Raw genomic sequence first — 115343 nt, 5'->3', positions numbered from 1 at the left:
CGGGGCCGCGCCGGCTTCCGGCGGCAGGCGGTCCGCAATCTCGCCCATCAGGTCGGACAGGCCCTCGCCATGCTCGGCCGAAATCGCCAGCGGCGTGCCCAGGCCCAACGCATAGGCCTCCATCGCCGCGGCGGCGCCCTGCCGCCCTTCCGATTTGTTGGCGATCAGCAGGACCGGCCGCCCCTGGCGGCGCAGCCAGGCCGCGAAATGCGAATCAGCCGGGGTGATGCCGGCCCGTGCGTCGATGCAGAACAGGACCAGGTCCGCCTGCGCCACCGCCGATTCCGACGATGCCCGCATCCGGCCATACAGCGTGTCCGGCGCGGCTTCCTCCAGCCCCGCCGTGTCGACCAGGCGGACGGTACGGCCGCGCAGCTGGGCCTCGGCCTCCTTGCGGTCGCGGGTGACGCCGGGCGTGTCGGCAACAAGCGCCTGCCGTCGCCCGACAAGACGGTTGAACAGCGTCGACTTGCCGACATTGGGGCGCCCGGCGATGACGACCACCGGCAGCGCGCCTCCGGTCAGGGCGGGGGGAAGCTTGGCCAATTTTTAACTGAATCCTTGATAGACTGCTGCAGGGCGCACGATGAGATAAACCCCATCGCGCGCGCCAATTCCATATCTTTACGCGCATTCTCACGCATTCGGGTCTTCGACCCGAACAACCTGCCCTGACAACAGGACGGCCGGCGACCGGGCGCCTTTGCCCGGCGAGCCCCCTTTAGAGCAGCCGCTAGCTATACGCTATCATCTGACCGTCATCGGTCACGATCAGCAGACGGCCATCAACCACGATCGGCGCCACCGTCGCGACACCCGGCAGCTTGCCGACCGACAGGATCTCGCCCTTGATCGGGTCGACCGTCACGAACCCGTTCTCCGGCAGGGTGCTGATGCAGACCAGCTTGCCATCCGCCAGGATCGGTCCGGTCCACGTCACCGCGTCCTTCTGGGCATCCACCCGGCGGAACCGGCGCAGCTGCGTGATCCAGCGCACATGCCCGCTCAGCCGGTCGATGCAGGCCAGCTGCTGGTCCAGCGACAGGACGAACAGCCAGGTGTCGACCACCAGCAGCGTATTCTGCCCGGCGATCGCGCGTTCCCACAGGCGCCGGCCGGACCGCATGTCCATCGCCACCAGGATCGCACCGGCGCTGACGGCATAGACGGTGCCGTCGACCACGACCGGCATGCCCCGCACGCAGGAAAAATCGACGGTCGATTCCTGGCCGTTGGTACTGCCCAGCGTGTCGCTCCAGACCACCTCGCCGCTTTCCGCGCGCAGCGCGACAAGGTCGCCCGACCCGAAACCGGCCACCACCACGCCGTCCACCACCGCAGGGGCGGGCTGTCCGAAGATCACGGTGTCCGACGGGGTCGCGGTATACGTCCACAGGATCTTGCCGGTCCCCGCATCCAGGGCGAACAGCCGTTCGTCGATGGTGCCGAAGAACAGCCGCCCGTCGACGACCGTGGGGGCCGACCGGCCGGGCGTGCCGGTGTCGATCCGCCATTTCTCATGACCGGTCGCGACATCGACCGCCAGGGTCTGCGCCACCCCGTCGACGATATAAAGCGTATCGCCCGCGACGCTGAACCCGCCACCCAGATTGCTGGACTGCATCTTCTTCGGCTTGGGCGTGAACCGCCAAAGCTGGTGCATGCCGGGCCAGGAGAAGGCCCGGATCACGCCCTGCGCGTCACCGACGAAAATCCGGCCGCCGGCGACGATCGGCGTCGCCTGCAACACGCCGCGCCCGTTCGATCCCAGCGCGGCGAAGGCCAGGAAATCGGGTTCGGAAATGCCGGCGCCGATGCCATGCGACCAGTCGCGCCGCATCGCCCCGCCCCACGCCATGTTGACGCCTTCGTGGCTGGGAACGCGCCCGGGCTGCAGCCATTCGGGAATGGCGGTCGCGGGGGGAATGGAAATCGGGGTATGGTCCTCGGGGTCGACCATCAGGCCCGCGCCGGTACTCAGCACATTGACGCGCTTGCCGGCCAGCATCTGCTTTTCGTCATCCTCGAACAGGCTGCATCCGGCCAACATCGGCAGCGTCGCGGCCCCGAGCAGCGCATGCCGGCGGGTCAGAACTTTATTCATGTCTATCCTGCTCTTCACGGGTTGGGGCCTTACAGGCCGGCGCCATTCAATGTCTGCAGCAGGCCGCCGGCACGGCTGCGCAGCCCCTCGGGCGCATCGGCCGCGGCACTCAGCTGCGCGAAGCGACGCCGCGCGTCCGCGTCATGTCCCTGGCGCAGGTCCAGCAGGCCCTCGCACTCGATCGCCAGGGCGCGCCACGGCTTGCCCACGCCATCCAGCGTCGCGAGGCGGGAGCGCAGGGTGGCGGGATCGCCGCCGTCGATCTGGTGCTGGACCCACAGCAGGCCGGCCAGCCCGCGCAACACCGGATCGGCGCCGTCATCGGCCTGCACCTGGTCCCACAGGCCCAGTGCCGCCTTGATGTCGCCGCTGGACGACAGCAGCGACGCCTGTTCCAGCCGCGCCATCGTCCGCAGCCCCACCGGGACCGAACCCTTGTCCAACGCCGCAAGGCGCGTCAGCGCGTCCTTCTGCTGCGGGGTCAGGGGGGCCGTCTCGCCCAGGGCGATATTGCTGCTGTCGGCGGCATGCAAGGCCGCGAAATAGGCCGCCGCCCATGCCCGGTCGGCCTGCCGCGTCCGCCACGCGTGGTATTGCCAGCCACCGACGCCCGCGCAGATCACGGCCACCACGGCCACGGCCGCCACCACATATCGCCGCGCCAGCGCACGCAGTCGCTCCGCGCGCATATCCTCGTCGACTTCCCTGAAGATGTCGTCAGCCACGTCCAAACCGTTCCCCGCATACGTCGCGCACGGGCCGCCGCCCGTTCGTCCAAGGCGGGACCATAGCTGCGTCGGCGCACGCGGGCAACAAACCCGCGTGACCGCGGCGGGCCACATGGCCGGACTTATTTATGGCTGTAGCGCGCGGCCCCTGCCTTCAATTGCGTCGTCAGGCGGGAAAAATTGCCGGCGATGCGCTGCTGTACCGCCACACTGCCGTCATGGACATGCCCGATGCGGGTCCGGGCCTCGACGCTGATCGCGCTTTCCTCGCGGCTGGCAGCGGCGGCGACGCAGTTGTTATAGGTGCGGGCCGCCTTTTCGTATTCCGTCACGCTGTCGATGCTGGCGTTATAGCGCGCAACGGTCGACGAATCGACCGGGGGCGCCACGGGTTCCCGCCCGCAGGCCGGGGCGGACCATGCCGCCTCCGCTGCCCGGGCTGCGCCCACCGCGCCAGCCACGCACAAGGACACCGCACAGGCGACAAGCAGGCCCGATACACATGTACGCAAGAGACGTCTTCCTTCCTGATCCCGCGTCACGGGCGGGATGATATGACCAACCTTGCCGCATACAGGCCGAACATGACGGAATCAGGGCGCGAAGCGGGCCAGCCGTCCCGACGGCGTGCCCAGGATCGTATCCTCGCGCATCACCGCATGGCCCCGCACGATCGTCGCCATCGGCCAGCCCGTCACCGCCATGCCGTCGAACGGCGTCCAGCCCGCCGGCGTCGCGATCCAGTCATTGGTGATCCGACGCTGCGCCTTCATGTCCACCAGCGTGAAATCGGCATCGTACCCCAGCGCGATCCGCCCCTTGGCCTGCAGGCCATAGACCCGGGCCGGGCCCGCCGCCATCAGGTCCACCATCCGGCCCAGCGACAGCCGGCCGGCATTGACATGGTCCAGCATGACCGGGACCAGCGTCTGCACGCCCGTCAGGCCCGCGGGGGTGGCGGGCCACGGCCGGGCCTTGGCCTCCAGCGAGTGGGGCGCGTGATCGGATCCGATCGTGTCCACGGTGCCGTTGCGCACGGCTTCCCAGCTCGCCTCGTAATGGCGGCGGTCGCGGATCGGGGGGTTCATGATCGCAAGCGCACCCAGCGCGTCGTAACAGTCCGGGGCCACCTGCGTCAGGTGGTTGACCAGTACCTCGACCGTCGCGACGTCGCGGCACTCGGGCAGGTAGGCCAGTTCCTCGGCTGTCGAGGTATGCAGGATATGGACCGGCCGCCCGGTCCGCCGCGCCAGAGCCACGATCCGCCGTGTCCCCAGGAAGGCGCATTCCTCGTCCCGCCAGACGCGATGCATGTCATAGGGCATGCCAGGCGTGAACATCGCCTTGCGCGCCTGCAGGCGATATTCGTCCTCGGAATGGAAGGCGACACGGCGATGACCGTGCTCCAGGACGTGGCGAATGCCCTCGTCGTCCTCGATCATCAGGTCGCCGGTCGACGAACCGGCGAAGACCTTGATCGCGCAGACGCCGTCAAACCGCTCGTATTCGCCCAGATGCGGCGTGTTCGCCCGCGTGGCGCCCACGTACATCGCAAAATCGACCCAGCTTTCGCGCGATGCGTATTCCTGCTTCCAGCGCACCATCTCCGCATCGGTGATGGCGGGCGCGGTGTTGGGCATGTCGAACACCGTCGTCACCCCGCCCAGCGCGGCGGCCCGGGTGCCGGTCGGAATGCTTTCGACCGTGGCATCGCCGGGATCGCGCAGGTGCACATGCGGATCGATCAGGCCCGGCAGGACATGCAGCCCCGCCGCATCCACGATCTCGTCCGCGTCGTCGGCGACGCCGGCGGTCAGGCTGGCGACGCGGCCGTCACGGACGCCGATGTCGGTCCGGGCCTCGCCCCATGGCAGGACGCAGGTACCATTGCGGATGATCAGGTCGAAATGCATGGGGACCTCCTGAATGCGGCGGGCTGTCTGTCATGCCCCGTAGCGCCCGCAAGCCCCACGGGCAAGCTCAGGCGGCGAGTACCGCGAACACATCGCCGTCGGCCGGCACGCCACGGATATGGATCTGGTGCCACAGCGCGTAGAACAGCAATGTCCAGGCCGCATGCTGCGCCCGCCTGCCCTCGGCCTGCGCGAACAGGGCACGCACGCGCGGGGCGCGCGCGATCTCGGCCACGCCGGCCTGGCGGGCGACCAGCACCCCCAGGCGGTCGCCCGCCGCCGCGATCCAGGTCCCGACCGGCACGGTGAATCCCTGCTTGGGCGCGAAGGGACGCGCGGCGGGCATCGCCTGTTCCAGCCAGCGCCGCAGCAGCCATTTGCCCGTCCGCCCACGGATCTTCATCGCATCGGGCAGGCGATAGACCGCATCGGCCACCACCGGATCCAGCAGCGGCGTCCGCCCTTCCACGCCATGGGCCATCAGGCAGCGATCCAGCTTCAGCAGCAGGTCGTTGGGCAGCCATTCTGCGATGTCGGTCGCCTGCACGCCGGCCAGGCGGGTCGGCGACGCCATGGATTTCAGTTCGGCCGCGGCGATTCCGTCGCGCCAGCCCGACATGTCGGCATCCAGCACGTCCAGACCGTCGAACGTGCCGCGCCGGCGCATCCGGCGCCCGCCCCGCCACCAGGGCTGGATCGCCTGGCGATACCGTCCGTAGCCGGCGAACAATTCGTCCCCGCCCTCGCCCGACAGGATGACCTTGACCTCCTGCCGGGCGGCCCGCGCCAGGAACCAGGTCGGAATGATCGCGTAATCCGCCACCGGGTCGTCCATGCAGCCCACGATGGCCGGAAGGTCGCGCCAGACCATCTCCGGCCCGATCCGCAGCACCCGATGGTCCGCGCCGACCGATGCCGCCAGCACCGCCGCGGCCGCCGTCTCGTCCGCGGCGCCCGGCGCGTCGAAGGCGGCGGTCCAGGCCTGGACGGGCGGCCCGCCCAGCCGCACCATGGCCGCCAGCACGGCCGCGCTGTCGATGCCGCCGGACAGGAACATCCCGAACGGCACGTCCGATCGTTCATGCGCGGAAACACTGTCGGCCAGCGCGGCGTCCAGCCGCGCCAGCGCCGCGTCCTCGTCCAGGGTCTCCACCGGGCCTTCGGGCAGGGCCGACAGGCGCTGGCGGTCCAGGATACGGCCATCCTCGATCCGCAATGTCTCGCCCGGCAGGACGCGGGAAATCCCGGGGAAAATGGTCTCCCGCCCCGTGGTGAAATGCAGTTGCAGCAATTCGTTGCGGGCATCCGCACGCAGGCCGCGCGGCACCAGCCCCGTGGCCAGGATCGCTGATGGTTCCGATGCGAACAGGAAGCGCCCGTCGATTTCGGCGACATAAAGCGGCTTGATGCCGAACGGGTCGCGCGAGAGTACGAGGTCGTGATTCCCCTGCTCGTGAATCGCGATGGCGTACATGCCGCGCAATCCGGCGGCGTAGCCCGCGCCGTCACGCAGCCACAGATGCAAGGCCGATTCGCTGTCGCTGCCGGTGCGGAAATGTGCCGGCCCCAGCGCCGCGCGGATCTGGGGATCGTTATAGATCTCGCCATTGGCGACCATGGCCGCCGACCCCAGGCAGATCGGCTGGTCCCCACCCGCCGGATCGATGATCGCCAGCCGCGTATGCAGCAGGCTGGCCCGGCCGGAGACATAAATCCCGCTGCCATCCGGCCCCCGGTGCCGCAATGCCCCGACCATTCGCTCCAGCACCGCCCGGTCGGGGGGCGTCGCGGCCCGGCCACACAGAATTCCGGCAATCCCGCACATGATCAGGCCTTTTCCACGCGCGACAGGAAATCATGCCATGCCGCCAGCACCGGGGCCTCGGCATAATCCGTGTCGAACGTCCGCCGTCCCCCCGCCCCGAGGCGGGCCGCCATCGCCGGATCGCCCAGCACCGCGCCGATCGCCGCCCCCAGCGCGCGATCGTCCTCGATGGGCACCAGGATACCGTTCTCCCCGCTTTCGATCAGTTCGACCGGCCCCTGGGCGGCGGCGGCGACCACTGGCCGGCCGGCGGAAAATGCCTCGATCATCACATTGCCCAGCGGTTCGTGCCGCGACGGACAGACCAGCACGTCGCAGGACGCGACGATACCCGCCGTGCCGTCGACCCAGCCGGGCATATGCACGCGGTCAGCCACCTGATCGGCCCGCGCCAGACGCTCCAGCGCCTCGCGTTCCGGTCCCTCGCCGGCGATGACCAGATGCGCCCCCGGCACGTGGCGCATCGCGCGGATCAGCACGTCGAAGGCCTTGTTGCGGTGCAGCCGCCCCAGCGCCAGCACGAACGGCACGCCGGGCGGCAGCACGGTCGGCCGACGGGGCACGGCATGACGGATATCCACCGCGAAATTCGGCAGGTAGTGCGCCCGCCCCGCCGGCCAGCCCTGTTCATCCAGCCAGCGGACGATTCCCCGCGTATTGCCGATCAGATGATCGCAGCGCCGATAGTTCGACAGGTCGTAGAACCCACCCAGCCGACCCGCCAGCACCCAGTCCCCGGCCGGGGCCATCCGGCCCGCGCGATTCATCCACGCCACGGCGACGCGGGGCGCGAAATGCTTCAGCAGGCGGCGCAGGCGCAGGCCCGTCAGCAGGTCCGCCCGTCCGCCGAAGGCCAGTTGTTGCGCCAGGACCCCGCCGGCGCGCAGGCGGGCCGCCCGTTCGGCATTATGTCGGATGACCGGCTGGACGGTCACGCCGGCACGGGCCTGGGCGATGCACAGGCGTTCGAAAAACAGTTCCGCCCCCCCCATGGGGGCGCCGGCCATGATGTGCGCCACCTTCAGCGGTGCCTCGGCGACCGAATGGTCGAGCCTGTCAGTCAGCATGCACCCCGCCACGTCGAACCGCGTCTCGCCAGACCGTTGCCATTATCGCAACCTCTTGTCGTTCATGCCGCTCTATCATGTCCGCCGCAACAGGTCGCGCGCGGCAGCCAGCGCGTCCTCCACCGTCAGCCCCGCGATCGGCGCCCGTCCCTCGGCCCCTGGCGCGATGACATGCGCCACGCACCGCCCCACCGGGGCATATTCCGACACCCTGCTGGGACCGAACAGGCCCAGGGTCGGCGTCCCGGCCGCCGCCGCAAGATGCATCAGGCCCGAATCATTGCCCACGAACAGCGTGCAGCGCGCCAGCAGCGCCGCGACCTCCGCCAGGGAAAGGCTTCCCCCCGAATCCACCGCATCGGGCAGGGCCGCGATGACCTGCGCCGCCATCGCCCGTTCCAGCGGGCCAGGCCCGTAGACGACCACCGGACGCAGCCCCGTTTCGGCGGACAGCACCCGGCACAGGGCCACGAACCGTTCGGCGGGCCAGACCTTGCCCGCCCAGTTCGCGGTCGGTGCCAGCGCGATCCAGCCGTCGCCGGGCAGCGTGGCCTCGGCCCGCGCCCGGTCCTCGGCCCCGGTCCAGGCCACCGGCATCGGCGGCGGCGTCAGGCCCAGCACGCGGCCCAGATGCGCGATCCGCGCGCCCGGGCGCCGGCCGCCCCGCATGACCGCACGCCGGCGGCCCCAGAGGAAGAACGTGACCGCCGACCCGCGCAGGTCCACGCACAGATCCCACCGCGTCGTCACGCAGGACCGCCACAGCGCCAGCCAGTGCAGGTCCCACCGGCGCTTGGTCATCACGATGGTCCGGTCGCGCCGGGGCATGCGGTCGAACAGTCCGGCGGCCACCGGGCCGCAGACGATCGTGAAGCGTGCCTGCGGATACAGGCGCAGGAGGTGATCCAGCAGGCCGGTCGACAGGACGGCGTCACCCAGCCGGGTCGAAGAAATGAACAGGATCCGCATCGGCCCGAAGCTAGCCGTGTTTTCGGACGGCACCAAATCCGCGTGTCCACCCCTTGCCCGCCGCCGCGCACCGACCCAGAATCCGGGAATGACGAACCTCGCTTATCTGCCAGACCGCGCGGTGCTGGCCCTTTCCGGCGCCGACCGGGTCGCGTTCCTTCAGGGACTGGTGTCGAACGACGTGGCCGCCGCCGTCCCCGGCCAGGCGATATGGACCGCCTTCCTGACCGCGCAGGGCCGTTGGCTGGCCGATTTCTTCGTCCTGGCCGATCCGGGCGGCGAACGGCTGCTGCTGGATTGCGAGGCCGCACAGGCCGACATGCTGCGCCAGCGCCTGTCGCGCTATCGCCTGCGTTCGGACATCACGATCGCCGAGACCGGATTTGCCGTCCATGCCGCCTGGGACGCCATTCCGCCGATGATCGATTCCTCGATCGGCGCCCCCGACCCCCGCCTGCCCGAGGCCGGCTGGCGCCTGCTGCTGCCGCACCCGGCAGCGGATTCGGCGGATCACGCGGCCTACGACGCCCATCGGCTGTCCCTGGGCCTGCCCGACGGATCGCGCGACTGCGAATCGGGAAAGACCCTGCTTCTGGAGGCGAATTTCGAGGCCCTGAACGGCATTTCCTGGACCAAGGGATGCTACATGGGTCAGGAACTGACGGCGCGGACGCGCTATCGCGGGCTGGTCAAGCGCAAGCTGCTGCCCGTCACGTCGGTCGCCCTGCCTGCGCCGGGGACCCCCATCCTGCATGACGGCCGCGAGGCCGGCATCATGGCCTCGTCGCGCGACGGGCGGGGGCTGGCGATGCTGCGGCTGGACCAGATCCATGCGAACCTGATGATCGACGGCCATCCCCTCCACGTCCAGATCCCGTCCTGGCTGACCCTCCCTGAACCCTGAGGCGCCCGATCGGGAGGCGGCGACGGCTGGACATTCAGGGTCCCATGGTTTCTTGTCCCGTCCATCCGCTACCGCCTTATCCAGGAGCGCCGGCCGCCATGACCTATCTTCCGCCCGACGAGGCCACCCGCGCCCGCATGATCGACACCGTTCGCTTCGACGCGGCCGGGCTGATCGCGGCGGTGGCGCAGCAGCACGACACGGGCGAAATCCTGATGCTGGCCTGGATGAACCGGGCGGCCCTGGACGAAACATTGCGTACCGGGCGCGTCTGCTACTTCTCGCGCAGCCGCGACGGCCTGTGGCGCAAGGGCGAGACGTCGGGGCAGGTGCAGAGCCTGGTCGACGCCCGCCTGGACTGCGACCGCGACGCGGTGGTGCTGCTGGTCGACCAGCAGGGCGTCGCCTGCCACACCGGACGCCGCTCGTGCTTCTTCAACGCCATGCGCCCCGAGGGCCTGGTCGAGACCAGCGCCCCCCTGGTGTCCGCCGACAGCCTGTACGGGCGGAGCTGACCCGTCATCCGCGACCACCAGGAGCCATCATGTCCCGCCCCGACACTCCGCCCGCCGCCAAGATCGTCTGGATCGTCCTGACCGTGATCATCACGATCGGGATCGGCATCTATGTCATCAAGGCCGAATTCGACTCGATCCGCACGATCCAGCAGACTCCGCCCCCGGCGGAGGCACCCGCGACGATATCCCCCATGCCGGCCACACCCCCGGCCCCGTCGGCCCCCACGCACTGATCAGCGGCGGGCGGGACCGTCTCGCGCGTCCAGCATGGCCAGGATATCCGCCGCCGCGACATCGGCCGGGTCGCCCGCCGGGGCGGCCAGCGCCGCGACCACGGCGTGGAAGCCCGCCTGCTGCAGGGCGGCGGCGCGCCCGTCCGTCAGCAGGCGACGCACCGTCGCGGCCAGCAGGTCCGGGCGGCAGCGTTCCTGCAGCAGTTCGGGCACCAGCCGGTGGCCGGCCAGCAGATTGACCATCGCCACATAGGGCACGCGGATCAGGCGCCGTGCCATCGCCGCCGTCAGCGGATTGACCCGGTAGGTCACCGCCATGGGCACCCCGGCCAGCGCCAGTTCCAGGGTCGACGTCCCCGATTTCGTCAGCGCCGCCCCGGCCGCCGCGAAGGCATCGTGCTTGTCGTCCGGTTCGGTCACGATCACCGGCTGGACCGGCCAGTCGGCGACCCCGCGCCGCACGGTGTCGGCCACGACCGGGGATACCGGGACGACAGGCACGATCCCGGGGCAGGAGTCGCGCAGAAGGCGCAAGGTCGCGCCGAAGACCGGCAGCAGGCGCGGCGCCTCGGACCGGCGGCTGCCGGGCATCAGGATCAGGACGGGCGCGTCGGATGCGATGCCATGCCGCGCGCGAAAGGCCGCGCCATCTCCGCGGTCGGCGCCGGATTGCAGCACGGGGTGGCCGACGAAACGTGCCTCCAGCCCATGACGGCCGAAAAATTCGGGCTCGAACGGCAGCAGGCACAGCAGCCGGTCCCACAGGCCGGGAAACTCCCTCACCCGGTGCTCGCGCCACGCCCAGACCTGCGGGGCCACGTAATGAATGCGCGGAATGTCCAGGCCCGCGATACGGCGCAGCAGCCGCAGGGCAAAGCCCGGGCTGTCGACCGTGACGACGGCGTCCGGCATGGTGCGGCGGATATGCTCCACCGCCTGGTCCAGGCGGCGCGACAGATGGCGCAGGCGCGGCAGGACTTCCACCAGCCCCATGACCGCCAGGTCGCGCAGGGGAAACAGGCTGGCCAGCCCCTCGCCTTCCATGCGCGTGCCGCCGACGCCGGCGAAACGCAGGGCCGGGTCACGGGCGCGCAACGCCGCCATCAGGCGCGCGCCCAGCACGTCGCCGCTGGCCTCGCCCGCCAGGATCCAGATCGTGCGCGGCGCGGCGCGGCTGTCATCTTGGGTCATGGGATGGGCCTAACGTTCTTCGACCGCCGGCGCAAACCCGCCCCGGTCATGCCGGGGGCGTGACACCCTGGATGACGGACCAGCCATGCCGGATATCGGCCTTCACCGCATCCGGCAGCGGCACGTACTGCAAGGCCCGCGCGGCCGCGTCGCCATTGCGGAAGGCCCAGTCGAAGAACCGCAGCACCGCGCCCGCCCGCGCCGGATCTGCAGGGTCGACGGGTACGAGGACGTAGGTCGCGGACATGATCGGCCAGGCCCCCGCCCCCGGCGCATCCAGCAGGTCCACCGTAAAGGTCGCCGTGTCGGACCAGTCCGCCGATCGCGCGGCGGCCGCGAAGCCATCGGCGCCGGCCGCGGCAAAATCGCCGTTGCGGTCGCGCAGCAGCACCATGCTCATCCCGTTCCGCGCGGCGAAGGCATATTCGACATAGCCGATCGCCCCTTCGGTATTGCGCACGGCGGCGGCGACGCCGTCATTGCCGCGTGCGCCCTCGCCCGTCGGCCAGGCGATCGAGGTCGCCGCCCCCTGGTCCCGCTTCCAGGCCGGCGACATTCGCGACAGGTAGGACGTGAACACGAAGGTCGTGCCCGACCCGTCGGCCCGGCGCACCGGCGCCACCGGGATGTCCGGCAGCGCAACACCCGGATTGACGGCGGCGATGCGCGGATCGTTCCATTCGGTGATGTCGCCGGCATACAGCGCCGCCAGCAACGGTCCCGTCAGACGCAACCGACCGGCGCCGAGCCCGGGCAAATTCACCACCGGCACGACCGCGCCCATCACCGTCGGAAACTGCATCAGGCGGCCGGCACGCAGGCGCGCGTCGGTCATCGGCGCATCCGACGCCCCGAAATCGACCGTGCGGGCCAGTACCTGGTTCTGCCCGGCGCCGGACCCGATGGATTGATAATTCAGGGCGATCCCGGTCGCCTGCCGCGCGTCCCTGGCCCATGCGCCATAGATCGGCGCGCCGAAGCTGGATCCCGCGCCGATGATGTCCGTCGCCATCGCGCGCCCGGCGCCGGCCATTTCGCACATCACGGCCACGCAGACCGCCGCCAGCCTGATCGTCCCGGTCATCCCCGCTCCCCTTTTGCCCCACCCGGCCGATCAGCCGCGCAGCACCGCGCCGCAGGCGCGCGACACCGCGACCACGACCTTGTCGGACACCGCCTCGATCTCGGCATCCGTCAGGCTGCGCTCGGCGGGTTGCAGGACGATTTCGACGCCCAGGGATTTATGGCCCTCCGGCACCTTGTCGCCCTCATACACATCGAACAGGCTGATGCCGGAAATCAGGGTTCGTTCCGCCCCCCTGGCCGCGCGCAGGACCGCGTCCGCCGCCACGTCGCGGGTCACGACGAAGGCGAAATCACGACGCACCGGCTGGAACGGTGACAGGTCGGGCGCCGCCCGGCGACGGCGCTTCGGCTCGGCGATCGCATCCAGGAACAGTTCGAATCCGACGACCGGCCGATCCAGGCCGCGCCCGGCCAACAGCGCCGGATGCATCTGCCCGAAATACCCCAGCACGACGCGCGGCCCCTGCCGGATTACGCCCGAGCGGCCCGGATGATAATGGCCCGGCGCGTCCGCCGTGACCTGCACGCCCTCGACCGGCGCGCCCAGCGCCGCCAGGACGGCAAAGGCATCGGCCTTGGCATCCCACAGGCTGACGGCCTGCGCCGTGCGTCCGGGAAAGCGCGGGGTGTGGCCGCTGTACAGCGCGGTCGCGATCTGCGTCTGCCCGTCGGCGGAAAAGCCCGGCCCGACCTCGAACAGGCCCAGGTCGGGATAGCCGCGCGCCGCGTTGCGCTCGATCGCCGACAGCAGGTTGACCATCGGCGTCGGCCGCATCTGGTCCAGGTCCGCCGCGATCGGGTTCAGCAGGCGCAGCCCCTCCGGCACGTCGCCGAACCGGGCGGCGGCGGCCTGCGCCACGAAGGAATAGCCCACCGTCTCCATCAGGCCGCGAGATGCCAGGACCCGCCGCGCGGCGGCCGCGCGCACCTGGCGCGGGGTCAGGGCGGGCAGCGGCACGGCGGACAGCGCGGGCAGCGAGACCGGCGGGATGGAATCCAGCCCGCGCAGGCGCAGGATTTCCTCGATCAGGTCGCATTCCGCGTCGACGGTCCGCGCGCCGTCTTCCGCCTGGCGCGCCCGCGCCGGATCCAGCCCGGGCGCCTGGTCCAGGACCATGGGCATGGCAATGTCGTTGCGCCAGGACGGCACGTCGACCAGCACCTCGTCCGCATCGCGCCGGCGCACGGCGAAGCCCAGGCCCTCCAGCGCCGCAACGGCCTCGTCGGCCGGAACGTCAACGCCGCCCAGCCCCGCGATGCGCGCGAAGCGCAGCCGGGCCTCGCGCTGCCAGGCCGGGGCCGCGCCGGCGGACACGACCTCGCTGGCCTCGCCGCCGCACAGTTCGATGATCATGCGGCTCGCGGCCTCCAGCGCCGCCACCGGCAGGGCCTGGTCCACGCCGCGCTCGAACCGATGTCGGGCGTCGGAATGCAGGCCCAGGCGACGGCCGCTGAGGGCAATCCGCACCGGGTCGAACAGCGCGCATTCCACGAACACGCTGGTCGTCTCGGCGGTGACGCCGGTCGCATCCCCGCCCATGATACCCGCCAGGGACTGCACCCCGGCCGTGTCGGCGATCACGCAATCTTCGGGCGAGACCACGATCTCGCGCCCGTCCAGCGCCTGGAACGCCTCGCCCGCGCCACGGCAGATTGTCAGCAGGTCGCCGGTCACGCGGTCCGCGTCGAAGACATGCAACGGCCGGCCGAGGTCATAGGCGAAGAAATTGGTGATATCGACCAGGGCGGAAATCGGCCGCAGCCCCACCGCCCGCAGGCGGTTCTGCAGCCAGTCCGGGCTGGGGCCGTTGCGCAGGCCGCGAATCGTCCGCCCCAGCACCCACGGGCAGGCTTCGGGAAACAGGTTGGCCCAGCCGATCGGCGAATCGAACGTGCCCTCGACCGTTTCCGCCAGCCAGGGCCGCAGATGGCCGATCCCGGCGGCCGCCAGGTCGCGGGCGATGCCACGCACCGCCAGCGCGTCGCCCCGGTTCGGCGTGACGGCGATTTCGATCACCGCGTCGTTCAATCCGGCGAAATCGGCATAGGACTGACCGGGAATGGTATCGGCGGGCAGTTCGGCGATGCCGTCATGTTCCTCGCCCAGGCCCAGTTCCCGCAGCGAGCACAGCATGCCGCCACTGGTCTCGCCCCGGATCGCGCCGGCCTTGATGGTGATGTCCAGGCCCGGAACCCAGGTCCCCGGCGGGGCGAAGATCACGGCCAGGCCGGTGCGGGCGTTCGGTGCGCCGCAGACCACCTGCACCGCCTCGAACCCGGGCCCGGCGTCGACGCGGCAGACGCGCAGGCGATCGGCGTTGGGATGCTGGACTGCCTCGACGATGCGGGCCGTGCGGAAGGCCGCCAGCGCTGCGCCGGGTTCCTCGACGCCCTCGACCTCCAGCCCGATCGTGTTCAGCGTCTTGCAGATCTCCTCGAGCGGCGCCGTGGTGTCGAGGTGATCGTGCAGCCAGGACAGGGTGAACTTCATCGCTCAGAGACCTTCATGCAGCAGGGCCGGGGACAGCGGGCTGGTGCCGTAATGGCGCAGCCAGCGCACGTCGCTCTCGTAGAACGAGCGCAGGTCCGGGATGCCGTGGCGCAGCATCGTCAGGCGTTCGATCCCCATCCCGAAGGCGAATCCCTGCCATTCGCGCGGGTCCAGGCCGCAATTCGCCAGCACGCGCGGATGCACCATGCCGGAACCCAGGACCTCCAGCCAGTCGCCGCCGCCGCCGATCTCGCCGCTCTTGCGCGACCAGCCGATATCGACCTCCATCGACGGTTCGGTGAAGGGGAAGTACGAGGCGCGGAAACGCACCGGCAGGTCGGGCTTGCCGAAGAAGGCGCGCAGGAAATCGGTCAGGCAGCCCTTGAGATGGGCCAGCGTGATTCCCCGGTCGATCACCAGCCCCTCGCACTGATGGAACATCGGCGAATGGGTGGCGTCATGGTCGGCGCGATAGGTGCGGCCCGGCGCGATGATGCGGATCGGCGGCGTCTCGGCCAGCATGGTGCGGATCTGCACGCCCGAGGTCTGGGTACGTAGCACGCGCGCGCGGTTCCCCCCGCTGCCCTCGGCCGGCAGGTAGAACGTGTCCTGGTCGGTGCGGGCCGGATGATGGTCCGGCGTGTTCAGCGCCGAGAAATTGTGCCAGTCGGTCTCGATGTCCGGCCCCTCGGCCACGCGGAAGCCCATGGCGCCGAAGATGGCGGTCATTTCCTCCATCGTGCGGCTGATCGGATGGATCATGCCCGTGCGGTCCGGCGGCGTCGGCAGGGTGACGTCGACGCGTTCCGCCACCAGGCGGGCGTTCAGGATCTCGGCCTCGATCGCGGCACCGCGCTCTTCGATCGCGCGGGACAATTCGTCGCGCAGGCGGTTCACCGCGGCACCCCGCAGCTTGCGCGCGTCGGGCGTCATCCGCCCCAGTTCCTTCAGCAGCGCGGTCAGGCGTCCGGACTTGCCCAGCGTCCCCACGCGGATGGCGTCCCATTCCCGCCGATCGGCGGCGGCGGCCAGGGCGGCCAGCGTCTCCTGCCGCAGGGTCTCGAGATCGTCGCTCATGGCACCTCGCTCGGGCTTGGGCACCGGCCAGGACCGGTCATGCCACATAATCGGTTCGTCGCAGATCGTCCGTCGCGCGGCGTGACGACAAGCATATCAACCACAAAACAACCATATGTTGTTTTTGCGCACGCGGCAGATACAGGCTCCGTCGCGCCGAATAAACCCCCCAAATGCGAAACGGGCCACCCTTGTGGGGTGGCCCGTGCCGTAAAGCGCAGATCGCGGGGAACGTCGCTCAGGCGGCGGCCAGCGCGGCCTGGGCCTGCTTGACGATCTCGGCGAAGGTCGCGGCATCGTCGAACGCGATGGCGGCCAGCACCTTGCGGTCGATCTCGATCCCGGCCTTGTCGAGGCCGTAGATGAACTTGCTGTAGGTCAGGCCATGCTCGCGGACGGCCGCGTTGATGCGCTGGATCCACAGGGCGCGGAAATCGCGCTTCTTGTTCCGACGGTCACGATAGGCATAGCGCAGGGCCTTTTCCAGGCGCTCCAGCGCGATGCGGTAGTTGGTCGAGGACCGGCCGCGATAGCCCTTGGACTGATCGAGAACCTTCTTGTGACGGGCGTGGGTGGTCACACCCCGCTTTACACGTGCCATGTCTCAGGTGCTCCTTATGCCAGCCCGTAGGGGGCCCACTGCTTCACAGTGCGGCCGTCCATCTCGGTCAACGTCTGCGAACCGCGGTTCGTGCGCTTCATCTTCTGCGAACGGTTGATCAGGCCATGGCGCTTGTTGCCCGGCCCCGCCAGCACCTTGCCGGTCGCGGTGATCTTGAACCGCTTCTTGACCGACGACTTGGTCTTCATCTTGGGCATTTTCATCTCCTTCATCTACAGGCTGCGGCCGCAGGGCGGCACTCAGGCAGCGGTCACGGCCGGGCATGCCCATTCCAGGCCCGGACGCGCGAACAGGGGGCTGCCTATAAACAAGGGGCGCGGCCCGATCAAGCCCCTTGGCGCGCGAATCGCACCCGGCCGTGCCGCAGGGTGGAAAATCGCGCCAAACCGCCCGATCTATACCCCATGACCCGACAACTCGACGCCCGCACCTTCCATCTCTCGCTCGACGGCGACGCGCCGCCGCCGGCGCTGCCGCCGCATCTGCGCGCCCTGTGGCACGATGCGCGAGGGGACTGGCACGGCGCGCACGATCTGGTGGAGGACGGCGCGACCCGGCCGGCCTGCCGGGTGCATGCCTACCTGCATCGGCGCGAGGGCGATGACGCGAACGCGGCCTACTGGTACCGCCGCGCCGGCGTGGCCCCCTGCCGCGACCCGCTGGAACGCGAACGCGACGATCTGATCCGCACGTACCTGGCGGACCTTCCGCCAGTTATGTGACCGACGCCGGTGCCGCGGGCAGCACGGTTGCGTAAAAACGTCTCGAACCCTTCGGGCGGAACGCGATAGAGCGTACGGATCTTCTCCTGCCAGGACAGTCCGTCATGCCGGCTCTCGATACCACGACCCTCGGCCAGCTTCCCGCCGCGATCATCGTTCCGACCTATGACAGGACGGCGATCCGTCCCGGCATCGCGCATATGAGCGTCGGCAATTTCCACCGCGCGCACCAGGCCGTCTATTTCGACCGCGTCCTGGCCATCGCAGGCAACACGGACTGGGGCATCCTGGGCATCGGCATCATGGACGATGCGCGCGAACGCGCGAAGGCCAGCGCCCTGCGCGCCCAGGACGGGTTGTATACCCTGACGGAATGCCCGGCCGACGCGCCGGACACCGTCCGCGTCATCGGGTCGATCGTGGAGTACCTCCACGCCCCGGACGACCGCGCGGCAACGATCCGCCGCCTGGCCGACCCGGCGATCCGCATCGTCAGCATGACGGTCACCGAGGGCGGCTATTATGTAGACGAGGCCGGGCGGTTCCAGCTGGACCACCCCGCGATCGCCGAGGATCTGGTCCGCGACGTGCCCCACACCGTCTTCGGCCTGCTGACCGAGGCCCTGCGCCAGCGGCGCGACGCCGGCGTCGGCCCCTTCACCATCCTGTCCTGCGACAACCTGCCCCATAACGGCCATGTCGCGCGCACCGCCTTCCTGACCTGGGCCCATGCCCGCGACGCGGCACTGGCCGACTGGATCGCCACCCACGTCACCTTTCCCTGCACGATGGTGGACCGCATCACGCCCGCGGTCCGCGACGCCGACATCGCACGCCTGGATGCCGCCAGCGGCGTCGACGACCGTGCCCCTGTATTCTGCGAGGATTTCATCCAGTGGGTGGTCGAGGATTCGTTCTGCGCCGGACGCCCGCCGCTTGAGGCCGCGGGCGTCCTGTTCACCAGCGACGTGGCGCCGTACGAGCAGGTCAAGCTGCGCATGCTCAACGCCTCGCATTCCATGCTCGGCCTGCCGGGCGTGCTGATGGGCTACCGCATCGTCAGCGACATCATGCGTGATCGGGACGTCATCGAACTGCTCGAACGCTATCTCGGCTTCGATGCCGAACCGCTGCTGGGGGCGCCTCCGGGCATGGAACTTCATGAATATGGCGCCCTGCTGCTGCGCCGCTTCCGCAACCAGGCGATCAGCGACCAGTTGCTGCGCATCGCCTCGGACAGCGCGTCGAAACTACCGGTCTTCGTCAAGGACACCGCCACCGGCACGCTGGCACGCGGCGGAGATCCGGTCCGGATCGCCTTCCTGCTGGCCTGCTTCGTCGAATATCTGCGCGGAACCGACGATAACGGGGCCGTCTATACGGTAACGGAACCCCATCTGACGCCGGACGACCTGGCGCTGGCCGGCGATCCCGACCCCGGCCGGGCGCTGGCTATGTCCGCGTTCGCCGGATGGGGGCTGGAGGAACATCCCGCCTTCATCGCGCAATTCGTCCGCCTTCGCCGCGCCATCCGCGCCGACGGCACCCGTCCGACCTTGCACGGGGTCGTCGCACAACCCGGCTGAGCCCATCCGGACCGCGAGTTCACGAAATAGTGAACTTATTGTCATCCACCGGAAACCTTGCGCGCCGCCGAGGATCCGTTCCGCAACCCGACCGTCCTGTGCGGGAGGAATGAAAACCCCACCGCCTTCCGCGCCAGACCACGCAGACAGGGAACGGACGCTGTCGCCACACGTTAACTTGACCCGTCAACGGGTTATCGGCTTGTCACGCGGTTCTGATCGGTTTCTCTCAGTTGGTTGGGTTTTCAATGAACAGTTCACAACGATTGCGGCCGCTCGTCGCGATCACCGCGGCGGTCTGCGCCCTGATCGGGCTTTACCTGCTGGCCGGCGGCGCCTGGCTGGCCGCGCTGGGCGGGTCCGCCTATTACGTCGTGGCCGGCCTCATGCTGCTGGCGACGGGCGGGTTGTTACTGCGGCGCCGGCAGGAAGCCCTGTGGGTCTATGCCGCCCTGCTGATCGGCACCATGATCTGGGCCGTGGCCGAGGCCGGGTTCGATTTCTGGGCGCTGGCCCCGCGCGGCGACGTGCTGGTCCCGCTGGGGATCTGGCTGCTGCTGCCGCCAGTCACCCGTGGACTCGGCCCGGCCAGCCGCGCGGCGCTGCTGCCGCTGGCAGCGAGCGTCGGCGCGGCGGTTGTCGTGGTCGGCGTGGCCCTGACGCAGGACCCGCAGGACATCGCAGGCAGCCTGCCGCCGGTCGCGCAGAACGCCCCGACGCCCGGCGACGCGGCCCAGATGCCCGACGACGACTGGCAGGCCTACGGCCGCACCCAGTTCGGCGACCGGTTCAGCCCGCTCAAGCAGATCACGCCGGACAATGTGCGTGACCTGAAGGTCGCCTGGGTGTTCCGCACCGGCGACCTGAAGGGGCCGCACGACCCGGGCGAAATCACCGACGAGGTCACGCCGATCAAGATTCGCGACACCGTCTATCTGTGCTCGCCACACCAGATCCTGTTCGCGCTGGATGCCGCCACAGGCAAGCAGAAATGGAAATTCGATCCCAAGATCGCCTACAATCCGACCTTCCAGCACATGACCTGCCGCGGCGTCTCGTACCACGAGACCGCCGCCACCGCCGAGACGATCGACGGCGCGCAGGCCCCCTCCGACTGCCCCCGCCGCATCTTCCTGCCCACCAATGACGGGCGCCTGTTCGCCCTGGACGCCGAAACCGGCGAGCGCTGCCACAATTTCGGCGATGACGGCGCGGTGGACCTGAAGGAGGGCGAGGTCGTCAAGACCGCCGGCTTCTTCGAGGCGACATCCCCCCCGGTCGTCACCGACAAGATGGTCATCATCTCGGGCGCGGTGATGGACAATTATTCGACGCATGAGCCCTCGGGCGTCACGCGCGGCTTCGACGTCTATACCGGCCGCCTGGTCTGGGTGTTCGACGCGGGCAATCCCGACCCCAACGAAATGCCGTCCGACACGCACCATTTCGTCGGCAACTCGCCGAACTCCTGGATCGTGTCGTCCTACGATCCCAAGCTGAACCTGATTTTCATCCCGATGGGCGTGCAGACACCCGATATCTGGGGCGGCAACCGCGACGCGGATTCCGAACGCTATGCCAGCGCGATCCTTGCGCTGAACGCGGACACGGGGAAGCTGGCCTGGTCGTACCAGACCGTGCATCACGACCTGTGGGACATGGACATCCCGGCCCAGCCCAGCCTGGTGGACATCCGTACCGCCAGCGGTGGCATCGTGCCGACGCTGTACGCTCCCGCCAAGACCGGCAACATCTTCGTCCTGGACCGCCGGACCGGAACCCCGGTCGTGCCCGCACCGGAAACCCCCGTGCCGCAGGGCGCGGCGCCGGGCGACCATACTTCCCCCACCCAGCCGTTCTCGGAACTGACATTCCGGCCGAAGGCGAACCTGACGGACGCCGACATGTGGGGCGGCACGATGTTCGACCAGCTGATGTGCCGCATCATGTTCCACCGGCTGCGCTATGACGGGCCGTTCACCCCGCCGTCGCTGCAGGGCACGCTGGTCTTCCCGGGCAATCTGGGCATGTTCGAATGGGGTGGCCTGGCCGTCGATCCGGTGCGGCAGGTGGCCATCGCCAACCCGATCGCGATCCCGTTCGTGTCGCACCTGATCCCGCGTGGGCCGAATAATCCGGCCAACCCCGACGCCTCGCAGCCCTCGGGCTCCGAAATCGGCGTGCAGCCGCAATTCGGCGTACCCTTCGGCGTGACGCTCAGTCCCTTCCTGTCGCCGCTGGGCCTGCCCTGCAAGAAGCCGGGCTGGGGATTCATGGCCGGGATCGACCTGAAGACCAACAAGATCACCTGGATGCACCGCAACGGTACGATCCGCGACAGCGCACCGCTGCCGCTGCCCTTCAAGCTCGGCATTCCGAGCCTGGGCGGACCGCTGACCACGGCGGGCGGCGTCGCGTTCCTGACCTCGACGGCGGATTATTACATCCGCGCCTACGACGTCACCACCGGCCGGCAGCTCTGGCAGGATCGCCTGCCCGCCGGCGGCCAGTCGACGCCGATGACCTACGCCGTGAACGGGCGCCAGTTCATCGTCACGGCCGACGGCGGCCACGGTTCGTTCGGCACCAGGCTGGGCGATTACGTCGTCGCCTACGCCCTGCCCGACGGGCACTGACCCCTCGTCCACCCCCCCGGACCCGTCCCGGGGGCACCTAGCCCGGCACCGTCGGGCCGGGTCAAAACTATCAGGAACGTGAACACGATAAGGGCCGGGCTTCCGGCCCTTTTTCGTTCCAGCCGGTTGCGCGCGTCGGGGGATGGCTGCAATAATATGGCACGGGGTGTCGAATCACACGACCCAGGAGCCAGCGCCCCGTCGCATGAAAGACCCCGCGCGTGCATCCCTTTCCGGGATCCGGAGATGATGTGGCAGCCGCGGACAAAAGAGGGATGACGCCATGAATTTCCCATTCCGCGGGGCCCCCTCGTGATCGGACGCATCGTCGCCGCCGTGGCCGGCATCGGGGTTGCCGGTGGACTGGGCTTCCTGGCCTATGCCTGGCATCCGGCCATCGCCCCGATCGCGCCGCCCGCATCCACCGCCTTTTCGGCCGCCAGCATCGAACATGGCCGCATCCTCGCCGCCGGGGGCTATTGCGCGGAATGCCATACCCGCCGCGACGGGCACGAAGGCGTGCCGCTGGCCGGCGACTACCTGATGGCGACGCCGTTCGGCGCGATCTATTCCAGCAATATTACCCCCGATCCCGAAACCGGCATCGGGCGCTGGTCCCAGGCCGCCTTTATCCGCGCCATGCGCCAGGGCGTGTCGCGCGACGGGTCGAACCTGTTCCCCGCCTTTCCGTTCGATCACTTCACCCATATGACCGACGGCGACATCGCCGATGTCTATGCGTTCCTGATGACCCGCCCGCCAGTCCATTCGATCAAGCGCGAGAACACGGTGCCGTTCCCGCTGAATGTCCGCCTGTTGCAGGCCGGATGGAAACTTCTGTTCCTGCATCCGGGCGCCTACCGTCCGGACCCCGCGCATGACGCGCAATGGAATCGCGGTGCCTATCTGGCCGAGGGGCTGAGCCATTGCGGCGCCTGCCATACCCCGCGCAACGCCATGGGGGCGGAAAAGGCGGGCGCGGCCTATGACGGTGCGCCGGTCGACAACTGGATCGCCCCGCCGCTGAACGGCACGAACCCCACCCCCGTCGCGTGGACCGAGAACGAGTTCTTCCAGTACCTGCGCTATGGCGTCGCACCCCTGCACGGCAGCGCGGCCGGGCCGATGTCGCCGGTCATCCATGGCGGGCTGAGCGAACTGCCGGAATCCGACGTCAGGGCGATTGCGGTCTATCTGGCCAGCCTGGACCAGGCCACCGCCCGGCAGGGCGGCGACACGGCGCATCTTGCCGCAGCGATGCGGACCTCGACCCGTGACCTGACCGGGCCGCAGACCGACCCCGACGCCCGGCTTTATGCCGGGGCCTGCGCCGCATGCCACGCCAACACCGGCGCGACACCGGTGCCGGGCCGCCCCGAACTGGCGCTGAACAACGCGTTGTGGCTGTCGGAACCGACCAACCTGTACCAGGTCGTACTGCGCGGGATCAACGCGGGCGAAGGCCAGGCCGGCATAGCGATGCCGAGCTTCTACCACGCCCTGACCGATGCCGACCTGGCGCGCCTGGCCGCCTATCTGCGCCGCACGCGCACGACGCTGCCCCCCTGGACCGATCTGGAGAAGAAGGCCGCCGCCGTCCGGGCGACGCTGCCCGCCCCCCCGGTCGCCGCGTCCCATTGAGATGGCCATCGCGATGAAAGACGGAGCCCAGTCATGACGAGTTTTCGCCTCAACGGCCATGATATCTCTGTCGACGTTCCCGACGACACGCCCCTGCTGTGGGTCATCCGGGACGAGGTCGGGCTGACCGGCACCAAGTTCGGCTGCGGCATCGGGATGTGCGGCGCCTGCACCGTCCATGTCGGCGGCCGGGCCACGCGGTCGTGCATCACGCCGGTATCGGCCATCCAGGGGGCCGACATCACCACCATCGAGGGGCTGGACCCGGCCGGCGCGCATCCCGTGCAGGAAGCCTGGAAGGACCTTCAGGTTCCGCAGTGCGGATACTGCCAGTCGGGGCAGATCATGCAGGCCGCAAGCCTGCTGAAGGATTATCCGACACCGACGGACGAGGATATCGACGCGGTGATGGCCGGCAGCCTGTGCCGGTGCATGACCTATATCCGCATCCGCGACGCCATCAGGAAGGCCGCTTCGGCCACGCGGGGGGAACCGTCCAATGGGTAAGCTGGGCCGGATGCCGGCATCGCCGGATCGCCTGTCGCGACGCGGCTTCCTGATGACGGCGGTGGGCGCGGGCGTCATGTTCGGCTTCCCCGCCGCCCGCGCAGCCGAACAATTCCCGGCCCCCGGCCTGCCGGGCGCGGGCGCGTTCGAACCGACGATCTGGTGCGCCATCGCCCCGGACGGCGCCGTTTCCGTCAATATCATCCGCGCCGAGATGGGACAGCATATCGGCACCGCCCTGGCCCGCATCATCGCCGACGAGATGGACGCGGACTGGGCCCGCGTGAAGATCAACTATGTCGACAGCGACCCGAAATGGGGCCTGATGGTCACGGGCGGAAGCTGGTCGGTCTGGATGACGTGGGACGTCTTCCGCCAGGCCGGCGCCGCCGCCCGCGTCGCCCTGACCGAGGCCGGGGCCCAACTGCTGGGCGTGCGGCCCGACCAGTGCACGACCCGCGACGGGGCCGTCGTCGCCGGCGCGAAAAGCATCAGCTTCGGCGACATCGTGTCGCGCGGCCGCCCCACCCGAAGCTTCACCCCCGATGAAATGGCGAAGCTGCCGCTGAAGCCGGCGGCGGAGCGGCGGCTGGTCGGCAACGGGGACCTCAAGGCGCTGGACATTCCCGCCAAGACCGACGGAACGGCGATCTACGGCATCGACGCCAAGGTCGAGGGCATGGTCTACGCCCGTCCGAAGATGCCGCCGACGCGCTATGGCGCGAAGATCCGCTCGGTCGATGACAGCGCCGCCCGGACGGTGAAGGGCTATCTGCGCCATATCGAGATCGACGATCCGTCGGGAACGGTCCAGGGCTGGGTCGTCGCCGTCGCCACGTCCTATACCGCCGCGATCCGCGCGGCCGACCTGCTGAAAATCGACTGGACGCCCGGCGAGACGGCAAACGTCACGGAACAGGACGTGCTGGATCATGGCCGCGCCCAGATCGACCGCAAGGACGGCGGCGCATACGTATTCAACGATGATGGCGTCGACGCGGCCTTCGCCGCCGCCGCATCGATGATCGAGCGCGAATATACCTGTGCCTCGGTCATGCATTATCAGCTCGAACCCACCAATGCGCTGGCCTTCGAGAAGGACGGCATCTTCGAGATCCATGCCGGCAACCAGTGGCAGACGCTGATCCTGCCGACGCTCGCCAAGGCGCTGGGCCGACCGGAAAGCAAGATCGTCCTGCGCAGCTACCTGCTGGGCGGCGGCTTCGGCCGTCGCCTGAACGGGGATTACATGGTTCCCGCAGCCCTGGCCTCCAAGGCGCTGGGGGGCAAGCCGGTGAAGCTGATCCTGACCCGGTCGGACGACATGCAGTTCGATTCCTTCCGTTCGCCGTCGGTGCAGCGGGTGCGCGTGGCGTTCGACACGGCACGGACCATCACGGCCATGGACTACCAGGCCGCCGCCGGCTGGCCGACGCAGGTCATGGCGGCGGCCTTCATGTCCAAGGGCGTGGACGGCAAGCCGTACGATCAGTTCGCCATCGCGGGCGGCGACCATTGGTATGATGTCGGCGCCTTCCGTGTCCGCGCGCTGTCCAACGACCTGGCCAACCGGACCTTCCGGCCGGGCTGGCTGCGATCGGTCAGCCCGGGCTGGACCAGCTGGGGCGTCGAATCCGTCTGGGACGAGATCGCGCATCTGCACGGCAGGGACGCCGTCCAGTTCCGCCTGGACCATCTGACCGGCAAGGGCCGGAATGCCGGCGAGGCCCCGGATTCCGTCGGCGGCGCGCGGCGTCAGGCCGCCGTGGTCCGCCGCGTCGCCGAAAAGGCCGGCTGGGGCCAGCCCCTGCCGAAGGATACCGGGCTGGGCATCGCCACCACGTTCGGCCAGGAACGCGGCATGCCGACCTGGATCGCCTGCTGCGCGCTGGTGCATGTCGATCGCGCGACGGGCATCGTGCGTTGCCGGAAGCTGACGATCGTGGTCGATGCGGGGACCATCGTCGATCCCGACGGCGCCCGCGCCCAGACGGAGGGCGCGGCCCTGTGGGGCCTGAGCATGGCGCTGTTCGAGGGGTCGGAAATCGTCAACGGCCTGCCCCGCGACCGGAACCTGGACACCTACACGCCGCTGCGCATCGCCGACGTGCCCGAGATGGACATCGAATTCGTCGCCAGCACCGAAAAGCCGACCGGCCTGGGCGAACCGGGCACGACGCCGATCGCACCGGCCATCGGCAATGCGATCTTCAATGCCGTAGGGGTACGGATGCGCCATCTGCCGGTGCGGCCGTCGGACGTCCTGAAGGCCCTGGCCCGGCACAAGGAGACGGAATCGACATGACGGGCGGGATGGGGCACACAGGCCCCCTGCCCTGACGCCCCAACCGCCGCAAAGCCCGTGTCGATGTCCCTGCTGCCCTACATCGTGGCCGCCACGTTCTTCATGGAATATCTCGATTCCACGATCATCGCGACGGCGCTGCCGGCCATGGCGCGATCGTTCCATGTCGGCCCGAACGAACTCAGCCTGGGCATGACCGCCTACATGCTGACGCTGGCGGTCTTCATCCCCGTCAGCGGCTGGGCCGCCGACCGGTTCGGATCGCGGACGGTGTTCGCCTGCGCCGTCACGATCTTCACGATCGCGTCCGTGCTGTGCGGCTTCTCGACCAGCGTCGGCACGTTCATCGCCGCACGGGTGCTGCAAGGCGCGGGCGGCGCGATGATGGTGCCGGTCGGGCGCTTCATCGTCGTCCGCAATACCGAGACCAGCCGCATGATCCAGGCGATCTCGACCATCACCTGGCCGGCGGTCGTGGCCCCCGTCGTCGGGCCGACGGTCGGCGGCATGATCGTGACCTTCGCCACCTGGCACTGGATCTTCTTCATCAACGTGCCGCTGGGCCTGGCCGTGCTGGCGGCGATCTTCGCCGTGGTGCCGGACCAGCACGGACCCCAGCGCCCCATGGATTGGGGCGGATTCATCCTGGGCGGCGCGTCGCTGACCGCGATCCTGCTGGGCACCGAACTGGCCAGCAACACCCAAGCCAGCCTGGCGCTGGCCGGCCTGCTGTTCGCGGCCGGGCTGGTGCTGGGGGCGGCGACCCTGCGGCATGCGGCCGGGCAGGATCATCCCCTGCTGGATTTCCGCCTGCTGCGACACGAAACGTTCTCGATCACCGTGCTGGCCGGGATGCTCAGCCGATTCAGCATCGACGCCATTCCCTACCTGATGCCCCTTCTGTTCCAGGTCGGCTTCGGCCTGACGGCATTCCACGCGGGCACGCTGCTGCTGGCCTTCGCCTTCGGCAATCTCGGCATGAAGATGTTCACGACCCGCATCCTCGCGACATGGGGATTCCGCGCCACGGCCAGCCTGAACGCGGCGCTGGGCGTGGTGTTCATCCTGCTGGCCGCGACGATGGTACCGTCGACGCCGCTGGCGATCCTGCTGCTGATCCTGCTGGGCTGCGGGGTGACGCGGTCGATGCAGTACACGCTGCTGGCGACGCTGGGCTATGCCGACATCAACGACAGCGAAAAAGGCGCGGCCAGCACGCTGCTCAGCGTCAACCAGCAGATGTGCATCGGCCTGGGAATCGCGTTCGGCGCGCTGGCGCTGCGCGTCGTCGCGACGCTGCGGGGCGAACATCCCGCCACCGACGCCTTCGTCGCGGCCGATTTCCATTGGGCCTTCCTGGTGGTCGCCATCCCGCTCGCCCTGTCGATCCCGCGCTATCTGCGCATGGACCGCGCGGCGGGGAACGCCCTGCGCACGGCGTCCTGAGCAGACGATGGCTACGACATGACGGGCGGGCTTTGTCCGAACCCACCAGCGCCCTTGAGAAGCCCTCAGGCGGAGGCGGATGCCGCCTGCCGGATCGCGCGGGCCATGGCCTCGACCCCGTTGCCCCGGTTGGTCGACAGCGCCTGCACCAGCCCCAGGTCACGCAGGAAACCCGGATCGGTCGCCAGGATCTCGGCGGCGCCGCGCCCCGAATAGACCCGCAGCAGCAGCGCCACCAGGCCCGAGACGATCGCCGCGTCCGACGCCCCGGCGAAGAACAGGAGGCCGTCCCGTTCCCGCACCTCCAGCCAGACCTGACTCTGGCAGCCGGGGACGCGATGGGCGTCATCCATCCAGTCCTTCGGAAAAGGCGGCAGCTTGCGGCCCAGTTCGATGATGTACTGGTAGCGCTGCATCCAGTCGTCGAACAGTTCCAGCTCCTCGCCAATGGCGGCGACGGCCTCGGACGCGGTGTCGTCCTCGGGCCTGACGAACGGATCGGTCATCGTATGTCCTGCGTCCGGCGCGCGGCCCGATACGGGCCACGCGCCATGTCTTCGATCGGGTCGGTCTACAGGATGAAGCGGCTGAGGTCACCCTTGCGGGCGAGCGGCGCCACCCGTTCCTGCACGTCGGCCGCGGTGATGCGCACCGACTGGCCCGACCGGTCGGATGCGGTGAACGACACCTCTTCCAGCATCCGTTCCAGCACGGTCGCCAGACGGCGGGCGCCGATGTTCTCGATCCGCTCGTTGATGTCGGCCGCCAGTTCCGCCAGCGCGTCCACCGCGTCGTCCGAGAATTCCAGTTCCACGCCCTCGGTTCCCATCAGGGCGGTGTACTGCTTCAGCAGCGAATGCTCCGGCTCCGTCAGGATCCGCCGCAGGTCGTCCCGCGTCAGCGGCGACAGTTCCACGCGGATCGGCAGGCGTCCCTGCAGTTCGGGCAGCAGGTCGGACGGCTTGGCGATGTGGAATGCGCCGGAGGCGATGAACAGGATGTGATCGGTCTTGACCGGCCCGTACTTGGTCGACACCGTCGTGCCCTCGATCAACGGCAGCAGGTCGCGCTGCACGCCTTCGCGCGAGACGTCGCCGCCCCGGAAGCCGCTTTCGGACGACCGGGCGCAGACCTTGTCGATTTCGTCGAGGAAGACGATGCCGTGATCCTGCGCGTGGGCCACCGCCTCGCTGGTCAGGGCGTCGTTATCCAGCATCTTGTCGGCTTCCTCGCGCGTCAGGGCCTCGCGCGCGGCGGCGACGGTCATGCGGCGGCGCTGCGGCACCCGGTTCATCAGCCCCTTCATCATGTCAGAGAAATTGATGACGGTGCCCGGCGCCATGTTCGGCATCTCGCCCATGCCGCCGGCCCCCTGGGCGTCGGCGACCGAGATCTCGACGTCCTTTTCCTCCAGCTCGCCATTGCGCAGCATGCGGCGGAACTTGTTCTTGGTGTCGGCGGACGCGCCTTCGCCCACCAGCGCATCCACCAGCCGGCTTTCGGCCGCCAGTTCGGCGCGGGCCTGCACGTCGCGCCGGCGCAGGTCGCGCAGCATGTTCAGCGAGACCTCGACCAGGTCGCGCACGATGCTTTCGACGTCACGGCCGACATAGCCGACTTCGGTGAATTTGGTGGCCTCGACCTTCAGGAACGGCGCCTGCGCCAGCCGGGCCAGCCGGCGGGCGATCTCGGTCTTGCCGCAGCCGGTCGGGCCGATCATCAGGATGTTCTTGGGCACGACCTCGTCGCGCAGGCCGTCGGCCAGCTGGGCACGGCGCCAGCGATTGCGCAGCGCGATGGCGACCGCGCGTTTCGCGTCGGCCTGGCCGATGATGAAGCGATCGAGTTCGGAGACGATCTCGCGGGGGGAGTGGTTGGGGGCGTCCATCACGATGCGGCCTCGTCCGTCTCCTGGCCCAGGGTCTCCAGGATCACGGAATAATTGGTGTAAACACAGATATCGCCGGCGATGCGCATGGCGCGCCGCGCGATCTCGGCGGCCGACAGCCCGTCGATGTCCGCCAACGCCCGCGCGGCCGACAGGGCGTAGTTGCCGCCCGACCCGATCGCGATGATGCCGTCCTCGGGCTCCAGCACGTCGCCGTTGCCGGTCAGGGTGAACGACCGTTCGGCGTCGGCGACGGCCATCATGGCCTCCAGCCGCCGCAGGTAGCGGTCGGTCCGCCAATCCTTGGCCAGTTCGACGCAGGCGCGCTCCAGCTGGTTCGGATAGCGTTCCAGCTTGGCTTCCAGCCGTTCCAGCAGGGTGAAGGCATCGGCGGTGGCACCGGCGAATCCGGCGAGGATCGCACCGGCCGGGCCGATCCGCCGGACCTTGCGGGCATTGCCCTTGATGACGGTGGCGCCCAGCGTGACCTGGCCGTCGCCGGCCATCGCCACCTGCGCGCCCCGGCGCACGCACAGGATCGTCGTTCCGTGCCAGCCGATGGGATCTTGGGGGGTCGCGTGAATATTCTGCATGACTGAAACAGATAGGCTGTTCGCGGCGCAGGACAAGGCCCGAAGGGCGGGACTCTCAGTCCACCATGGCCCGATTCACGTGCCCCGCCAGTTCCACCTGGGTGAAGGGCTTGCGCAGCACCAGCGCATTGCCCGGCAGGCTGCCGTCATCGGCATAGCCGGTCAGGAACAGCACGCGCAGATCGGGCCGGAGCGCATGGATCCGCCGGGCGGCTTCCTCGCCCCCCATCTCGGGCATCATGACGTCCATCACGACCAGGTCCGGCCCCTCGGCCGACGCCTCCACCCGGGCCAGGGCCTCCGCCCCGCCCTCGGCCTCGGTCACGTCATGCCCCATGGTTCGCAGGAAGCCCGCGGTGACCGCGCGTACGCCTGCCTCGTCATCCACCACCAGCACCCGCATGGGATGCGACGCCCGTGCGGGGCGCTCCTCCTCGGGCACTGCCAGGCCGGCGGCCGGACAATGGTGGACAGGCAGGTACAGATCTACCCGCGTGCCCTGTCCCGGCGCGCTGGTCACGCGCACGTCGCCCCCCGCGTGGCGCACGAAACCGTAAATCATCGACAGGCCCAGGCCGGTACCCCGTCCCACGTCCTTGGTGGTGAAGAACGGCTCGAAGATCCGGGCCAGCGTTTCGGGCGGCATGCCCGTCCCCTGGTCGGTCACCGACACCACGACATAATCGCCCGGCTCCAGGTCGCCGCCCGCAGCGACGGCGTCCATATGCGCCTGCGCCGTCGACAGGGTGATGGTTCCCCCGTCGGGCATCGCGTCGCTGGCGTTGATGCACAGGTTGAGCAACGCCAGTTCCAGCTGACCCGCATCGGTGCGCACCGGCGGCAGGGTCCCGTCCCGGGCCAGCCCGTCCATGCGGATGTCGAATGGAACCCGTCCCGGCCCGCCTTCGCGGCCCCGGCGAGAGGTCACCCCCTGCATCAACAGGTCATGCAAGCCGCGCAGCAGGGCGTTCACGTCGACCGGTTGCAGGCTCAAATCGCGCGGACGGCTGAAATTCAGCAGCCGCCGGGTCAGGTCCGCGCCCCGTCGCGCCGCCGCCATGGCGTTGTCCAGCAGCCGGGCCGTCCCCTGGTCCAGTTCCGGCCCCATGTCGCTGGCCAGTTCCAGCGACCCCATCACCGCCGTCAGCAGATTGTTGAAATCATGGGCGATTCCGCCGGCCATAGTCCCCAGGGCCTGCATCTTTTCCGCCTGCCGCAGGCGTGCCTCCATTTCCCGCTGCTGCGTGATGTCGCGGTTGATGACGACGGAATAGCCGCCCTGGCGCGGGTCGCCGCCGCCGAGTTGCGCGCGCGTGAATTCGCGCCAGGTCACGCCCGCGGCGTCGGGAAAGGCGATGACCTCCTCATCCCGGCCCTCCGCCGCCAGGCGGACCTCGGCCGCACGCAGGCCGGGCAGCAGGGCGGGATCGCACAGATCCTCTTCCCGCTGGCCCAAGCAGGCGGCCTCGTCCCTCCCGAAGAAGGCGGCGGCCTGGCGGTTGATGCGGATGAACCGTCCATCGGGGTCCTTGAAGCCCAGGCCGGACCGCAGGTTCTGCAGCAGCCCGCGCAGCAGCATCCGTTCGGTTCCCAGCTCCGCTTCCAGGCGATGATGCTGCGCCGCCTGCACGATCATGGCGCGCAACGCGTCGGCATCCCAGGGCTTGTGGGAATAGAACGAGATCCGGCCCTGGTTCAGCGCCGCCGCCACCGCCCCGATATCGGCATAGCCGGTCAGCAGGATCGCCTGCGCGTCGCAGAAGGCCCGGGCCCGGGCCAGCATGACGTCGCCGCCCATCTCCGGCATCCGCTGGTCGGAGACGATGACATCCACGTCCCGTCGCCGGGCCAGGATATCCAGCGCCTCGACCGGCGAGGTGGTGGACAGGATCGTGAACGCATCTTCCAGCAGGTCGGTCAGCGCGACCAGGATCTCGGGCTCGTCATCGACCAGCAGGACGACGGGGCGATCGGTCATGCGGCGCCTCCTGCCGGGATGGCGGCCGGCTCGGCCATCGCCGCCATATGGGGCTGCCACGGCACCGATATGGTGAAGACCGCGCCGCCACCGGGCGCGTCGGCGGCGGTGATCGTACCGTGATGCGCCTGCACGACGCCATAGGCGATTGCCAGGCCCAGCCCCGTGCCCGCCCCGACCGGCTTGGTCGTGAAGAAGGGCTCGAAGATCCGTTCCTTCAGCGCGGCGGGAATCCCCGGCCCATTGTCCGCGACGGTGAAGACATAGGTCCGCCCGCCATTGGCATCCGCCGGGCGCAATTCGGTTCCGATGCGGATCACGCCGCGTCCCGGGGCGTCTTCGTCCCGCCCGGGGGCAGGCGTGTGGCCACAGGACTGGATGGCGTCGGCGGCGTTGCTGATGATGTTCATGATGACCTGGTTCAACAGGGCGGACTGGCAATACAGCCGGTCGGGCGCCCGATAGTCGCGCTCCACGACGATGCCGCCGCCGAATTTCTGCGTCAGCAGGGCCAGCACCGTCTCCAGCGCCTCGGGTACGTCGATCACCTGGAACTGCCCTTCGTCCAGGCGCGAGAATTTGCGCAGGTTCAGCACCAGGTTCTGGATCCGCCGCAGGCCCAGATTCATCGACTCGACGCGGTCGCGGCATTTCATCAGCGCCGCATGGCGTTGCGCAAGCCCGGATTCGTCCCCGGCATCCTCCAGCTCGATCACCCGGGCCAGGGCCCGAGTGACCGTGTCCTTGTGCGCCAGGATGAAGGCCAGCGGATTGTTGATCTCGTGCGCGATGCCGGCCACGAGTTCGCCCAGCGACGCCATCTTCGCCGTCTGGACCAGCTTGCCCTGCGTCTCGATCAGCTTGCTGTTGGCGTCGGCCAGTTCGGCGTTCGCCTGTTCCAGCGCCTCCGCCAGCGAGGCCTTGGACGCGATGGCGGCGGCTTCGGCCCGCGCGCTTTCGACCGCGATTTCACGCGCCTGGCGTTCCAGGTCGATGCGCCGCGCCTCGTCCTGCAGCAGCTTGCGGCGGACCAGGGCGCGGATGCGCAGTGCCAGCACGTCGGGTTCGACCGCGTCCGAGACCAGGTCGTCGACCCCGGCCTCGAACACCCGGGCCGAAAACGCGCCCTGCGACGCCGGCCCGCCACCCGGCCCCCCGCCGCTCAAACCCATGATGCGCGGCGGCACTCCGCCAGCGACCACCACCTGCTGGCGCAGGTCGTCCAGTTCGCGGCAGAACGCGATCCCGTCGAAGGTGCCGGACGCCAGGTCCACCACGACGCAGTCCGGCTCCCGCGCCGGGTCGAACCAGTCCTGCCGGTCCACCGCCTCGGGCCGCGGCACCACCGTGACCTCGTGTCCGTCGCGCCGCATCAGGCCGGCCAGCGACGCCACGTCGCGGTCGTGCGGCCCGTCGCCGCCCACGATCAGGATGCGCGCCCGGCGGAACAGGCGGCTGCCGTCGCGCTGCCGCGCGCTGGCGCCCTCGCGCAGCAGCGCACGGATGCGAAAGACGATAAGGTCCGGATCGGCGGATTTCGGAACATAGGCGTCGGCGCCGCTTTCCAGTCCTTCGCGTTCCAGCCCCGGCTCGCCCCCCTCGGTCAGCATCAGGACCGGGATCATCCGCGTCACCGCGCTCATGCGCAGCTGGCGGGCCATCTGCCCGCCATTCATGCCCGGCAGGTGATAATCGGCAACGACCAGGTCTGGGATACGGCCGTCCAGGCTGTCCAGGGCGGCCTCGCCGCTGGCCACCCGCGCGACGACGAAACCATGGCCTTCCAGCATCCGGCGGATCCGCAGGGCCTGGGTATCCGAATCCTCGACCAGCAGCAGGTTCGCCGGCACCTCGGTCACGGCATCGGTCCTTCCAGCACGGGGGCCCATTCGGCCGGCGCAAAATGGGGGGCACCCGCGATCCCGAGCAGGTGGGACGCGATCGCACCCTGCGGCAGGCTGACGCACACCGCCCCCATCCGCTCCGCGGCGCCGGGCATGCCATGGACGATCGACGTGCTGCGGTCCTCGGCGATGGTATACCCGCCCGCATGGCGCAGGTCGGCCAGGCCCGACGCCCCGTCTTCCCCCATGCCGGTCAGCAGGACGCCGACCGAATCCGTTCCTGCCACGCGCGCCAGCGACGAAAACAGCGCCGAGGCCGAAGGACGCTGCCCGCCCACCGCCGGCCCATGGGACAGCCGGACCTCGTCCCCCGGTCCGACCAGCAGGTGCATGTCGCCCGGGGCAACGTGGACATGGCCGGGACGCAGCCGTTCCCCCTGCCGGGCCAGCGCGACCGAGAGCGGCGTCTGGGTGTCCAGCCACGCCGCGAACCCGTCCATGAAGGCCGCGCCCATATGCTGGACCAGCACGATCGGCCAGGGAAAGGACGCCGGCAGCGCCCCCAGGATCTGCGAAAAGGCCGGCGGCCCGCCGGTCGACGCCGCCATCGCCAGCACGCGGGGCCGCAGCCCCCTCGGCACCGGCACGGGGGCCGGCGTGACGGGCAATCCGGCCGACAGACGCCGGCGGATCACCGGGACCTGGCTCATGATATACAGCTGCGTCGCGATCGCGGTGCCGCCGGCCGGCCCGGACAACCAGCCCGCGGGCTTTTCCACCACGGACAGCGCGCCGGAACGCAGGGCGTTCATCGACACCTGCAGCGCCGGGTCGGTCGAGGCATCGCTGACGATGACGATCGGCGTCGGGCAGTTCGCCATGATCCGCCGCGTGGCCTCCAGCCCGTCCATGCCGGGCAGGCGCACATCCATCGAAATCACGTCCGGCCGCAACACGGGCACCAGGCGCAGGGCCTCCTCGGCGGTCTCCACCGCCTCGGCCAGTTCCAGGCGCGGGTCGTCGCGGACCAGGCGGACCAGCACCTGCCGGACGACCGCCGAATCCTCGACCACCAGCACCCGGGCCCGGCGGGAAGACTGGAACGATCCGCTCACAGCACGCCCCGGATCGTATCCAGCAGGTCGCCCTGCTCGAACCCCTGCTTGGTGATATAGGCACGCGCGCCCCCATCCAGCCCGCGCCGGATATCGGCTTCCTCATTGCGCGAGGTCATCAGGACGACCGGGATCGAGGACAGGCGCGGATCGGACCGGACCGCGTCGAGAAGACCGAAACCGTCCATCCGGGGCATCTCCACATCGGTCACGATCACATCGATCCGGCCCGGCGAACGACGCAGCATCGACAGCGCCTCCATCCCGTCGGTCGCAAGCAGGACATCATAGCCGTGGGTCTGAAGGATCGTCTTCTGGAGAGTCCGTGTGGTAATGGAATCGTCAACGACCAGGACGGTCGGCGGCCGTACCGGTGCCGCCGCGGGTCCGGCCGTCCCGCCCGCCCCCGCGAAAGACCCGCCCGTCCCGCCACCCGCCTGCCAGCGGGCCAGCAGCGTATCGGGGTTGAGGACGAAGACGGGCCGGTCGCCGCGCGGCCAGCCGACCCCCGGCACCAGTTCGCTGTCCAGCCCAATGGCCTCGGCATCCGAAATCTGCAGGATCCGGACCTCGTGCATCCTGTCGACGGCGAAGCCGCAATGCAGGCCGTCGACGGCGACCAGGACCACTGACACCGCCCCGTCATGAACCGGCAGGCCCGCGTCCGGCGTTCCCAGCAAGGTCGCCAGCGGCACCAGCGGCACCAGCGACGCCTCGGCCTGCCCGATCGCGGTCGGATCGCGCCGATCCTCCAGCGGGAAATAGGTCCGGCCGTCCACCAGGCGGATATCGGCCTGCCGCACCCGAACCAGGCGTTCGATGGCCCGCCCCGGCAGGCCGATCGTCAGTTCCCCGATTTCGGTCACAAGGACGGTGCGCTGGCGTTGCGAGACCGGGACGGTCATCGTCACCACGGTGCCCCAGGGAATCCCCGCCTCCATCCGGACCGAACCGTGCAAGGTCCGCGCGGCCTCGGCCACCACGGACAGGCCCATCCCCCGGCCCGCCAGCCGGTCGGCCTCGCCCCGGGTGGAGAAGCCCGGATCGAACACCCGCGCCAGCAGCTTCTCGGGAACCGGAGGCTCGTCCCGCTGCATCAATCCCTGGCGGATTGCCCGGGCGGCGATGGCCTCCAGGTCCGGGCCGCGCCCGTCATCGGCGACCGAGACCAGAAGCCGCACGCCCACCATCCGCACCGTCAGGGTCAGGACCGGCACCGGCGGCTTGCCGGCCTCCTGCCGCCGTTCGGGGCTTTCCTGTCCATGCACGATGGCATTGCGCAGAAGGTGGATCACGGGGTCGCGCAGCGCCTGGATGACGCGGCGGTCGGCCCGCATGTCCATCCCCACCAGGCGGACCGTCACCTCCCCCCCGCCATGCTCGCGCGCGATCTGGCGCACCATGCCGGCCAGCGAGCCGAACACCGTGCCGGCGGGCACCAGGGTCACCGCCCGCATCTCCTCGCCCAGGCGCAGCATGGCGCGGTCGAACTGTCCGGCGATGCGTCCCCGCTCGCGCCCCAGGGTGGCAAGGCCGCGCGTCAGGCGCGCCAGCACCGCTGCCGGATCGGCGGTCGCCATGTCCGGACGGGCCGCGCGCCGCGCGCCGGCCACCAGTTCCTCCAAATCGGCCCACAGGCGTTCCTGCCGCTCGGCCGCGCTCAGCAGGTCATGCGTTACGCCCACCAGCGCGTCGAGCCGGGCGACCGGCACCTGGACATAGGACCCGCCGCCATCGTCGCGCGGCGGCGCGGCGCCCGGCCCGGACGCGACATCCGGCACGGGTGCGGTCTCCTCCGGTCCGGGCGCGTCCTGCATGTACGCATCGATCTGGTCCATCGCCGCGCTGATCGCCGCGATATCGTCCGCGCCGACCTCCTGATGGCCGTCAAGCAACCGGAACAGCCGGCTTTCCAGGACATGGGCGACGCCCTCGACATCGGACAGGTCGACGACGCGCGCCGCCCCCTTCAGGGAATGCACGCGCCGGAACACCTCGCCCAGCGCGCGGGCGTCCATCGGCCCGGCGGCCAGGATGTCGCGGATGACGCGAAGATGATCGCGATATTCGGCGTCGAAGACGCCCAGCAATTCCTGTCGCAGCGTATCCACGGCCGCTCGTCAGGTCCGGTAGCGCGCGGAAATGGCCAGAAGCTGGTGCGACAGGCTGCCGAGATTGCTGGCCGACGCCTCCAGGTTGCGCGTGCCCGCCGCCGTCTGCTGGCTGGCCTGGCGGATGCTCTGCAGGGCGGTCATCACCTGCTCGATCCCGATCTGCTGCTGGTTGGTCGAGGCCACGATCTGCTGGAAGGCATGCACGCCCTCCTCGATGCCGCCGGTCATCCGCTCGATCGTGCGATAGGCGATATCGGTCCGTTCCTTGCCGGCGGACACGCGCTTGACCGACTCCTCGGTCAGCATCACCGACGTGTTGATGCCGCGCTGGATGTCGCCCAGGATCGAGCGCACATGCTGCGTCGCGTCGCGCGACTGGTCGGCCAGGATCTTCATCTCCGCCGCCACGACGGCGAAGGACCGGCCGTGCTCGCCGGCGGCGGCGGCCTCGATCGCCGCGTTCAGCGCCAGCAGGTGCGACCGCTCGGACAGGTCGTTGACCGCCGTGATGATCTCGCTGATCGCGTCGGTGCGTTCGGACAGCGCCACGATGTTGGACGCCACGGCCTCGGCGCCTTCCTGCGTGCGGTCCATCGCGCGGGCGGTTTCCTCGACAGCCTCCAGCCCGCTAGCCGAGCTGTGGACGATCACCTCGGCCGACGAAATGACCTCGCGCGCGCGCTTGCTGATCTGCGCGCCCGAATGGGTGATCTGGTCCACGGTGGCCGCCGTTTCCTGCACGGCGGCGAACTGTTCCTCGACACTGGCCGCCTGCTGCTGGGCGGAGGCGCGGATGTCGGCGACGGCGGCGTCGAGGTTGCGCGTGGCCTCGCGGCTCTGCTGCGCGATCTCGCGCAGGCCATCGATCATGCGGTTCAGGCCGGTCGCCAGGCGTTCGAATTCGTCGCGTCCGACGCCGGACCCGCCCACGCTGGCGCGGGTCGACAGGTCGCCCTGGCCGATCAGTTCCATCACCCGCATCAGCGACGCCAGGGGGGCGAGGATCGACCGCCGCGTCCAGAACGTCACGATCAGGGCCACGATGACCGCGACCGCCAGGCCCAGCGTCAGCGACCGGCGGCTGAATTCGTATAATGCCCCGCTCTGGGTCTCGCCGGCCTGCACCCCGCCATCCAGCGTCGTCGTGGCCTCGGTCACCAGGCGGTCGATCGACTGGTCGCGGGTGTCGAGCTGCGCCGACTGCAATCGCACCGCGGCCTCGTCCCCGCGCCGTATCGCCCCGAACAGGTCCGACGCCGCCCGGCTGTTCTGCCGGACCTGGTCCAGCGTTTCATGCAGCAGCGAGGAAATCGAGGCGAACATGGTCCGCCGCACGTCGCCCGGGGCCTCTTCATTCGCCTGCCCGGCGGCGGACAGCGCCTGCGCCAGCGTCTCTTCCGCCTGGCGCGCCTCGCTGCCCCAGTCCGCGATCGCGGCGTCCAGTCCGGCGATGTCCTTGTCATAATCGCGGGCGTAATAGTGCGACAGGATCGACAGCCGCCGTGCGACCAGGTCGTTCTCGATCGCCCGCAGATGGTTCAACTGCCGGTAAACCGACAGGTCCCGCGTCACGATCACCGTCATCTCGTCGCGGACATTGCGGATCTGGCCCAGCGCGTAGACGCCGATCGACACCATCAGCATGACGCCGACCATGAATCCGAACAGAAGGCGATTGGCGATTGTCACGACGGTTCAGACTCCGAAATAATGCGCGGAAAACAGGCGAACGGGATCCAGCGCCGCGACCACGCGCCCATCCGGCAGCCGTGCCAGCGGATGGGCGGCAGGCAGCCCGGACGGCGCGATGTCGACGATATCCATCACCCCCGTCGTCACCCCCGCCAGCAGCGCCACGCGCGCCACCGGCAGACCCGGCACGGGACGCAGCAGCAGCATGGCCCGGGCGGCCGCCTGGGCCGCGCCGCCTAGCAGGATCGACAGATCGAACACTGTATACAGATTGCCGACATAGCCATAGACACCCCGCACCGCCGCCGGGCAATCGGGGCGGCGGGGAATGGCGCTCCAGACCGGATCGGTGACGCGCAGCACATGCCGCAGGTCGATGGCATAGCCCTGTCCGTCGAGCTCCAGGGTCACGGCCGGCCGGCCCGTCCCCTCGCGCTGGAGGTCCTCCATCCGGCCGCGTCGCGCCAGCAGGCGGGCCCGTTCCTCCAGCACCCGCCGCGCATAACGGTCGGCGCGGGTCGCGGGGTCGTCCTCGGGGCTCAGGACACGCCCCGCAGCAGCAGGCGCCGATCGTCAGGCCGCGCGCGGTCCGACCCGTCGGACGGCGGGATGTCGGGCAGGTCGTCCACCCCGTCCTCGCCGATCAGGCGCAGCAGGCCGCCCGCGGTCAGCCCCCCGCCCTGGGGCAGCAGAAGATCCTGCGGCAGGCGCCCGGCCAGCACGCGCGCCTGCCGCAGGATGCGGCAGGCCTCGTCCACGCGCCCGGCGTCGCGCAGCAGATGGGCCAGGTGGACATGCGCCATCACATGGTCGCGGCAGAGATAGACGGCGCGGCGGAATCCGGCCTCGGCTCCAGCCCGCTCGTCCAGCCCGGCGGACAGCATGCCCGACAGGAAATGCAGGTCGGCATCCAGCGGACGATGCCGGATCTCGGCACGGCAGAGCGCCAGGGCGGCCTCGACCGCTCCGCTATCGGCCAGGGCGCACACGCGGGCGGCGGCCCCACGGGGTTCCGGCGGCGCGGCCGTCGTCTTTCGCGGCGCGCCGGCGGGGCGCGGCGCGGCGGCCGCCGACGCACGCGGCATCGCCGGATAGGCCGCCTTGTCCGCGGCGCCCCGCCGAGAGGGCGGCGGTGCCGGGCCGGCGCGGGAATCGCGGGTCCGGAACGCCAGCGTGCCCGGGAACGTCACCGTGTCGAGAAACCCGTCACACTCCGCGATCGGGTCGGAATGACCCAGCAGCAGCCATCCCCGTGGCGACAGCCGGTCGGACAGGTGGCGGATCAGGTCCAGCGCCTGGGCCGTCTCGAAATAGATCAGCACGTTACGGCACAGGATCAGGTCGAACGGCCCCGCCGGCCCGCCGCCATGCGCCAGGTCCATGATGTTCCCGTATTCGAAACGGACCATCCGCCGGTATTCGGGACGCAGGACCCAGTCCCGGCCGGTAGCCGAGGGGCCGAACCACCGGGTCCGTTCCGCGCGTCCGATATCGCGCAGGGACCAGGCCCCGTATTCCGCCTGCCGCGCACGTTCCAGCGCCTGGGTGCTGATGTCGGTCCCCAGGATTTCGATCGTCCAGTCCTGTTCCTCACGCTCCTTCAGCAGGCGGCGCAGCAGGATCGCCAGGGAATAGGGCTCGGCCCCATTGGAGCAGCCGACGCTCCAGATCCGCAAGGTCCGCAAGGGGCGCAGGCGGCGGAGCAGATCGGGCAGGATCGTCGTTTCCAGCGCGTGGAACTGCTCGGCATAGCGGAAGAAGAACGTCTCGCCGATCGTCACCGCCGATTCCAGCGCCCGCCATTCCGCCGCCCCGTCCTGCGGATCGGACAGCAGCGACAGGTAATCCATCGGGCGGACGCAGGAACAGGCCTCCATCCGCCGCGCCAGGATCATGTCCAGCAGGTCCATCTTGTCGGCGTAGTAATGCAGCCCGGTCCGCGCGACGATTCGCGCCGCCAGCCGTTCGAGGACGCGCCGCCGTTCAGGCATCCATTCCCTCCCACAGCGCATCGCGCTCCTGCAAGGCGGACACCAGATGATCGATCCGCTGCCGTTCGCGCGTCATCAGCAGCCGGTCCGGATCCATCAGTTGCGCGACGCATCCCCCCCCGAGATCGAGTTCCCCAACCAGCCAGTCGCCCGCCGTTCCGCCCTCGCACGGGGGGGCGGCCACATGGCGCACATCCAGCACGCCGTCGACCATGTAGGCCACGCGCACGCCGTCCCCGGCGCCGAGCAGCAGCGGGCGATACAGCGTCTCGGTCTCCGCCTGGGCCCGCCACGGACGCAGGCCCAGCAGCACGGCCAGGTCGATCGCCGTCACCCGTTCGTCCCCCAGGCGGAAATAACCCAGCACCGGCGCGGGCGTTCCCGCCGGCCGAAAGAGGGCGGGCATCGGCACGCATTCCCGCACCGCCGGGACCGGCAGCGCATAGTGGACGTCCGCAAGGCGGAAGATGACGACTGCCCCAGGCACGAAGAAGGGTTCTCCAGACACGTTGGCGAACCGGCGGATCCGTTATCGGCGCCCGACGTTCCGATACTGTGTCTGCCGAAGATTGCATTTAATACAAGCGACGGCTACCTCCGGCAGGGATGCGTTCCCGACAAACCGGGCGCGCCCAGCATCCGTTGCCGGAGACGATCGCCATGGACAGCTTCAACCCGGGCCGGGCCGCGAACCGGTTCCTCGCGCCCGAGAGGGACCCGTCGTCCCGCTTTCCCATTGCCCGCCTGGTGCGCGTGGCCGCCTGCGCCGCGTTCTATTTCCTGTTCTATTTCGTGCAGCAGGTCACCGAACTGCTGGCCCCGCTGCTGCTGATCCTGGGGGTCGGATGGGGCATCCTGCCGCACCTGATCGGCGCCATCAGCACGACCGCGGCGTCGGCCGACCCGCAGGCCCGCGATATCGTGACCCATGTCGCCAGCACCATTCCGCAGCAGATCACGATCGGATCCCATGTCTTCACCGCCGGATCGCTGGTCGTGGACGGCCTGCTGATGATGGCGGCGGCGGCGCTGTGCGCAACCCTGGCCGCCATCGCCGCGCGCGAGATGTAATCCGGCCCCGATGATCCGCCTGCGCGACGTCAGCTTCCGCTACGAAGGCACCGCCCGGGACGGCGCGCGGGAGGCTGTCCAGGGGGGCGCCGCCCTGCGCCAGCTGTCGTTCGATGTGCCGCAGGGCGGCTTTCGCTGGCTGCTCGGCCCGTCAGGGGCTGGAAAATCCAGCCTGTTGCGGCTGCTGCACCTGGCCGTCCGGCCGACCTCCGGCCGGATGGAGATCCTCGGCGTGGAGATGGACCAGGCCCGGCGCGCGGGCCTGGCCCGGCTGCGCCGGCGTATCGGCGTCGTCCATCAGGATTTCCGCCTGCTTCCCGACCTGCCGGTCTTCGACAACATCGCCCTGCCGCTGCGCCTGCAGCACCGGCCGGAGGACGAAATCCGCGACGAAGTGCTGTCCATCCTCGACTGGGTGGGGCTGCGCGCCCGCGCGGCGGCACGTCCGCCGCAGCTTTCGGGCGGAGAGCAGCAGCGCGTCGCCATCGCCCGGGCCGTCATCCACCGCCCGGCCCTGGTGCTGGCCGACGAACCAACAAATGCCCTGGACGACCAGCAGGCCAACCGGTTGATGGAATTGTTCCAGGACCTGGCGGGGCTGGGCACCACGATCGTCGTCGCGACGCATAATGACGGGCTGGTCCGCCGCTATCCGTCGCATGAACTGGAACTGGCGCACGGACGGCTGGTGCGCGATGGCTGACCGGACGACGCCGGGACGCCCCGGCGCAAGCTGGTCGCAGGCACGCCGCGCCGACGGCCTGGCCTTGCGCCGCGCCATTCCCGACCGGTTGCTGCCGGTACTGGTCGCCGCCATGGCGGTGCTGGCGGCCATGGCCCTGGCCGGGGCCACCGGTGCGCGCATCCTGTCCGCCCGCTGGACCACCGGGGCGGCTTCCATCGTCACGGTGCAGGTGCCGCGGCCCGACGATCCCGCCCTCGTCCCCGCCTCCCGGCCGGCCACCCCAGCCGGCGCGGACGCGGGGACGGCGCCGCCTGCCCTGTCGCGTGCCGATGCCGTGCTGGCGGCGCTGGCCGACGTGCCCGGCGCATCCCGCGTCCACCGGCTGGACAAGGCGGAGCTGGAGACCCTGCTATCGCCCTGGCTGGGCCATGACGGGGATTTCGCCCTGGCACTGCCCGCCGTGATCGAACTGCACCTCGATCGCGCGGGCGCGATGGATGCCGATGCCCTCGCCGCCCGGCTGGATGCCCGGGCGCCGGACACGCTGGTGGAACGCAACAGCCTGTGGAGCGACCGGTTGGGCGACCTGGCGCGCAGCCTGCAGACCTGCGCCATCCTGGCCGTGCTGATCGTCGTGGCGGTGGCCGCCGCGACCATCGCCGCGACGACGCGCGCGGGCCTGGGCGCGCGGCGGCAGGCGATCGAACTGATCCATTCCCTGGGTGCGACGGACGGCTATATCGCCGGGCGTTTCGCCGGGCGCACGGCGGTCCTGGCCTTCACCGGCGGATTGATCGGCAGCCTGCTGGCACTGCCGCTGCTGGTGCTGCTGTCGCGCCTGGCCGCCCCTTTCGCCGGCGCCACGGCCCCCGCGGCAACCGTGGCGACGACGCCGGGCCCGTCCGGCTGGGGCCGCCTGCTGGCCGCGCTGCCCTTGCCGCTGGCGGTGACTTTGCTGTCGCTTGCCCCGGCGGCGGCGCTGATCGGCTGGCTGACCACGCAGATCACCGTCCGGACATGGCTGCGCCGCCTGCCATGACGCGTGCCGCGCGGGGCGCGCCGTCGGCCCTGGCGACCTTCCTGCGCGGCATCCTGGCCGGCCTGCTGGTCTGCGGCGTCGCCTGGGGCGTCGGCTTCGCCTGGTTCTTCCACGACGCCCTGCAACCGGCCGGCCCGCCCCCTACCGCCGACGGGATCGTCGCGCTGACCGGCGGCCAGGGACGGATCGAGGCTTCGCTGGACCTGCTGATGCAGGGGCACGGGCGGCAATTGCTGATCTCGGGCGTCGACGCGCATGCCACGGTCGCCGCCGTGGCCGCCCGGGTGCAGGTCCCGGTGCCCCAGGACATCTGGGCCCATGTCACGCTGGGACGACGGGCGACCTCGACCATCGGCAATGCCGACGAAACCGCGGACTGGGCCCGCGCGCATGCCATCCGGTCGCTGATCGTCGTGACTGCGGGCTATCATATCCGGCGGGCGATGATGGAAATCGGCCGGACCCTGCCGGACGTCGCCCTGTATCCATGCCCGATCCTGCCCCCGGCGCTGCGCCATCCCTGGCGCCCGGCATCCATCCGGCTTATGGCGACGGAATATGACAAATGGATCATGGCCAGCCTGGGCCTGGCACGCGATATGGACGGGCAGGCAAAGGCGTAATGCTCCCCCGCCGGGGCGGGCCTTGTGTCCCGGCGGCTTTTCTGTTGTACGGCGGCACGTCGCGCCGCTGGCGCCTGTTCTGTCCGGGATGGTCCTGCCTGCCATGACGCTGATCCGCGCATGCCTGTTCAATGTCTATTTCGTGGCGCTGACGATCGTGCTCGGGGTCGCAGCCCTGCCGATCCGCCTGTTCGCCAAGCCACTGGCGCTGCCCTACGCCAAGCTGTGGACGCGGCTGTCGATCGCCGGCCTGCGCGCGATCTGCGGAATCGACATCATCGTCACGGGGCGCGAGCATCTGCCGGCGGGTCCCTGCCTGCTGGCGTCGCAGCATCAATCGGCATTCGACACCCTGGTCTGGATGAACCTGGTGGACCGGCCAGCCTATGTGATGAAGGAAGAACTGACCCGCCTTCCCCTGGTTGGCCCGATGCTGCTGCTGGCGGGCATGATCCCGGTCCGCCGTGCCGATGGGGCGAAGGCGCTGCGCGCGCTGCTGGCGGCGACGCAGCACGCCGCCGACGACGGACGGCAGATCGTCATCTTCCCCGAGGGAACGCGAACGCGACCGGGGGAAGTGGTCCGCCTGCAGCCTGGAATTGCAGCCATGGCCGCCCATACCGGCCTGCCGGTGATCCCGGTGGCGACCGATTCCGGCCTGCGCTGGTCACGCAACGCCTTCGTCAAGCATCCCGGCCCGATCCACATCGCCATCGGCCCCGCATTACCGCCCGGACTGGGACGGGCGCGGATTCTGCCCGCGATTTCAGGGGAATGGCAGATTCTGGCCCGTGGTTTCCGGGATGCGGCGTCAGAGGACAGATCTGTGGATAACTCTGTGGGCGTCCCTGCCGGGACACGACACGGACATTGAGGTCCCATTCCGCCAGGAAACACGGCTTGCGCACCCACGGGACGATAGCGGCACGGGACGAAATGGCCTGACGTCTCAAAACTCCTGATCAAATCTTTATTTTTTTCATTTCTCCCCTCGAACTCACAGGCCATCCGGGTCGTTGCGGGACGGCACCCCCCTGCCCGGCGGGACGATGCCGTGCGCCCTGCGCCCATCCTGTGGATAAGTTCGGACTTCCCATTTCTGTCCATAAGAATGGCCTGTGTGAAAGATTTATGAATCAGGACCTTCGCCGACATCCGCAAAGTGCTTTATCAAGGCCGCATGTTCCTGCCCCTGCCTCCATCCCTCCTCTTGCGCCACGCGCGGTGGGTGCGTGCCCTGGGGCTGGCGCTGCTGTGCCTGGCTGCGATGGACGGGTTGGCCTGGCTGGCGGCGCAACGCCTGCTGGACGACACGCTGCTCGGCTGGACGCATGACCTGGCCGCGCGCGGCTGGACCATCCAGCCCGGGGTGCGGCGGCGCGGCGGGTCGCTTCTGACGGCCCGGATCACGCTGGTCTCCCCCCGTCTTCTCGGCCGGATCGCAACACCGACGGACGGCGCAAGGACGGCCCTTTGGGGCGGGGACAGGCTGACCCTGTCGCTGTCGATGCTGCATCCCCGGTCCCTGCGGATCAGGCCGGACGGGGCGCAGGTCCTGCGCCTGTCCGACCCGTCCCGTCCAGGCAGCGACCTGGCCCTGCGCTGGCAGGGACAGAACGTGCTGGCCTGGTTGCCGCTCGGCATGGTCCCCGGCGGGCAATCCGGCCGCATCGCCTGGTCCGCCACCCAGATGGACCTTCAAATCCTCGGGTCGGGGGGGCAGGACACCGCCTTCCGCGTCCGGGACCTGACCGGGCATGGCCTGTGGGATGACGCGGCCGGTCCGCAGGCCAGCCGCCTGGCCCTGTCCGCCACCTGCGCGCGGATCGACCTGCCGCTGTCCTGGCCGATGCCATCGGCCCTGCCCCACGCGCGATCGATCCGCGACGCGGGCCTGGTCGTGGCGATCCCCGGCACGCCCGATTCAGGGGCGGCGGCCGGATCGACGACGGTCCTTGTGCAGGACGTCCACGCCGGCTGGTCGACGCTGGCGCTGCAGGGGGTCGGGCGCGCCGGCTTCCCCCCCGGCGGCACGGCCGATGGTGATTTCACGCTCTCGGTCGAAGGGGTGGGCCGCACGATCCACACCCTGGAACAGGCCGGATCGCTCTCGCCGTATATCGGGCGGATGGTGGCTGCCATCGACCGCTGGGCCGCCACCGGACCCATGGCCGGCCCCTCGACCAGCCCCGACGCTCCGGCCCTGACAGACCGGCGCATCGACCTGCCGCTGCGTCTGCGTGGCGGCATGCTGCTCATCGGAACGGTGCCTGTCGTGCCCCTGGCGATCGGCGGGTTTCCACCCGCGTTCGGACCGCCGGCCCCTCATCCCTGATCCTGATCTAGCGCCGCCTGGACGCCTCCGGCGCCATCTGCGCATCGCGCAGTTCCGCGACCTCGCGCCGCAGGCGCGCCAGTTCCTCTTCCATCGTCTCGCCATCCGCCGTCCCGTCCCTCGGTTCGGGAACATGGTCTTCGCCGGGTGCGATGTGATCGTTCCCACCCGCCGGGACATTGCCCCGCGCAACGTCGGCGGGCGCAGCATTCTCGGGCGGGGCTTCGGGCACCGGGCAGTACATCGACGAGAACATGGACATCGCCCGGTCCATCATCGCCATGTTCTGCCGCCCGATCTCCTCCATTCCCGGTGGGAGGAAAGTTTCCATCGTCCGCTGCATGGTGGTGCGGATCTGCTTCTGGCTGGCGGCGAACTGCTCCATCATCTGGTCCAGGTAGTCCGGCACCAGCCCCTGCATGCTGTCGCCGTAGAAACGGATCAACTGGCGCAGGAAGGCCGCGGGCAGCATGGCGCGGCCCTTCGTCTCCTCTTCCATGATGATCTGGGTCAGGACGGACCGCGTGATGTCGTCGCCCGTGCGCGCGTCGAAGATCACGAACTCCTTGCCACGACGCACCATATCGGCCAGCGTGTCGAGGGTGATGTAGATCGAGCTTTCGGTATCGTACAGACGCCGGTTCGCGTATTTCTTGATGACGATCGGGGTGACCGGGATGTTGGCATCCGGCAAGATACCCTCCATCAGCGTGGCTAGGATCAACGAGGATAGCATGACCCGAGGGGCGATGCACAGATTGCCGATTTCCCGCCCCCCGGCCCCCCTGCCGTGACCGCAACCGATCCCCCCGACCCCACGACGCTGATGCGCGACTGGATGGCGATCTGGCAGAGCGAGGCAGCCGCCCTGCGCATGGACCGTGAAATGGCCGACGCCATGCGTCGCATGACGGACATGTGGGCCGAAGGCTGCGCCGCCGTCGCGCGCGCCACCCCTGGCCCCACCCCGGCCGGAACAGACCATGGAACGCAGGATGGGGAACAGACCGCATCGCCCGCCGCCTGGCCCTTCGCCGGCATCGCCGGATGGCCCGGCGTCCCGGCCGGACGCCCCGGGCCCGATGCTGCGCCGGGGCCCCCGCCCGCTGGCGATGCACCTGCTTTGCGCGCCGATATCGCAGCCCTCGGCCGGCAGCTCGACCGGATCGAACGGCGCCTCGCCCGGCTGGAAGCCCGGATCGGCGGCGCCGCCCCTTCCGCCGGGGATTGATCCAGCCTTCATCGCCGGAGTGGCGGCCTACCGCCGGCATCCGTACCGGCGGACAGAACCCGTGCCCCCGCCGGTGCTGTGGTCGTATGGCGAGATGCGGGTTCTCGATTACGGACGGCCGGGGGACAGGCCCGTCCTGTTCGTGCCCAGCCTGATCAATCGCGGCTATATCCTGGACCTGATGCCGGACCGTTCGATGCTGCGCCACCTGGCGACGCGGGGACTGCGGCCGCTGCTGCTGGAATGGGGCTGGCCGAGCGACGCGGAACGATTGCTGGATGTCGGCGGCTATGTGCAGGAACGCCTGGAACCGGCGCTGGCCGACCTCGCGGAACAATGCGGACAGCCCATCACCCTGGCGGGATACTGCATGGGCGGCCTGCTGGCGCTGGCGGCGGCGCAGCGCCGTCCCGACCTGGTCCGGGCGCTGGCGCTTCTGGCGACACCATGGGATTTCGGCGCCGCCTCGCCGGAGGCCATCCGGACTCTGTCCCGCCTGCTGGGGCCGCATGCGGGAATGATGGCGCTGACCGGCACCCTGCCGGTCGATGCGTTGCAGACCGCCTTCGCCGCCGTCGATCCGGGCTCGATCATCCGGAAATTCCGCGATTTCGGGGCCATGCCGCAGGATAATCCGCGCACGGCGCTCTATGTCGCCATGGAAGACTGGCTGAATGACGGCGTGCCCCTGGCGGCGCCGGTGGCCATCGAATGCGTCCGGGACTGGTACGGCGCGAACCTGCCGATGCACGGGACGTGGCAGGTGGGCGCAACGCAAATCCAACCGCAATGCCTGTCGCTGCCCACCCTGGTCGCGGTGCCCGCCCGCGACCGGATCGTACCGCCCGGCAGCGCGCTGCCCCTGGCCGCCCTGATTCCCGGCGCGACCCTCTTGCCGGTCGCGGGCGGGCATGTCGGCATGGTCGCCGGCCCCCGGGCCGACGGGCTGCTGTGGGCGCCGCTGGCGGCATGGCTGCTACAGCATGCCTGACAGGGTTCACCGGACCGGCGACAAAGCGAGTGGAAGCCGGAGAGCGATCCTGTAAGATCACGGCAAAACGCCAAAACACAGCAAAACACAGCAGGAACGTCATGATGTCTGCCCTGGCCCAAACACCGCGCGTCGCGCTGGTGACCGGCGGCACGCGAGGGATCGGGGCGGCCGTCAGCCGCGCGCTGCACGCGGCCGGGCACCGGGTCGTCGCGTCCTACGGATCGAACGTCGCCGAGGCACGCGCTTTCGAAACCGCGACGGGCATCCGCACAATGGCCTTCGACGTCGCGGCATTCGAGGCCTGCACCGACGCGATGGACCGGATCACCGAAACCGAGGGGCCGGTGACGATCCTGGTCAACAATGCCGGCATCACCCGTGATTCGACGATGGGCCGCATGACCCGCGCGGCCTGGGATGCCGTCATCGACACCAACCTGGGTGCGGCCTTCAATCTGTGCCGCCTGGCCATGCCGGTCATGCGGGCCCAGGGGTTCGGCCGGATCGTGAACATGGCCAGCATCAACGGCCAGACCGGCCAGTTCGGCCAGGCGAACTATGCCGCGTCGAAGGCCGGACTGCAGGGCCTGACCCGCGCCCTCGCGCTGGAGGGCGCGCGCCACAACATCACCGTCAACACCATCGCCCCCGGCTATATCGACACCGCCATGCTGGAAACCGTGCCGCCCCACATCCTGGCCGACATCGTCGAGCGCATCCCGGTCGGCCGGCTGGGCACGCCCGACGACGTAGCCCGCGCCGTCACCTTCCTGACGGCGGAGGAGGCCGGATTCATCACCGGAAGCACGCTGTCCATCAACGGTGGCCAGCACATGCCCTGAACGGGTCCCTCAGGGACGGACCCGTTCAGGAACCGACTTTATCGGGGCGCGGCCACCGCCGTGCAGGCCAGGCTGTCGTGGCGGCTGGCCGTTTCGTACCATGCGGCCAGGGCGGGGCGCTGGTCGCGCCAGGGCTCGTCGGCGAACCGGACATCCAGATAACCCAGCGCACAGGCAACGGACAGGCTGCCCACGTCCACGGGTCCCGTCATCGGTACCGTCGACGGTACCGCCTCCTCCAGCCGGTCGAGGCTGCGCCGGATGGCGGCGGCCTGCCGCTGGACCAGCGGATGGTCCCGGTCGAGCCCCGCCACCGCCAGGCCGCGCGACAGCACGGCCGCGTCCGAAATCCCGTCGCCCAGCGCCTGAAGACGCAGCGCGCGCCAGCGTTCGAGCCCCGCCGCCGGGATCACCCGCCCACCGCCGGCCAGCGCGTCCAGATATTCGACGATCACCCGGCTGTCGTACAGCCCCTCGCCTTCCGCGATCTCCAGGGTCGGAATCTTGCACAGCGGGTTCGCCACCAGGATTTCAGGCGGCGAGGCCGAGACATTCACCACGACCTCCTCGATCCGCTCCTCCAGCCCCAGGACGATGACGGCGGCCCTGACCTTGCGGGCAAACGGGCTGAGGGGGGCGTGATACAATTTCACCGAAAGGCATCCTTCTGTTGTCGTAGCCTGGCAAATGTCCCGACATCGGGGGCCAGCAGGAACGGGTTGGTCCGTTTTTCCAGGCCCAGGGCCACCGGCACCGTCGGCCGCGCCTCGGCCCGCAGGGTCTCGATTTCGGCGACGCGGGCATGCAGGGCGAAATTGTCGGGTTCGACCTCCAGGGCAAAGCGGGCGTTCGACAGCGTATATTCATGCCCACAGCAGATCAGGGTCGAATCCGGCAGCGCCGCGATGCGGCGGAGGGACTGGAACATCTCCTGCGCCGAGCCCTCGAACAATCGCCCGCATCCCAGGCTGAACAGGGTGTCGCCGCAGAACAGGGCCGGGGTCGCGGAAAAATAGAACGCGATATGCCCGCGCGTATGACCGGGTGTTTCCATCACCGTGCCGATGGCACCCCCCACGGCGATTCCATCGCCCTCCGCCACCGCGCGGTCCAGCATCGGCAGGCGATAGGCGTCCGCCGCCGCCCCGGTGACGATCGACCCGTACCGCTTGCGCAACGCATCGGTCGCCACCACGTGATCGGCATGATGATGCGTCAGGAAGATCTGGTCCAGCCGTCCTCCGGCCTGCTCCACCATTTCGACCAGCGGGGCCTCTTCGGCGGGATCCACCAGCGCCGTCGCACCGCTCTCGCCATCGCGGAGGAACCAGGCGTAATTGTCGGTCAGGATGGGAACCGGTCGGATCGAAAGGGCCATGATCAGTCTCCGTCTGCTGCGGCGGCCATCGGAGCGTCGTCCGCATGCCTCCCCGTTTCGTCAGGCGCCGGGGACGCGCCGCTCTCCAACAGTTTGTGCTAATCGGGCATGATGCAAGACGACATCCGCGCCGCGTCCAGATTCTATGCCAGCCGGCCGGGGGAAAACACCGCCCATCTGCTGCGCCAGCGGCTGCAGGCATTCTGGCCCGACACCGGCACCGACCGGGTTCTGGGGCTGGGCTACACGCTGCCGTACCTGCCGCTGTGGTCCCGGCCGGCGGCCGGGCTGTGCGTGTCCGGCCGCCTCGACACCCATGTGACGCGCGATGCGCCGCGGGACATCGGGCCGGCGACGCGGGACTGCGTGGTGGCGGAAGACCGGCTGCCGTTCCCCGAACTGCATTTCGACCGCGTGCTTCTGGTCCATGCGCTGGAAACGACGGACCGGCCGGACGATCTGTTGCGTTCGGTGTGGAAGGTCATGAAGGATGACGGGCGCCTGCTGCTGGTCGTGCCCAACCGGTCGGGCCTGTGGGCCCATTCGGACGGCACCCCGTTCGGGCAGGGCGCGCCCTTTTCCCCCCGGCAGATCGCCCGCCGGCTGTCGCGCGCCTTCCTGCGCGCCGAACGCCATGACGGCGCGCTGTTCCTGCCCCCCATAGGCGCCGCACACCGCCGCATCGCCGCCACGGTGGAGGCCGTTTGCCACATGGTCCTGCCGGGACTGGGCGGCGTCTTCGTCGTCGAGGCGGTCAAGGACGTCTATGCCGGCGTCCCCGCCGCGACGCCGGCCCTGATCCGCGCCCCACGGCGAATCTACGAACCCGGCTGACCGGGCGCGCGATCCGTGCCACACTGGCCGCCCGCTTGACCGCCGGACCCGAACCCTCCATGAACTTCGGCCCATGTCCCTGATCCAGTCCCTGAAACTCGTGATGGCTCGGCCGCATCCGGCCGCCCGTCCGTTCCTTCTGGCCTCCGGCGCCGGCGCGATCGCCGGGCGGGCCCTTCCCTGGCGTCCCGCGAAATGGCTGGGCACGGCCAGCGGCCTGTTCTTCGGGTTCTGCCTGTATTTCTTCCGCGACCCGGAACGCGTCATCCCCGCCGACGCCCATCTGGCGGTCGCCCCGGCCGACGGGCGGGTGGTGTCGGTTGAAAAAATCGCGCCCCCGGCCGAACTGGACATGGGCGACACGCCGGTCTGGCGCATCGCCACCTTCCTGTCGGTGCTGGACGTGCATGTGAACCGCATGCCCGCCGCCGGCACGGTGACGCGCGTCGCCTATCATCCCGGCCAGTTCCTGAACGCCAGCCTGGACAAGGCGTCGGAGCTGAATGAACGCAACGCGCTGCGCCTGACTCTGCCGGACGGGCGGAACCTGGCGGTCGTGCAGATCGCGGGCCTGATCGCCCGCCGCATCCTGTGCGACGCCGAGGAAGGCATGAATTTCGAGGCCGGCGAACGCTTCGGCTTGATCCGCTTCGGGTCGCGGACCGACCTGTATCTTCCCCCCGGGGTCGTGCCGCTGGTGTCGACCGGCCAGACGATGATCGGCGGCGAGACGGTCATGGCGCGGCTCTGACCGCCATGGACGCCACCGATCCGTTGCCTGCCGGCCCGCTTGCGGTCGAAACACCGGACGCTGCCGCGCCGCCGCGCCGGCGGCGGAAGACGCGCCGGCGCCCGCGGGTCCGGGGGCCGTCCTTCAACCGGCTGATCCCCAACATCCTGACGATGCTCGGCCTGTGTGCCGGGCTGACGGGCATGCGCTTCGCGCTGGAGGAGCGCTTCGGCGACGCGGCCGTGGCATTGCTGATCGCCGCCTGCATCGACGGGCTGGATGGCCGGATCGCACGCCTGCTGCGCGGCACCAGCCGTTTCGGCGCCGAATTCGACAGCCTGTCGGACTTCCTGTGCTTCGGCGTGGCGCCGGGTTTCGTGCTGTATCTGTGGGCGCTGCGCGACGCAGGGCGCTACGGTTACCTGCCCTGCATCATGTTCACGGTCTGCATGGCCCTGCGGCTGGCGCGCTTCAACGCCAGCCTGGACGATACCGAAAAGCCGAAATACGCCAGCAATTTCTTCACCGGCGTACCGGCCCCGGCCGGCGCGGGCCTGGCGATGTTTCCACTGTTTCTGGGGCTGGAGGCCCGCAAGCTGGGATGGGAGGGGGTCTATGCCCTGACCCGCCTGCCGCTGCTGCCCGCGGTGACGCTGAGCGGAACCGCCTTCCTGCTGGTGTCCACCCTGCCGGTCTGGTCGTTCAAGAATTTCAAGGTGCCGGCGGCCTATGTCCTGCCGCTGATGCTGGGAACCGGGGCCTATGCAATGATCCTGGTGGCCGACCCGTGGGGCGCGCTGGCCGCCGCCGGGATCATCTATATCGCGCTTCTGCCGCTGAGCCGCCGAAGCTTCCACCGGCTGAAGGCCGAGGCCCAGAACCTTCAGGCCGAGGACGAGTCGCCCGAGCCCCCCCGGGCGTAACCACCCACCAGCCCGACCAGCCCCGCCAGGATCGCCGCCGGCGAGGGCGGGCATCCGGAAATGGCCAGGTCGATCGGCGCACGCCCTTCCAGACCGCCCAGCACGGCGTAATTTTCCGGAAACGGGCCGCCATCGATCGCGCAGGCCCCGACGGCCACCAGCGCGCGCGGTTCCGGCATGGCGTGCCACGCGGCCTCCAGCACCGGGGCCATGACCCGCGTCAGCGGCCCCGTGACCAGCAGCACTTCGGCCAGCCGGGGGGTCGCGACAAATGCAATCCCGGTGGCCGCCAGGCCGTAGGCCGCCCCATCCACGGCCGCGAGTTCCATCGCACAGCCCTCGCACCCGCCGGCCTCGATATGAAAGACCGGCAGCGGCCGGGCCGCCGCCACGCGCACGCGCGCCGTGGCATGCTTCCCGGTCGCGGCCGTCAGGATCGCCCGCAGGATTGCCATCGTTTCCCCTGGTTTCCGAAATGACTTTTCATGGGACCGATCCGACCGTCCGCCAAATTGATGTGCAAATGCGGACCAGCCTTTGTATCCTGCCGACCAGGGCTCCGGCACGGCCCGCCGCCTGCCCCCGGGCGTGCCGGGTGTGGTGAACGTGTCACAGGATTGGTCGTGTTCACAGTCCCCGTGACATGGCGAACGACCATCGGCAATGCAGGCACCGATCCGGTTCAAATCGTTCGCCCTGGCGGAGGCTCCATGTCCGGTCATCCCGATCCCAAGCAAATGGCGCGCGCCCTGCGCACTGCCCTGTCCGAACGCGCGGTTGCGCTGACTCATTCCGAGGCGCTGGAAATCGTCGCACGCCAGTTCGGCTGCGAAAACTGGAATATCCTGGCGGCCCGACTCACCGCCGGCCCGGCTTCCCCGCCCTCCTCCGGTGCCATGCCGGAAGGCTGGGTCCCGAGCGGCCGAAGCGACCTGTTCCGCTTCGATGTCAGGCAGGATGCCGGCCCGAAAGGCAGGCCGGCAATCCTGATCGCCAGCCGGGCATCGGCCGGCGACGCGCGCGCACCGGTCACGGGTGAGTTCCTGACCGTCATGCAGGCCATTTCCGCAGAGGCGTGGCGCAATATCCGAATCACTTTCTCGGCCGCCATCCGCACGACAAAATCGGGCGGGTGCGGGGCGACAGCGACTGGACACGGCGCCGCGTCACGCTCGATGTCCCCGATGACGCGACGACGATCAATTTCGGCGTCCTGTTCGGGGGCGGTTGTGGTGAATATCTTGCTTCGGATCTTTCGTTCGGACCGGCGCAGGAAAACGAACTGCCGGAAGTACGTCCTGGCACTCCCATCAATCTCGACCTGATGGTTGCCGGACCGAATACATAAAATTCATTTCAGAACAACAACATAGAACTCCCCAGGCCGGACGGCCTGAAGACCACCGTGACGGCGATCTGTTGACGCATCGGCGCAAGCTGGCGGCTGGGCCTTATCGAACAGGACAGATCCGTCAGCAGGCGTCGCCCCTTGGCGCGCCTGTCCTTGGCCGACAGCGGACGCACGGCCGTCATCGCCATCCCGACGGCGGGGCCCGCGTAGCTCTACAGGTCTGCGGCCGCCGCGGACAGGCCGAACGACCGGACGATCAACTCCGCGTCCTCGGGGTCCGCACCGTCCAGCACATGTTCCAGCGCCGTCACATGCGTCAGGGCAGGATCGCGCGGGAATATGGCGCGCACGGCGCCGTCGGCCACCCGCACCCAGTACCAGACCGTCCCGCGCGGCCCCTCGGCGCAGCCGATGCCCTCGCCCGCCTGACGGCGCAGGACGCCGCGCGGGGCGCCCTCGGGCATCCGGCCCCGGCGCGCCGCCTCCAGGATCCGGCAACTGCCGCCGATTTCCGCGATGCGCTGGTCGATCCTGGCGGCGACATCGCCGCCACGCCGGACGCCGGTATCCAGCCATTCCCGTCGATAGCCGGGCTCCAGCCGACGCACATCGTCCTCGCGCGCCGAGGCCCGCCCCACGACGCCGCCGACCCCCAGTTCGCGCGCCACGGCCTCGGTCAGCGCGCCACAGCCATGCACCCGCCCCGCCAGCCCGGGCCAGGACAGGTGACGGCGGATCTCGCGCAGCATGCCGCCAACCCTGCCGGCGACCTGCGCCGCCACCGCACCCAGGGTCGCGGGATCGCCCTCCAGCAGGCCGCCCGGCACGACCAGGTCCATCAGCATGCGATGTCCGAATGTCTGGCCGCACAGGTGAAGAACGTCTTCGCGCAGGCGTTCGCAGCAGGTCGCCAGCGCCGGCGCCCCGGCTGCCCGGCCGATACGCGACAGATCGTACAGATGAGTGGCGATCCGCTCGATCTCCGCCAGCATGACCCGGCAACGGACGGCGTTCTCACCAATCGCACTGTCGGTCGCGGCCTCGATCGCGCGGCAGAGGGCCGCCTGATGCGCGACCGACGCCCCGGCGGCGGCCCGTCCGACAAGGCGCACCGCCGCCGCGACCTCCATCCCGCGCAGGCGGCTAACCAGTCCGCGATGGGCGTAGCCTAGCCGCCATTCCGCCCCCGCGATCCCGCCGCCGGTCAGCGCCAGCCGCAAATGGCCGGGCGCGTGATGCATGCCGTCGGCAGGGCCGATGCCCTGGACCATCCCGCCCATGCGGGCGACTGCCGGGACTGGACGGAATTCGGGGGGATCGGGCGGCCAGGACACCGGCCCCGGCCGCGCGCCCAGCGGCCATGTACTGGACCACAGGCCGTGATCCAGCCACGGCCGGACGTCGCGGGCGTCCATCGCCTCGATCCCCCATAGGTCGTGCAGGCAGCGTTCGGGCAGAGCAGCCGCCGGACGGACGGAGGACAGGCCCAGATAACGCCCCGTTTCCGGCACGACGCTCGCGACCAGCGGGGACTCGCCCCTCTCGAGGAACAGCGCATGGACCCCCTGCCCGTCCGACCACAGGCCCACAAACGGCAGCGGATCGTCGCGCAACGCCTCCACGAGGCCGTGCCATCCCGCCTCGTCCAACCGGAAGCGCCATGCCCCGGCTTCAGCCTCTCCCCGGCGGATCAGGGCCGCCGCCCTGTCGCGGCGCCCGCTGTTCATCGCACGGGCCCGCCCGCGAGCGCGGCAGCCACCAGCACGACCATCCCCCCCAGCAGCAGCGCAACCGCCAGCGCTGCCAGGCGGTCACGGGAAGCAGGCGCCGCGTCTCCCGCCCCCGCTGGCACGGAAACAGCCTGCGCGCCGGCCCGCACGCATCCGGGCACCAGCGCCAGCAGCAACGGACCGGCCAGAAGCGGGGCCGCGTCGCAGACCGCAAGCATCGTCAGCGCCAGCCCCCCGAACGGCAGGAACGGCGGACGAAGCGCCAGCGCGGCCCACAGGTACCGCAGCGCCCCGTCGCCGGATGCGGAACCTGCCGCCCCCACCAGCGGTCCCAGCAGCGCCGCAGACGCCAGCAGCGCGACCGCCCCCGCCAACCCGGCCCGTCCCCCCGCCCCGGCGGCCACGGCCGCCAGGCCGATGAGCACGCCCAGCGCCAGCCGGTTCCGGCGACGGGCCGACGCGGCCCGCATCGGCAGGACCACCAGCCATATCGTCGCGATCCCCAGCATCATTGTGTCCCACTGGGGCTGGCTCTGGGCCAGCCCCTGGACCGTCCCGACCCCCGCCAGGTGACGCAGGACCGGGACGGCTGTCATGACCGGCGCCAGTGCGGCGGGCACGGCATACTCCTCGGCCGCCAGCACGACCGGCGCGGCCGGCCCCAGCCCGGCGACCGTCCCCAGGCCCACGGACAGCAGCACGCCGCCCAGGCCGTCCAGCCGGCTGGTGCCGTCCGGCACCGCGATCAGCACGATCGCCCCCGGCACGGCCAGCAGGATGCCGGACAGGGCTAGCCGGAACAGGTCCCACCCGGCGCGAGCCGCCCCACGCGTCGTCGCGATCGCCAGCGCCGCCATGACCGCGACACCCCCGATCGCTACCGTCCCGGACAGAAGATCGGCACAGGCGGTCGCCACCGTCGCCCCGCCGGCCAGGCCATGCGTCAACGCCCCGCCCCCCCGGCGCCCCGGCGCCCCGGCGGCCGGCGCCAGGGCGCAGGACAGCCACAGCGTCAGCAGAGGTAACGGCAGCAACACGCGCAGCACCCCCGGCGGCACCTGGAAGGGCGTGCCGGCCCAGCCGCCGCCGGCGCAGGCCGCCAGCACCGCCAGCCCCAGACCGATCGCGGACAGGCCGACCGCCGCCTGTCGCGCCGAGGCAGGCGGACAGGCCGCCAGCACCGACATCGACAGGAACGGCCAGCAGAGCGCGGCAGGAAGCAGAAGCGGCAGGTTCATTCCGCCACCCGTCCCCAGGCAAGGCGTCGCAGGCAGACGAACGCCACCAGCATCGTCGCCCCCAGCAGCAGGGCCGCCCCCGCCAGCACCGCCCCCCGCCCCGACAGGCCAGCCAGCAGCATCAATCCGTTCAGGGCGCAGGCCAGTCCGGCACACTGCCCCACCACCGACCGCCGCACGGCGGCGGCCAGCACGCCGCACAGGATCACCGCCAGCGCGGCGATCAGATCCAGGCGGGCGGCTTTATCCATCATGCCCTGCGGCACCGCGATCACGGCCAGGATCGTCAGGACCAGCCCCCCGCCCATGCAGACCGCCCGTTCCCGTGCGGAAGGGGGCATGTCCTCCAGCCGCGCCAGCCCCCAGGCCAACGGGAGGATAGCGGCCATGACCCCGACCGCCGCCAGACACGGCAGCACCGGGGTCGCCGCGTCGCGGGCGGCAGCCAGCAGGGCCGCCGCGACCAGCCCGCCATGCCACAGCAACGGCCAGCCGCGCACGCCCGACAGGATGACCGACAGCAGGATCAGCAATCCCAGCAACAACGACAGCATCATCCGAACTCCCGCCCCGCGAACAGCACCACCACCGCCAGCACCCCGAACAGCATCGCCAGCCCCAGGCGCGTCCGCAGCCCCCGGTCCAGGGACAGGATGACGAGCCGTGCCGCCACCAGGCCGGCGCACAGCACCGCCGTGCGCAGCAGCCACGCCCCCACTCCGGCCAGCAGCGCTGCCGGCGCGGGCGGCATCGCCCCCGTCGCCATGGCCAGGCCGCCGGGCCAGATCATGTCGCCGGCCAGCGTCATCCAGGCCAGCACGGCCAGGTCCCGCGCCAATTCCAGCGCCGCCCGATCGGGCCCGGTGACATTCGCCAGCATATCCGCCGCCTGGGCGTCGGCACCGCCCCAGGCCTCGTCCAGTCCAGCGACCAGCAGCGCCATGGCGGCCAGCACCAGCGGCGTCTGCAATCCCGCGACGTCCGCATCATGCATTCGCGCCAGAAGCCCGTCGATCCCGGTGACGCCGGTCGCCAGCCCCACCACCGCGATGACCACCGGCATCACCGCCTGCATCATCGCAAGGCCCATCGCCGCACTGACCGCCGCCCGCCCCGCCCGCGCCACGCCCGGGCCCAGCGCCGTCACGACCAGCCCGAGGCGCGCCAGGCCGAGCAGCCCCGTGACCAACAGCAGGTCGGACAGGCCCGCCCCCGGCAGGCCGAACGCGAAGGAGGGTACCAGGCAGCATGCCGCCAGCGCGGCGGCCAGCGTCGCGCCCGCAGCCAGACCCGTCGCCGCCGTCCCGGCCACGCGCACGCCCCGCCGGCGCGCCAGCGCCAGGATCCACCGCCATCGCATCAGGACAGGCGGAACACCCCTGCCGCCAAGACCCACCACGCACCCGTCCACCAACCCGCGCACGACCGGGGCCATAGCGATCGTCAGCGCCAGGTGAAGGCCCAGCAACGGCAGGCCGAGGACACAAGCCAGGACGTCGCGCATCATCGGGCCCATAGCCGGACCAGGGCGGCAACGACGATCCAGGCCAGGACCAGCGCCATCGCATGCCGCCCCGTCAGTGCCGTGGTTCGATCGTTGACCGCCGCCGCAGACCGGGCCGCTCGCCGAACGGCCCGGACCAGTCCGCGCGCCGGCCCCCGGATCAGCCGCGTCAGCCCCAGGATCGCATCCAGCCGCCCGACGAACAGGCCGGGGCCGGCCTGCGTCGTGGGATCGCCGAACGGCATCCAGGGCGGCGACGGGGGCGCCCCCTCGGTCCAGGCCACCGTCGGCCGGACGGACGGCCCCCCGCCCAGGCGGGACATGACCAGCACCACACCCCCGCAAAGGCCGCACAACAGCAGGATTCCCAACGGATGGAACGTCCCGGTCCCCCCTGCCGCCGCCAGCGACAGCAGGGACGGTCGCGCGCCCTGTGGCGCCGCGTCGCCCAGGCCGGCAATCTGCCAGCCTCCGGCCCGCGTCAGCCACAGCCACGGGCCGGGCAGGACGGACACCCCGCCCGCGACGCCGAGGCAGGACAGCGCCGCCACCAGGCGGCCCGGCGGCAGGTCGGTCGCGGCGGCGCAGCGGGGCGTCCGGGGACGCCCGAGCAACAGGGTCGCGCCCATCCGGACCCCGGCCAGCAGCAGCAGGCCCGACACGATCCCGCCGCCGCACAACGCCAGCAGCGAGGGGATCTCGCCGGTCAATCCATCGGCGCGCGGCAGGGCCAGCAGCGATTGCACCAACAGCCACAGCACCGCGAAGCCGGCCAGCGGCGGCAGGGCGCACGCGACAGCCAGCGCCAGCGCCAGCGTCGCACCGGCGCGCGGCATCAATGCCGCCAGCCCGCCCGTCCGCGCCAGCACCAGCGGCCCTGCTTCACGCGCGATATTCGAGACCGTCAGGATTGCCGCCAGGGCCGCCATCCCGATCCCGGCCGGCAGCAGGAACAGCGTCCGGCCCGCACCCAGGGCCAGCAGCGGCAGATCGTCGGCGCGGCCGACCACCGCCAGGCCCGCCAGCAGCACCGCCACCCCGCCCCAGGCCGACAACATCCCCGCCAGCACGCGCGACGCATCCCCCGCGGTCAGGGCCCGCGTCCCCCCGGCCATGGCCAGAAGCAGGCCGACGCCGCCGATCCCTATGCCCCACGACGCGCCGATCCGCCCGGCTGGCCCGTCGACCAACATCCGGAGCAGCAGGCAGCAGCCGAGTACAAAGCCGGCCACGTCCCCGGTCCAAGCGGGCCGGACATGCCGCGCGCCCGACAGCGGCCGCGGCGACAACCCCATCAGGACGACGGCGAAGATCAGTACGGGGACCGGCAGGATCGCCAGCCGCCACCCTCCATCCGCCCCGCCGGCCAGCAGGGCCGTGGCCGTCGCACCGGCCACCACGCCGAACGCCACGCCCCGGCCGGCACGAACCATCGGCAGCACCGTGGCGGCCCCCAGCCCGAACAGGATCGGATTGCCCGTCGCCACAGCCAGGGCGGCGCAGGCCAGGGGCGTTTCCGCGCCGCCTGCTGCCAGGCCGACGGTCGCGATCACCAGGACGAACGGCAGGGACAGCGGATCGACCCGCAGGACCGCCAGCACCCCCGCCAGCCCGAAGCGGCCGGACGGCTGAAGCGGGACGGACATCAATGCCGGCATGCACGCCAACGCCAGGCCCAGGACCATCGCCAGGGCCCATCCACCCCGGACCACCGGAAGAGCGGCGGGCCGGTCCGGCATCAGGGACACGACAAGAATCCCGGACAGGACAAGCAGAAGAAGAATCGGAAGGATGCGGAGATTCCCTGGATGTCTGACCGGACCTGGCCGCGCGGCATCAAACCATGCCGGTCAGATCATGGCGAGGGGAACCTTGCGCCGGGGCGGCGGCATCGACCGGTCGATCGCGGCCAGATCCGCTTCGGTCAGGACGATGTCCGCCGCCGCCACGTTCTCGCGCTGGTGGGGCAGGCTGGCGGCCTTGGGAATCGCCAGCAGGTTGGGCTGGCGCAGGACCCAGGCCAGCGCGACCTGCGCCGGCGTCGCCGGGCCCAGCGCCGTTTCATGCCGCGCCGCGATACGCGCCAGCACGGGCGCGCGCAGCAATTCCCCACCTTGGCCCAGCGGGGAATAGGCCATGGTCACGACGCCCTGCCCGCGGTCGTCGTCCAGCAGATCATACTCCACCCCCCGATAATCGAGACTGTAGAGAATCTGGTTGGCCAGGCAGTCGCCTGGCGACGAAACGCGGCGCAGATCCGCCATGTCGTCCACGTCGAAATTGGACACGCCCCAGGCCCCGATCAGCCCTTCGTCCTTCAACCGCTCGAACCCTTCGACCGTTTCCTCGAGCGGCACCGCGCCGGGCCAGTGCAGCAGGTACAGGTCGATCCGCTCGGTGCCCAGGCGGCGCAGCGATGCCCGGCAGCTTTCCGCCACGCCCCGGCGGGACGCATTTGACGGCAGGACCTTGGTCACCAGGAACACATCGTCGCGCCGGCCGGCGATCGCCTGCCCGACCAGCGTTTCGGAGCGGCCGGCCCCATACATCTCGGCGGTGTCGACGACTCGCAGTCCCAGATCCAGACCGGCACGGAGACTTTCGATCTCCTGCGCGCGACGGTCGGCGCGGTCGCCGAGGTTCCATGTCCCCATGCCGAGTGCCGGAACCTGCGTGCCATCGGAAAACGTGACGGTGCCCATCATGCGGCTTTCCCTCCCATTGCGTGTCCCAGGCCCCGGCGCATCAGGGCGTCGCCCTGAAACCCGCCAAAGGCCAGGGGCCTTTGGAAACCAATCTGTCGGTCCATGACCGGCGGGCTCGGACAATGCCCGTCCTTGTCCTGCCAGCCATGTCATTGCTTCGTCTTCTGATAACAAACGGGCCTGTCGGAGACTGGTTTGAAATTCGTCCTGATGTGTGGGAGTGCCCCGCAGCGGCACATCCGGCGCGTGTTTCCGAACACCGCATCGTCTTCGCGACCGTAAGCACCCAAGCATGGGAAACGCGCCTCCGATCGCCACCAGGACGAATTTCAAACCAGTCTTTCAGGCTTTTTTGACCCATCCTTTCGCCTGCTGCTGCCAGTAGACCAGGCTGTGGCCAGCCTCGCGGCAGGCCGTCCAGCGACGACGCGCCCCGGCCACGGCCTCCGGATCGCCACCGTCGAACAAATCGAAGATCCGCTCGAACAATTTCGGATCGGGGCAGGCCACCCCGTCGACCAGGAACAGGAAGGTCGCCCCATTGGGGGCGTCCTCCCCCTCGGTCAGCCAGATGGGCTGCAGCGCCGCATGCCCCAGCGCCGCCGTCCCGTGCGGCAGCCAGACCGGGTCGGCCGATCGCCAGAGGGTTTCGTCCAGTTCTTTCACCCGGCCTGCGTCGGCGCAGCGTACGACCGCGCGCCGTCCCGCCTCCAGCGTGCGCCCCAGCAAGGGCGGCAAGGCCTGTTCCAGCGACGATCGCGTCAGGTGATAGAACCCGATTTCGGCCATGGCGTGCCCCGGTCGCCCCCTTGCTCAGCCCTCGTAATGTTCGCGGACGAACTGGTCCAGCAGGCGGACGCCGAAGCCTGACGCGCCCTTGGGCGTGCAGGGCGCCGCCTTCCGGGCCCAGGCCGTGCCGGCGATATCCAGATGCGCCCAGGGCACCTGGTTGACGAAATGCTCCAGGAACTTCGCCGCCGTGATCGCCCCCGCCGGCCGACCGCCGACGTTCTTCAGGTCCGCGACGTCCGAGCGCAGTTCGTCACGGTAGGCTTCGGTGATCGGCATGCGCCACAGGCGGTCGCCGGTTTCCTCGCCCGCCGCGAACAGGCGCTGCGCCAGCGTGTCGTCGTTGCAGAACAGGCCCGCGCGCTCATGCCCCAGGCTGACGACGATGGCGCCGGTCAGCGTCGCGAGATCGACCATCAGGCGCGGCTTGAAGCGGTCCTGGACGTACCAGAGCACGTCCGCCAGGACCAGCCGCCCCTCGGCATCGGTGTTGATGACCTCGATAGTCTGGCCCGAACAGGTCCGCACCACGTCGCCGGGGCGCTGGGCATTGCCGGCCAGCATGTTTTCCACCAGACCCACCGCGCCCACGACGTTGACGCGTGCCTTGCGGCCCGCCAGGGACGCCATCAACCCCACAACGGCGGCCGCGCCGGCCATGTCGGTCTTCATCTCCTCCATCCCGCCGGCCGGCTTGATCGAGATTCCACCCGAATCGAAGGTCACGCCCTTGCCGATGAAGGCCAGCGGGGCCTCGTCGGCACCGGCGCCGTTCCAGCGCATCAGCACCGTCCGGGGCGGCGCGTCGCTGCCCTGCGCCACGCCCAGCAGCGCGCCGAAACCCAGTTCGGCCATCGCCGCGCCGTCCAGCACCTCGATTTCGACCCCCAGTTCGCGCAGGGCGTCGATCCGATGGGCGAACTCGGGGGGACGCAGGACGTTCGCGGGTTCGCTGACCAGGTCGCGGGTCAGGCAGATGCCGCGTGTCACGGCCGACAACCCCGACCAGGCCGCCGCCGCGTGCGCCGCCGCCGGCGTCAGGACGTCCAGGCTGTCCAACCGCCAGCGGGCCTCTTCGGGGATGCGGGTCAGGTAGCGGTCGAACCTGTATGCGGCCAATACCCCCCCGTGGGCCGCATGGGCCACCAGCGCGGCGGGCACCCCGTCGGCCGCGAGGGTCGCGGTCTCGGCCAGCTTGCCCAGCGCGGTCACGGCGGCGCCGGCGGCGGCCTCGACCGTGCGGACGCCGATCTCCGCGGCCTTGCCCAGCCCGACCAGCAGGATGCGGTCGAACCCGCCGCCCGGGGCCAGGATCATGCAGGTCCGGCCGTTGCCGAACCCGAACCCCGCCGCCGCGACGGCGCGCGACAGCGCCCCGCCCGTCACCGCGTCGGCGGCCGCGAACAAGGGCGGCCGCGGCCCGTCCTCGGGCACCAGAAGGGCCAACGTCCCGCCGGCGGGCAGGTCGGCGGCGGAAAACTTTATCTGCAGCATGGGGCGATCGCTCCGGTACGAGAGGGAACGGCGCGGTCCCCTGAATGTCGTGTCCAGAATGACGCATGCGCGCCCGTCTGTCCAAAATCCTTTGGGCCCGATCCCGGCCGGCGGGACCACGCGCGCAGAAACACGCATGACGCCGGACGGCGAGTGGGTTAAGTCGGACGGCATGAACACGTCCTCCCTTATCCACCCCGGCGACCGGGACCTTCTGGACCTCGCCACCCGACTGGCCGGGGAAGCCGCGGAACTGATCCGCACGATCCGCGCGCGGGGGTTCCAGACCATTACGAAATCCGACTCGTCCCCCGTGACCGAGGCCGACCACGCGGCGGAGGCCCACATCCTGGCCGGCCTGCGCGCGGCGGCCCCACACATTCCCGTCATTGCCGAGGAAGAGGCCGCGGCCGGCATCGAAATTGCGCATGGCGATATTTTCTGGCTGGTCGACCCGCTGGACGGCACGCGGGAATTCGCCGCCGGCCGCGACGATTTCACGGTGAATATCGGCCTGGTCCGCGACGGCCGCGCGGTGCTGGGCGCGGTGGCGCTGCCGGCCTACCATCAGCTGTACGCGGCCCATGTCGCCGAGGGCGCGCGCCGGTTCGACCGCGACGGCGAACGCGCCATCCATGTCCGCCCCGCACCGGTCGAGGGCCTGACCGTCCTGGCGTCGCGCCATTACGCCGACGATCCGCGGCTGTCGGCATTCCTGGGCGGGCATCCGATCGCGTCGCTGGGCAATATCGGGTCGGCGGCCAAGTTCATCCGCGTGGCGGAAGGCCGCGCCGACCTGTATCCCCGGCTGGGCCCGACCATGGAATGGGACACCGCCGCCCCCCAGGCGGTTGTCGAGGCCGCCGGCGGAACCGTCACCCTGCTGGACGGTGCGCCCCTGCGCTACGGCAAGCCGCACTGGCGCAATCCGCACTTCATCTGCGCGGGAAAGCGGGAGCATTCCTGACCATATCGGGCTATGATCCCGCCTGACGGCCCGACATGACCGGGCAGGCCGAGCGCGGGCCGAAGCCGTGACGATAGGACGAGTAACGGAGACAGGATGACAGAGCGTCTGGACGCAAACGCCGCCGGGATCGCCCGGGCGGCCGACCTGCTGCGGGCAGGCGGGCTGGTCGCCTTCGGGACCGAGACCGTCTACGGGCTGGGCGCGGACGCGACCGACGACGCGGCCGTCGCGCGCATCTTCGCGGCCAAGGAACGTCCGCGCTTCAATCCGCTGATCAGCCATTTCCCCGATGCCGACGCCGCCTTCCGCGAAGGCGTGCCCACAGACCTGGCCCGGCGCCTGGCCGAACGGTTCTGGCCCGGTCCGCTGACCCTGGTGCTGCCACGCCGGCCGGACGGCACGATTTCCGACCTGGCGGCGGCGGGCCTGCCATCGGTCGCGCTCCGCGTGCCGCATGGCGCTGTCACCACCGAATTGCTGCGCGCGGTCGGACGCCCGGTCGCGGCGCCGTCGGCAAATCTGTCGGGCAGGGTCAGCCCGTCCGACGCCTATCACGTCCTGCGCGGCCTCCAGGGACGCATCGACGCGGTACTGGATTCCGGCCCCTGCCCGGTCGGGGTGGAAAGCACGGTCCTGGACCTGACCGGCACGTCGCCGGTGCTGCTGCGGCCCGGCGGCGTCACGGTGGAGGCCCTGGAGGAAGTCTGCGGCCCGATCTCGCACCCTGACGATTACGCCCACACCCTGCCCACCTCGCCCGGCCAGTTGGCGTCGCATTACGCGCCGGGCCTGCCGGTGCGCCTGGATGCGCAGGACGTCGCCCCCGACGAGGCCCTGCTGGCCTTCGGGCCGGAAATCCCGGGGGCGGGTCTGGTCTGGAACCTCAGCCCGGAGGAACGGCTGGACGAGGCCGCGGCCCGGCTGTTCGCCGGACTGCGCTTCCTGGACAGCGAGGGCGCGCGGCGCGGCCTGTCGCGGATCGCGGCGATGCCGATCCCCCGGGTGGGCCTGGGCCTGGCCATCCGCGACCGCCTGCGCCGCGCCGCCTCCCCCCGGCCGATATGACGTCCTGTCCGACGACGGGCCGCATGATCGCCGCCTGTTCCCCTTCCCGCTGACGCACGGCCATGAGCAACGCCTTCGATCCCAAGGAACTGAAGATCCTCTCGGACATCCTGGCCCTGGTGCTGGAGGATCAGCCGGGACAGTCCGCCAACGCGCTGGAGGCGATCCGCAACCGGGCGCGCAGGAACGCCATGACCGGCGGCGCGCTGAAGAACCTGTTCACCGCGATCGCCCCCAATCCGCCCACGCGGGCCCCGGCCCGCCCGCGTGCCGCCCGTGCCGGCACGGGCGCGGGCGCCGCGGAAATGCAGGCCGCCCGCGCCCATATCGCGCAACTGACCGAAAGCCTGAACAAGCTCGACCTCGACCTGCGCAACGCCCGCGCGCGGAACGAGGAACTGCGCTCCCAGCTCTATCTGACGCAGCAGGCCCGGGCGGAAACCCAGGCCGCCCTGTCGCTCATGAAGGCCCGCCCGGCGGCGCGGCGACGACCGGTCATCGCCCTGACGTTCACCGTGGCGCTGACCGTGGGCGCCCTTGCGGGGATCGCCGGAACCAGCCTCTATCACGCCTTCGACGCGCCGGGCGACGCGGCCGCCCTGCACTGACGCCGCCTACATCGCGGGCTAAGCGGCCGCCGCGCCCCCCGCCCGAACCTTGCCACCGGAACCGATCGCCATGCCCTTCCCCGCGCCGAACGCTCCCTCCGCCGACCTGCTGTCCCGCCTCGCCGACCTGCTGGGACCGGCCGGCCTGCTGACCGACCGGTCGGACGTCACCCCGTTCTGCACCGACTGGCGCGCGCTTTATCACGGCCGGGCGGCGGCGGTGCTGCGGCCGGCGACCACGGCGGAACTGGCGGCCGCGGTGGCACTGTGCGGCCGCGACGGCATTGCCATGGTCCCGCAGGGCGGCAATACCAGCATGGTCGGCGGCGCAACCCCCGATGCCTCGGGCCATGCGATCATCATCTGCCTGTCGCGCATGAACCGGGTACGGCGGATCGATCCGGTCGACCTGACGATGGAAGTCGAAGCCGGCGTGACGCTGAAGGCCGCGCAGGACGCGGCGCGGGATGCCGGCCTGATGCTGCCGCTGTCGATCTCGTCCGAGGGATCGGCGCAGATCGGCGGCGTGCTGGCGACGAATGCCGGCGGCAACAATACCGTCCGCTACGGCAATGCGCGCGAGCTGGTCCTGGGGCTGGAGGCCGTGCTTCCGGACGGCGAGGTATTCCACGGCCTGCGCCGGCTGCGCAAGGACAATACCGGCTACGCCCTGCGGCAGCTTTTCGTGGGCTCCGAAGGCACGCTGGGCATCATCAGCACCGCCATCCTGCAATTGCAGCCGCAGCCTCGCGCCGTCGAGGCCGCACTGTGCGCGGTGGCCGACGCGACGGCGGCGCTGGCGCTGTTCGCGGCCTTCCGCGCGCAGGACCCGGCCCTGATCCAGGCGTTCGAATACATGTCCGGCGCCGGCATGGACCTGGTCACCACCCTGGTGCCGGGCGCCAGCCTGCCCCTGTCCGAACCCGCCCCGGCCTACGTGCTGGTCGAACTGGCCACCCCCCGGGCGAACGCCGACCTGCGCACGGCGCTGGAAGAGGTCCTGGGGGCCGCGCTGGAAGATGGAACGGTCAGCGACGCCGTCATCGCCGAAAGCGAGGGCCAGCGCCTGGCGCTGTGGAAACTGCGCGAGGAACATGCCGAGGCACAGCGCCGCGCCGGGGCCAGCGTGAAGAACGACGTGTCGGTCCCCGTCTCGCACGTGCCCGACCTGATCGCCCGGGCCTCGGCCGCCTGTGCGGCGCTGGTCCCGGGCATCCGCCCCGCGCCGTTCGGCCATATCGGCGACGGCAACATCCACTTCAACCTGGTGCAACCCGAAGGCATGGATCCGGCCGCCTTCCTGGCAATGGACCACCGGATCATGGATGCGGTGGCGGAGATCGTGCGCGACCTCGACGGGTCGTTCTCCGCCGAACATGGGGTGGGGCGGCTGAAGCCCTACATGATGCCGGGCTGGCGCGGCGGCGCGGAACTGGCGACCATGCGGCGGATCAAGGCCGCCATCGACCCGCGCGGCGTGATGAATCCTGGCGCGATCTTCCCGCCCGACGACGGGCCGGACAAGCCATCCACCCCCGCATGAGGGTCCGGAACGCAAGACGATCCGCCTCCATAACAGTCGCATAGCACTTATGTCGCGGGGCTTTCACCCTGCCCCGCGGAAAGCTAAACAGGCATATGTCGTTCGCCCGGTCCGTCACCAGCCTGTCGCCGAGATCGCGCCTGCCGATGCTGGACCGCTATGTCCTGCGGCAACTGCTTCTGGCGCTGGTGGCGACCACGGGCGGCCTGTCGGCGCTGATCTGGCTGACCCAGTCGCTGCGCTTCGTCTCGCTGGTGGTCGAACGGGGCCTGACGCTGCGGGTCTTCGTCGGGCTGACCAGCCTGCTGGTGCCGTCGTTCGTCGCCGTCATCCTGCCGATCACCACCTTCGTGGTGGTGCAGTTCGTCTACCAGCGCCTGGCCGGCGACCGCGAGCTGACGGTCATGCGGGCCGCGGGCTTGTCGCCCTTCTTCATCGCCCGGCCGGGGCTGGCGTGCGCCGGCCTGTCGGTCGCGGCGTGCTTCCTGCTGAATGTCTGGATCGTCCCGATGTCGTACCATGCGTTCCGGCAGTACGAATTCCAGATCCGCAACCGCATGGCTGCCTTCATGCTGCAGGAAGGCGTATTCACCCCGGTGTCGGACACCATGACGGTCTATATCCGCTCCCGCGACCGGGACGGCACCCTGCACGGCATCATGGTCGAGGACGACCGCCAGCCCGCCAGCCAGGCCACGATCCTGGCCGAACATGGCACGATGCTGGTGATCGACAACCAGCCGCGCGTCGTCCTGTTCAACGGCTCGCGTGAGGAAATCGACCGCAAGACCGGCCGGCTGAACGTCCTGACGTTCCAGCGCAACACCATCGACCTGACATCGTCGCGCGGGGACCAGGCCCGCTTCCGCGACGCGTCGGAGATGTCGCTGCACGAATTGCTGCACCCCAATCCGCAGGAGGTCTCGCCCCGCGATCGCGGCAAATTCGCCGTCGAGGCCTGGCGGCGCCTGACCTCGCCCTTCACCGCCTTCTCGTTCGCGATGATCGGCCTGCTGAGCGTGCTGCGCGGGGCGTTCTCGCGCCATGGCAACATCATCCGCCCGGCGGTGGCGATCATGAGCGTCGTGGGCCTGCTGGCCCTCAGCCTGCTGGTGCAGAACCTGGCGGGCCGGAACACCGGCCTGGTCCCGCTGATGTGGATCGAGGCCGTCCTGCCCGGCATCGCCTGCGCGGTGATCCTGTTCCTGCCCGAATGGCGCCGCGGCCGGCCTCCGCATGCCGGCCTGTCCGGGGCAATGGGACCGTCGCGTCCATGACCGTCTCGGTCACGCTGTCGTTCTACATCGCCCGCCAGTTCACGCTGGCGGTCTCGGCGATGATCCTGTCACTGACCGGGCTGGTGTCCCTGTTCGACTTCATCGACCTGCTGCGGCGGGTCGCGACCCGTCCCAATGTGCCGACCTCGCTGGTCAGCGAGATCGCGCTGCTGCACGTCCCCTATTTCATGATCGAGATCCTGCCGTTCGGCGTCCTTCTGGGGGGCATCGTCTGCTTCTGGCGGCTGACCCGCTCGTCCGAGCTGATCGTGGCGCGCGCCGCGGGGATTTCCGCCTGGCAGTTCCTGACCGGGCCGCTGTCCTGCGCCCTGCTGATCGGCATGCTGGCCACCGGGGCCCTGTCGCCGCTGTCCTCCATGATGTTCCGCCGCGCCGAAACGCTGGACCATGTCTATCTGCGCAACGGCGGCGGCCCGCTCGACCTCGCCGACGGGGCGCTGTGGATCCGCCAGGCCGATACCGGCCTGGGCCCGCGCGGGGTCGCCATCCTGCATGCCCGCACCGTGCACCTGCAGGACGGGGTCATGCAGATTGGCGGCATCAGCCTGTTCCGACTGGACGAGGCCGACCATCTGATCGTCCGTGTCGAGGCCCCGCGCGGCCATCTCGCGGCCGGAAAATGGATCTTCGAGGACGCACGCACCATCCATCCCGACCGGTTGCCCGTGGCGGTGGGGGATTTCGACCTGCCGACGGACCTGACCGTGCCGCGCGTTCAGGAAAGCTTCGCATCGCCCGACACGCTGTCGGTCTGGGCGCTGCCGGGATTCATCGCGTTGCTGGAGCGGTCGGGATTTTCATCCATCCGCCACCGGCTGCATTTCCAGACCCTGCTGACCCTGCCGATCCTGTCGGGCACCATGGCGCTGGTGGCGGCGGGATTCTCGATGCGCCCGACGCGGCGCGGCGGCGTCGCGCGCATGATCGGCAGCGGGATCGCCGCCGGGTTCGCCCTGTTCACGATTTCCAAGGTCGCCGCGCAGTTCGGCGATTCCGGCGCCATGCCGCCCCTTCTGGCCGCCTGGGCCCCGACGGGGGCGGGACTCTGCCTTGCAGTTTCTCTTCTGCTTCATCTAGAAGACGGATAATGCCGAGCCCATATCCCCGCCGCCCGTTTCGCCCCGTCCGCGGCCCAGTCCGGGGGCGGCGTCCCCAGGCGCGCGGCACGCTGCTGGCCGCCACGATGCTGGCCGGGACCCTGACGGGCGCCGCGGTGCAGACCCATCGCGCCCGCGCGCAGGTCCGGCCCGTGCATGTCGATCTGGGCGGCTCGATGTCCGACAAGGACCCGGTGACCTTCCAGTCCGACACCGTCAATTATGACAATCCCAACGGCGTCGTGACCTGGTCGGGCAACGTCCAGATCTGGCAGAACGACCACGTCCTGCGCGCCGACACGGTGACCTATGACCGCAATACCGGCATTGCCGCCGCGTCGGGCCACGTCGCGATCGTCGAACCCGACGGCACGGTGCTGTTCACCGACTATGCCGAACTGAGCAACGGCATGCGCGACGGCATCAGCACGCGCCTGCATATCCTGATGACCGAAAACGCTAAGCTGGCAGCCAACGGCATGCGCCGGGTCGGCGCGCGCGTGAACGACATGGCCCGCGCGGTCTACACGGCATGCGAGATCTGCGCGAAACATCCGGAGCGCCCGCCCTTCTGGCAGTTGCGCGCCTATGACGCGATCCACGACACCGAACACAAGCGCATCGATTTCCGCGATGCCTATGTGGACATGCTGGGCATCCCGGTCATGTATCTGCCGGCGTTTTCGATGTCCGATCCCTCCGTCAGGCGGCAGAGCGGGTTCCTGACGCCGGGCATCACGCCGCACGACCGCTACCTGGGCGCCTATGCCACCATTCCCTATTACTGGGTGATCGACCGGCAGTCCGACCTGACGATCCAGGGCCTGGTGTCGACCCGCACCGGACCGCAGGTCAGCACCCAGTACCGCAACATCATGAATTTCGGCACGCTGAGCATCCTGGGCGGCGTCGCGTACGATACCCACCGCCAGGGATCCTACGTCAACACGTTCGGCAACACCGCCGGATCGACCAACGACCACGGCATCCAGGGCTATGTCTTCGCGCAGGGCCAGGCCTCGATTTCGCGGAACTGGCGCGCCGGCGCCAACATCAACCTGGCCAGTTCGGCGAACTACATGCGTGACTACCGCATTTCCGGCTACGGCCAGGAAACGCTGTCGTCCAACGTCTATCTCGAAGGCTTCGGCACCGGGGCCTATTCGCGGATCGACGCACAGGCCTACCAGGGGCTGAACCAGGGCGTCATCCGCAACAGCGACCTGCCCTGGGTCCTGCCCCGATACACCTACAGCTATTTCGGGCGCCCCGACGCGCTGGGCGGGCGCTTCGCCCTCGATACCACCGATTTCTACGTCTACCGCGCCAACGGGGTATCCGACCAGCGCGGGCAGGTCTCGATGAACTGGGACCGGCCCTTCCACAACCGACTGGGGCAGCTCTGGATGCTGACCCTGCATCTCGAATCCGCGATCCATCGGGCGACGGCCCTGAACGAACAGCCACTCTATGCCACCACGACGCGCCGGCAGGTCACCGGGCAGGTCCTGCCGACCATCGCGCTGAAGATGAACTGGCCGTTCCTGCGCACCTTCAACCGGGGTTCCGGCACGCAGATCCTCGAACCGATCGCCCAGATCATCGCGGCGCCCAACACCGGAAACGGGCGGAACAGCTACCTGCCCAACGAAGACAGCCTCAGCTACGAATTCACCGATTCCACGCTGTTCTCGCTGAACCGCTACCCGGGAACGGACCGGCTGGACGGCGGGCTGCGCGGCAATTTCGGCGTCCATGGCAACTGGACCTGGAACGGCCATGAAATCGACACGCTGGTCGGCGAAAGCATCCAGGAACATATCGAGCACGACCGCATTCCCTATTCGGGACTGAACCATCATTTGTCGGACGTCGTCGCCCGTGCGCGCATCGCGCCGAACCGCTTCATCGACGTCACGGGCCGCATGCGCATCGATCCGTATGCCAAGCGGATCGATTTCGGCGACGGGCTGATCAGCACGGGGGTCGACCATTTCCGCATCACCGGCGGCTATGTCTACGAGCCCGTGACCCCGTATTATTATTACGCCACCAACATCCAGACCGGCTCGCCGCCCGCGGCCTATGACGCACGAATGAACGAACTGACGCTCGGCGCCTCGACGAACTGGCAGCATTACCACCTGTCGGGATTCGTCCGCCGCAGCCTGGCGCGGGAGCAGTTCGTCGCCATGGGCGGGAACGCCGGCTACCAGAATGACTGCTTCGCCTTCAATATCATGTATATCAAGCAATACACGTCGATCGGCGGCCAGCAGCGCAATTCGACCATTATGTTCACCCTGACTTTCAAGACCATCGGGTCCTTTGGTATCCATGGCTGACCAGATGCGCGAGAGACCGAACAGCATGCGAGCCTGCTCCACCAAGACCGCATTCCCCCCGCACGGTGCCCGGCCCGGCAGGCGTGCCCTGTCGTTCGTCCTGGCGGCCGGGCTGGCAGCCTGCGTGGGCAGCGCGGCGCTGGCCGCCCCGCCGGGTCCGGACGCGGAGGCGGACGAGACTGCCGTCGACCAGGATTCGATCGTCGCGGTCATCAACGGCACGGTGCTGACCCGCCGCGACGTGGACAATCGCGGCCGCCTGTTCGCCCTGTCATCCGGCCTGAATGTCAGCAACGAGATCATGGCGCGCCTGCGCCCGCAGATCGTCCGGCAGCTGATCGACGAGCGCCTGCGCCAGCAGGAAATGCTGTCGCGGCACATCAACGTCCCGCCCGAGCAGATCGCGGCCTCGATCGCCGATATCGAACACCGCAACGGCATGCCGCAGAACGCGCTGCGCGACCGGCTGGCGCAGGACGGGATCTCGCTGACCACGCTGATCGACCAGATCCGCGTGCAGCTGGGCTGGACGCAGGTCCTGCGCGAGGAAATGGGATCGCGCGGCCGCACCACCGCCGCCGAAATCGCCCAGCGCGAGGAAGCACTGCGGCACGAGGACGGCAAGCCGCAGTACATGATCAGCGAGATCTTCGTCCCGGTCGATGATCCCCGCCATTCCGAGAACGAGCTGAAATTCACCGAGACGGTCATCCAGGAACTGCGCAACGGCGCGCCCTTCCCCATCGTCGCCGCCCAGTTCTCGCAAAGCCAGACCGCGCTGGACGGCGGCATGATGGGCTGGGTGCAGGAAGACAGTCTCGACCCGCAGGTCGTGGCGGTGGCCCGGCAGATGCCGATCGGCGCCATCTCCAACCCCATCCGGGTGGCAGGCGGCTTCGTCATCGCGACGCTGAATGGCCGCCGCACCGTCGGCCACCAGATGGGCACGGTGCTGTCGCTGCGTCAGGCGTTCCTGCCGTTCACGACGCAGCTGAACCCCCAGAACCCGACGGAGCAGCAGCGGGCGACCCTGGAGCAGGCGACACAGGTTGCGACCACCGCGCGGTCGTGCGCCGATCTGGAAGCGGTCAATCGCAAGTACGGCGAAAAACGGCCATCCAACCCCGGCGAGCTGGTGCTGGAACGGATCAATCCGCAGATGCAGCAGATCCTTTCCGGTCTGTCTGACGGCAAGGCCAGCCGTCCGCTGGTCTCGACGGAAGGCATCGAAATCCTGATGATCTGCGGGCGCCAGCAGAGGAATTTCGCCCAGCAGACACCCAGCGAGATCGCGGACCAGCTGCTGAATGAACGGGTCGAGCAGACGTCGCGGCAGCTGAACCGCGACCTGCACCGCCGGGCCGTCATCGAAATGCGCTCGAAGGCATGAGGACCGGCTCCTGACCTCCCTTCCCCCCGTTCCCGGCGGGACGGCTCCTCTCGAACCGCTGCGCGAGGTCATCGCCCGGCACGGGCTGGACGCACGCAAGGCGCTGGGCCAGCATTTCCTGCTGGACCCGGGCATCACCACGCGCATCGCCGCCCTGGCCGGTGACCTGACAGGCCGTCATGTCGTCGAGGTCGGGCCCGGACCAGGCGGCCTGACCCGCGCCCTGCTGGACAGCGCCGCCGAGACCGTCACGGCGGTGGAGATCGACCCGCGCGCCGTCGCCGTCATCGGCGAGCTTGCTGCCCTGTTCCCCGGACGCCTGCATCTGGTCGAGGCCGATGCCACGCGCCAGGACCTGACCGCGCTGTGCCCGGCGCCACGCCAGATCGTGGCCAACCTGCCCTATAATGTCGGGACGCCGCTTCTGGTCGGCTGGCTGCGGCAGGCGACCCAATGGGAACGCCTGACCCTGATGTTCCAGATGGAGGTGGCGGAGCGGATCTGCGCCGCCCCGGACACATCGCATTATGGCCGCCTGGCGGTCCTGGCGCAGTGGACCAGCAGCTGCGCGCTGGTAATGCGGATCCCGCCCGGTGCGTTCTCCCCGCCCCCCAAGGTCTATTCCGCGGTCGTCAGCCTGACTCCCCACGCGGCCCAGCCGGCCCCCGCATTGTTTCGCGCCATGGAGCAGGTCACGGCCGCCGCCTTCGGCCAGCGGCGCAAGATGCTGCGCGGCGCGCTGCGCCCCCTGGGGGGCGAGACCCTGCTGGAGGCCGCCGGCATCGGCGGCGAACGCCGGGCCGAAACGCTGGACATCACGGAATTCGATCGCCTGGCCCGCTGCCACCTGGAACGGATCGGCGGGTCCGCGCGCATGGACGGCTGATCCCGTTCAGCCCGTCTTCGCCGTCTTCCTGCGGGCGGCACGCCGGGCCGGTGCCTTGACCGCGACCGCCTGGGACTCCTCCGGATCGTCCGCGACGCCGCCCAGGGCCGCGGCCCGTTCGGTGTCGAGCATATAATCCCGCGTCAGCGGCACGGCGTCGATCGACCGGGTGATCTGCAGCTGAAAATTCATGTGTCCCTGTACCCGGAACGACAGTTCCGCTCCGACCAGGTAGAATTCGAACATCCGGCAGAACCGTTCGTCGTACATGGCCGCGACCTTCGCGCGGCTGGCGGCGAAGCGTTCGCGCCACAGGGCGATGGTCTTCGCGTAATGCAGCCGCAGCACTTCGCAATCGGTAACCCACAGGCCCGATTTCTCGATCGCCGCGAAGGTCTCGCTCAACGAGGGGGAATAGCCGCCGGGGAAGATGTAGCGATCGATCCACGGATTGGTCGATCCCGGGCCGTCATTGCGCCCGATGGAATGCAGCAGCATCACGCCGTCCTCGGCCAGGACGTCGCGCACGATGCCGAAGAACTGCCGGTAATGCCCGATCCCGACATGTTCGAACATGCCCACCGACACGATGCGGTCGTACCGCCGGGTCACCGCACGATAATCCACCAGTTCGAAACGGACACGGTCGGACAGCCCCTCCTCGGCCGCGCGCCTGCGTGCGACACCCAGTTGCTCCTCCGACAGCGTGATCCCGGTCACGCGCGCCCCATAATCCCGCGCCAGGGTCAGCGCCATGCCGCCCCAGCCGCAGCCGATATCCAGGACCTCCAGGCCCGGCCGGTCCAGGCGCAGCTTGGCGGCGATGTGCCGTTTCTTGGCCTCCTGCGCCTCCTCCAGCGTCTCGTCCCCGCGCGGAAAATAGGCGCAGGAATATTGCCGGTCCCGATCGAGGAACAGGTCGTACAGCGCGCCGCTCAGATCATAATGGTGGGCAACGTTCCGCCGTGACCGCGACGCCGGATTGAACTGCGTCCAGGCCCGCTTGCCGTAGCGCACCAGGCCGGCGACCATCTCGCCGACATGACCGGTCCCCATGCTGTTGGTCATCAGCAGGTCCAGCAGGTCATAGAGCGTGCAGCCGTCGGGAACGACGGCGCCGTCCATGTAGGCTTCGCCGAACGCCAGCCCGGGATTGAAGATCAGCCGACGCTCGACCGACGGGTGGAGAATCCGCATCGCCGCCACCGGCCCGGGCGTACCGACATAGGTGCGGCGCGTTCCATCGGAAAAAACGACGTCCAGCCGTCCCCGTGAGATAAAACTGCGGAAGACCCTGTCGATTACGGGCGTCATGAGCGGTTCTCCATGCAGGTCGCATGGCAAACATGACCGCTGGATGACGATCCGTAAAGAACCGGCAGCGGGACTTTACCCAGCCTTTCCAAAGACAAAGGCCCGGAAGAGCGCGCTCTTCCGGGCCTTTTCAGCCGTCTGTCGCGCAGGACGCGCCAGATGATGCCTGATTGATCAGGCCTCGGCCGCGTCCTCGGCTGCCGTCTCGTCGGCGTGGGCTTCCCCGACGAAGCCCGAGGGCTCCTCGTCTTCGACGCCGATGGCCTCGCCGCGCGCCTGGCGCACGGCCTCCTCTTCCGAACGGGCCACGTTCACGGTGACGGGAATCGACACTTCCGGATGCAGGGCAACGCGGACCTCATAAAGGCCCAGCTGCTTGATCGGATCGGCCAGAAGCACCTGGGAACGCGCGATCGTCAGGCCGGCGGCGGTCGTCGCCTCGGCGATGTCGCGGGTCGAAACCGAACCGTACAGGCTGCCGCTGTCGCCGGCCTGACGGATCAGCACGACAACCAGGCCGTGCATCCGCTCGGACAGGCGCTCGGCCTCCTCGCGGCGCTTGATGTTCAGCGCTTCCAGCTGCACGCGCTCGCGGTCGAACCGCTCGCGGTTCAGGGCGTTGGCACGGATGGCCTTGCCCTGCGGCAGCAGGTAGTTGCGCGCGTAACCCGGCTTGACCTTCACGATCTCGCCCATCTGGCCCAGCTTCTCGACGCGCTGGAGCAGGATCAGTTCTACTGCGGACATGACCTGTCTCCTCAGCCGACGATATAGGGCAGAAGGGACAGGAAGCGGGCCCGCTTGATCGCCTGGGCCAACTCACGCTGCTTCTTCGCGGACACCGCGGTAATGCGGCTGGGGACGATCTTGCCACGCTCGGACAGAAAGCGGCTCAGCAGACGCACGTCCTTGTAGTCGATCTTCGGCGCGTTCGGGCCGGAGAACGGGCAGGACTTGCGGCGGCGATAGAACGGCCGGCGGGCACCCACGGCCACGCGGCGGGCGGCGGGATTGATCTCGGTGGTGTCGGACATGGATTCTTACTCCGCTTCGCCGTCGGTGTCGCGCGCGTCTTCACGCTCGCCGCGCGCCCGGAACTCCTCGCGATCGTCATAGCCACGACGGCCACCGCCACCGCCGCCACGTCCGCTCTCGAACCGGCCGGTGGGCTTCGGACCACGGAAGCCGCGCTCGCGCTCGTCGCCCTTGCGGGACAGGATCACGGACGGGGCCTCGTCGATCTCGTCGACGCGCAGGGTCAGGACGCGCATCACGTCCTCGTTCAGGCTCAGCTGGCGCTCGATTTCCTTGATCGTCTCGGGCTTCGCATCGAGACCCAGGAGCATGTAATGCCCCTTGCGGTTCTTCTTGATGCGATAGGCCAGGCTGCGCAGGCCCCAATATTCGCGCTTCTTGACGGCGCCGCCTTCGGTTTCCAGCAGGCTGGCGATCCCGTCGGCGACGGCCTCGACCTGCTGCTGCGACACGTCATTGCGCGCGATGAAAACAGTTTCATATAACGGCATGGGAACTCCCTTCGGATATGGTCAACCCGACCGCCACGGACACGGTCCGCACGGCGCCCCTCCCGCGGGGCATGGGTATAGCCGGGGCGATGCCGCGCCCTGGCAGGGAAGGAGGGGTGTGAAGCACGAACGCCGCCCCACCACAAGGAAAAACTCCGCCACGGGCCGAAAAATCGGCTCTCGGCCCCTCGCAGCCTGACCGGAAAGGTGCGCTGGCGAGCGAGAGCGGCCTTGATGGCCGTCAGCACCGAAGCACAGGAAACGCGCGTCGGATCGCCGTCAGCGCGTATTTCCGGTCAGGCTCTCAAGGGCGCAGGGCGGGAGGCACGACCAGACCCAGCGCGTCGGGAATGTCCCAGATTTCGCGCATGGTGCGGACCTGCCGGAACCCGGCGCGCAGGTAGGTATCCAATGCCCGCGGATGATCGGCCGAACAGGTGTTCACCCGGACACTGGCCGGCTGGAACGCCCAGGCGGCGTCGATCGCGGCCCGCAGGAAGGCCCGCCCCACCCCATGCCCGATCTGGTCGGGCATCAGGCCGAAATAGGCCAGGTTCACCTCTCCGGCCACGCGGCAGTCCAGTTCGAAGAACCCGGCGATCCGCTCGCCCTGCCACAACACGTTCACCCGGGTACCGGGATCGCGCAGCAGCGCGCCCAGTTCGGCGTCCGGCAGGGTCCGGCGCAGCCACCAGCAGTAATCCTGCCCCACCCCGTCATACAGGTGGCGATAGAACGCGATGTCGGGGGCCGGGTGATGGACGATGCGATACCCGTCCGGCAGCACCGGCGCCAGGCCGGCGGGCGGACGGTCCATGCACAGGAACGTCACGTCTACCGCCGCGCGGGTCGTGGGTTCGGCGGTTCGGGTCAGGCCGTCCATGAGGTCCGGATCAGTTATCGTCAAGGAACGAACGCAGCTTGCGGCTGCGGCTCGGGTGCTTGAGCTTGCGCAGCGCCTTGGCCTCGATCTGGCGGATACGTTCGCGCGTCACGTTGAACTGCTGGCCGACTTCCTCCAGCGTGTGGTCGGTGTTCATGCCGATGCCGAAGCGCATGCGCAGCACACGCTCCTCACGCGGGGTCAGCGACGACAGCACGCGCGTCGTCGCCTCGCGCAGGTTGGTTTGGATCGCGGCGTCGAGGGGAATGACCGCCGTCTTGTCCTCGATGAAATCGCCCAGATGGCTGTCTTCCTCGTCGCCGATCGGGGTTTCGAGCGAGATCGGCTCCTTGGCGATCTTCAGGACCTTGCGCACCTTCTCCAGCGGCATGCCCAGCTTCTCGGCCAGTTCCTCGGGCGCCGGCTCGCGCCCGATCTCGTGCAGCATCTGGCGCGAGGTCCGGACCAGCTTGTTGATCGTCTCGATCATATGGACCGGGATGCGGATGGTGCGCGCCTGGTCGGCGATCGACCGGGTGATCGCCTGGCGGATCCACCACGTGGCGTAGGTCGAGAATTTATAGCCGCGACGATATTCGAATTTATCGACAGCCTTCATCAGGCCGATATTGCCCTCCTGGATCAGGTCCAGGAATTGCAGGCCGCGATTGGTGTATTTCTTGGCGATCGAGATCACGAGGCGCAGATTGGCCTCGATCATTTCCTTCTTCGCCCGCGCCGAATCCCGCTCGCCGCGCGACACGGTGGCATAGACACGTCGGAATTCGCCGACCGGCAGGCCGGTTTCCTGCGACAGGGCCGCAACCTGGCCGCGCAGGGTCATGACCGTCGCCGCGTGCTTGGCGACGAAATTCTTCCACGCCTTGCCCGGCAGGGCGGACACCATGTCCATCCAGCCCGGATCCAGCTCGCTGCCGCGATATTTGATCAGGAAGTCCTCGCGCGAGACCTTGGTGCTCTCGGCCAGGCGAAGCATCCGGCCTTCCAGGCCGTTCAGACGCTGGAAGATCTCCTTCAGATGCAGCACCAGCACCTCGATACGGGTGTTGTGCAGATGCACCTGCTGGACCTTGCCGACCAGCTCCTCGCGCAGCTTCTCGTACGATTTCTCGGACTTGTCCGACATTTCGGCGCCCGAGGTCAGGGCCTCCAGGCGCTTGGACTGCAGCTTCTGCAGCCGGGAGTAGAGCTCCTCGATTTCCTCGAACCGCACGAGGATCTCGGGCTTCAGCTTTTCCTCCAGCGCCGACAGCGACAGGCCGGCGCCCTCGCCTTCCTCGCCGTCCTCGCTCTCGGTCCCGGCGTCGAAGCTCGCCTCTTCCGGCGGCTCGGCCCCGTCCTCGGCCTCCTCCACGTCGGGACCGGCCCCACCGGACTGCATGGCCTCCAGGTCCACGATGTCGCGCAGCAGCATCTCGCCCGCCTTCAGGCGGTCGTGCCAGGAAATGATGGCGCTGAAGGTCAGCGGGCTTTCGCACAGGCCGCCGATCATCTCGTCGCGGCCGGCCTCGATCCGCTTGGCGATGGCGATCTCGCCCTCACGCGACAGCAGTTCGACCGAACCCATTTCGCGCAGGTACATACGGACCGGATCATCGGTCCGGCCCAGGCTCTCGGTATCGACGTTGCCGGCGGCACCACCTTCCTCGGCCTCGGAATCCGGCTCCTCGGCTTTCTCCTCGCGGGCGGTCTCGGTGTCGTCGTTGTCCTCGTTCTCGACGACCTGGATGCCCATTTCGGACAGCACCGCCATGACGTCCTCGATCTGCTCCGACGACATCTGGTCCTGCGGCAGGACGGCATTCAGCTCATCGAACGTGATGTAGCCGCGTTCCTTGCCTCGGGCGATCAGCCTCTTGACGGCTCCGGATTGCGTGTCCAGCAGAGTGGTGTCGTTATCCTGTTCGCCAGAAGTCGCTTCCGAACCCGCGGCTGTCTTTGTCGCCATCGCCTGCCTAATCCCTACCTGCTACGCTGCCGCGGCGTCCGCCCCGCGACGACATGACGGCCTGTTTCGGCATGCCGGCCCCGCCTCCATGAAGACATGGCGCACGAACGGACACGAAACGGCCATTCTATCGCATCTGACAATTACAGTGTCGTGCAGGTGGTCGATTCGGGCGTTGAAGTCAAGGGCCGGCGCCCCCGGGGGCGAAAAACCTCACCCCTCGTCCGGGTCGATTTCACCGCGTCGCAGGGCCTCCCACGCCAGCAGGCGCGTGCGCAGGCTGTTCCAGGCCCGCTCGTCCAGCGTGCCGGTACACAGGCGCTCCGTATCGGCGCGAATGTCCGCCCCGAACTGCCGGACATTCAGCAGCGCATAGAAATGCCACCATTCCTGGCCGATCTCGACGGCCATCAGGGTGTCCGGCGCACTCAGCGACAGTGGCAGCGGCCGGGTGGCCAGCACGGCCTGGCGCTCGTCGCGCAGACCGGCCGCGTCCAGGCCGGCAGCCAATGCCTCGGCGTCCGGCAGGTCGCCCGCGGCGGCAAGGTCCATCAGCCCGGCCCGCACCCGTGCCAGCCCCGGCGGCAGGTCCAGCCGGCAATAGGCGTCCTCGACCTCCGGCAGCAGATGCGGATGGCGCAGCAGGATGGCGGTCAGGATGCGCATGCGTTCATGCATCGTCGCCTGCGCATCCAGCGGCGGCCGTTCCATGACGCGGACCGGGCGCGGCGCCGCGCCCGCGCCCTTGCTTCCCCGCCCCCCCGAACCGGCGCGACGGCGGAAGGTCTCGAAGAACCGGTCCAGCAGCGTGCTGCGATATTCCGCCGCCAGCCCCTTGTCGCCGATCAGGGCGGCGGCTTCGGTCAGGCGGCGGCGCAGCGCCGCGCGCTGTTCCGGTCCCGGGTCGCGCACGCCTTCGGTCAGCAGGTCGAACAGCACCTCGCCCACCGGCCGGGCGCCCTCCAGCAGGGTCGCGACCGCGCGTCCGCCCTGGGTGCGCAGCAGGCTGTCCGGGTCCTCGCCTTCCGGCAGCGTGCAGAAGCGCAGCGTCCGGTTCAGGTCCAGCATCGGCAGCCCCGTCTCCGCCGCCTTCACCGCCGCGCGCCGCCCGGCGGCATCTCCGTCGAAGCACAGGACCGGCGCGGCCGACACCTGCCACAGGGCTTCCATCTGCTCCGCGGTCAGGGCGGTGCCGAGCGGCGCCACCGCGCCGGGAAAGCCGCCCTGGTGCAGGGCGATGACATCCATGTACCCCTCGACCACCACCAGATCGACCGGCGGTGCCCCCCGCGGACGGGCCGTCCGTATCGCCGCCCGGGCGCGGTCCAGGCCGAACAGGGTCCGCCGCTTGGAAAACAGCGCGGTCTCGGGACCGTTCAGGTATTTCGGCTGCCCGTCGCCCAGGATCCGCCCGCCGAACGACACCAGCGCGCCGCGCCGGTCGCGGATCGGAAAGGTCACCCGGTTGAAGAACAATTCCCCCTTCGGCCGCCCGTCCTCGTCCAGCCGCATCAGGCCGGCCTGGGCCACCAGGTCGGGCGCGATGCCCTGCGCCTGCAATTCCGCCAGCACCCCGCCCCGCCCGTCGCCGGACCACCCCAGGCCGAACCCCGCGATCGTCTCGTCCGTCAGGCCCCGGCCCCGCAGATAGGCTAGGCCCGCGCGTCCCTCCGGCGCATTCAGGCGCCGCGTCCATGCGGCCTGCACGGCCTCCAGCACGTCGGACAGGGTCCTGGCCCGTTTCTCGGCCTCGCGCTGGACGGGCCCGGGGCGTGGCACCTCCAGCCCGGCCTCGCCCGCCAGTTCGGCGACCGCCTCGGGAAACGACCGGCCTTCGCTCTGCATGACGAAGGAAATGACATCGCCATGCGCGCCGCAGCCGAAGCAGTGGAAATGATCGTCATAGACATAGAAAGAGGGCGTCTTTTCCCCATGGAAGGGGCAGCATGCCTTCCAGTTCCGCCCCGAACGGGTCAGCTTCGCCCGCCGCCCGATCACCGAGGCGATGGGCGTGCGGGCGCGAAGCTCCTCCAGGAAGGCGGGATCGAGGGCCAAGGCCGCGTCAGGCGGCCAGCAGGGACTTGACCACCGCGCTGGCGCGGCCGGCGTCCAGCACGGCGCCGAAACGGGTCTTCAGCTCGGCCATCACGCGGCCCATGTCCTTCATCCCCGTGGCGCCCACGCCGGCGATCGCCTCCCGCGCCGCCGCCTCCAGCGTCGCCGCATCCAGTTCGGCCGGCAGGTAGGCGCGGATCGTCGCGATCTCGGCTTCCTCCTTTTCGGCCAGTTCGGCCCGGCCACCCTGGCGGTACAGTGCGGCCGATTCGACGCGCGACTTGATCATGCCGCGCAAGGCGGCGACCACCTCGTCATCACCGATCTTGTCAACGCCACGGGGCCGGGCGGCGATATCGGCATCCTTTATTTTCGCCGAAATCATGCGCAGCGTGCCGACGCGCCCGGCATCGCCCGCCTTCATCGCCGCCTTGAGGTCATCCATGAAACGTGCGCGCAGCGACATGATCCCGTATCTCCTGTAAATCCGGCGGCCGGTTGGACCGCCCGCATGGAATATTCTTCCCACATCTTCCATCCGGAATCGGGTGGGAATTTTCTTCCCAGCCCACCCGGACGCTGGTAGGAGATAATCCCGGAAGGAAAAATTCTCCATGCCGATGACGGTCGAAAACATCATTGAACGCCTGGGGGGCGCGGACAATGCCGCCCGCCTGACCGGCGTCAGTACCGAGGCCATCCGCAAATGGCGGCAGGCCCGCGCGATTCCGCCCAAGCACTGGACGGTCATCCTGCGCCAGACCGGCCTGGCCCTTTCCGACCTGCAACCCGACAGCCCGTCCGACCGAGCGGAGACCCAGATGACTGCCTCCCCCTCTTCCACCCCCAGCGCCGCACGGCCGCCGGCAGGCGCCACCGCCGCCCTGGTCCTGGCGGACGGCACCATCCTGTGGGGGCGCGGCTTCGGCGCGCACACCCCCGCCGACGGCGCGGCGATCGGCGAGCTGTGCTTTTCCACCGGCATGACGGGATACCAGGAAACACTGACCGACCCGTCCTTCGCCGGGCAGATCATCACCTTCACCTTCCCGCATATCGGCAATGTCGGCACCAATGACGAGGACGACGAGGCCGCGCGCATCGCCGCCCGAGGCCTGGTGGTCAAGCAGGACCTGACCGAACCCGCCAGCTGGCGTGCCGCCCGGCCGCTCGGGGCCTGGCTCGCCGCGCAGGGGGTGCCGGGCATCTGCGGCGTCGATACCCGCGCCATCACCCTGCGCCTGCGCGACGGCGGCCCGCAGACCGCCATCCTGGCCTATCCCGCCGATGGCGTTTTCGATCTGGACGACCTGCGCGCCCGGGCCGTCGCCTGGCCGGGGCTGGAGGGCATGGACCTGGCGAAGGATGTCACCTGCGCCGCCGCCTATTCCTGGGACCAGGGCACCTGGACCTGGCCGCACGGCACGCAGACGCCGCCCGCGCGTCGGCGCCGCGTCGTCGCCGTCGATTACGGGGCGAAGCGCAACATCCTGCGCTGCCTGGTCAGCGCCGGATGCGACGTGACCGTCGTCCCGGCCACCGCGACGGCGGCCGAGATCCTGTCCCACGACCCCGAGGGCGTGTTCCTGTCGAATGGCCCGGGCGACCCGGCGGCGACCGCCGCATACGCCGTGCCGGCCATCCTGGGCGTGCTGGACGCCGGCAAGCCGGTCTTCGGCATCTGCCTGGGCCACCAGCTCCTGGCCCTGGCGCTGGGGGCGCGGACCTACAAGCTGGCGCGCGGTCATCGCGGTGCCAACCAGCCGGTCAAGGACCTGTCCACCGGCCGGGTGGAGATCACCAGCCAGAACCACGGCTTCGCGGTGGACGAGGCCAGCCTGCCCGAGGGCGTGCGCGTGACGCACACCAGCCTGTTCGACGGATCGAACGAAGGCATCGCCTCGGACCGGCTGCCAGCCTTCTCGGTACAGTACCATCCCGAGGCCAGCCCCGGTCCGTCGGACAGCTTCTACCTGTTCGAACGCTTCGTCGCCCTGATCGACCGCACCACACCGACCGCCTGAAAGTCGACCCATGCCCAAACGGACAGACATCAGATCCATCCTGATCATCGGCGCCGGCCCGATCGTCATCGGCCAGGCGTGCGAATTCGACTATTCCGGCGCGCAGGCCTGCAAGGCGCTGCGCGAGGAAGGGTACCGGGTCATCCTGGTCAATTCCAACCCGGCGACGATCATGACCGATCCGGGCCTGGCGGACGCCACCTACGTGGAACCGATCACCCCCGAATTCGTCGAGCGGATCATCCTGCGTGAAAAGCCGGATGCCATCCTGCCGACCATGGGCGGCCAGACGGCGCTGAACACCGCCATGGCGCTGGACAAGTCGGGCTTCCTGGCGGCGCAGGGCGTCGAACTGATCGGCGCGAACGCCGAGGTCATCGACCGCGCCGAGGACCGGCAGAAATTCCGCGAGGCGATGGACGCCATCGGCATCGAAAGCCCGCGCAGCCTGATCGCCCATACGCTGGACGAGGCCCGCGCGGCGCTGGAGCAGATCGGCCTGCCGACGGTCATCCGCCCGTCCTTCACCATGGGCGGCTCGGGCGGCGGCATCGCCTATAACCGCGAGGAATTCGACCAGATCGTCGCCTCCGGCCTCGACGCCTCGCCCACCACCGAAGTCCTGATCGAGGAATCGGTCCTGGGCTGGAAGGAGTACGAGATGGAGGTCGTCCGCGACAGCGCGGACAACTGCATCATCGTCTGCTCGATCGAGAACATCGACCCGATGGGCGTGCATACCGGTGACTCCATCACCGTCGCCCCGGCACTGACGCTGACCGACAAGGAATACCAACGGATGCGCGACGCCTCGCTGGCGTGCCTGCGCGCCATCGGCGTCGATACCGGCGGGTCGAACGTGCAGTTCGGCGTCAACCCCGCCGACGGCCGCATGGTCGTCATCGAGATGAATCCCCGCGTCTCGCGCTCGTCCGCGCTGGCGTCCAAGGCGACGGGCTTCCCGATCGCCAAGATCGCGGCGAAGCTGGCAGTGGGCTACACGCTGGACGAACTGGCCAACGACATCACCGGCTCCACCCCGGCCTCGTTCGAGCCCACGATCGATTATGTCGTCGTGAAGATCCCCCGCTTCACGTTCGAGAAATTCCCCGGCACCCCGGCCCTGCTGTCCACCAGCATGAAATCGGTGGGCGAGGCGATGGCCATCGGCCGCTCGTTCCCCGAGGCCCTGCAGAAGGGGCTGCGGTCGATGGAAACCGGCCTGACCGGCCTGGACCCGGTCGAGGCCCCCGGCGATGGCGGCCCGGACGCCTTCCGCGCCGCGCTGTCGCAGCCCCGTCCGGAACGGATCCTGATGGCGGCCCAAGCCCTGCGCGCCGGCCTCAGCATCGAGGAAATCCAGGCGGCCTGCCGGTTCGAACCCTGGTTCCTGCGCGAATTGCAGAAGATCGTGGCGGCCGAGCACGCCATCGTTCGCGACGGCCTGCCCGAGGACGCCCATTCCCTGCGCCGGCTGAAGGCGCTGGGCTTCTCGGACGTGCAGCTGGCGCGCCTGTCGGGCACCGACGCCGTCGAGATCGCATCCCTGCGCGACCGACTGGCCGTGACCCCGGTCTACAAGCGGATCGACACCTGCGCGGGCGAATTCGCCTCGGCCACGCCCTACATGTACTCGACCTACGAAGGCGGGTTCGGCGTGCCGGATTGCGAGAGCCGGCCGACCGACCGGCAGAAGATCGTCATCCTGGGCGGCGGGCCCAACCGCATCGGCCAGGGCATCGAATTCGACTATTGCTGCGTCCATGCGGCCTATGCCCTGCGCGAGGCCGGGTTCGAGACCATCATGGTCAACTGCAACCCGGAAACCGTGTCCACCGACTACGACACGTCCGACCGGCTGTATTTCGAGCCGCTGACCGCCGAGGACGTGATCGCCCTGATCCGGCGCGAGCAGGCGGCGGGCACCGTTCTGGGTTGCATCGTGCAATATGGCGGCCAGACGCCGCTGAAGCTGTCCCGCGCGCTGGAGGCGGCGGGCATTCCCCTGCTGGGCACGCCCGCCGACGCCATCGACCGCGCCGAGGACCGCGAACGCTTCCAGCAGATGCTGCACCGGCTGGGCCTGCGCCAGCCCGACAACGGCATCGCCCGCAGCCCGGCCGAGGCCGAGGACGTGGCCGAGCGCATCGGCTACCCGGTGGTGGTCCGCCCCTCCTACGTGCTGGGCGGCCGGGCGATGGAAATCGTCCATGACCGTGCCAGCCTGCAACGTTACATGCGCGTGGCGCTGCAACTGGCGGGCCACGACGTCGCCTCGGGCCCCGTCCTGATCGACCGCTACCTGAACGACGCCATCGAGGCCGACGTGGACTGCATCGCCGACGGCCACAGCGTCTATGTCGCCGGGGTAATGGAGCATATCGAGGAAGCCGGCATCCATTCCGGCGACAGCGCCTGCTCGCTGCCGCCCTATACGCTGTCGCCCGCCATCGTGACCGAGCTGAAGGCGCAGACCGAGGCGATGGCCCGCGAACTGGGCATCGTCGGGCTGATGAACGTCCAGTACGCCATCAAGGACCAGGAGATCTTCGTCCTGGAGGTCAATCCCCGGGCCTCGCGCACCGTGCCGTTCGTCGCCAAGGCCACCGGGGTTCCCGTCGCCAAGATCGGCGCGCGCGTCATGGCAGGGGCGAAGCTGGCGGAATTCCGCCTGGACGACCGCGCCGTCGCCCCGCATGTCGCGGTGAAGGAGGCGGTGTTCCCCTTCAACCGCTTCCCCAACGTCGATACGATCCTCGGCCCGGAAATGCGCTCGACCGGCGAGGTCATGGGACTGGACGCCTCGTTCGAGCGCGCGTTCGCCAAGTCGCAGCTGGCCGCCGGCGTGCGCCTGCCGCTGTCGGGCGTGGTGTTCCTGTCCGTACGCGGCAGCGACAAGGCAGCCGTCACCCCGCTGGCCCGCCGCCTGGTGGACATGGGCTTCACCATCCTGGCGACCCGCGGCACCGCCCAGCGCCTGCGCGACGCCGGGGTGGCGGTCAACGTGGTGAACAAGGTGCTGGAAGGGCGGCCGAACTGCGTGGACGCCATCCGGTCGGGCGACGTGCAGATGGTCATCAACACCGCCCAGGGCGCGCAATCGGTCACGGACAGCTTCGATATCCGCCGTTCGGCCCTGACATTGGGCATCCCGCACTTCACGACCATCGCCGGGGCCCGCGCCGCGACCCACGCGATTTCGGCAATGCGGGAAGGACCGCTTGAAGTCGCGCCTCTTCAATCCTACTTTAGCGGATCGTTCTGAGCGTACCGCACCGACGCCGGGGCGGGGACCGGTTCTCCGGCCCCTGCCCCGGCGCGCTCGGTCTATGCGGGACGTTCTTGTGGCAATTTTTATGTCAGTCGCACGACTGACCTTCACCCCGGGGATGCGCCTTGCAGAAATTTCCGATGACAGGCAAGGGCCTGCAGCGGCTGGAAGAAGAACTTCGCAGGCTCAAGAGTGAGGAACGCCCGGCCATCATCCGCGCGATCGCGGAGGCACGCAGCCATGGCGACCTGTCCGAAAACGCCGAATATCACGCCGCGCGCGACCGTCAGTCCTTCACCGAGGGCCGCATCCTGGAACTGGAGGACATCGTCTCCTCGGCCGAGGTGATCGACCCCGCGACCCTGTCGGGCGACCAGGTGAAGTTCGGCGCCCAGGTCAGTCTGGTCGATGAGGAAACCGACAAGGAAGCGACCTACCAGATCGTCGGCGTGCACGAGGCCGACATCAAGCAGGGCCTGCTGTCCATTTCCTCGCCGCTCGCCAAGTCGCTGATCGGCAAGCGGATCGGTGATTCGGTATCCGTCCCGGCCCCCGGCGGGGATCGGACCTACGAGATCCTGGCCGTCACCTACGGCTGAGGGCATGGACATGCTGAGGACGGGCATGATCACCCTGGATGACGTGCGCGCGGCCGCGTCCCGCATCGAGGGGCGCATCCTGCGGACGCCCACCGTGCCGTCGCATGCCCTGTCGAAGGCGACGGGCGCGGATATCGTGCTCAAGCTCGACAATCTGCAGGCGGTGGGATCGTTCAAGGAACGCGGCGCCGCCAACAAGCTCGCGCTGCTGACCCCGGCGGAGCGCGAACGCGGCGTCATCACCGTATCCGCCGGCAACCATGCCCAGGGCGTGGCCCGCCATGCCGCCCTGCTGGAGATCGACGCGGTCATCGTGATGCCGCGCTTCACCCCGGCGGCCAAGGTGACGCGCACCGCCGCCTGGGGCGCGCGCGTCGTCCTGGAAGGCAGCAGCTTCGCCGAGGCCACCGCCCACGCCAACGCCTTGTGCCAGCGCGAAGGGCGCGTGTTCGTCCACCCCTACGACGATCCGGCGGTCATGGCCGGCCAGGGCACGTTCGCGCTGGAACTATTCGAGGATGCCGGGCCGCTGGACATGTTCGTCGGTCCGATCGGCGGCGGCGGCCTGCTGTCGGGCTGCGCGGTCGTGGCCGCCGCCCTTCGCCCGGGCATAGATGTCGTTGGCGTGCAGGTCGAAAGCCATTCGTCGCTGTCCGCCTTTCCCGGCGACGAAATCATGCCCACCGGCGGCGCCACCATCGCCGAGGGCATCGCCGTCCTGCAGATCGGCCGCCAGCCGCTGGAGGTCATCCGCCATCATGTGTCGCGCGTGCTGGTGGTGCCCGAACGCGCGGTCGAGGACGCGATCACCCTGATGGCCGAGGGCGCCAAGCAGGTCAGCGAGGGCGCAGGCGCCACCGCGCTGGCGGCCGTGCTGACCTATCCTGAACTGTTCCAGGGCAAACGGATCGCCCTACCGGTGACCGGCGGCAACATCGATAGCCGAATCCTGGCCAACACCCTGCTGCGGTCGCTGCTGCGCGACGGACGGCTGCTGTGCCTGAAGATGGAAATCCCCGACCGGCCGGGCATCCTGGCCGACATCTCGCGCACCATCGGCGAGGCCGGGGGCAACATCATCGAGGTCTCGCACCAGCGCCTGTTCACCGCACCCAGCGTTCAGGCGGCGGAACTGGAAGTGATGATCGAGGCCCGCGATCCGTCGCACGCGCTGGACATCATGGGCGAACTGTCGAAGACCTATATCGTCCGACGGGTCTGAAAACGCGGGGCGCTCTCCCGCGCCCCGCCAGAGGCGTCGCCTCTGCAAACCAGTTTTTTGGCATCCTTCGGGCACCATCCACGGCCAGCCATTCACACCTCGTCGAGGGTGAAGCCTACCTTCAGTGTGACCTGGTAATGGCTGACCTTGCCGTCGACGACGTGGCCGCGCGTTCCCACGACCTCGAACCAGCGGATGGAATGCACAGTTTCGGACGCGCGGCCCAGGGCGGCGGCAATCGCGCCCTCGACCGTGTCGGGCGACGATCCGACCAGTTCGAGGACCTTGTACACATGACCGGACATCGTTTTTCTCCCTGATCCTGTGAAAAGGGAAACGATGTCCGGCGGCGACGGTTCCGGCGCGGCCCCTATTTGGTGCCGAACAGGCGGTCGCCGGCATCGCCCAGGCCGGGCCGGATATAGCCGTGATCGTCCAGTTCGCGGTCGATTGAACAGGTGACGATCTTCACGTCCGGATGCGCGCCCGACAGGAACGCCACCCCTTCGGGGGCCGCCAGCAGGCAGACGAACACGATCTGCCGGGCGCCCGCACGCTTCAGCCGGTCGATCGCCGCGGCGGCGCTGTGCCCGGTCGCCAGCATCGGATCGACGACGATGCATACGCGCTCGGCGATATCCTCGGGCAGCTTCATGTAATATTCGACCGGCTCCAGGGTCGTCGGATCCCGGAACAGGCCGATATGTCCCACGCGGGCGGCGGGCACGAGGTCCAGCATCCCGTCCAGGATCCCGTTGCCCGCCCGCAGGATCGACACCAGGCAGAGCTTCTTGCCCGACAGGAGATGGCCCTGGGTCTTCTCCAGCGGCGTCTCGATCTCGACCGCTTCCAGCGGCAGGTCGCGGGTCGCCTCGTAGGCCATCAGCAGGCTGAGTTCCCGCGTCAGGCGCCGGAACCCTGCCGTGGAGGTCGCCTTCTGGCGCAGACGCGTCAGCTTGTGCTGGACAAGCGGGTGGTCGAGCACGACCACGGAGGAAGGGTGGGATGTCTTTCGTTCGGTCATGGCACCCTTTTAGATCACACCGGACGGCGCGCCTATTGCGTATCGGGTACGAAATCCAGCGCCACGCCGTTCATGCAGTATCGCCGCCCGGTCGGACGCGGACCGTCGGGGAAGACATGGCCCAGATGACCCTTGCAGGACGCGCAATGCACCTCGACGCGGACCATGCCATGGCTGGTATCGACCGTGGTCTCGACCGCCCCGGGCAGCGCATCGAAATAGGATGGCCAGCCGCTGCCGCTCTCATACTTGGTCTCCGACCGGAACAGCGGCGTTCCGCAGGCCGCACAGCGATACAGGCCCGGGCGCTTCTCGTCGTTCAGGGGGCTGGAGCCCGGACGTTCGGTGCCATGTTCGCGCATCACGCGGACCTGCTCCGGCGTCAGCACGCCGCATCCCGTGCCGCAGCCCGCCTTGTCCTGTTCCATCCGTCTGTCTCCTGCATGATCGTGTGGAAAACGGCCGCACCGCGCCGCGCCGGAACATTCCCCGGGGAACGTCGGCCGGGCTGGCCTGAACGATCCATCGCAGGTTTGCATCGACAAGGCATTTCGCAAGCCCGTCGTTTGGTGCCATCATGACGGACAAAACCACGGGAGAGAATACCCATGTCCGACAAGACATCCCCCCAGGACGATCTCCAGGGCGCCCCTCCGGGCAGTCCCCAGGCCCGACGGCCTGTCATGCTGGCCATCCTCGACGGCTTCGGGTGGCGGGAAGACGTGTCGGACAACGCCGTCCACGCCGCCTACACCCCGGCCTTCGACCGGCTCTGGCAGGAAGGGCCACATGCCTTCCTCAGGACCAGCGGCGAGGATGTCGGGCTGCCGGACGGGCAGATGGGCAATTCCGAGGTCGGACATCTCAATATCGGCGCGGGCCGGGTGGTGATGCAGGAATTGCCGCGCATCTTCCGCGCCATCCGCGACGGCAGCCTGGCGGCCAATCCCGTCCTGACCGGCCTGATCGACACGCTGAAGGCCAGCGGCGGCACCTGTCACCTGATGGGCCTGGTCTCGCCCGGCGGCGTGCATGCCCATCAGGACCATGCCGTGGCGCTGGCGAAGATCCTGGTCGAGGCCGGTGTGCCGGTGGCCTTCCACGTCTTTACCGACGGCCGCGACACCCCGCCGCATGCCGGCCGGGATTATGTCGCGCGCCTGCGCCAGGCACTGCCGGACGCGGTTGCGATCGCCACCGTCTCGGGCCGCTATTTCGCCATGGACCGCGACCGGCGCTGGGACCGCGTCACGAAGGCGTATGACGCCATCGTCTCGGCCAAGGGGCCGCATGGCGACGATCCGCTGGCGGTGCTCGACGCCGCATACAAGGACGGCATCACCGACGAATTCCTGCCGCCGACCGTCATCGGGCCATACGCCGGCATGAAGGACGGGGATGGCATCCTGTCCTTCAATTTCCGCGCCGACCGCATCCGCCAGCTGCTTGACGCGCTGCTGGAACCGAATTTCGAGGGCTTCCCCCGCGATCGGGTCGTCCATTTCGCCGCCGTCGTGGGCATGACACGCTACAGCGACCGGCTGGCGGCGCTGATCGGCGTGCTTTTTCCCCCGCAATCGCTGGACGACCTGCTGGGCGAGGTCGTCTCGCGTGCCGGACGTCGGCAGTTGCGCATGGCCGAGACCGAGAAATATCCCCACGTCACCTACTTCCTGAACGGCGGCAAGGAGGCCCAGCTGCCCGGCGAGGACCGGATCATGGTCCCCTCGCCCAAGGTGGCGACCTACGACCTGCAGCCGGAGATGTCGGCCCCCGAACTGACGGCGAAGGCAGTCGAGGCGATCGAGAGCGGCAAGTACGACCTGATCGTCCTGAACTACGCCAACCCCGACATGGTCGGCCATACCGGCGTGTTCAGCGCCGCCGTCAAGGCCGTCGAGGCCGTGGACCGGGGCCTGCGGCGGCTGATCGAGGCCGTCCATCGCCAGCGCGGCGCCCTGCTGGTCACCGCCGACCACGGCAATGCCGAGACGATGTTCGACCCCGCGACCGGCGGCCCGCACACCGCCCACACGCTCAACGTCGTCCCGGTGGTGCTGACCGGGGTGCCGGAGGCCCGCCTGCATGACGGGCGGCTGGCCGATCTGGCGCCGACGCTGCTGGCCCTGATGGGCCTGCCGAAGCCGGCAGCAATGACCGGCTCCTCGCTGCTGGGCGAGAAACCGGCATCCTGAACCGCCGCCTTCGCCCTGCCGGGCTGGCGGGGCCGGCCGGCCCGGCCCTGCTGGCCTGCCTGCTGGCCCCCGTTGCCCCGGCCTGGGGCGATCCCCACGGGACGCCCCGCCGCGCCCCCGCGCGGTCCTCGCCCGTCCATCATGCGCCGGCCGGCCAAGCACCGGGCCATGCGGCGACACCCCGCGCGGACGCCGCCGCGGCCGCGGCACGGCGCGAGGTCGAACGCGCGCGCGCGCAGCAGCAGGCCCTGGTCGCCCGGCAGCAGCAGCAATCCCGCGACCTGCAGGCCCGCACCGCCGCACGGAATGCCGCGCAGGCCCGCGCGCAACAGGACACCGCCCGCGCCGCCGCCCTGTCGGCCGAAACCGTGGATGCCACCGCCCGCCTGCAGGACACCGAACAGCGGACGGCCGACCTGGCCGACCGGGTCGCCACCCTGCAGGCCGAACAGGCGCGCCTGCGCGCCGACCTGGACCGGGATTCGGCCGAAATGGCGCCGATGCTGCCACTGGCGGCGCGGCTGGCGCGCTATCCCGCCGATACGCTGCTGGCCGCCCCCCTGCCCCCGGACCGCGCGATCACCGGACTGCTGGTCGTGCGCGGCCTGTCGGCGCGGCTGGAGCGGCAGGCCGGCGCGATTCGCGTCCGGCGCGCCGAACTGGCCCGCCTGGACGACGATCTGACGCGCGAAGGCGCACGCCTGGCGGACCTGCGGCGGCAGCAGGCCGCCCAGCGCGACACGGTGGCCCGCGCGGCAGAGCGCGCGCGGGCGGACCAGCGCCGCTCCAGTTCCGTCGCCACCCAGGCCGCCCGGCAGGTCGAGGACGCCGCGCGCCAGGCGTCCAGCCTGCAGGACGCCGTCGCTCGGATCGAGGCGCTGGAACAGGCCGCCGAGGACCGGCTGGAACGCGCGGCGCAGGAGGCCGCCCGCGCGCACCGCACCGACGAGGCCGCCGCCGCCCACGCCCGCGCGCAGGCCATCGCCCAGGGGCCGGGCCCCGGCCTGACGGCCCCCCCGGCCGGAATGCCCGCCGGACGCGGCGCGCCGGTGCCGGGAACCGTCATCACCGCCTGGGGCAACGCGACCGAGGCCGGGCCTGCCACGGGCATCACCTATGCCCCGCCAGCAGGCGCCGCCGTGCGGGCCCCCTGCGCGGGGCAGGTCGATTTCGCGGGACCGTTCCGCTCTTACGGGCAGATGGCAATCCTGGATTGCGGGCGGCATTACCGCTTCGTGCTGGCGGGGCTGGGCGCGCTTGCCGTCTCCACCGGCCAGACGCTGGCGAAAGGCGCGCCCGTCGGCCGCATGCCGGACTGGGCAGGCCAGGGTGGTCGGCCGACCCTGTTCGTGCAATTGCGCCACGGCGATGCGGCGGTCGACCCGGCCCCGTTTCTCTAGGCAGTTTTCGCCTGAACCAAGTTCGGTATAAGATCACCCGGACGATAACGGATGTGCGGCCCATCCGGCCGCACACCCCTTGCGCCACGCATGCCGCACGGCATGCAGGCCGACCGCGATATCCGGCACGGCCGGCATTCAGGAGACGACACGGCATGAAGTTCCGCACCGGCCTGCTGCTTGGAACCGCCTTTCTGGCAGGCATCGCGGCGGGGCCGCAGATCGCGCATCTCTCCGGCCCCTGGAACGGCGAGATCACCTCGCACGCCCTGGCCGAGAGCCTGGCGAAAGACAGCGACTCGCCCGCCGAGAACTATCGGCTGCTGTCGCTGTTCGGCCATGTCCTCGAACAGGTGAAGGCGAATTACGTCGACCCGGTGTCGAACCGCGACCTCATCGTCAACGCGCTGAACGGCATGCTGAGCGGCCTGGACCCGCACAGTTCCTACATGACCGAAAAGCAGTACGCCGACCTCCAGACCCGGACGAAGGGCGAGTTCGGCGGCCTGGGGCTGGAGGTACATGGCGAGGACAACCACATCCGGGTCGTCTCGCCGGTCGATGACACGCCGGCGGCCCGCGCAGGCATCAAGCCCGGCGACTACATCGTCGCCATCGACGGCAAGAACATCGACGGCCTGCCGCTGGACGAGGCGGTGGAGCGGATGCGCGGCAAGCCGGACACCAAGATCACGCTGACGATCATCCGCGAGAAGACGCCCAAGCCCATCACCGTGACGATGACGCGGGCGATCATCCATATCCAGGTCATCCGCTCGGCGCTGTACGACACCATCGGCTATATCCGCGTCTCGGAATTCAACGAGGAAACCGGCCCGGGGCTGGAAGCGGCGTTCCGCAAGCTGAAGGCCGAATCGCACGGCAAGCTGGCCGGCCTGGTGCTGGACCTGCGGTCCGACCCCGGCGGCCTGCTGAACCAGGCGATCGAGGTCAGTTCCGACTTCATCCGCAACGGCGAGATCGTCTCGACCCGCGCCCGCCATCCCCAGGAAAGCCAGCGCTGGGACGCGCATGGCACCGACATCACCGGCGGCCTGCCCATGGTGGTGCTGATCAATGGCGGATCGGCCTCAGCCAGCGAAATCGTCGCCGGCGCCCTGCAGGACCATCAGCGCGCCATCCTGGTGGGCGAGAAATCGTTCGGCAAGGGATCGGTCCAGACGATCCTGCCGATCCCCGGCGACGGCGCGCTGCGCCTGACCACGGCCCGGTACTACACGCCTTCGGGCCGGTCGATCCAGGGCCTGGGCATCGTGCCCGACGTCACGGTGCGCGAGACGCGGGACGACCCGGGCTACAGCATCCGCGAGGCCGACCTGGCCCACATCATCAAGAACCAGGGCGGCAATACCGCCAAGCCCCCGGCGCGGACCGACATGCCGGCGACGGTCTCGTCCATTCCCGACCAGCCGCCGGCCAACTGGCCGTCCTTCGACCTGGCCAAGCCCGCGACCGATTTCCAGCTTCAGCAGGGGTTGAAGATCGTCCGCATGATGGCCGGCCATCCCCTGTCGGCCCAGGCCATGCTGCCCGCTTCCTCGCGCCACGACTGAGCCCGACCGTGACCGAGACCTCCTCCCTGCCCTATCGCCGCAATGTCGGGGCCATGCTGTTCAACGCGGCGGGCCAGGTGCTGATCGCCCGCCGTACGGACATGGAGGGCGCGGGCGGCCCGCTCGACCAGGGCGTCTGGCAATGCCCCCAGGGCGGGATCGACGCGGACGAACAGCCCGAACAGGCGGTGCTGCGCGAACTGCACGAGGAAATCGGCACCGACCGGGCCGTGGTCCTCGGCGCCCATCCGGACTGGCTGACCTACGACCTGCCGCCGGCACTGGTGGGGCGGGCATTGGGGGGCCGCTATCGCGGGCAGACGCAGAAATGGTTCGCCCTGCGTTTCACGGGTACGGATTCGGACATCCGGCTGGATACGCACCACCCGGCGGAATTCGATGTATGGCAATGGGTCGACCTGCCGACGCTGGCGGATCGCAACGTGGGCTTCAAGCGCGAGATCTACCGGATCCTGATCCGCGATTTCGCCTGCTACGCCACCCCCTGACCGGCCGGCGCGCGAATCAGCCGCAGGTTCCCAATGCCGGCAGCACGTGGTCGCGCAGCAGCGGTGCCAGGACCGGCCCGCCCGGCGCCGGGCGGGTCTTCAGGTCGAACCACCACATCTCCTCGATCTCCGCCCGGACCGCGGGCGCGTCGTCCAGCGCGCCGCGATAGACGGCGGACCGCACGATAAATCCGGGCTCGTTGGCGGCCGGCGCCTCGAAACGGCCCAGCAGCGCGAGGCCACCGTCCTGCAGGCGGCAGCCCAGTTCCTCATCCAGTTCGCGCGCCAGCGTCTCGATTTCGGTCTCGCCGGCCTCCGCCTTGCCGCCGGGCAGCATGAAGGCCGCCGTGCCCCGCTTGCGCACCAGCAGCAGCGCCCCCGCCTGAACGATCGCGGCGGAGACGACCCGGATCACCCGGTCGGCGGCAAGGGGGCTCAATGCCCCGCACTCGGGCGCTTGCCGCCACCACGGATCGGCGACAGCAGGAAGCAGAACGGTACCACCAGGAACGCACCGATACCCAGGATCATGAACACCTCGTTATAGGCGAGAATCGAGATCTGGCGGGTATATTCGAGGAACAGCCGATGCTGGGCAACGGCATCCAGCGCCGTCGATGCGATGCCGCGGTTCGATGCCGCCTGCCGCGCCCGCGTCAGGTAATCGACGTACGGCTGGTGGAACGGCGTCATCCAGTGGACCATCTGCGTCTGGTGCGCCTGGCGGATTTCCGTCAGCATGGCCGTGGAACCCGAAATGGCGATCGACCCCAGGACATTGCGCGCCATGCTGAACAGGGCCGAGGCATCGGCATTCAGTTCGCGCGGCAGGGTCGCGTAGGTGATGGTGGAAATCGGGACGAACAGGAAGGCCAGGCTGGCGGTCTGGCTCATCCGGAAGAAGACAAGGTGCCGGAAGTCCAGTGCCGGGACCAGGTGCGCCGACCAGAACAGCGCCACCCCCATGAAGAAGAACCCCAGCGCGATCAGCGACCGCAGGGTCATGTATTTCATCGCCCGGCCCACCAGCGGGATCAGGATGATGACCGCCACGCCGCCGGGCGACAGGATCAGCCCGGACAGGGTGGCGGTATAGCCCATGACCTGCTGCGCGAATTGCGGCACGATGATCGCGGACGCATAGAGCAGCGCGCCGACCGCGCCGATCAGCAGGGTGCCGGTCGCGAAATTGCGGTCCTTAAACACGCGCAGGTCCACTGCCGGACGCTTGGTCTTCAGCAGCCAGATGACCGCCCCGCCGATCCCCAGGAACGCCAGCGCCGCCATGGTGCGGATCATGTCCGACCCGAACCAGTCCTCGTCCTCGCCCCGGTCGACCGCGACCTCCAGGCTGCCGAATCCGATGGCGATCAGGCCGATGCCGATGATGTCCAGCGGAGCCTTCTGCTTGCGCGCCCAGGGCGGGTCCTCGACGACGGCCGACACCGCGAAGGTCGCCAGCAGGCCCACCGGCACGTTGATGAAGAAGATCCAGCGCCAGGAATAATTGTCGGTGATCCAGCCGCCCAGGGACGGGCCGATCACCGGGGCCACGATGGTCGCGATCGCGGTCAGGCCGAATGCCGCCGCCCGCCGTTCCGGCGGGAACGTGTCCAGGATGATCGATTGCTGGTTCGGCTGCAGCCCGCCGCCGAAGAAGCCCTGCATCAGGCGGAACATGATCAGTTCCGCCAGGCTTCCCGAAATGCCGCACAGGAACGACGACACCGTGAACATGAAGATGCAGATGATGAAATAGCGCTTGCGCCCCAGCAGCTTGCCCAGCCAGCCCGAGATGGTCAGCACGATGCCGTTCGCCACCAGGTAGGACGTCAGCGTCCAGGTCGCGTCGTCATAGGTGGACGACAGGCTGCCGGCGATATGCGGCAGCGAGACGTTGACGATGGTCGTGTCCAGGATTTCCATGAACGCCGACACCGTGACGATGACCGCGATCAGCCACGGGTTGTATTTGGGCTTCCATGGTTGCTCCGCCGGGGCGGCGCCGGTCCCGGCCACGGCCCCGCTCACTTCGTGTGCACCGTGGGTTCGACCGACAGGCCCAGCGACAGCGGCAGGTCGGCGCGCAGCCCCTGGTCGATGACGATCTTCACCGGCACGCGCTGGACGATCTTCACGTAATTGCCCGTCGCGTTCTCGGGCGGGAAGGCGCTGAAGGTCGCGCCGGTGCCCAGCTGGATCGAATCCACATGCCCCTTCAGGTCCAGGGATGGATAGGCGTCGATCGCGATATCGACCTTCTGCCCCGGCCGCATGTGCGCCAGCTGCGTTTCCTTGTAGTTGGCGATCACCCACACCTCCGGCTCGACCACCGAAAACAGCGACTGCCCTTCATTGACGAAGCTGCCGCGCTCGATATTGCGCTGCGAGATCCAGCCGTCATGCGGCGCACGGATCTCGGTCCAGCCGAGATTCAGATCGGCCTGCGCCAGTTCCGCGCGGGCCTGCGCGATCTGGGCGTCGTACTGCCCCACCCGCGTCCGAATGTCGGAGATATTGGCCTCGACCGGTTCGGCCACCTGCAGGCGGCCCTGCGCCTCGGCCACCCCGGCCTTCGCGGCCTGCAGCGCGGCGGCGGCGTAATCGATGTCCTGCTGCGTCGTCGCTGCGCGCGCGACCGCGTGCTGGCGGCGATAATCGGTCTCGGCCTTGAATTCCTGCGCCTGCGCCGAGAGCAACTGCCCCTGCGCCACCTGCAGCTGGCCGGGGAAGTTCTTCTGCGCCACCAGCACGGCGAAGCGCGTTCCGGCGGCCTGGGATTCCGCCAGTTCCACCGCCGCCGCCGCGCGGTCGCGTGCGGCGCGATAATCCCGGTCGTCGATCCGCGCCAGCACCTGGCCCGCATGCACGAACTGGTTGTCGTTCACCAGCAGCTCGGTGACGTAGCCGCGCACATGCGGGGCGATCGTCACCGCGCGGCCGGCGGTGAACGCATCATCGGTCTCGACGTCATGCCGGGTCAGGAACCAGTATGTGCCCGCGCCCACGGCCACGACCACAAGGAACCCCACCAGCCCGATCCGAAGCATCGGGTTGGGCTTTTTCCTGCGCGGCTCGTCCGGCGTACCGGCCGGTGTCGCGCCTTCATCCTGGGCCATACGGTTCCTCTTGCTTCCCAATCATGCCGCCAGCCCGGACGAATTGACCGAACGGGTCGGTCAATTCATGGCACGAAGAACAGGTCGCATCAACCGCCCCCGGTCGCATCCGAAACAAAGATCGTCCATCGCCCCCAGAAATCGAAAGAGGGAGGCCGATCAATGGGTCGATGGACAGGTGTCGATGGATGGCACCGGAACCCGCCCTGGACACATGGTTTGTCCAGCGAGAGCGCGCACTGCACGGCGCGTCCGGCGTGTTTTTCCAAGCCTCGGAGCGGCCGTCATGGCCGTGCGTCCCAAAGCACAGGAAAAGCGCCCCAGATCGCCGCCAGACCGCGTGTTCAGGCCGATGTCGCGAAAGCCTGGGTGCGGACCATGCGCGCATACAGGCCGTCGGCATCCATCAGTTCGGCATGGGTACCGCATTCGACGCCCTGGCCATCGGCCATCGCCACCACCAGGTCTGCCGACCGCACGGTGGACAGGCGATGGGCCACGACGATGGTGGTGCGCCCCTTGCGCAGGCGGGCCAGCGCGTCCTGGACCAGGGCCTCGCTCTCGCTGTCCAGGGCGCTGGTCGCCTCGTCCAGCAGCAGCACCCGCGGATCGCGCAGCAGCGCCCGCGCCAGGGCCACCCTCTGGCGCTGGCCGCCGGACAGGCGCTGGCCGCCCGGTCCGACGCGGGTGCCGAACCCGTCCGGCAGCGCATCGATGAACCCTTCCGCCGCGGCCGCACGGGCCGCCAGGCGGATCTCCGCATCGGTCGCGGAGGGACGGCCGATGCGGATATTCTCGATCACCGGCAGGTCGAACAGCAACGTGTCCTGGCTGACATAGGCAATGGCGTCCCGCAGGTCCGACAGGCGCAGCGCGCGCAGATCGACGCCGTCCAGAAGGATCCGTCCGGCGCTGACATCGTGCAGGCGCGGGATCAGGGACAGGGCCGTCGATTTGCCCGCCCCGGACGGACCGACCAGCGCCACCGTCAGGCCGGGCCGGGCCTCGAAGGTCAGGCCGTCCAGCCCGACCCGCCCGTCGGGATAGACGAACGACGCGGATTCGAATCGCAGATGCCCCTCGCCTGACGGCAGGGCGCGGGCGGTGGGGGCCTCGGTGATTTCGGGCGGTTCGTCGATGATGGCGAAGACCCGTTCCAGTCCCGCCAGCCCCTCCTGTAGGGCGGCATTCAGCGATCCCAGCGCCCGCAGCGGCCGCGCGGCCAGCAGCAGGGCCGCGACGAAGCCCGAAAAATCGCCCAGCGTCGCGCCGCCCAGCGCCGCGCGCCACCCCGCGAACCCCAGGACGGCGGCGACCGCGGACCCACCGAGGACCTCCAGCACCGGATCCACCCGCGCGCGCCCCCGCGCAATCCGCAGCAATGCCAGATGCAGCAGGTCGAGGGTCTGGTCGACCCGCGCCGCCTCGTTCCGTTCCAGGCGATAGACGCGGACGGTCCGCGCCTGGGAAAAGCTCTCGGTCAGCAGGGCCGAGGTCTCGCCCATGCGCTCCTGCATGCCGCCCGAGGCACGGCGCACCTTCTTGCCCAGGCGCTGGATGGGAATGGCGGCCACGGGATAGAGTACGGCGGCGATCAGGCTCAGTTCCCAATCCATGTAGAACATGGACACCACCAGCCCGGCCACCGTCACCACGTCGCCCAGCGAATTGACCGCACGGATCATCGCCTCGCGGATCGAGACGGCGTCGGTCGTGAATCGCGCGGCCAGCTGCGCCGGGGCCTCGCGCTCGATGCGCGAGATGTCGGTGTGGACCAGATGCGCGAACATCGTTCCCTGCAGGCCCCGGATCACGATCAGCACCAAATCCTGCACCGCCACCGTCTGGCCGTATTGCGACAGCGCCTTGGCGGCGGTGATCAGGATCACCAGCGCCGGCACCTGGTACAGGATGCGCGGATCGTGGGCGGCGAACATGTCCAGCGCCCGCTGGATCACCAGCGGATACAACCCCGTCAGGGACGCCATCAGGACGGTCAGCAGGATGACCGAGACGATCCGCCCGCGATGGCACCGGACCTCCTCGCGCCACAGGCGCCGCAGGAGGGCCGTGCTGCGATCCGGCGCGGGGACGGCCCGCCCGGCGGACACGCCCCCCGGGGCCGGACGGACGGCGGGCTCCGCCGCGCGGGTGGGGGTGGACGTGGGCGGAATGACGTTCATGCTGCCCTTTAACAACTTGGCCGCGGCAAAGGAAAGCGCCATGCCGCAGGCCTCAGCCCGGTGCCGGTCCCGCCGTGCGGTCGGCCGCCCCCTCGCCGAGACGCGCCAGGCAAGCCTGGCGGCGCGCCCGGCATCCCCCCGCCATCCACCATGCGCGCAGCTCGGCCAGGGCCTGGCCGACCCGTGGTCCGGGCGGGATGCCGGCCGCCAGCAGGTCCCGTCCGGCCAGGGGAAAGACCGGGCGCGGGCGCGCCGTCAGGTCCTGGCGCAATTCGTCCCAGTCCGCGGACGGCCGGCCCAGCCGCGCCGCCTGCCCGACCCAGCTGCGCCGGACCAGGATCTCGGCCGGCTCGTCGGCCAGCAGGCGACGGCGCGCGTCGTCGTCCGCTGCCGGATCGGGCACCGGGGCCGCGCGCACCGACGACAGGGCAACGGCCTCGGCCCGCGACAGGCGCAGGCGGGCCGCCAGGCCCCCGGCATCGCCCGGCGCCAGCACGCCCAGGCGCAGGATCGCGTCCGCCGGCGCCCCGGTGGCCAGCAGGCGGTCCAGCGCCGGCCGATCCGTTCCTTCGGGCAGCAGACGCGCCAGCACGCCCGACCGCTCCATCAGGGCCAATGTCTCCATCAGCGCCGGGCCGGCCAGGATCCGGCGCAGTTCCGACCAGACCCGTTCGACGGACAGGCGGGCCAGGCCATCGGCCAGCGCGGCGATCGCCGCCATCGCCGCGCCGTCCGGCTCGCCCCGCCCGTAGCGCGCGTGAAACCGGAAGAAGCGCAGGATCCGCAATGCGTCCTCGTGGATGCGGGTCGCGGCATCGCCGACGAAGCGGACATGGCCCGTCCGCACGTCCGCGCGGCCGCCGAAATAATCATGCACTACCCCGTCGCACCCGCAGGACATGGCATTGATCGTGAAATCGCGCCGCGCGGCGTCCTCGCGCCAATCGTCGGTCCAGGCCACGACCGCGTGGCGGCCGTCCGTCCGTTCGTCGCGCCGCAGGGTCGTGATTTCGTACGGGCGCCCCGCGATGACCGCCGTCACCGTGCCGTGCGCCAGCCCCGTCGGCACGACCTTGATCCCCGCCCCGGCCAACGCCGCGATGACCCGGTCCGGCGCCTCGGGCGTCGCCAGGTCGAGGTCCGACACCACCCGCCCGGCGATCAGGTCGCGCACCACCCCGCCCACCAGGCGCGCCCGGGGCAGCACCGCCCAGATCCGTGACAGCCCCGCCCGCCCTTCCGGCAGTTCCGCCGCCAGCCGGTCGAGCAGGCCGTCATCGCGATAGCATTCCTCGTCCCCCGTCCCCTGCCCGGCCTGCCCGCCGGCCATCACGCGGCGTCGTCCCCCACGGGCAGGCGCGATAGCGGGAAGAACATGTTGCGGCTCCAGACCCCAAGACACGGTACGCCGCGACAGGTTCCGGGAACCGCCAGCGCCGCCAGTTCGTAATAGACCGAACGGGCGATCCTGGCTTCCAGGGCGAAGGTCCCCTCGCCGTCGCGGACATGCAGGTAGGGCACCGGCCCCATCCCGCATCCCTCGGACGGGACATCCCACTCGGCGCGGATCGGATGGTCGGGCCCGGCGCACACCACCAGGTCGACATTGGTGCGAAAGGACAGAACCTGATTCCGCCCGCAGCCTTTCCAATCCATCTCGACGGCGACGAACGGGGCGTCCTCGACCTCGATGCTGCCGCGTTCGACGGGGGTCTCCAGCCAGTACGTTCCCTCGCCATCCCGCCGCAGGACGGACGCGAACAGGCAGATCATCGGCTTCCGCCGGATCGGCGTGCCGCGATACAGCCACGTCCCGTCGCGCTGGACCAGGAACGGCAACGGCCCGCACGCGCGCGCCTGCGCCCTGGGCGGGGCGCAGGAAAAGGGCGATGTCTCCACGCCGGAAAGGGCACACGGGGCGCGCGACTCCCGGAAAGGCGAATCCTGATCGTCAGTCAACTGCGTTACCCGCCTGCTGGACCATGCTGCCCCCGATATAGGGATCATCCCCGACCCGATGAAACCCCCATACTTGATGAAACCTCAGGACCTGTCAGATTACGGATATGACGATATCGGACGCCACGCCCCTCGCCACGGATTTCGCAGCGGAGACGGCCCCCCCGCCGGCGAAACCGGACGTCCCGGCCGATGCGGCCCTGGCAGAACGCCTGGGCGAGAGCCTGCGCGCCGCCCGGGCGGAAATCCGGCGCATCATTCACGGCCAGCACGATGTCATCGACCAGACCCTGGTCAGCATCCTGGCGGGCGGCCACGCCCTGCTGGTCGGCGCGCCGGGACTGGGCAAGACGCTGCTGGTCACCACCCTGGGGACCGTGCTGGGGCTGGAGGCGCGGCGCGTGCAGTTCACGCCGGACCTCATGCCCTCGGACATCACCGGCAGCGAGATCCTGGACGAGGACGAACACGGGCACCGCAGCTTCCGCTTCGTCCGGGGGCCGGTCTTCTGCCAGTTGCTGATGGCGGACGAGATCAACCGCGCCAGCCCCCGTACCCAGTCCGCCCTGCTGCAGGCCATGCAGGAACATCGCGTGGCGATCGCCGGCACCGACCACCCCCTGCCCCGCCCGTTCCACGTCCTGGCCACCCAGAACCCGATCGAGCAGGAAGGCACCTACCCCCTGCCGGAGGCGCAGCTGGATCGGTTCATGCTCCAGATCCCGCTGGGCTTTCCCGATGCGGCGGCGGAACGCGCCATGCTGCTGGCCACCACCGGGACCGATGACGCCACGCCGCGCCCCGTCCTGACCGACGGCGACCTGGTCGACGCCCAGCGGCTGGTCCGCGCGCTGCCGGTCGGCGACAGCGTGGTCGATGCCATCCTGCGCCTGGTCCGCTCCGCCCGGCCCGAAACAACCGACGACCCGACGATCCGCGAGGCCGTGGCCTGGGGGCCCGGCCCGCGCGCAGCCCAGGCACTGATGCTTGCCACCCGCGCCCGCGCGCTGATGGACGGGCGCCTGTCGCCCAGCATCGACGACGTCGCGGCCCTGGCGCGGCCGGTGCTGGCCCATCGCATGGCCCTGACCTTCACCGCCCGGGCCGAAGGCCGCAGCCTGCCGGACCTGATCGACAGCCTGCTCCGCCGCCTGGGCTGATCGACGGGGTGACGCCCTCCTTTCCCCTGGCCGGCCCGCTGCGCCGACTGTTCGCGGCACGCCGTACGACGGCCGCGCGCGCCGGTAATGTCGGCCCCATCGGCGCGGACGGCGACGCCACCCCCCTGCCCGCCGCCGCCGAGGGCCTGGCCGCGCGCATGCCCGCGCTGATCGTCGCCGCCACGCATATCGCGGCGACGGTGGCGGCGGGCGCGCACGGCCGCCGCCAGGCCGGGCCGGGCGACAGTTTCTGGCAGTTCCGGCCGGCCCAGCCGGGCGAACCGGTCACCCGCATCGACTGGCGGCAATCCGCCCGCAGCAGCCGCGCCTATGTCCGCGAGACCGAGGCCGAGGCTGCGCAGACCATCTGCCTGTGGTGCGATCCCAGCGCGTCGATGCGCTGGCGGTCGAATGCCGCCCTGCCACCGAAATTGGACCGCGCCGCCCTGCTGGCGCTGGCGGCCGGGGCCCTGCTGCTGCGCCAGGGGGAACGCGTGCGCCTGCTGACCCCGGACGGGCCGGTGGACATTCCCCCGGGCGGCCGGACGGCACTGGACCGGCTGGGCCTCGCGTTGCTGCGGACCTTGGAAAACGCCCCCGAGTCACCCTGCTGGCCCCATCCGCAACAGGTGCCGCGCCATGCCCGGATCGTGCTGATCGGCGACGGGCTGGCCCTGCCCGAAACGATCGGAACACTGCTGCGCGACCTGGCGGCACGGCCGGCCCGCGCCCACCTGCTGCTGGTCAACGACCCGGCGGAAGCGGCCCTGCCCTACGCCGGCCGCATCCGCTTCGCGGGGCTGGAGGACGAGGCCCCGCTCCTGCTCTCGGGGACCGAGGGGCTGCGCCCGGCCTACGCGGCTGCCTTCGCCGACCATCAGGCGCGGATCGCGGCCCTGTGCCGGGCGACCGGCCATGACCTGATCCGCCACACGACCGACCGGCGTCCGGAACACGCGCTGCTGGCGCTGCACGCCGCCCTGTCGGACCGGCCCGGGGGGCGGGCATGATCTTCCAGGCCCCCCTGCTGCTGGCGGGACTGGCGATCCTGCCGGTCGTCTGGCTGCTGCTGCGCGCCCTGCCGCCGGCCCCGCGCCGGCAGGTCTTTCCGGCCATCATGCTGCTGCGCGGCTTGCGCGACCGGACGACCGACGCCGCGACCGCGCCGCTCTGGCTGCTGCTGCTGCGCTGCCTGGCGCTGGCCGTCCTGATCGTCGGGCTCGCCGGCCCCCTGATCGTGCGCGACCGCCAGGCGACGACGACCGACGCCGCCGGCGACGTCCTGCTGGTCCTGGACAATGGCTGGGCGGCCAGCCCGGGCTGGCCGCGGCGCATCGCGGCCTTGGACGCCGTGCTGGACCGCGCGGGCCGGACCGGGCGCCAGGCGCGCCTGCTGACCACGGCGCCGGGCCTGGCCGGCGAGGCCCCCGCCGCCGGGGCGCCGATGACGCCGGCGTTGCTGCGCGATGCGCTGGACACGACGCGCGCCCGTCCCTGGCCGACCGACCGCGCCGCGGCCACCCGGGCCCTGCGCGACCTTGCCGCTGCCGGCTGGCACGGTCCCGTCGTCTATGTCTCGGACGGCCTGGCCGGACCGGCCGACGGCGCGTTCGCAACCGCGCTGGCCGCCATCGGGCCGGTGCGCACCCTGCGTGCGCAGACCGCCACTCTCGCCGTGCTGCGCCCGACGCCGCCCGCCGACGGGGCGCTGGCCGTCTCGGTCGCGGCCGTCCCGTCCGGGCATCCGCGCCGCATGACCGTCCGCGCCGAAACCGCCGATGGCGGCGTCCTGGGCCTGGTTCCGGTTTCCCTGCCGGCAGGCGACGACCATGCCGACGCCTCGGTCGCGATGCCCGCCGAACTGCGCAACCGGATCGACCGCCTGGTCCTGGAGGACATGGTCGGCCCGGCCGGGGTCCGCCTGCTGGACGAAGGCGACCGGCGGCGGCCGGTCGGGCTGGTGTCCGTGGGCGGAACGGACACGCCGCTGGTCGGCCCGCTTTTCTACCTGCGCCGTGCGCTGTCGCCCACCGCCGAGATCCGCGAGGGTCGTGTCGCGGCCCTGCTGGCGCGGCCGCTTTCGGTGCTGATCGCCCCGGACGGCACGCTGGACGATCCCGAAACCCGGCGCGCCGTCGCGGCCTGGGTGCGCAAGGGCGGCATGCTGGTGCGTTTCGCCGGCCCGCTGCTGAACCGCACACCCGCGCCGGACATGCCGACGGAGGCCGAGGTGCCGGACGCTCCGCCGCCCGCCCTCCTGTCTTCCACGATCGAGGATACGCTTCTGCCCGTCCCGCTGATGGACGGCGAACGCCAGCTTGGGGGCGCCATGTCGTGGGGCAGGCCGGAACCTCTCGCCCCGTTCCCGGCGGCCTCCCCCTTCCACGGGCTGGCGATCCCCGCCGACGTGACCATCTCGCGCCAGGTCCTGGCCCGCCCCGCCACCGACCTCGACGAACATAGCTGGGCGCGTCTGGCGGACGGCACGCCGCTGGTCACCCATGCCGCCCTGGGGTCGGGCGAAATCGTGCTGTTCCACGTCACCGGCACGGCCGACTGGTCCAACCTGCCGCTTTCCGGCCTGTTCGTCGCCATGCTGCGGCGACTGGCCGAGCGCGCCACGGGGATCGAGGCCCCGGCGGACCACAGCCTGCTGTCCCCCTACATGACGCTGGACAGCGACGCGATCCTGGTCCCCCCGCCACCGGGCGCCCGTGCCCTGCCTGCCGATGCGTTCGGCACCACCCCGGTCTCGGCCGCGCACCCGGCGGGGTTGTATGGCCCGCGCACGGCGCGGCGCGCGCTGAATGTGGGCGATGCGGCGGGTCCCCTCGTGGCACAGGCCGCCATCGGCCAGGTCGCGGATCTCGACGGGCAGGTCCACGATATCGCGCCGGGTCCGTGGCTGGTGGCGGCGGCCCTGTTGCTGCTGGTCGTCGACGCGATCGTCAGCCTGCTGCTGCGCGGCGGACGGATAGGCGCGGGACGGATGGGCCGGACCGGCGGCGTCCTGCTGCTGGTGCTGTCCGGCATGGCCGCGCTGCCGGCGCCGCTGTCGGCCGCGACCGACCCGGATCGCGGGGTTCCGGTTCCCGGCGCGGCGCTGGAAACCCGGCTGGGCTATATCCTCACCGGGCATGACGACGTGGACACGGTCTCGCGCGAAGGGTTGCAGGGCCTGTCGAACTACGCCAACGCCCGGACCTCCGCCGTGCTGGGCCATCCGGACGGCGTGGTGCCGGAACGCGACGATTTGTCCTATTATCCGATGCTCTACTGGCCGGTAACGCCGGACGCGACGGCCAATCCGGCACGGACCGCCGCGTTGAACGCCTACATGCAGCATGGCGGAATCCTGCTGATCGACAGCCAGGGCGTCGACCCCGCCACCGCCGCGCCGGGCGCGGCCGGCGCCGGTTTCGCGGCCCCCGCCCCCGGCGCGGCGGCGGCACTGCGGCGCATGACGAAGGGGCTGGATATCCCGCCCCTGACCCGGCTGGACGACCACCACGTGCTGGCCCACACCTTCTACCTGCTGCACGATTTTCCGGGTCGGTACGGCGGACTGCCGGTCTGGGTCTCGCGCGAAGGCGACAGCGCGAATGACGGGGTCAGCCCCGTCATCATCGGGTCCAGCGACTGGGCACATGCCTGGGCGGTGGATGCCCAGGGCGACACCCCCTATGCCACCATGCCCGACGGCGACACGCAGCGCACGACGGCGTACCGGTTCGGTGTGAACGCGGTCCTCTATGCCCTGACGGGCAATTACAAGGCGGACCAGGTCCATGTTCCCGCCCTGCTGAAGCGGCTGGGGGAATGAGGATGCCCGGTCTGGCGACGCTGCATCACATGATGGGGCACATGATGGGATGGGCGCCCCTGGTACCGACGCCCGTGCTGTATGCCCTGGCCGCCCTGGCCGCCGCCGCCGCGATCGCAGGGCTGGCGCGCCGGACGCGGGGCGCGCTGTGGCGCCTGGCGGCGGCGGCGGCGCTGCTGCTGTGGCTGGCCGGCCCGGAACTGATCCGCGAAACCGGCCAGCCCCTGCCGCAGACCGCCCTGCTGCTGGTCGACCAGTCACCGTCGATGTCCATCGGGCAACGCGCGGCCACGGCCCGCCAGGCAGCCGAACTGATGCAGCAGGCGGCGGCGCGGGTCCCCGGCCTGACCGTGCGGACGGTTACGGTGCGCGACGGGCACGGCGACGGCACGCGCCTGCTCGCCGCGCTGGACCAGGCAGCGGCCGACATTCCGCCGGCGCGCCTTGCCGGGGCGGTGCTGGTGACGGACGGGCAGGACCACGACGTGCCGGCGACCGTTCCGGACCATCTGCGCCCCGCCGATGCCGATGGACGCCGCACGACCCTGCCCCTGCACGTCCTGCTGACCGGGCGCGGCGAGGAAACCGACCGCCGCCTGCGCATCCTCCAGGCCCCGCCCTATGCCATCGTCGGCCAGAATGCGACCTTGCGGGTCGAAATCGACGATCTGGGTCCGCACCCGGCCGCCGATGGCCACGCCGCGCTGACCTTGTCGCGCGGCGGCGAGGCCCCGTTGCACGAAACTGTCCGCACCGGCATCCCCCAGGACATCACGCTGCCGGTCACCCGGCCGGGGCCGCTGCTGGTCGGCCTGGCCGCCTCGGCGCTGCCCGGCGAGGTCTCGACCGCCAACAACCAGGACGTCGTGCGCATCAACGGTGTGCGGGACCGGTTGCGGGTGCTGCTGGTATCGGGGACCCCCAACCAGGGCGAACGGGTCTGGCGCCGCCTGCTGAAGGCCGATCCGTCGGTGGATCTGGTGCATTTCACGATCCTGCGGCCGCCCGACAAGGATGACGGCACGCCGCTGTCGGACCTGGCGCTGATCGCCTTCCCGGTGCGCGAACTGTTCCAGCAGAAGATCGGCCAGTTCGACCTGATCATCCTGGACGGCTTCGAGAACCGGGCCATCCTGCCGCGCGCCTATTTGGAAAACATCGCGAACTACGTGCGCGACGGCGGCGGACTGCTGCTGATCGGCGGACCGGAATTCCTCGGTCCCGGCTCGCTCCAGGACACGCCCGTGGGCGAGATCCTGCCCGCCCATGTCCCCGTCGACGGCGGATTGCTGGAACAACGCTTCCGTCCCGCCCTGACCGACAGCGGCCGCCGCCATCCCGTGACCGCCAGCCTGCCGGGCGCCGGCGCCCAGGGACATGATGCGGAATGGGGACCGTGGTACCGGACGCTGAAGGCCGATTCGGCCCACGGCCAGGTCCTGATGGACGGCCCCGACCACACCCCCCTGCTGGTCCTGGACCGGGTGGAGCGGGGGCGCGTCGCCCTGCTGCTGTCCGACCAGATCTGGCTCTGGTCGCATGGCGAGGGCGGGGGCGGCCCGCAATCGGAACTGCTGCGCCGGATCTCTCACTGGCTGATGAAGGAACCGGAGTTGGAGGAAGAACAGCTGACCGCCACGATCGCGGACGGGCGGATGCGGATCGTCCACCGCACCGCGGCCCCCGCCGGCCCACGGGCGGTCACCGTCACCGCGCCGGACGGCACGACGCAATCCGTTCCCCTGCACATCTCGGGCACCGGCCTGTCCGAGGCCACGCTGCCCGCAGCCCTGCCGGGAATCTGGACCGCCGACGACGGCACGCATCGCGCGTTCGCAGCCCCGGCCATGGCCGACCCGCAGGAATTCGCCGATTTGCGCGCCACCGCAACCCTGCTGGCCCCCCTGGCCACGCAGACCGGCGGCGCCGTCCGCTGGCTGGGCGACGATCCGGCGCATCCCGATGTCCCCGGCTTGCGCCTGGCCGCATCGGGCACGCTGTCGGGGCCGGGATGGATCGGGTTTCCCCACCGCGATGCCCGGATCGTGACGGGACGCAGCGCGCAGCCCCTGCTGCCCGGATGGGTGGCCCTGCTCGTCGCCGGCGCGGCCCTGCTGCTGGCCTGGTGGCGCGAAGGCCGGACATGACGGCGGGCGGACACGCCGCCGGCATCGCCACCACACCGACATCACAAGGGCGACATGCGATTTCCGTCGCATCGCATGCTGATCTGGATTATGGAATTGGGGCCGGATCCGCGTCCGGTGGCCAACCCGGCCCGTCCCTGCCGGACATCTTCGTCCCGACGGTCCGGATTCGACCCCTGTCACCGAGACGAGAAATGATTGTCAGAACCGGTATCCGCCTTCTGTTCCTCGCACTGCTCAGCGGCAGCGCGGTCATGATCGCCCCCCTGCACATCGCCCACGCCCAGGACGCGGATGACGAACAGGCCCAGGCCGACGCGGCCGACGCCGCCAAGCAGGCCGAGGCCCGACGCGCCGCCCGCGCCGCCGCGCCCCCGGCCGCCCTGCCCGGCGCGGTTTCCAACGAGGATGTCAGCGGCCACGCCAATACCGACCTGAACCCGACCGCATCCCTGTTCGACGCGATCAATCGCGGCAGTCTCGGCGCGGCGAAGGAAGCCCTGAACCGCGGCGCCGACATGGAAGGCCACAACGTCCTGGGCCAGACGCCGCTGGACATGGCCATCGACCTGAACCGCAACGACATCACCTTCCTGCTGCTGTCGATGCGCACGCTGTCCGACGAACACATGGCCGTCGCCTCGACCACCAATTCCGGCGTCACCATACGTAACGGCAGCGGCCATATCACGATCAACGGCAACAATCGGGGCGGCCGGGGCGTCGTCATGGCCGCCGACCGTCGCCAGGATCAGGGCGGCACCCCCCGGCCGGATATCGGCTTCCTCGGCTTCGGCGGCAGCTAGGGCGATCCGCATCCCGGCGCGCGATCGGATTGCTCCGGCCGCGCGCTTTTCCGTCCTGCCCTGTGGGGACCGCTCGGCCGACGCGTGACGGTCAGGACGTGCCTTGGGCGATATCCTCGGCCCGCAGGGTATCCAGCGGTGTCATCGTCCCGTTCCGGTCGAAATGCCAGAAGGTCCATCCGTTGCAGGATGGCGCGTTGGTCAGCACCGCCCCCAGCTTGTGGATCGACCCGCGCTGCGACCCGCTGACCAGCGTCCCGTCGGGCGCCACCGTGGCGGACACGCGGCGCTGCCGGTCGGTGACGATCGTGCCCGCCGGCAGGATCCCGCGCTCCACCAGGCTGCCGAAGGGAATGCGCGGGGTTTCGCGCCGGGCGGGGGTGGTCAGCACGCTGTCCAGCGGCACCGGGCGTTCGCGCCGGGCCCGCCCGATCGCGGCCTCGGCGTAATCCGGATGGCGTTCGATCCCGATATAGCGCCGGCGCAGCCGTCGGGCCATCGCCGTGGTCGTCCCGGTCCCGGCGAACGGATCCAGGACGATGTCGTCCACATTGGTCGACGCGATCAGGACCCGATGCAGCAGGCTTTCGGGCTTCTGCGTCGGATGCAGTTTCAGCCCGTGCTCGTTCCGCAGGCGCTCCCCCCCGGTGCAGAGCGGCAGATACCAGTCCGACCGCATCTGGACGTCATCGTTCAGCGCCTTCATGGCCTGGTAGTTGAAGCGATATCGGCTGTCCGGCCCGCGCGCCGCCCAGATCAGGGTCTCGTGCGCGTTGGTGAAGCGCCGCCCTCTGAAATTCGGCATCGGATTGGACTTGCGCCAGATCACGTCATTTAGGATCCAGAAACCCAGATCCTGCAGAATCGCACCGATGCGGAAGATGTTGTGATAGGACCCGATCACCCAGATCGTCCCGTCCTTGCGCAGCAACCGCCGCGCCTCGCCCAGCCAGGCGCGGGTAAAGCGGTCATATTCCGCCAGGTCCGAGAATTTGTCCCAATCGTCGTCGACGCCGTCCACGACGCTGTCGTCGGGCCGCCGCAATTCCCCGCGCAACTGCAGATTATAGGGCGGGTCGGCAAAGATGCAGTCGATCGAACCGTCGGGCAATGTCTGCATGACCTCGACGCATTCGCCGCGCAGGATCTGGTCGAGGGGGAGTTCCATCATCACCGCGCCGCTCATGACGCCACCCGCAGGACGGAATCGCCATCGGGAACCAGTCCCAGGGACAGTTGGCGAACCAAGCCGAAAGCGCCGCGGTGATGGGGCGATATCCCCGCCCGGCACAGCGCGTCGCGATGCTGGACGGTGCCGTAGCCGGCATTGCTTTCCCATCCGTAGGCAGGCCAGCGCCGCGCCAGGCGCAGCATCAGGCGGTCGCGCACCACCTTGGCCACGATCGACGCCGCCGCGATCGACAGGCTTTCCCCGTCGCCCCCGACCACGCATTGCACGGGGCAGCCGAAATCAGGCGCGGCATTTCCGTCCACCAGCACCAGGTCCGGTGCCACGGGCAACCGCAACACGGCGCGGCGCATGGCCAGGAAGGCAGCCTGAAGGATGTTGATACGCGCGATCTCGGCCACCGACGCGGCACCCACGGCAATCTGCACGCCACGCGCGGCGTGCAGGGCCACATAGGCGCGTTCCCGCGCCGCCGGCGTCAGTTTCTTGGAATCATCCAGTTGGGCCGCCAGCTTCCGCGGCACGCCCGCGTCGAACAGCACCGCGGCCGCAACCACCGGACCAGCCAGCGGCCCGCGTCCGACCTCATCCACCCCGGCGACCCGACCGCCATGCTGCGCTTCGCGCGTGTAATCCGGCATCCACCCCATCCCGAACCGGGACGAATCGAGCGCCTGCCGCCCGATTCGCACACCGAATCACGTCATGAATGGATGGAAACCATTTTTACGGCGTGTTGCGCAAGATGCTGATTCTTCGCCGAGTCCTTTCAAACGGAAAAAGCCGGGCCGCTCGCGACTCGACACTGCCGATCAGGCCTTGGCCTTGCGGCGCGGCAGCAGGATCAGGCCCAGGAGCATGCCGACGAACGCCGCGATTCCGACGGACATCAGCGGCCGGTCCTGTACGAACAGCACCGCCTGTTCCAGCTTGCTTTCACCTTCCTCATACAATTCGGTGAATTCCTGTCGCGCCATGCCGGCCAGCTGGTCGACCTTGCCTTCGGCCTGCAGGCCCAGGTCGCCGGTCAGTCCGCCGGCAGCGTCCTTCAGGCGGCCGGAGCCTTCCTCGACCGCACCCTTGGCCTTTTCGACGAAAGCATCGCTCTTGAGTTCTGTCATGTTTCCCTCCTCTGTCGGGGTAATGCCGCTTGGGGCAAAACGGCGTGGAGCGTCAACGGTTCCTGTCGCATGCCGCTGCGAACGGTATCGCGACGACCGCAATCCTGCCATCCGCGACGGGATATACTCCCGGCCGGGGGCCCGAACCCCGATACCGCGGCGCGCGGTGTCGGGGCATTTTTCCATCGCACCCCATGGCACGCGGGCGGGGACTGTTACATTTTAATACCGACTATAAGATGGATTTAACATCATTTCCCCGCGCAGGTGCTAACACTGCCGCACGACGCGCATGACGGACCCGACGTCACAGATGGACGAGGAAAACCTGGCTAACATGGATAAACCGACACTGGCCCCGCCTGACCCGCCCGCCAAGGAAGCACCCGGACAGGCACGGACATCGGGGACCCGCGGCGGGTCGTCGCGTCGCCGGTATCTGCTGTGGGGCACGGCGCTGGTCGCAGCCGGCGTGGTGGCGGTGGCTTTCCTGCGCCCCCATGGTGGAGGCAGCGGCAGGAACGGCGGCCGCCACGCCGCGGCGGACGTGCAGCCCGTCGCCGTGGCCGCGGTCCGCACGGGCGACATGCCGATCGAACTGACCGAACTGGGCACCGTGATCCCGATCACCAACGTGACGGTGCAGACCCGCGTCGACGGCTATCTGATGAAGGTCCTGTTCACCGAGGGCCAGCACGTCAAGCAGGGCGACCTGCTGGCGCTGATCGACACCCGGCCGTACGAGGTGCTTCTGGCGCAGTACCAGGGCCAACTGGCCGCCGACCAG

104 protein-coding genes and 1 pseudogene (2 of these 105 cut by a window edge) are annotated in these 115343 nt (G+C 69.7%); 47 read left to right on the top strand and 58 right to left on the bottom strand.

Annotated elements, in window-relative coordinates; translation table 11 throughout:
• From der to HLH28_RS01805, 8 genes are all read right to left on the bottom strand, one after another.
• Positions 1-546: the start of a ribosome biogenesis GTPase Der gene (gene der, locus HLH28_RS01840; protein ID WP_182953561.1), read on the bottom strand. It extends 864 nt beyond the left edge of the window; the window shows 546 of its 1410 coding nt (coding positions 1-546); the start codon lies at positions 544-546; its stop codon lies beyond the left edge, outside the window.
• 187 nt (positions 547-733) lie between these two features.
• Positions 734-2104 (bottom strand): PQQ-binding-like beta-propeller repeat protein, encoded by a 1371-nt coding sequence (locus HLH28_RS01835; RefSeq protein WP_182953559.1) that lies wholly within the window; start codon positions 2102-2104, stop codon positions 734-736.
• A 29-nt stretch (positions 2105-2133) separates the two neighbouring features.
• On the bottom strand, positions 2134-2829 hold the full coding sequence (locus tag HLH28_RS01830) for a tetratricopeptide repeat protein (protein WP_182953556.1): 696 nt from the start codon (positions 2827-2829) through the stop codon (positions 2134-2136).
• A gap of 125 nt (positions 2830-2954) precedes the next feature.
• Positions 2955-3344, bottom strand: coding sequence for a hypothetical protein (locus tag HLH28_RS01825; protein WP_182953554.1), 390 nt, complete (start codon positions 3342-3344; stop codon positions 2955-2957).
• A gap of 81 nt (positions 3345-3425) precedes the next feature.
• A complete protein-coding gene (locus HLH28_RS01820; protein WP_182953552.1) occupies positions 3426-4745 on the bottom strand; it encodes a dihydroorotase in 1320 nt (439 codons plus the stop codon).
• A 67-nt stretch (positions 4746-4812) separates the two neighbouring features.
• The gene (gene asnB / locus HLH28_RS01815) at positions 4813-6570 is read right to left on the bottom strand and encodes an asparagine synthase (glutamine-hydrolyzing) (protein ID WP_182953550.1); all 1758 of its coding nucleotides are present in this window, start codon (positions 6568-6570) and stop codon (positions 4813-4815) included.
• A gap of 2 nt (positions 6571-6572) precedes the next feature.
• Entirely contained in the window at positions 6573-7637 is a 1065-nt protein-coding gene (locus tag HLH28_RS01810; protein WP_246395579.1) for a glycosyltransferase, read from the bottom strand.
• A 75-nt stretch (positions 7638-7712) separates the two neighbouring features.
• A complete protein-coding gene (locus HLH28_RS01805) occupies positions 7713-8606 on the bottom strand; it encodes a glycosyltransferase family 9 protein (protein ID WP_182953548.1) in 894 nt (297 codons plus the stop codon).
• An 88-nt stretch (positions 8607-8694) separates the two neighbouring features.
• Between HLH28_RS01805 and ygfZ the strand changes: the two genes are divergently transcribed.
• The 3 genes from ygfZ to HLH28_RS01790 all read left to right on the top strand — a co-directional run bounded on the left by ygfZ (position 8695) and on the right by HLH28_RS01790 (position 10261).
• The gene (gene ygfZ / locus HLH28_RS01800; RefSeq protein ID WP_182953546.1) at positions 8695-9510 is read left to right on the top strand and encodes a CAF17-like 4Fe-4S cluster assembly/insertion protein YgfZ; all 816 of its coding nucleotides are present in this window, start codon (positions 8695-8697) and stop codon (positions 9508-9510) included.
• Between the two features lie 98 nt (positions 9511-9608).
• Positions 9609-10025, top strand: coding sequence for a phosphoribosyl-AMP cyclohydrolase (gene hisI / locus HLH28_RS01795; protein WP_182953543.1), 417 nt, complete (start codon positions 9609-9611; stop codon positions 10023-10025).
• A gap of 29 nt (positions 10026-10054) precedes the next feature.
• A complete protein-coding gene (locus tag HLH28_RS01790) occupies positions 10055-10261 on the top strand; it encodes a hypothetical protein (RefSeq protein ID WP_182953541.1) in 207 nt (68 codons plus the stop codon).
• Here HLH28_RS01790 and lpxB read toward each other — a convergent pair whose 3' ends face one another.
• The 6 genes from lpxB to rpmI all read right to left on the bottom strand — a co-directional run bounded on the left by lpxB (position 10262) and on the right by rpmI (position 16925).
• Entirely contained in the window at positions 10262-11452 is a 1191-nt protein-coding gene (lpxB, locus tag HLH28_RS01785; RefSeq protein WP_182953539.1) for a lipid-A-disaccharide synthase, read from the bottom strand.
• Between the two features lie 46 nt (positions 11453-11498).
• Positions 11499-12536 (bottom strand): phosphate ABC transporter substrate-binding protein PstS, encoded by a 1038-nt coding sequence (gene pstS / locus HLH28_RS01780; protein ID WP_182953537.1) that lies wholly within the window; start codon positions 12534-12536, stop codon positions 11499-11501.
• 30 nt (positions 12537-12566) lie between these two features.
• On the bottom strand, positions 12567-15029 hold the full coding sequence (gene pheT, locus HLH28_RS01775) for a phenylalanine--tRNA ligase subunit beta (RefSeq protein WP_182953535.1): 2463 nt from the start codon (positions 15027-15029) through the stop codon (positions 12567-12569).
• Positions 15030-15032: 3 nt separating this feature from the next.
• A complete protein-coding gene (gene pheS / locus HLH28_RS01770; protein WP_182953533.1) occupies positions 15033-16106 on the bottom strand; it encodes a phenylalanine--tRNA ligase subunit alpha in 1074 nt (357 codons plus the stop codon).
• Positions 16107-16344: 238 nt separating this feature from the next.
• Positions 16345-16707, bottom strand: a complete 363-nt coding sequence (gene rplT, locus HLH28_RS01765) for a 50S ribosomal protein L20 (RefSeq protein WP_182953530.1) — start codon at positions 16705-16707, stop codon at positions 16345-16347.
• A 14-nt stretch (positions 16708-16721) separates the two neighbouring features.
• The gene (gene rpmI, locus HLH28_RS01760) at positions 16722-16925 is read right to left on the bottom strand and encodes a 50S ribosomal protein L35 (RefSeq protein WP_012554749.1); all 204 of its coding nucleotides are present in this window, start codon (positions 16923-16925) and stop codon (positions 16722-16724) included.
• A gap of 207 nt (positions 16926-17132) precedes the next feature.
• On the opposite strand from rpmI, the gene HLH28_RS01755 reads away from it, so the two are divergent.
• The 7 genes from HLH28_RS01755 to HLH28_RS01725 all read left to right on the top strand — a co-directional run bounded on the left by HLH28_RS01755 (position 17133) and on the right by HLH28_RS01725 (position 27571).
• Positions 17133-17450 (top strand): hypothetical protein, encoded by a 318-nt coding sequence (locus HLH28_RS01755; protein ID WP_182953528.1) that lies wholly within the window; start codon positions 17133-17135, stop codon positions 17448-17450.
• A gap of 104 nt (positions 17451-17554) precedes the next feature.
• Positions 17555-19036 (top strand): mannitol dehydrogenase family protein, encoded by a 1482-nt coding sequence (locus tag HLH28_RS01750; protein WP_182953526.1) that lies wholly within the window; start codon positions 17555-17557, stop codon positions 19034-19036.
• Between the two features lie 248 nt (positions 19037-19284).
• Positions 19285-21672 (top strand): glucose/quinate/shikimate family membrane-bound PQQ-dependent dehydrogenase, encoded by a 2388-nt coding sequence (locus HLH28_RS01745; protein ID WP_182953524.1) that lies wholly within the window; start codon positions 19285-19287, stop codon positions 21670-21672.
• 312 nt (positions 21673-21984) lie between these two features.
• Positions 21985-23313, top strand: a complete 1329-nt coding sequence (locus HLH28_RS01740; protein ID WP_182953521.1) for a c-type cytochrome — start codon at positions 21985-21987, stop codon at positions 23311-23313.
• A 33-nt stretch (positions 23314-23346) separates the two neighbouring features.
• Positions 23347-23820 carry a (2Fe-2S)-binding protein gene (locus HLH28_RS01735; protein WP_182953519.1) on the top strand — a complete coding sequence of 158 codons (474 nt, stop codon included), beginning with the start codon at positions 23347-23349 and terminating at the stop codon, positions 23818-23820.
• The gene (locus HLH28_RS01730) at positions 23813-26125 is read left to right on the top strand and encodes a xanthine dehydrogenase family protein molybdopterin-binding subunit (RefSeq protein WP_182953517.1); all 2313 of its coding nucleotides are present in this window, start codon (positions 23813-23815) and stop codon (positions 26123-26125) included. The genes HLH28_RS01735 and HLH28_RS01730 overlap by 8 nt, the downstream gene beginning before the upstream one ends.
• A gap of 63 nt (positions 26126-26188) precedes the next feature.
• Positions 26189-27571 carry an MFS transporter gene (locus tag HLH28_RS01725; RefSeq protein WP_182953878.1) on the top strand — a complete coding sequence of 461 codons (1383 nt, stop codon included), beginning with the start codon at positions 26189-26191 and terminating at the stop codon, positions 27569-27571.
• 65 nt (positions 27572-27636) lie between these two features.
• On the opposite strand, the gene HLH28_RS01720 is transcribed toward HLH28_RS01725, so the two are convergent.
• From HLH28_RS01720 to HLH28_RS01670, 11 genes are all read right to left on the bottom strand, one after another.
• The gene (locus HLH28_RS01720; RefSeq protein ID WP_182953515.1) at positions 27637-28077 is read right to left on the bottom strand and encodes a SufE family protein; all 441 of its coding nucleotides are present in this window, start codon (positions 28075-28077) and stop codon (positions 27637-27639) included.
• A 65-nt stretch (positions 28078-28142) separates the two neighbouring features.
• On the bottom strand, positions 28143-29459 hold the full coding sequence (gene hslU / locus HLH28_RS01715) for an ATP-dependent protease ATPase subunit HslU (protein WP_182953875.1): 1317 nt from the start codon (positions 29457-29459) through the stop codon (positions 28143-28145).
• The gene (hslV, locus tag HLH28_RS01710; RefSeq protein WP_182953513.1) at positions 29459-30052 is read right to left on the bottom strand and encodes an ATP-dependent protease subunit HslV; all 594 of its coding nucleotides are present in this window, start codon (positions 30050-30052) and stop codon (positions 29459-29461) included. Before hslV ends, hslU begins: the two co-directional genes overlap by 1 nt.
• A gap of 55 nt (positions 30053-30107) precedes the next feature.
• Positions 30108-32030 carry a response regulator gene (locus tag HLH28_RS01705; RefSeq protein WP_182953510.1) on the bottom strand — a complete coding sequence of 641 codons (1923 nt, stop codon included), beginning with the start codon at positions 32028-32030 and terminating at the stop codon, positions 30108-30110.
• The gene (locus tag HLH28_RS01700) at positions 32027-33919 is read right to left on the bottom strand and encodes a response regulator (RefSeq protein WP_182953508.1); all 1893 of its coding nucleotides are present in this window, start codon (positions 33917-33919) and stop codon (positions 32027-32029) included. The genes HLH28_RS01705 and HLH28_RS01700 overlap by 4 nt, the downstream gene beginning before the upstream one ends.
• Positions 33886-34989, bottom strand: a complete 1104-nt coding sequence (gene cheB, locus HLH28_RS01695; protein WP_182953506.1) for a chemotaxis-specific protein-glutamate methyltransferase CheB — start codon at positions 34987-34989, stop codon at positions 33886-33888. Before cheB ends, HLH28_RS01700 begins: the two co-directional genes overlap by 34 nt.
• Positions 34986-37100, bottom strand: a complete 2115-nt coding sequence (locus HLH28_RS01690; RefSeq protein WP_182953504.1) for a response regulator — start codon at positions 37098-37100, stop codon at positions 34986-34988. The genes cheB and HLH28_RS01690 overlap by 4 nt, the downstream gene beginning before the upstream one ends.
• Before the next feature lie 9 nt (positions 37101-37109).
• The gene (locus tag HLH28_RS01685) at positions 37110-38792 is read right to left on the bottom strand and encodes a methyl-accepting chemotaxis protein (RefSeq protein ID WP_182953502.1); all 1683 of its coding nucleotides are present in this window, start codon (positions 38790-38792) and stop codon (positions 37110-37112) included.
• Between the two features lie 6 nt (positions 38793-38798).
• A complete protein-coding gene (locus HLH28_RS01680; RefSeq protein WP_338029632.1) occupies positions 38799-39287 on the bottom strand; it encodes a chemotaxis protein CheW in 489 nt (162 codons plus the stop codon).
• A 47-nt stretch (positions 39288-39334) separates the two neighbouring features.
• Positions 39335-40786, bottom strand: a complete 1452-nt coding sequence (locus HLH28_RS01675) for a CheR family methyltransferase (RefSeq protein WP_182953499.1) — start codon at positions 40784-40786, stop codon at positions 39335-39337.
• On the bottom strand, positions 40779-41273 hold the full coding sequence (locus tag HLH28_RS01670) for a chemotaxis protein CheW (protein ID WP_338029631.1): 495 nt from the start codon (positions 41271-41273) through the stop codon (positions 40779-40781). Before HLH28_RS01670 ends, HLH28_RS01675 begins: the two co-directional genes overlap by 8 nt.
• Positions 41274-41446: 173 nt before the next feature.
• On the opposite strand from HLH28_RS01670, the gene HLH28_RS01665 reads away from it, so the two are divergent.
• The 6 genes from HLH28_RS01665 to HLH28_RS01640 all read left to right on the top strand — a co-directional run bounded on the left by HLH28_RS01665 (position 41447) and on the right by HLH28_RS01640 (position 46539).
• Positions 41447-41857, top strand: a complete 411-nt coding sequence (locus HLH28_RS01665) for a hypothetical protein (RefSeq protein ID WP_246395578.1) — start codon at positions 41447-41449, stop codon at positions 41855-41857.
• A 10-nt stretch (positions 41858-41867) separates the two neighbouring features.
• Positions 41868-42560: a cell division ATP-binding protein FtsE gene (locus tag HLH28_RS01660; RefSeq protein WP_182953493.1), complete on the top strand. Its 693-nt coding sequence runs from the start codon at positions 41868-41870 to the stop codon at positions 42558-42560.
• Entirely contained in the window at positions 42553-43581 is a 1029-nt protein-coding gene (locus HLH28_RS01655; RefSeq protein WP_182953491.1) for an FtsX-like permease family protein, read from the top strand. The genes HLH28_RS01660 and HLH28_RS01655 overlap by 8 nt, the downstream gene beginning before the upstream one ends.
• Positions 43560-44204 (top strand): YdcF family protein, encoded by a 645-nt coding sequence (locus tag HLH28_RS01650; protein ID WP_182953489.1) that lies wholly within the window; start codon positions 43560-43562, stop codon positions 44202-44204. Before HLH28_RS01655 ends, HLH28_RS01650 begins: the two co-directional genes overlap by 22 nt.
• A gap of 103 nt (positions 44205-44307) precedes the next feature.
• Positions 44308-45078 carry a lysophospholipid acyltransferase family protein gene (locus HLH28_RS01645; protein ID WP_182953487.1) on the top strand — a complete coding sequence of 257 codons (771 nt, stop codon included), beginning with the start codon at positions 44308-44310 and terminating at the stop codon, positions 45076-45078.
• A gap of 288 nt (positions 45079-45366) precedes the next feature.
• Positions 45367-46539 (top strand): DUF2125 domain-containing protein, encoded by a 1173-nt coding sequence (locus HLH28_RS01640; protein WP_338029630.1) that lies wholly within the window; start codon positions 45367-45369, stop codon positions 46537-46539.
• A 7-nt stretch (positions 46540-46546) separates the two neighbouring features.
• On the opposite strand, the gene phaR is transcribed toward HLH28_RS01640, so the two are convergent.
• Positions 46547-47233 (bottom strand): polyhydroxyalkanoate synthesis repressor PhaR, encoded by a 687-nt coding sequence (gene phaR / locus HLH28_RS01635; RefSeq protein WP_456305438.1) that lies wholly within the window; start codon positions 47231-47233, stop codon positions 46547-46549.
• Between the two features lie 96 nt (positions 47234-47329).
• Between phaR and HLH28_RS18335 the strand changes: the two genes are divergently transcribed.
• From HLH28_RS18335 to phbB, 3 genes are all read left to right on the top strand, one after another.
• Complete coding sequence (locus HLH28_RS18335; RefSeq protein WP_338029629.1) at positions 47330-47770, top strand: hypothetical protein; 441 nt, start codon at positions 47330-47332, stop codon at positions 47768-47770.
• Positions 47771-47831: 61 nt separating this feature from the next.
• Complete coding sequence (locus HLH28_RS01630) at positions 47832-48761, top strand: alpha/beta fold hydrolase (RefSeq protein WP_338029628.1); 930 nt, start codon at positions 47832-47834, stop codon at positions 48759-48761.
• Positions 48762-48862: 101 nt separating this feature from the next.
• Positions 48863-49606, top strand: a complete 744-nt coding sequence (gene phbB / locus HLH28_RS01625; RefSeq protein ID WP_246395576.1) for an acetoacetyl-CoA reductase — start codon at positions 48863-48865, stop codon at positions 49604-49606.
• A gap of 38 nt (positions 49607-49644) precedes the next feature.
• On the opposite strand, the gene HLH28_RS01620 is transcribed toward phbB, so the two are convergent.
• Both HLH28_RS01620 and gloB read right to left on the bottom strand, forming a co-directional pair.
• A complete protein-coding gene (locus tag HLH28_RS01620) occupies positions 49645-50259 on the bottom strand; it encodes a glutathione S-transferase N-terminal domain-containing protein (protein ID WP_182953481.1) in 615 nt (204 codons plus the stop codon).
• Positions 50256-50984: a hydroxyacylglutathione hydrolase gene (gloB, locus tag HLH28_RS01615; protein ID WP_182953479.1), complete on the bottom strand. Its 729-nt coding sequence runs from the start codon at positions 50982-50984 to the stop codon at positions 50256-50258. Before gloB ends, HLH28_RS01620 begins: the two co-directional genes overlap by 4 nt.
• Before the next feature lie 108 nt (positions 50985-51092).
• Between gloB and HLH28_RS01610 the strand changes: the two genes are divergently transcribed.
• The 3 genes from HLH28_RS01610 to HLH28_RS01600 all read left to right on the top strand — a co-directional run bounded on the left by HLH28_RS01610 (position 51093) and on the right by HLH28_RS01600 (position 53471).
• Complete coding sequence (locus HLH28_RS01610) at positions 51093-51818, top strand: methyltransferase domain-containing protein (RefSeq protein ID WP_246395575.1); 726 nt, start codon at positions 51093-51095, stop codon at positions 51816-51818.
• 73 nt (positions 51819-51891) lie between these two features.
• On the top strand, positions 51892-52569 hold the full coding sequence (locus HLH28_RS01605; RefSeq protein WP_182953477.1) for a phosphatidylserine decarboxylase: 678 nt from the start codon (positions 51892-51894) through the stop codon (positions 52567-52569).
• Between the two features lie 5 nt (positions 52570-52574).
• Complete coding sequence (locus HLH28_RS01600) at positions 52575-53471, top strand: CDP-alcohol phosphatidyltransferase family protein (RefSeq protein WP_246395574.1); 897 nt, start codon at positions 52575-52577, stop codon at positions 53469-53471.
• Here the strand turns inward: HLH28_RS01600 and HLH28_RS01595 are convergent.
• On the bottom strand, positions 53432-53926 hold the full coding sequence (locus tag HLH28_RS01595) for an NADH-quinone oxidoreductase subunit B family protein (protein ID WP_182953475.1): 495 nt from the start codon (positions 53924-53926) through the stop codon (positions 53432-53434). The genes HLH28_RS01600 and HLH28_RS01595 overlap by 40 nt on opposite strands.
• A 30-nt stretch (positions 53927-53956) precedes the next feature.
• Here HLH28_RS01595 and HLH28_RS18440 point away from each other — a divergent pair.
• A pseudogene (locus HLH28_RS18440) lies at positions 53957-54355 on the top strand (glyoxalase superfamily protein); the annotation flags it as partial.
• Positions 54356-54546: 191 nt separating this feature from the next.
• The gene (locus HLH28_RS17940) at positions 54547-54819 is read left to right on the top strand and encodes a hypothetical protein (RefSeq protein ID WP_182953473.1); all 273 of its coding nucleotides are present in this window, start codon (positions 54547-54549) and stop codon (positions 54817-54819) included.
• 8 nt (positions 54820-54827) lie between these two features.
• Here the strand turns inward: HLH28_RS17940 and HLH28_RS01585 are convergent, their stop codons facing one another.
• The 9 genes from HLH28_RS01585 to HLH28_RS01545 form a co-directional block, all read right to left on the bottom strand.
• Complete coding sequence (locus tag HLH28_RS01585; protein WP_182953471.1) at positions 54828-55004, bottom strand: hypothetical protein; 177 nt, start codon at positions 55002-55004, stop codon at positions 54828-54830.
• 30 nt (positions 55005-55034) lie between these two features.
• Positions 55035-56549 carry a hydrogenase large subunit gene (locus tag HLH28_RS01580; protein WP_182953469.1) on the bottom strand — a complete coding sequence of 505 codons (1515 nt, stop codon included), beginning with the start codon at positions 56547-56549 and terminating at the stop codon, positions 55035-55037.
• Entirely contained in the window at positions 56546-57790 is a 1245-nt protein-coding gene (locus tag HLH28_RS01575; protein WP_246395573.1) for a hypothetical protein, read from the bottom strand. Before HLH28_RS01575 ends, HLH28_RS01580 begins: the two co-directional genes overlap by 4 nt.
• Positions 57787-58347, bottom strand: coding sequence for a hypothetical protein (locus HLH28_RS01570; RefSeq protein WP_182953467.1), 561 nt, complete (start codon positions 58345-58347; stop codon positions 57787-57789). Before HLH28_RS01570 ends, HLH28_RS01575 begins: the two co-directional genes overlap by 4 nt.
• On the bottom strand, positions 58344-59297 hold the full coding sequence (locus HLH28_RS01565) for a hypothetical protein (protein ID WP_182953465.1): 954 nt from the start codon (positions 59295-59297) through the stop codon (positions 58344-58346). Before HLH28_RS01565 ends, HLH28_RS01570 begins: the two co-directional genes overlap by 4 nt.
• Positions 59294-61033, bottom strand: a complete 1740-nt coding sequence (locus tag HLH28_RS01560; RefSeq protein ID WP_246395611.1) for a hypothetical protein — start codon at positions 61031-61033, stop codon at positions 59294-59296. Before HLH28_RS01560 ends, HLH28_RS01565 begins: the two co-directional genes overlap by 4 nt.
• 111 nt (positions 61034-61144) lie before the next feature.
• Positions 61145-61999 carry an aldo/keto reductase gene (locus tag HLH28_RS01555; RefSeq protein ID WP_182953462.1) on the bottom strand — a complete coding sequence of 285 codons (855 nt, stop codon included), beginning with the start codon at positions 61997-61999 and terminating at the stop codon, positions 61145-61147.
• 342 nt (positions 62000-62341) lie between these two features.
• Positions 62342-62788, bottom strand: coding sequence for a DNA polymerase III subunit chi (locus HLH28_RS01550; RefSeq protein WP_182953460.1), 447 nt, complete (start codon positions 62786-62788; stop codon positions 62342-62344).
• Between the two features lie 24 nt (positions 62789-62812).
• Complete coding sequence (locus tag HLH28_RS01545; protein ID WP_182953458.1) at positions 62813-64282, bottom strand: leucyl aminopeptidase; 1470 nt, start codon at positions 64280-64282, stop codon at positions 62813-62815.
• A 172-nt stretch (positions 64283-64454) separates the two neighbouring features.
• Here HLH28_RS01545 and cysQ point away from each other — a divergent pair, with 172 nt between their 5' ends.
• The 9 genes from cysQ (at position 64455) to rsmA (ending at position 75484) form a co-directional block, all read left to right on the top strand.
• Positions 64455-65249 carry a 3'(2'),5'-bisphosphate nucleotidase CysQ gene (cysQ, locus tag HLH28_RS01540; protein ID WP_182953861.1) on the top strand — a complete coding sequence of 265 codons (795 nt, stop codon included), beginning with the start codon at positions 64455-64457 and terminating at the stop codon, positions 65247-65249.
• Between the two features lie 96 nt (positions 65250-65345).
• Positions 65346-66317 carry an L-threonylcarbamoyladenylate synthase gene (locus HLH28_RS01535; protein WP_182953456.1) on the top strand — a complete coding sequence of 324 codons (972 nt, stop codon included), beginning with the start codon at positions 65346-65348 and terminating at the stop codon, positions 66315-66317.
• 62 nt (positions 66318-66379) lie between these two features.
• Positions 66380-66925: a hypothetical protein gene (locus tag HLH28_RS01530; protein ID WP_182953453.1), complete on the top strand. Its 546-nt coding sequence runs from the start codon at positions 66380-66382 to the stop codon at positions 66923-66925.
• 70 nt (positions 66926-66995) lie between these two features.
• On the top strand, positions 66996-68468 hold the full coding sequence (locus tag HLH28_RS01525; protein ID WP_182953451.1) for an FAD-binding oxidoreductase: 1473 nt from the start codon (positions 66996-66998) through the stop codon (positions 68466-68468).
• A gap of 95 nt (positions 68469-68563) precedes the next feature.
• Positions 68564-69745 carry an LPS export ABC transporter permease LptF gene (lptF, locus tag HLH28_RS01520; RefSeq protein ID WP_182953449.1) on the top strand — a complete coding sequence of 394 codons (1182 nt, stop codon included), beginning with the start codon at positions 68564-68566 and terminating at the stop codon, positions 69743-69745.
• A complete protein-coding gene (gene lptG / locus HLH28_RS01515; RefSeq protein WP_182953447.1) occupies positions 69742-70854 on the top strand; it encodes an LPS export ABC transporter permease LptG in 1113 nt (370 codons plus the stop codon). The genes lptF and lptG overlap by 4 nt, the downstream gene beginning before the upstream one ends.
• Entirely contained in the window at positions 70854-73208 is a 2355-nt protein-coding gene (locus tag HLH28_RS01510; RefSeq protein WP_408869798.1) for an LPS-assembly protein LptD, read from the top strand. The genes lptG and HLH28_RS01510 overlap by 1 nt, the downstream gene beginning before the upstream one ends.
• Before the next feature lie 25 nt (positions 73209-73233).
• Positions 73234-74598, top strand: a complete 1365-nt coding sequence (locus HLH28_RS01505) for a peptidylprolyl isomerase (protein ID WP_246395572.1) — start codon at positions 73234-73236, stop codon at positions 74596-74598.
• 10 nt (positions 74599-74608) lie between these two features.
• Positions 74609-75484, top strand: a complete 876-nt coding sequence (gene rsmA, locus HLH28_RS01500) for a 16S rRNA (adenine(1518)-N(6)/adenine(1519)-N(6))-dimethyltransferase RsmA (protein WP_182953855.1) — start codon at positions 74609-74611, stop codon at positions 75482-75484.
• A gap of 6 nt (positions 75485-75490) precedes the next feature.
• Here the strand turns inward: rsmA and HLH28_RS01495 are convergent, their stop codons facing one another.
• From HLH28_RS01495 to HLH28_RS01460, 8 genes are all read right to left on the bottom strand, one after another.
• Positions 75491-76798, bottom strand: coding sequence for an SAM-dependent methyltransferase (locus HLH28_RS01495; RefSeq protein WP_182953443.1), 1308 nt, complete (start codon positions 76796-76798; stop codon positions 75491-75493).
• A 174-nt stretch (positions 76799-76972) separates the two neighbouring features.
• The gene (gene rplI / locus HLH28_RS01490) at positions 76973-77545 is read right to left on the bottom strand and encodes a 50S ribosomal protein L9 (RefSeq protein WP_182953440.1); all 573 of its coding nucleotides are present in this window, start codon (positions 77543-77545) and stop codon (positions 76973-76975) included.
• 11 nt (positions 77546-77556) lie between these two features.
• Complete coding sequence (gene rpsR / locus HLH28_RS01485; protein WP_182944436.1) at positions 77557-77832, bottom strand: 30S ribosomal protein S18; 276 nt, start codon at positions 77830-77832, stop codon at positions 77557-77559.
• Between the two features lie 6 nt (positions 77833-77838).
• A complete protein-coding gene (rpsF, locus tag HLH28_RS01480) occupies positions 77839-78324 on the bottom strand; it encodes a 30S ribosomal protein S6 (RefSeq protein ID WP_182953438.1) in 486 nt (161 codons plus the stop codon).
• 304 nt (positions 78325-78628) lie between these two features.
• Positions 78629-79207: a GNAT family N-acetyltransferase gene (locus HLH28_RS01475; RefSeq protein ID WP_182953436.1), complete on the bottom strand. Its 579-nt coding sequence runs from the start codon at positions 79205-79207 to the stop codon at positions 78629-78631.
• A 10-nt stretch (positions 79208-79217) separates the two neighbouring features.
• Positions 79218-81176, bottom strand: a complete 1959-nt coding sequence (gene rpoD / locus HLH28_RS01470) for an RNA polymerase sigma factor RpoD (protein WP_182953433.1) — start codon at positions 81174-81176, stop codon at positions 79218-79220.
• Positions 81177-81389: 213 nt separating this feature from the next.
• On the bottom strand, positions 81390-83231 hold the full coding sequence (gene dnaG / locus HLH28_RS01465; protein ID WP_182953431.1) for a DNA primase: 1842 nt from the start codon (positions 83229-83231) through the stop codon (positions 81390-81392).
• Positions 83232-83238: 7 nt separating this feature from the next.
• Positions 83239-83697, bottom strand: coding sequence for a GatB/YqeY domain-containing protein (locus HLH28_RS01460; RefSeq protein WP_182953429.1), 459 nt, complete (start codon positions 83695-83697; stop codon positions 83239-83241).
• Positions 83698-83845: 148 nt separating this feature from the next.
• Here HLH28_RS01460 and carA point away from each other — a divergent pair, with 148 nt between their 5' ends.
• From carA to HLH28_RS01440, 4 genes are all read left to right on the top strand, one after another.
• A complete protein-coding gene (gene carA / locus HLH28_RS01455) occupies positions 83846-85255 on the top strand; it encodes a glutamine-hydrolyzing carbamoyl-phosphate synthase small subunit (protein WP_182953427.1) in 1410 nt (469 codons plus the stop codon).
• Between the two features lie 10 nt (positions 85256-85265).
• Entirely contained in the window at positions 85266-88520 is a 3255-nt protein-coding gene (gene carB / locus HLH28_RS01450) for a carbamoyl-phosphate synthase large subunit (protein WP_182953424.1), read from the top strand.
• Between the two features lie 131 nt (positions 88521-88651).
• Entirely contained in the window at positions 88652-89125 is a 474-nt protein-coding gene (gene greA, locus HLH28_RS01445) for a transcription elongation factor GreA (RefSeq protein WP_182953422.1), read from the top strand.
• A gap of 25 nt (positions 89126-89150) precedes the next feature.
• Positions 89151-90347, top strand: coding sequence for a threonine ammonia-lyase (locus HLH28_RS01440; RefSeq protein ID WP_182953852.1), 1197 nt, complete (start codon positions 89151-89153; stop codon positions 90345-90347).
• A gap of 92 nt (positions 90348-90439) precedes the next feature.
• On the opposite strand, the gene HLH28_RS01435 is transcribed toward HLH28_RS01440, so the two are convergent.
• From HLH28_RS01435 to msrB, 3 genes are all read right to left on the bottom strand, one after another.
• Positions 90440-90652, bottom strand: coding sequence for a dodecin (locus HLH28_RS01435; RefSeq protein ID WP_182953420.1), 213 nt, complete (start codon positions 90650-90652; stop codon positions 90440-90442).
• Between the two features lie 65 nt (positions 90653-90717).
• Positions 90718-91371 (bottom strand): uracil phosphoribosyltransferase, encoded by a 654-nt coding sequence (upp, locus tag HLH28_RS01430; RefSeq protein WP_182953418.1) that lies wholly within the window; start codon positions 91369-91371, stop codon positions 90718-90720.
• Between the two features lie 32 nt (positions 91372-91403).
• Positions 91404-91799, bottom strand: a complete 396-nt coding sequence (gene msrB / locus HLH28_RS01425; protein ID WP_182953416.1) for a peptide-methionine (R)-S-oxide reductase MsrB — start codon at positions 91797-91799, stop codon at positions 91404-91406.
• A gap of 255 nt (positions 91800-92054) precedes the next feature.
• On the opposite strand from msrB, the gene gpmI reads away from it, so the two are divergent.
• The 4 genes from gpmI (at position 92055) to HLH28_RS01405 (ending at position 97049) form a co-directional block, all read left to right on the top strand.
• The gene (gene gpmI, locus HLH28_RS01420; protein ID WP_246395610.1) at positions 92055-93566 is read left to right on the top strand and encodes a 2,3-bisphosphoglycerate-independent phosphoglycerate mutase; all 1512 of its coding nucleotides are present in this window, start codon (positions 92055-92057) and stop codon (positions 93564-93566) included.
• Positions 93567-93934: 368 nt separating this feature from the next.
• Positions 93935-94966 carry a murein hydrolase activator EnvC family protein gene (locus HLH28_RS18330; RefSeq protein ID WP_338029627.1) on the top strand — a complete coding sequence of 344 codons (1032 nt, stop codon included), beginning with the start codon at positions 93935-93937 and terminating at the stop codon, positions 94964-94966.
• Between the two features lie 155 nt (positions 94967-95121).
• A complete protein-coding gene (locus HLH28_RS01410; protein WP_182953412.1) occupies positions 95122-96540 on the top strand; it encodes a S41 family peptidase in 1419 nt (472 codons plus the stop codon).
• Positions 96541-96548: 8 nt separating this feature from the next.
• Positions 96549-97049, top strand: coding sequence for an RNA pyrophosphohydrolase (locus HLH28_RS01405; RefSeq protein WP_182953409.1), 501 nt, complete (start codon positions 96549-96551; stop codon positions 97047-97049).
• A 16-nt stretch (positions 97050-97065) separates the two neighbouring features.
• On the opposite strand, the gene HLH28_RS01400 is transcribed toward HLH28_RS01405, so the two are convergent.
• From HLH28_RS01400 to HLH28_RS01375, 6 genes are all read right to left on the bottom strand, one after another.
• On the bottom strand, positions 97066-97488 hold the full coding sequence (locus HLH28_RS01400) for an NUDIX hydrolase (RefSeq protein ID WP_220789877.1): 423 nt from the start codon (positions 97486-97488) through the stop codon (positions 97066-97068).
• Positions 97485-99080: a DHA2 family efflux MFS transporter permease subunit gene (locus HLH28_RS01395; RefSeq protein WP_408869797.1), complete on the bottom strand. Its 1596-nt coding sequence runs from the start codon at positions 99078-99080 to the stop codon at positions 97485-97487. Before HLH28_RS01395 ends, HLH28_RS01400 begins: the two co-directional genes overlap by 4 nt.
• Positions 99077-100168, bottom strand: coding sequence for an HlyD family secretion protein (locus HLH28_RS01390; protein WP_182953405.1), 1092 nt, complete (start codon positions 100166-100168; stop codon positions 99077-99079). Before HLH28_RS01390 ends, HLH28_RS01395 begins: the two co-directional genes overlap by 4 nt.
• Before the next feature lie 344 nt (positions 100169-100512).
• The gene (locus tag HLH28_RS01385) at positions 100513-102393 is read right to left on the bottom strand and encodes an ABC transporter ATP-binding protein (RefSeq protein ID WP_246395571.1); all 1881 of its coding nucleotides are present in this window, start codon (positions 102391-102393) and stop codon (positions 100513-100515) included.
• Between the two features lie 10 nt (positions 102394-102403).
• Positions 102404-103681 carry a CCA tRNA nucleotidyltransferase gene (locus HLH28_RS01380; protein ID WP_182953840.1) on the bottom strand — a complete coding sequence of 426 codons (1278 nt, stop codon included), beginning with the start codon at positions 103679-103681 and terminating at the stop codon, positions 102404-102406.
• The gene (locus HLH28_RS01375; protein WP_338029626.1) at positions 103681-104250 is read right to left on the bottom strand and encodes a DUF1285 domain-containing protein; all 570 of its coding nucleotides are present in this window, start codon (positions 104248-104250) and stop codon (positions 103681-103683) included. The genes HLH28_RS01380 and HLH28_RS01375 overlap by 1 nt, the downstream gene beginning before the upstream one ends.
• Before the next feature lie 167 nt (positions 104251-104417).
• Here HLH28_RS01375 and HLH28_RS01370 point away from each other — a divergent pair, with 167 nt between their 5' ends.
• From HLH28_RS01370 to HLH28_RS01350, 5 genes are all read left to right on the top strand, one after another.
• Complete coding sequence (locus HLH28_RS01370; RefSeq protein ID WP_182953399.1) at positions 104418-105470, top strand: AAA family ATPase; 1053 nt, start codon at positions 104418-104420, stop codon at positions 105468-105470.
• 8 nt (positions 105471-105478) lie between these two features.
• Positions 105479-106480 carry a DUF58 domain-containing protein gene (locus HLH28_RS01365; protein WP_338029625.1) on the top strand — a complete coding sequence of 334 codons (1002 nt, stop codon included), beginning with the start codon at positions 105479-105481 and terminating at the stop codon, positions 106478-106480.
• Positions 106477-109293 carry a DUF4159 domain-containing protein gene (locus HLH28_RS01360; protein WP_182953397.1) on the top strand — a complete coding sequence of 939 codons (2817 nt, stop codon included), beginning with the start codon at positions 106477-106479 and terminating at the stop codon, positions 109291-109293. The genes HLH28_RS01365 and HLH28_RS01360 overlap by 4 nt, the downstream gene beginning before the upstream one ends.
• 29 nt (positions 109294-109322) lie before the next feature.
• Positions 109323-111440 (top strand): VWA domain-containing protein, encoded by a 2118-nt coding sequence (locus tag HLH28_RS01355; RefSeq protein WP_182953835.1) that lies wholly within the window; start codon positions 109323-109325, stop codon positions 111438-111440.
• 194 nt (positions 111441-111634) lie between these two features.
• Positions 111635-112246, top strand: a complete 612-nt coding sequence (locus HLH28_RS01350) for an ankyrin repeat domain-containing protein (RefSeq protein ID WP_182953394.1) — start codon at positions 111635-111637, stop codon at positions 112244-112246.
• Positions 112247-112337: 91 nt separating this feature from the next.
• Here HLH28_RS01350 and HLH28_RS01345 read toward each other — a convergent pair whose 3' ends face one another.
• From HLH28_RS01345 to HLH28_RS01335, 3 genes are all read right to left on the bottom strand, one after another.
• Complete coding sequence (locus HLH28_RS01345) at positions 112338-113432, bottom strand: site-specific DNA-methyltransferase (protein WP_182953392.1); 1095 nt, start codon at positions 113430-113432, stop codon at positions 112338-112340.
• A complete protein-coding gene (locus HLH28_RS01340; RefSeq protein WP_182953390.1) occupies positions 113429-114076 on the bottom strand; it encodes a ribonuclease HII in 648 nt (215 codons plus the stop codon). Before HLH28_RS01340 ends, HLH28_RS01345 begins: the two co-directional genes overlap by 4 nt.
• 171 nt (positions 114077-114247) lie before the next feature.
• The gene (locus tag HLH28_RS01335) at positions 114248-114556 is read right to left on the bottom strand and encodes a CsbD family protein (RefSeq protein WP_182953388.1); all 309 of its coding nucleotides are present in this window, start codon (positions 114554-114556) and stop codon (positions 114248-114250) included.
• A 313-nt stretch (positions 114557-114869) separates the two neighbouring features.
• On the opposite strand from HLH28_RS01335, the gene HLH28_RS01330 reads away from it, so the two are divergent.
• A protein-coding gene (locus HLH28_RS01330; RefSeq protein WP_408869808.1) for an MdtA/MuxA family multidrug efflux RND transporter periplasmic adaptor subunit crosses the window boundary here: on the top strand, positions 114870-115343 show its 5' end (the start). The gene runs 903 nt beyond the window's last position; the window shows 474 of its 1377 coding nt (coding positions 1-474); it begins with the start codon at positions 114870-114872; its stop codon lies off the right edge, out of view.

Source organism: Gluconacetobacter tumulisoli (assembly GCF_014174155.1).
In the GTDB taxonomy this organism is placed as follows: Bacteria; Pseudomonadota; Alphaproteobacteria; order Acetobacterales; family Acetobacteraceae; genus Gluconacetobacter; species Gluconacetobacter tumulisoli.
This window is presented reverse-complemented; position numbering and strand designations above follow the sequence as displayed.

Excerpts from the sequence above, each read along its gene's own strand:
- HLH28_RS01380 (WP_182953840.1), bottom strand. The coding sequence starts at position 103,681 with ATGGCCGGCGGGCAGGCCGGGCAGGGGACGGGGGACGAGGAATGCTAT.
- pstS (WP_182953537.1), bottom strand. The coding sequence starts at position 12,536 with ATGACCGGGACGATCAGGCTGGCGGCGGTCTGCGTGGCCGTGATGTGC.
- msrB (WP_182953416.1), bottom strand. The coding sequence starts at position 91,799 with ATGGAACAGGACAAGGCGGGCTGCGGCACGGGATGCGGCGTGCTGACG.
- rpoD (WP_182953433.1), bottom strand. The coding sequence starts at position 81,176 with ATGGCGACAAAGACAGCCGCGGGTTCGGAAGCGACTTCTGGCGAACAG.
- cysQ (WP_182953861.1), top strand. The coding sequence starts at position 64,455 with ATGAACACGTCCTCCCTTATCCACCCCGGCGACCGGGACCTTCTGGAC.
- HLH28_RS01535 (WP_182953456.1), top strand. The coding sequence starts at position 65,346 with ATGACAGAGCGTCTGGACGCAAACGCCGCCGGGATCGCCCGGGCGGCC.
- HLH28_RS01585 (WP_182953471.1), bottom strand. The coding sequence starts at position 55,004 with ATGACGGCCGTGCGTCCGCTGTCGGCCAAGGACAGGCGCGCCAAGGGG.
- lptG (WP_182953447.1), top strand. The coding sequence starts at position 69,742 with ATGACCGTCTCGGTCACGCTGTCGTTCTACATCGCCCGCCAGTTCACG.
- HLH28_RS01745 (WP_182953524.1), top strand. The coding sequence starts at position 19,285 with ATGAACAGTTCACAACGATTGCGGCCGCTCGTCGCGATCACCGCGGCG.
- HLH28_RS01720 (WP_182953515.1), bottom strand. The coding sequence starts at position 28,077 with ATGACCGATCCGTTCGTCAGGCCCGAGGACGACACCGCGTCCGAGGCC.
- HLH28_RS01570 (WP_182953467.1), bottom strand. The coding sequence starts at position 58,347 with ATGATGCTGTCGTTGTTGCTGGGATTGCTGATCCTGCTGTCGGTCATC.
- HLH28_RS01810 (WP_246395579.1), bottom strand. The coding sequence starts at position 7,637 with ATGCTGACTGACAGGCTCGACCATTCGGTCGCCGAGGCACCGCTGAAG.
- HLH28_RS01525 (WP_182953451.1), top strand. The coding sequence starts at position 66,996 with ATGCCCTTCCCCGCGCCGAACGCTCCCTCCGCCGACCTGCTGTCCCGC.
- HLH28_RS01595 (WP_182953475.1), bottom strand. The coding sequence starts at position 53,926 with ATGGCAATCCTGCGGGCGATCCTGACGGCCGCGACCGGGAAGCATGCC.
- carA (WP_182953427.1), top strand. The coding sequence starts at position 83,846 with ATGCCGATGACGGTCGAAAACATCATTGAACGCCTGGGGGGCGCGGAC.
- HLH28_RS01435 (WP_182953420.1), bottom strand. The coding sequence starts at position 90,652 with ATGTCCGGTCATGTGTACAAGGTCCTCGAACTGGTCGGATCGTCGCCC.
- ygfZ (WP_182953546.1), top strand. The coding sequence starts at position 8,695 with ATGACGAACCTCGCTTATCTGCCAGACCGCGCGGTGCTGGCCCTTTCC.
- HLH28_RS01645 (WP_182953487.1), top strand. The coding sequence starts at position 44,308 with ATGACGCTGATCCGCGCATGCCTGTTCAATGTCTATTTCGTGGCGCTG.
- HLH28_RS01675 (WP_182953499.1), bottom strand. The coding sequence starts at position 40,786 with ATGCCTGAACGGCGGCGCGTCCTCGAACGGCTGGCGGCGCGAATCGTC.
- HLH28_RS01820 (WP_182953552.1), bottom strand. The coding sequence starts at position 4,745 with ATGCATTTCGACCTGATCATCCGCAATGGTACCTGCGTCCTGCCATGG.
- HLH28_RS01505 (WP_246395572.1), top strand. The coding sequence starts at position 73,234 with ATGCGAGCCTGCTCCACCAAGACCGCATTCCCCCCGCACGGTGCCCGG.
- hslV (WP_182953513.1), bottom strand. The coding sequence starts at position 30,052 with ATGCAGAATATTCACGCGACCCCCCAAGATCCCATCGGCTGGCACGGA.
- lptF (WP_182953449.1), top strand. The coding sequence starts at position 68,564 with ATGTCGTTCGCCCGGTCCGTCACCAGCCTGTCGCCGAGATCGCGCCTG.
- HLH28_RS01750 (WP_182953526.1), top strand. The coding sequence starts at position 17,555 with ATGCCGGCTCTCGATACCACGACCCTCGGCCAGCTTCCCGCCGCGATC.
- HLH28_RS01565 (WP_182953465.1), bottom strand. The coding sequence starts at position 59,297 with ATGATGCGCGACGTCCTGGCTTGTGTCCTCGGCCTGCCGTTGCTGGGC.
- HLH28_RS01335 (WP_182953388.1), bottom strand. The coding sequence starts at position 114,556 with ATGACAGAACTCAAGAGCGATGCTTTCGTCGAAAAGGCCAAGGGTGCG.
- rpmI (WP_012554749.1), bottom strand. The coding sequence starts at position 16,925 with ATGCCCAAGATGAAGACCAAGTCGTCGGTCAAGAAGCGGTTCAAGATC.
- HLH28_RS01665 (WP_246395578.1), top strand. The coding sequence starts at position 41,447 with ATGGACAGCTTCAACCCGGGCCGGGCCGCGAACCGGTTCCTCGCGCCC.
- HLH28_RS01440 (WP_182953852.1), top strand. The coding sequence starts at position 89,151 with ATGATCACCCTGGATGACGTGCGCGCGGCCGCGTCCCGCATCGAGGGG.
- HLH28_RS01545 (WP_182953458.1), bottom strand. The coding sequence starts at position 64,282 with ATGCTGCAGATAAAGTTTTCCGCCGCCGACCTGCCCGCCGGCGGGACG.
- HLH28_RS01475 (WP_182953436.1), bottom strand. The coding sequence starts at position 79,207 with ATGGACGGCCTGACCCGAACCGCCGAACCCACGACCCGCGCGGCGGTA.
- upp (WP_182953418.1), bottom strand. The coding sequence starts at position 91,371 with ATGACCGAACGAAAGACATCCCACCCTTCCTCCGTGGTCGTGCTCGAC.
- HLH28_RS01370 (WP_182953399.1), top strand. The coding sequence starts at position 104,418 with ATGACGATATCGGACGCCACGCCCCTCGCCACGGATTTCGCAGCGGAG.
- HLH28_RS01360 (WP_182953397.1), top strand. The coding sequence starts at position 106,477 with ATGATCTTCCAGGCCCCCCTGCTGCTGGCGGGACTGGCGATCCTGCCG.
- HLH28_RS01495 (WP_182953443.1), bottom strand. The coding sequence starts at position 76,798 with ATGACGCCCGTAATCGACAGGGTCTTCCGCAGTTTTATCTCACGGGGA.
- HLH28_RS01345 (WP_182953392.1), bottom strand. The coding sequence starts at position 113,432 with ATGAGCGGCGCGGTGATGATGGAACTCCCCCTCGACCAGATCCTGCGC.
- HLH28_RS01655 (WP_182953491.1), top strand. The coding sequence starts at position 42,553 with ATGGCTGACCGGACGACGCCGGGACGCCCCGGCGCAAGCTGGTCGCAG.
- HLH28_RS01555 (WP_182953462.1), bottom strand. The coding sequence starts at position 61,999 with ATGATGGGCACCGTCACGTTTTCCGATGGCACGCAGGTTCCGGCACTC.
- HLH28_RS01805 (WP_182953548.1), bottom strand. The coding sequence starts at position 8,606 with ATGCGGATCCTGTTCATTTCTTCGACCCGGCTGGGTGACGCCGTCCTG.
- HLH28_RS01735 (WP_182953519.1), top strand. The coding sequence starts at position 23,347 with ATGACGAGTTTTCGCCTCAACGGCCATGATATCTCTGTCGACGTTCCC.
- hisI (WP_182953543.1), top strand. The coding sequence starts at position 9,609 with ATGACCTATCTTCCGCCCGACGAGGCCACCCGCGCCCGCATGATCGAC.
- HLH28_RS01790 (WP_182953541.1), top strand. The coding sequence starts at position 10,055 with ATGTCCCGCCCCGACACTCCGCCCGCCGCCAAGATCGTCTGGATCGTC.
- HLH28_RS01410 (WP_182953412.1), top strand. The coding sequence starts at position 95,122 with ATGAAGTTCCGCACCGGCCTGCTGCTTGGAACCGCCTTTCTGGCAGGC.
- HLH28_RS01385 (WP_246395571.1), bottom strand. The coding sequence starts at position 102,393 with ATGGCGCTTTCCTTTGCCGCGGCCAAGTTGTTAAAGGGCAGCATGAAC.
- HLH28_RS01650 (WP_182953489.1), top strand. The coding sequence starts at position 43,560 with ATGGCTGCGCCGCCTGCCATGACGCGTGCCGCGCGGGGCGCGCCGTCG.
- HLH28_RS01705 (WP_182953510.1), bottom strand. The coding sequence starts at position 32,030 with ATGACCGATCGCCCCGTCGTCCTGCTGGTCGATGACGAGCCCGAGATC.
- rplI (WP_182953440.1), bottom strand. The coding sequence starts at position 77,545 with ATGTCCGCAGTAGAACTGATCCTGCTCCAGCGCGTCGAGAAGCTGGGC.
- HLH28_RS01730 (WP_182953517.1), top strand. The coding sequence starts at position 23,813 with ATGGGTAAGCTGGGCCGGATGCCGGCATCGCCGGATCGCCTGTCGCGA.
- pheT (WP_182953535.1), bottom strand. The coding sequence starts at position 15,029 with ATGAAGTTCACCCTGTCCTGGCTGCACGATCACCTCGACACCACGGCG.
- HLH28_RS01530 (WP_182953453.1), top strand. The coding sequence starts at position 66,380 with ATGAGCAACGCCTTCGATCCCAAGGAACTGAAGATCCTCTCGGACATC.
- HLH28_RS01600 (WP_246395574.1), top strand. The coding sequence starts at position 52,575 with ATGGACGCCACCGATCCGTTGCCTGCCGGCCCGCTTGCGGTCGAAACA.
- HLH28_RS01575 (WP_246395573.1), bottom strand. The coding sequence starts at position 57,790 with ATGAACCTGCCGCTTCTGCTTCCTGCCGCGCTCTGCTGGCCGTTCCTG.
- lpxB (WP_182953539.1), bottom strand. The coding sequence starts at position 11,452 with ATGACCCAAGATGACAGCCGCGCCGCGCCGCGCACGATCTGGATCCTG.
- HLH28_RS01460 (WP_182953429.1), bottom strand. The coding sequence starts at position 83,697 with ATGTCGCTGCGCGCACGTTTCATGGATGACCTCAAGGCGGCGATGAAG.
- HLH28_RS01390 (WP_182953405.1), bottom strand. The coding sequence starts at position 100,168 with ATGGCCCAGGATGAAGGCGCGACACCGGCCGGTACGCCGGACGAGCCG.
- asnB (WP_182953550.1), bottom strand. The coding sequence starts at position 6,570 with ATGTGCGGGATTGCCGGAATTCTGTGTGGCCGGGCCGCGACGCCCCCC.
- gpmI (WP_246395610.1), top strand. The coding sequence starts at position 92,055 with ATGCTGGCCATCCTCGACGGCTTCGGGTGGCGGGAAGACGTGTCGGAC.
- HLH28_RS01755 (WP_182953528.1), top strand. The coding sequence starts at position 17,133 with ATGACCCGACAACTCGACGCCCGCACCTTCCATCTCTCGCTCGACGGC.
- HLH28_RS01580 (WP_182953469.1), bottom strand. The coding sequence starts at position 56,549 with ATGAACAGCGGGCGCCGCGACAGGGCGGCGGCCCTGATCCGCCGGGGA.
- HLH28_RS01700 (WP_182953508.1), bottom strand. The coding sequence starts at position 33,919 with ATGGGCCCCCGTGCTGGAAGGACCGATGCCGTGACCGAGGTGCCGGCG.
- HLH28_RS01610 (WP_246395575.1), top strand. The coding sequence starts at position 51,093 with ATGATGCAAGACGACATCCGCGCCGCGTCCAGATTCTATGCCAGCCGG.
- hslU (WP_182953875.1), bottom strand. The coding sequence starts at position 29,459 with ATGGACGCCCCCAACCACTCCCCCCGCGAGATCGTCTCCGAACTCGAT.
- carB (WP_182953424.1), top strand. The coding sequence starts at position 85,266 with ATGCCCAAACGGACAGACATCAGATCCATCCTGATCATCGGCGCCGGC.
- rplT (WP_182953530.1), bottom strand. The coding sequence starts at position 16,707 with ATGGCACGTGTAAAGCGGGGTGTGACCACCCACGCCCGTCACAAGAAG.
- HLH28_RS01605 (WP_182953477.1), top strand. The coding sequence starts at position 51,892 with ATGTCCCTGATCCAGTCCCTGAAACTCGTGATGGCTCGGCCGCATCCG.
- rpsF (WP_182953438.1), bottom strand. The coding sequence starts at position 78,324 with ATGCCGTTATATGAAACTGTTTTCATCGCGCGCAATGACGTGTCGCAG.
- HLH28_RS01550 (WP_182953460.1), bottom strand. The coding sequence starts at position 62,788 with ATGGCCGAAATCGGGTTCTATCACCTGACGCGATCGTCGCTGGAACAG.
- HLH28_RS01355 (WP_182953835.1), top strand. The coding sequence starts at position 109,323 with ATGATGGGGCACATGATGGGATGGGCGCCCCTGGTACCGACGCCCGTG.
- rpsR (WP_182944436.1), bottom strand. The coding sequence starts at position 77,832 with ATGTCCGACACCACCGAGATCAATCCCGCCGCCCGCCGCGTGGCCGTG.
- HLH28_RS01510 (WP_408869798.1), top strand. The coding sequence starts at position 70,854 with ATGCCGAGCCCATATCCCCGCCGCCCGTTTCGCCCCGTCCGCGGCCCA.
- HLH28_RS01560 (WP_246395611.1), bottom strand. The coding sequence starts at position 61,033 with ATGCCGGACCGGCCCGCCGCTCTTCCGGTGGTCCGGGGTGGATGGGCC.
- phbB (WP_246395576.1), top strand. The coding sequence starts at position 48,863 with ATGATGTCTGCCCTGGCCCAAACACCGCGCGTCGCGCTGGTGACCGGC.
- HLH28_RS01350 (WP_182953394.1), top strand. The coding sequence starts at position 111,635 with ATGATTGTCAGAACCGGTATCCGCCTTCTGTTCCTCGCACTGCTCAGC.
- HLH28_RS01835 (WP_182953559.1), bottom strand. The coding sequence starts at position 2,104 with ATGAATAAAGTTCTGACCCGCCGGCATGCGCTGCTCGGGGCCGCGACG.
- HLH28_RS01340 (WP_182953390.1), bottom strand. The coding sequence starts at position 114,076 with ATGCCGGATTACACGCGCGAAGCGCAGCATGGCGGTCGGGTCGCCGGG.
- gloB (WP_182953479.1), bottom strand. The coding sequence starts at position 50,984 with ATGGCCCTTTCGATCCGACCGGTTCCCATCCTGACCGACAATTACGCC.
- HLH28_RS01660 (WP_182953493.1), top strand. The coding sequence starts at position 41,868 with ATGATCCGCCTGCGCGACGTCAGCTTCCGCTACGAAGGCACCGCCCGG.
- HLH28_RS01725 (WP_182953878.1), top strand. The coding sequence starts at position 26,189 with ATGTCCCTGCTGCCCTACATCGTGGCCGCCACGTTCTTCATGGAATAT.
- pheS (WP_182953533.1), bottom strand. The coding sequence starts at position 16,106 with ATGAGCGACGATCTCGAGACCCTGCGGCAGGAGACGCTGGCCGCCCTG.